Genomic DNA, 101,472 nt, shown 5'->3' with positions numbered 1-101,472 from the left:
GCGCGAGGCGAACAATTTCGATGAGCCTTGAGGCTCAAGCAGGAAAAAGCCCCTTATAGGGGCAGAGCAAACCACCGGCTAAGCCGGTGGTTATGATTGTTTTGTGCATGTCTTAAGACGAGAGAAAAAAATTAAAAAGTATACACCGATAAATCGGACAAATACTCCGAAATATATGTTCTATATCTTTTTCTTATGTCAAGTTATACTTGTCATAGAGGAAAAAGGGGGTGTCTGCCATTAGTAAGTCTGTTAGAAACCAGTATCTTGAATTTTTGGCTGAAACGGGTATGACACGCTATGAGTTTTCAAAAAGAAGTGGAATCCCAGAAAGCACATTATGGAGTTTGGCTCAAAAAGAAGATTATGATGTGAGGGAAAGCAATATTCGAAAAATTGCTCAGGGAATGGGAGTGCCAGTTTCAGATCTTTTTGATGACAACAGCAATACAGTATGTCTTGAGGAGAAGAGTGAAGTATGGATTATAAAGAATTATCGTAAATTATCAGATAGACGAAAAGGAAGTATAGAAGGTTACATAAAGGCATTACTAGAGGAAGATGGTAATGATAAATGTCAATCTAGTTAAAAGGTATTCTGAAAAAATCAGAGTACCTTTTTTTATCTATATACACCGATAAATCAGGAGTAATATCCGATATATGTGTTCTATGCAAGAGAAAAATACTCATTTATACTTTAGATGTGTCCACAGGAAATAATCCTATCAGACACAGACAACTGAATACGATGATTTCACTGGACGTAAGGAACAGTTACGCATTGCGCCGTGCCGCAGATGCGCCAGGATCGGTAAGACAGACACAAAGGAGATAGCTTATCAGGTATTTTTTTTGATTGATCTGTCTGATGTGAGATGCCGGGAGCGATAACATCCATGCAAAAGAGGAATTGTGGTGATTCCGTGGTTGCGACTGTTCTATGATAATGATACTCCCTTTATGGTCTATAAGAGATGGTGCGAGTCCAGAGTGTGCTGCTGACCACAGTGACCGGTGATTTCAACTGGAGAAATTGTTTCATATATCTTGACAATATACACAATGCGTGGTAGCATATAAACTATACAAATTAGTATGTTAGGAGACAGTATGGAACTAAAGGAATTATTAAAGGAAGCAAGAAAACAAACAGGCATGACACAGAAACAATTTGCTGAGTATTTTAGAATTCCTTACCGAACATTAGAAGATTGGGAACGGGGGGTTCGGCATATAGCAGAATATCTTCTTCGGCTAATGATCTATCGTTTGGAAATGGAAAAGCTAGCAGAAGGACTTTCTGAAAAATTGCCAGATTGATGACGGAGGTGAATGAGTGCTATGAAAGTAGACCGTTTGGAAATTCCTATTTGGCAAAAGTATACGATGACGATAGAGGAGGCTGCAGCATACTTTCATATAGGAAGAACGCGTATGAGAGCACTTGTAGCAGAAAATCCATATGCACCGTATGTACTAATGGTGGGGAATCGGGTTCAAATAAAAAGAAAATTATTTGAACAGTTTTTAGATGAGGCAAATGCACTTTAGGGTGTTTGTGCTGAATACACTATGTTTTTACATATAAAATATGGTATTATATTTAAGTCATACTAGTGCTTAGCTTTCTTTAATGGAAAGCGAGGAAGCACATTATGAATATAAGTCGTAGAGACAAAAGAAATCGAAAACTGCATAATGGAGAAATTCAGTTAGCGGATGGTAGGTATCGTTATAAGTATGTAGATGAATTGGGAAAATCCCGATATGTTTACTCGAAGCGGTTAGTGCCAAATGATCCTGCAGTACATGGAAAAAAAGAAGAATCACTGCGTGAGAAGATTGCAAAGATTCAAAAGGATAAGCAGGATAATTTAGCAATGAGCCGAGGCGACATGACGGTACTGGATTTAGTGGAACTATATATTTCTCAGAAAATAGGTGTTAAGCCTAGCACAAGACTTGGCTACAAAACGGTAGTGAATTTTCTGAAAAACGATCCCTTTGGAAAGAGGAAAATTTCATCTGTAAAGACTTCAGATGCCAGAGGGTGGTTGATAGAGCTGCAAAAAAATGGCAGAGGATATAGTTCGATTCATTCTATTCGAGGAGTGCTGCGACCTGCATTCCGGCTTGCGTATGAAGATGATTTTATTAGAAAAAATCCATTTGATTTTGAACTGGCAAGTGTGCTTGTGAATGATAGTGTGATAAGACAGGCACTTACAAGAAAGCAGGAGAGATTATTTCTCGAGTTTATCCGCAAAGATGCGCATTATCAAAGAGTGTATGAAGGTATTTATATTTTATTTAATACTGGACTTCGCATTTCTGAGTTTGTAGGATTGACGATTGATGATATTGATTTTGATAATATGGTTATCAATGTAGATCATCAATTGGTTAGAGTATACAATGAAAAAAAGTCATACATTATTCAGAAAACAAAAACAACGGCAGGGGTGCGTAAAGTGCCAATGACGCCAGAAGTCGCTGATTGCTTTCGGACGATTATAAAAAAGCGAAAGAAAGTAAAAAAAGAACCGGTAGTAGATGGGTACAGCAATTTTTTATATTTGGATCAGAATGGAATGCCAATGGTGGCACTGCATTGGGAAAAGTATTTTCAGTTCATTCGTGAAAAGTATAATAAATTGTATAAAGAGCCATTACCAACAATCACTCCGCATGTATGCAGACACACATTTTGTACCAAAATGGCAAAGGCTGGTATGAATCCGGCGAAACTGAAATACATTATGGGACATAGTTCTATGGATATTACATTTGATACATATACTCATTTACAGGTAGATGATGTAAGAGAGGAAATGTTGAAGATGGTAGAAGTGGAAAATGAAAAAGTTATGCAGGAAAAAGTCGTAGATATTTTGCAACTAGAAGAGGAAGATGAGAATCTTTTTAACTTCTAGCTCCAGAGTGTCGAGGTGTAAAAGTTGAAAAATTACACCTTTTTTTACACCTTTTGCGAGAAAAGAAATGGCAAAATATAAGGTGTAATGAGAAAAAATTAAAAACTATATATCGTTTCAATATTATTGATGTGTACAGAACTTTTGGGTATTGAAAGGTATTAAAAGGATATGAGAAATTATGATTAGAGTATGTTTCATCTGCCACGGCAACATCTGCCGCAGCACAATGGCACAATTCGTTTTTCAAGACATGGTAAACAAAGCCGGTTTTACCGATAAAATTTTTATTGATTCAAAAGCAACCAGCACGGAGGAGATAGGCAATCCGCCGCACAGAGGAACAGTTCAAAAAATGAACGAGCTGGGGATACCGATGCAACCGCACTTTGCGTCTCAGGTAAGAAAGAGTGACTATGATAAGTTTGATTATATAATTGGAATGGACAAGTGGAATTATAAAAATATGATGCGTATTTTTGGCGGAGATTCTGATGGGAAGGTGTCACTGTTGCTTGAATTTGCTGGAAGTGGAAGAGATATTGCCGACCCTTGGTATACAGGAAACTTTGATGAAACATACAGAGATGTTAAAGAGGGATGTGAAGCATTGCTTGATGTGTGCAGGAATATAGTGTGAAAAATAAGATTGAAAGTCATTGATACAGTACATTAAGTGAGTTCAAAATCATTCAGCTTTTGCCAAACAGCCAAAAAATTGTAATCTATGGGTGATACGAATTGTTGATGTAATATTACACATATGTTAAAATTATATTTGGTACGATGAATTTTGATAAAAGGGTTAAACTTTTTGGAGAGGTGAGGATCTGAATGAATTGGAATTATGATTTTTACATAGCATCGTCAGTTGTTTTGGTGGTGCTCATAATATATTACTATCGGGTTGCTGAGCTTGGCAAATTTTCGAGAAGAATATATGGATACTTTTTAATAATCTGTTTTGCCTGCTGCGTGACGGATATGTTTGCAAGCCTTGTGCTTATCAGGCATTTTCACGAGATGATAGTGCTTAATTATCTGGGACAGATGGTGGCATATTCATTTCAGCATTTAGTGCCATGCATGTACTTTTTGTATATAGTATCTTTGGCAAAAGAAAATGACCATTTTAGAGGAAGAAAGTTACTTTGGTTTATTCCGGCGGCTATTGAGCAATGTATGATATGGACAGATTACTTTACGAATGCTTTGTTTAAATATTCCGTAGAGGGAGGGTATCAGCGTGGACCGTTTATGCCTGTTTTGCTTGTGTGCACTATATATTATTTTGCAGCAGCTATGTTTCAGGCTTTTTCAAAAGACAGTGTTATGGAAATGCGTTACAAGCTCGTTACTGTCTGGTTTATGTTTTTGAGTTTGGTTGCTATGCTTGTACAGATGCTTAATCCGATGCTGATGGTCATAGGGGCAAGTAGTGCGCTCGGTTGCCTTATAATGCAGATGACTTTGCAAAATCCTATACTTATCATGCAGGCAAATCATAAGGAAATTGAAGCTCGTGAAGCTGCTGAGGAAGCCAATAAAGCTAAAAGTACATTCATTGCAAATATGTCACATGAAATAAGAACGCCTATGAATGCGATATGCGGAATGGCTGATATTTTAGGTAAATGCGAACTTACCGAACTTGAACACGAGTATGTTGATACAATACAGACGGCGGCAGATTCACTTTTGTCTATTATAAATGATGTTTTGGATTTTTCAAAAATAGATGCGGGAAAGATGGAACTTTGTCCCGTTGAATATCGGTTTGACACATTTATTGAGGGTATAGAAAATGTCATTGCGGCAAGAATTTTTGATAAAAAACTTGAGTTTGAAGTTTTGATGTCAAAAGATATTCCGGTTTGTCTTTATGGTGATTGTGCCAAGATAAATCAGGTACTTGTTAATATATTAAGCAATGCAGTTAAATTTACTGACAAGGGTAAAATTAAACTTGACATAGATTCAAGATATATAAATGACGATGTTGTGGAGCTTAGTTTTGCAATAAGTGACACGGGTATAGGCATTAGAGATGAGGATATGGACAAGCTGTTCAATCAGTTCAGTCAGGTTGATGCCATGCGTAACAGAAAAAGGGAGGGAACCGGGTTAGGTCTCGCTCTTGCAAAGAATATTGTACAGATGATGAACGGAAGTATAGAGGTTCAGAGTGAGTACAATGTGGGAAGTTGTTTTACTGCTAAGATAAGACAGAGGGTATGTGAAGAACAAAATACTGATATTAAAAAACATGCCCTTGAAAAATATAAGAATAAAGTTATATTTGTATATGAAAATGATTACAGTAGCAGAAAGCATCTGCTTGAAATTCTCAAACAGATTGGTCTGAATACAATTTGTGTCAATTCCATAGACGAGATTGGCAGGGAAGTGTATAATATATATTCGGATAGTGACAGAATTTTTATATATAATTATTTTGATTATCAAAGAGTTAAAAATATATTGGCTGATAAGGATATGTTTGGCAATATAGAAAAAATAGCATTGCTTGAATTTTATACTGTTTTTTCTGAAAATGATGTACCAGAATTGTACATAAGAAAGCCTTTTGACCTGTTTAAGGTTTACAGGGTTTTATTTGAAAAGAAATCTGATATGGCTAAGGAGGCTTATGTACCTCAAAAAGGCATAGTGAGAAAAAATCTAAGCAGTGAAGTTGAGACTGATATTGACAGCGTTCCTAAAAAAACACAGGAAGTTTCAAACGAGAAATTTAAAGACGCGAGGGTTGCTGTTGTCGATGATAATAAAGTTAATTTAAGGGTTGCTGTAACCCAATTGAGAGAGTTTGGGGTTATTCCGGAAGTATTTTCAAGTGGAGAGGCAATTTTAAAGGCACTTGGCAGAGGCAGACAGTATGATATGATTTTTATGGATCATATGATGCCTGAGATGGATGGGGTTGAAACTACAAAATATATCAGAGCCATGTCATCGGAGTATTGCAAAAATGTACCTGTTATTGCACTTACTGCAAATGCCATAACAGGTGTTGAAACAGAATATAAGGCAGCTGGAATGAATGACTGGCTGTTTAAGCCTGTTAAGCTTGATGATCTTAAATCCATGATAATTAAATACCTGCCGGATTAAGAAAAGGTGTTACCTCAGTACATCTGATGCATTACCGGGGGGATAAAAGTTATCCGGGATTTGGAAAAGGGGGATTAAGATGGATGGAAAAATTTTTGAAAAATTGATTGATGTATCGGAGTGTGCGTTTTTCATTTCAAAATCTGGCGGCGATATGGAAATTACATATGCCAGCAGGAAATTTTACTCAATGCTTCAATATTCAAAAGAAGAATTTGAGGAAAAATATAACAACAGTCTTATGGCGGTTATCCTGCCTGAAGAAAAGCAGAAGGTCAAAAACCTTATTGCAAGGCAGTTTGCAGCTGGTGGAATAGTAAAGGTTGAATGCAGGGTAAAGAGAAAAGACGGGACTATTGCGTGGCTGGCAATTTCAGCAAAAAGTATTTTACATATGATGGAAAATAAATTTTTCTGTTCTTGTCAGGATGTCACGAAGTCTAAAAATAATGTTGAGAGTGTGTTTAAAGCGAAACACGAGATTGATGTTATTGCAAACAGTATTCCGGGTGGAGTTATAAAGATACGAATGAAAGACATGAAAATTCTTTATGCAAATGACGGATATTTTATGCTTTCAGGTTATTCCAGAGCGGAATTTCACATAAATTTTGGAGATTATTGTGACCGCATAATACATCCTTCTGATATGAAAATGGTTATGAGCACATTTGGCACTACTGTTGAAAATCATGGACTTTTGGGCTTTGAACATAGATTGCTCGGAAAGATGGGGCATACCAAGTGGGTTTATGTAAATGGAAGAAAGATTGATGATGAGAGCGGAGATGACGTATACCTTTGCGTTCTTATGGACATTACATCAAGAAAAATTATGGAAGCAGAGTTTGAGGAAAATGCGAGACGTTTTAAATATGTTTCGGAGTACCTCAAGGAGGCTATGTGGACATATGATATAAACGAGAAAAAGTTTTCCATGAGCGGAAGTCTCGGTGAGGCTTTCTCAGAAGAAAAATTTTTAAATACATGGGATGATTTGCCGGATATTCTCGAACTTTTCCATCCTGATGACGTTGAGATATTTGAAAAAAGGATAAAGGAAAGAGTAGAGAAAGCAGGCAGCAGCCGTTACATTTACCGTATAAGGGACAATAGTGCACTGTTTAGAAATGTTGAGATATGTGCCGTATCTGTTTCGGATGATGGTGGGGAAAAGCCGGACAAGATTTATTCAGTAGCCAGAATAGTTGATATGGTTGACGGAATTTCAACGGTTCTTGACAAAGAGAGAGATGAAATATCAGGTCAGAATAAACTTGTAAATATGGCTAAGTCGGCACAGGCTAAAGCTGAGGATAACATTACATCGCTTATGCCGTATGCATCATTTATGAATGCAGCAGAAAAGATTTTGAGCGGCAGAAAGGACGATGAACACTATGCACTTGTATGTGCGGATATAAATGAATTTAGAAAATTCAGTCACAATTACGGATTTTCGATAAGTAACAGAATTTTGGAAGAGTTTTCAAAAACACTTCTTGCAAATCTTGCACAGGATGGTGTCTGCTCAAGAGTTGACGGAGATTATTTTGTTGTACTTTTGAAATATGAACATCATAAAGACCTTCTGAAGATGATGTCATCTATGGTTAAGTCTAGAAATGTTGCAAGTGAGGAGGACAAAGAAGTAAATATAGAATTTGGTACAACCACAGGAATTTATCTTGTACAGGAAACGGATTGTGAATTGCTTGAAATGCTTGAAAAAGCTGACATGGCGAGAAGAAGCATTAAAGGACTTCGTGGAAATCATTATGCTATTTATACTGAGGACCTTAAGAGTGAACAGTTTAAAGAGGAAGATGTTATCGAACAGATTCATGATGCGGTAAGAAATCATGACATAGAGATATGCTATATGCCTAGAATATGCGGTGATAAAGATAATATTGTAGGCTGCAAAGCAGTACCAAGGGTTCAGTTGAAGGATGGTCAGGTTCTTGAATCTGACGATTTGATGAGACTTATTGAGCGTGGCGGAAAGTTGAACAGCTTTGCACTTGCTACATTGTCTTTGGTATGCTGCAGTGTTGGTGCATGGAAAAAAATGGGCAATAAAATAGTTCCGTTTTCAATTGAGATGACTGCAAGTGAACTTTCAGATAAAAATATTGTTAAAAAGATAGATGATATTGTAGTGAAACAGAATGGCATTGAGCCTGAAAATGTTATTATAGAAATTCAGGAGAGGTATCTTGCCGATATGACTACAGTGCTTGAGATGGCTATAGAAGAATTGTGTGCAAGAGGATACAAAGTCATCATAAGCAGATTCGGAACTGACCATACGGCAGTACATTCCATTAGGAAACTGAGTGTGACAGGTATAAAGTTCCACGGTGAATATTTTAATAAATATATGACTTCAAAGAAAGAATGCATTATTCTGAGTAAAACCGTGGAGATGGCAAAAAGTTTAGGTCTTACAGTCACATGTGGAGGAATACATACGCCTATGCAGGAGGAATTTGCAAAGAAAATAGGCTGTGAGATGTTTGAGGGCGATATGTATTACGGTGCAGTTAGAAGCAATGTATTTGAAAAATGTTTCCTTGAGAGTAAGGCAAAGGAGACAAATTAGTACGATACTGTTACAGGTTGCATTATCGCATAAATGTGTGTAAAATAATATTTATGATTTAATATTGAAGAAAAGTTAAAGGAGATAAAAAATGATTGACATAAGATTTCTGAGAGAAAATCCGGATATTGTTAAACAGAACATTAAAAATAAGTTTCAGGATGACAAGCTTCCGTTAGTAGACGAGGTTATAGAGTTTGATGCTAAGTCAAGACAAGCAAAGCAGGATGCGGATGCACTTCGTGCTTCAAGAAAGTCAATCTCAAAAGAGATTGGCGCACTTATGGCACAGGGTAAGAAAGAAGAAGCAGAGGCAAAGAAAGCAGAAGTTTCAAAAAATGCTGAAAAGCTTGCAGAGTTAGAAGAGCTTGAAAAAGAATATCAGGAAAAAGTTAAAGAGAGAATGATGGTTATTCCAAACATCATTGACCCAAGTGTTCCTATCGGTAAGGATGACAGTGAAAATGTTGAGATTGAGAAGTTTGGTGAGCCTGTAGTTCCTGATTTTGAAGTACCTTATCATACAGAAATCATGGAAAAATTTGATGGTATTGACCTTGATGCAGCAGGAAAAGTTGCAGGAAACGGTTTCTATTATCTTATGGGAGATATTGCGAGACTTCATTCGGCAGTTATATCTTATGCAAGAGATTTTATGATTGACAGAGGATTCACATATTGTGTACCACCTTTTATGATTAGAAGCAATGTAGTTACTGGTGTTATGAGTTTCGCCGAGATGGATGCCATGATGTATAAGATAGAGGGTGAAGATTTATACCTTATCGGAACAAGTGAGCATTCAATGATTGGTAAATTTATAGATACAATTGTTGACGAGAAAGAACTTCCAAAAACTCTTACAAGTTATTCTCCTTGCTTTAGAAAAGAGAAAGGTGCTCATGGAATAGAAGAGCGTGGAGTTTATCGTATACATCAGTTTGAAAAGCAGGAAATGATAGTTGTATGTAAGCCGGAAGAAAGCAAAATGTGGTTTGACAAATTATGGCAGAATACAGTTGATTTGTTCAGGAGTCTTGATATACCTGTACGCACGCTTGAGTGCTGTTCAGGTGATTTAGCAGATCTTAAAGTTAAATCTATCGACGTTGAAGCATGGTCACCACGTCAGAAGAAATATTTTGAAGTGGGAAGCTGCTCAAATCTTGGAGATGCACAGGCACGTCGTCTTCAGATTCGTGTCCGTGGAGAGAATGGAGAAAAATATTTTGCACATACTCTCAACAATACAGTTGTTGCACCACCTAGAATGCTTATAGCTTTCCTTGAAAATAATCTTCAGGCAGATGGAAATGTTCGCATTCCTGAAGCACTCAGACCATACATGGGCGGCAAGGAATTTTTAGAAAAATAGATATAGGCATATCGATGAATTGGAGGGATTGCACATGAGGCTTGAGAGGAAAAACCTTGAAAGAAAGACAGATGAGAATGTACATGAGTGCAAGCAATGCGGACGCATACTTAACAAAATGTACAGAGACGAGATATGTCCCGAGTGCAAGGATTTAAACTTATTTGCAGAGGTTAAAGACTACATCAGAGAGAATGATGTAAAGGAAATAGATGTTGCAGATCATTTTGGAATACCGGTTGCAAAGGTTAGAAGATGGATAAGAGAAGGTCGTATCCAGTACAAAGAAGGTGAGCACATCACACCGATTCATTGTCAGATTTGTGGAAAAACGATAGATTTCGGAGCTGTATGTCCGGAATGCAGAAGAAAGAACGGACTTCACATATATGCTAAAAAGAGCTATAGTGATGATGACATTCACAATGCGATGAGATTCCTTGGAAAAGAGGAAGAAGGTAGAAGATATTAGTGTATTGTATCATTGATGTAATACACTGGATTAAAAACAGTACGGAGTTTATTCGTACTGTTTTTTTGGTCCGCCCTTCTTATAATGCTTGAAACGATAAATTCGGATATATTTATTTCGAAGAGTCATCACTTATATGCGGAAAAATGCCTGAAAATAAGGATGAAGAGGTGGTTGACAAGTGGGTGCTTGAAAATTTCATGAAATCAGACAGTTCAATAGTACGAATGTACAAAAAAGTTGATGATTTATTGCTTCTTATAGTTGTCATTTTTGTGGTAAATATAATACTCAGCATACTTCCGGTAAAAAATATAATATCAAGACCGCCGGCAGAACTTGAGGCAAAGGATTGATTTTCCACTGCTTTTTGTGTTGTATCAGTTATATCATTTATATTTATAAGTTTGATATATGCAAATAAAGATGATTACGTCAAAGAGGTTTTGTGATACAATATAAAAAGATATTGGGGCAAAAGGGACTTTGCTCCTTGTATGAAAAATAAAAATTAAAATAAAAGAAAGGAAAGCAAAAACATGGAAACAAGAGTAGAGAAAACAATAGAGAGACACAATAAAGGATATAATTGCGCACAGGCGGTTGCCTGTACATATTGTGATCTTGTCGGAATGGACGAGGAGAGCATGTTTAAAGCAACAGAAGCATTAGGACTTGGAATGGGCGGCATGGAAGGAACATGCGGTGCACTTACGGGTGCATGCGTTATAGCGGGAATGAAAAACAGCTGCGGAAACCTTGATAATCCGATAAGTAAAGGGGAAACATATCAGTATTCAAGACAAATATTAAAAAAATTTCTCGACCAGAACAAAGCAACACGCTGTAAAGACCTTAAAGGCGTGGAGACAGGAGTAGTTTTAAGAGGATGTCAGGACTGCATAAGAGATGCGGCAAAATTCTTGGAAGAGATAGTACTTGCTGAGTAAGAATAAATTTTTATCATCCCCTTTAAAAAAAAACAAAAATGTGATACGATTATAAGAGAATGCAATTTTTTACACTTAGGCATTCATTTATAATCGAAAAATGAAAAGAATGAATTTAATAAAAAGAAAGGGGATGTTCAAGATGGATACCGCTGTTTATAATCATCTGCTTACGCAGTACCGTCCGAAAGAGTTGACGAAATACGATACACATAAAGCATCAGAGCTGAGAAGCGTTATGAATCGGATTGCAAAAAAAACAAAGACATCTCCGATATATTTAGTAAAGCTTACTGATGCAAAACAGTCATTTGCACTTGGAATAAAAGAATCGTCAATGCTGCTTGGAACAGGGCTTAAGGAACTTGCAGATACATCGCCGGACGGTGTGTTTTCAAAGAAAAAAGCATATGCTTCAGATTCTGAAAAAGCAGGAGTTCAGATTGTTAATGATGACGAGGAAAAACTTCCTGATGAATTTTCGTTAAAAATTGAGCATCTTGCCACACCTCAATATAATCTTGGAAATCTGTTGTATCCGTCAAGCGGAAGTCTGCCTGGGGGAACATATAAATTCAGGATAAGTGTTTTGGATGATATGTATGATTTTCAGTACAATGTAGGAAAAGATGCTGACAATGCACAAGTTATGAATGGCGTAGCTTCATTTATAAATAAGGCAAATATAGGCTTGAATGTTGGAATTGTATCAAATATGTCTGATGACAAAGTGAGAATGAGCATTGTTTCTGATGCAACCGGAAAGAGCGGTGATGAAAGAATTTTTACACTGACAGACAGAAACAGTGACGGAAAGCTTGGAATAGTAGATTATTTCGGACTTAATGAACTCAATGAGGAGTCGACAAACTCTAAGTTTTATATGGATGGTGTACCTAAGAGTACACTGGCAAATGAATTTACAATAGGAAAAGCGTTGAAGGTATCGTTGAAAAATGTGACCGATGCCGATGAGAATGTCAGAATACAGTATAGACCGGACAGTGAAAAAATACTTACGAGCCTGAATAAAATCAAAGATGCTTACAATTATATGATAGAGGGCTCAAACGAATATGCAAAAGTGTCCGATAAAACATCAAAGCTTGCATCAGAACTTGGGTATCTTGTAGAGCCATTTAAATCAGAGATGGAGTCGTGTGGTCTTATGTTTGAAGAGGATGGCACGATAAGAATAGATGAATTACTTGCAACCCAGGCGATAAACGACGGAGAAATGCAGAAACTTTTTTCAAAGGATTCAGATTTGTCAAAGCGTCTGCTTGGTAAAAGTGAGAGTGTAAAACTTGACCCTATGGAATATGTAGATAAGCTTCTTGTTTCATATCCAAACTACACAAAGGAAGGCGTAGGTTATTCGTACATCACTTCGTTGTATAGTGGTATGTTGTTCAATTACTATTGCTGATACATGGTTTTAAAAGACTTTAATTTTTAAATTTGATTTAAATTTACGATTTTGAGTAAAATATTACAAAAATATAATAAAAAAGGCTCATAATTTTTTGAAATGCCATATAAGCTAAAATTGCTGTATGATTTTGAATTGTTGCACAATTTAAAATGGCTTTTCTTTTAAAGTGATTATGAGCCTTTTTAATTTAAATCTAAATATTTTATTGAATACTTATAGAGCCCTTTGGTTCTATAGTTCTTTAACTATTTAACTACCGCGTCAGGGGCATCCTCATCGGTATTTGCAGAATTATCTATTGAGATTACCACCTTATGCGGCAGGCAGACAATAGTTTCTCCTTCATATTTTATACTGTGTTTCTTGACACAAGTCTGGTCAGGACAATCTGCGTCAATCATATCGGCAGTACCTTCGCTGATTTTCAGAATGTTTTTTCCACCATTTATACCTTCAACAGTAACAGTTTTATCTGTGTCAATAGGATAGGATGCGGTGATTTTTCCGTTAACTTTGACTGTGACAAACTTACCTGATTTGTGAAAATATAGTTTGTAAGCGGCAAAACAAATGACAGCAGCAACGACAACGCAGATGATAAGGATAATGTCATTGCGTTTCTTTGTATCTTGTAAATTCATGATTAAAGTCCTTTCATTATAAATAATGGAATTGCGAAACTACTTATATATTGTGTTAATTGCACAAAGATAACAAATACTATTTTAATATTAAGCGTATAACAAAAAGCAAGTATTATTATATACAAAAAAATATCTATATAAAAGAGTGAAAGAAAAGATTTGTACTAAAAAGAGAAAAATAATCGTTACAGTTTAAATTTAAATGTGTTATGGTCAGTTTAGAATAGAATTCCATTCTAAGCGTCAGTTAATTGTACAATCAAAATACTAAAAAACTCTTGACGGGGGATGCATTTTTGTGATATATTTGATAGGCGATGTAACAGGTCTTTTTTTTATGCCTAAAATTCTTTAGCGATATTAAGAAATAGGTCATGACTTAAAAGTCATGGAAACAGAACTAATCGTAACACAAAATATTATATGGAGGTGAAACCTGTGAGAGTAAAAATTACATTAGCATGTACAGAATGCAAGCAGCGTAACTATGATACTACAAAGGAAAAGAGAAATCATCCTGACAGAATGGAAACAAAGAAGTATTGCAGATTCTGTAGAAAGCACACAATGCACAAAGAGACAAAATAAGTCTTATTAAATATGCAAGCTATGCTTGTTACAGTAGGAGGCATGTTATGGGAGATTCCGAAAACAAAGAAGTAGTATTGAACGAAGTTAAGGCAGATAAACCGGAAGCTGAAAAGGAAGCATCTGTTAAGAAAGCTGACAAATCGGCAAAAGATAAATCTGCTAAGAAAAAAAGTGGTTTTTTCCGTTCATTGAAGGCTGAATTTAAGAAAATTGTATGGCCTGATAAGGAGACAACCGTGAAAGAAACTACTGCGGTAGTTGTTGTAACAGTTATTTTAGGCGCAATCATTGCTCTGCTTGATTTTGTTATCAAGACAGGCCTTGATAAGTTGATTCAGATTGGTTAAGGTGATAGATTATGGCAGATACAGAAGCGCGTTGGTATGTGGCTCATACTTATTCAGGGTATGAGAATAAGGTGAAAGCAGACATAGAGAATACTATCGTAAATCGCAATCTTCAAGATCAGATTTTAGAGGTATATGTACCTATGCAAGAGGTTGAAAGGGAAGGCAAGGACAAGAAGAAACTTGTTCAGCAGAAAATGTTTCCTGCATATGTTTTGATAAAGATGTTTATGAATGATGATACATGGTATGTTGTCAGAAATACTCGTGGTGTTACAGGATTCGTAGGACCGGGATCAAAGCCTGTTCCACTTACTGATGAAGAAGTGGCAAGCATGGGACTTATGAGCTCAGTAGCTGAAGCTCCATTTAGCATAGGCGATTCTGTAATCGTTACATCAGGTGTCTGGGAAGATACAGTAGGTATTGTTCGCCAGATAGATCTCAAGAACAAAACAGTTACAATAAATATTGATATGTTTGGTCGTGAGACACCAACTGAATTAAGCTTTAATGATGTAGAAGTATGCGGCTAATCAATCGCAGCAGTTTATAGATTATTACCAGGTATTTATTATTTAGGAGGTAAATTAAAAATGGCTAAGAAAGTCGAAGGATATATAAAATTACAGATTCCTGCAGCAAAGGCAACACCAGCACCACCTGTTGGTCCTGCTCTTGGTCAGCACGGAGTTAATATCGTACAGTTCACAAAGGAGTTCAACGCTAAGACAGCTGGACAGGAAGGTATGATTATTCCTGTTGTTATCACTGTATATCAGGATAAGAGCTTCAGCTTTATCACAAAGACTCCACCGGCAGCAGTTCTTATTAAGAAAGCATGCAATATTCAGTCAGGTTCAGGTGTTCCTAACAAGACTAAAGTTGCAACAATCACAAAGGCTCAGGTTCAGGAAATTGCTGAAACAAAAATGCCTGACTTAAATGCAGCAAATCTTGAAGCTGCTATGAGCATGATCGCCGGTACAGCACGCAGCATGGGTGTTACTGTAGAAGAGTAAAAAGTGAAGAGTGAAATTTTCACTGTATTATGTACACGAAATTGTACAGAAGTATAATATTAAAAAAGAATATCGCATAGAAAGATTTGTTATAGATTGAACGTTGTGGGAGGCGACATACATAAATTCCGGTATGTCTTAGAACCCGCCGTTACTACCACCAGGAGGTTTTATTATTATGAAAAGAGGAAAGAAATATGTAGAGGCTGCTAAGTTGTACGATAAGACTCAGCAGTATGATGTTGCAGAAGCAGTAGGTATTGTAAAGAAAACTTCTACAGCAAAGTTTGATGAGACAGTTGAAGCTCATATCAGACTTGGTGTAGACGGACGTCATGCAGATCAGCAGATTCGTGGTGCCGTTGTATTACCACACGGAACAGGAAAGAAAGTAAGAGTTCTTGTATTCGCTAAAGGTGATAAGGTTGACGAAGCATTAGCAGCAGGTGCTGATTATGCAGGTGGCGAGGAACTTATACCAAAGATTCAGAACGATGGATGGTTTGAGTTCGACGTAGTTGTAGCTACTCCTGACATGATGGGTGTTGTTGGACGTCTTGGTCGTGTACTTGGACCAAAGGGCTTAATGCCAAACCCAAAAGCCGGAACAGTTACAATGGACGTAACAAAAGCTGTAAACGATATCAAAGCAGGTAAGATTGAGTACAGACTTGACAAGGCTAATATCGTTCACGTTCCTGTAGGAAAAGTATCTTTCACAGAAGAGCAGTTAACTGACAATGTAAACACATTGATTGCAGCTATCACAAAGGCTAAGCCATCTTCAGCAAAGGGACAGTACTACAGAAGCTTTACACTTGCTTCTACAATGGGACCTGGAGTTAAACTTAATGTAGCTAAGCTTGTTTAATTATAAATTATAATTTTCGTGCATAGATTTCTACATTGGTTTAGATGACAGAAAAGCATATTTAATATAAAAAAGTACCATCGGAACAGACGGGTAAGTGGTCGTTCTGATGGTACTTTTTTGTATTATTGATTAAATATCAGGATATGATACAACGGATTACAGTGTTATATCAACATGGCTTGCTGCACGATATATTTTGTTAGCGTAAAAGTTAATTTTGTTTGTGAAATCACTGTCTTCTGAGAAAAGCTTGCCTATTTTTGAAGGTTTTGAACCAATTAAAGTATCTTCATCAAGTTTAAGCTTGCCGGATGCAGATATGGTGATACCCAAATCCTTAAGAGCGTCTTCCTGGTCTTTGGTAAGGTTTTTAACAAACTTTTCAGGATGATAAATACCGTATTCGTTGGATGAACCGGCACTCTCTAAAAGATTATTGTAGGTATTGACAAATGACTTTACGGTATTGAAAATATCAGTGCCGTTTTCCTGAGAAAACTCCATTTTGCGCAAAGCCTTTGAGATTTTAGTCATAGCACTTGAATCTGCCTTTGCAAGTTTATCTGTTTTATATGAAGCTCTCTGTTCGCTTTTAGAAGCATTTCTGTCAATTGAATAAAAGTCACGAAAATACATATCATATGATTTTGTGATGGAATAATCTATAGCCATGTAAAAGTCCTCCTTATATATGCATAATTAAATGTAAATCGTTGCTGTTCACAAATGTGGTGTCCCGGCAACTATAAATCTATTTATTATATCGGATAAATTGTAATCTATATTTAATATAGCACATAATGATATATTTTGTCGAAAAATCAAATAACTTGTCTAAATCTTATTAAAGTGGTATGTTTATATAATGGCGTTAAATGAAATTGTTTAAATGACAGTGGGAGTTTATAATATAATGGAAAAGCGGGAACACTCATTTTAAGGAGTTAATCCTGAAAAAGAACGGAGATATTGAAATGATATTCAGAGATATTGAACTTGGTGACAGAGAATGGCTTGATAAGAAGTTTAAGGAAGACAATAAAAAAGCATGTGAATTTTGTTTTGCCAACAATTATTTGTGGAGAAAATATTTTCCAACTCAGATAGCGCAGGAGGGCGATTGCGTTCTTCTGAGATATTATTCAGAAAATGATACGATGTATGTTTTTCCAATTGGCGCAGGAGATAAGAAAAAAGCATTAGAGCAGTTGTTTTTATATGGTCAGGCTATGGGAGAGCAGATACACCTTTATGGCTTGCTCGATTATGAGGTAGAACAGTTAAAAGAATGGTTCCCTAAGCACTTTCGATATGAAGCTGACAGAGATATGTTTGATTATATATATGAAACGGAGCATTTGACAAATCTTTCAGGAAAAAAGTTTCATGGAAAAAGAAATCATATTGCAAGATTTATGGATGATGATGACTGGGAATACGAGACACTTAGTAGTGAAAACGTGCAGGAATGCATTGACATGAACAATAATTGGATACAAAAAAAGTATGATGAGGATGCATGGAGTCAGGAAGTTCAGGATGAATACGACGTTGTAAAAAGTGCATTGATTGATTATAAAAGACTTGGACTTGTAGGCGGAGTTTTAAGAAAATACGGAGATGTAGTTGCGTTTGAACTCGGAGAACCGCTTTGCGATGATACATTTGTTGTACATTTTGAAAAAGCGTATGCAGATGTACAGGGAGCATATCCTATGATAAACAAACAGTTTGTTCAGCACGAATGTCAGGATTATAAATATGTCAACCGTGAGGAGGATGACGGAGAAGAGGGACTTAGAAAAGCAAAACTTTCCTATCACCCGGACATATTACTGGAAAAATACAATGCATATAAAATCGGGTGATAGTATCACTTTATAAGTCGTGACCTGATAAAACGTATATTTAAGATAATGTAATGTACTTCTTAAATGGCAATAAAATGTAAAATTTTACAAAAACTTGTCTTATTTTACAAAGGGGGTGCAATTTTATAAAAAGTATGTATAATAGTAAATGTCAGACAGGGAATATGTCTGATACTAATAAAAGTCAATCACATAGTTGCAACAGAGCAACGAAGAGATATACCCCTCAACCCCACCCCATTGGAACGACCAATGGGGACTCTTTTTTTCTGATGAAATAAATATCAAATAAAATGAGCCCCCATCTAGTATGTGTTGTAATAGAATTTTAAAATTTTCTTTTTTATCGTAATTTATAATGATTTTTTTATTTAAGTCGTTTCAAAACTTCAAGTGTAAACTTCCAAGTTCTTTGTACACTTTCTATGGAAAGTCTTTCTTTTGCAGTATGAATATCGTATATTGCAGGTCCAAAAGATACACAATCAAGTCCCGGAAGCTTCTCAGAGAAAAGACCACATTCAACTCCGGCGTGAAGTGCATTGACTACAGGTTTGTAGCCGTACTGTTCTTCAAATACTTCTGACATTAAATCTCTAAGATGAGATTCTTTTTTGAATTCCCATGCGGGATATTCGCCGACATTAGTAATATAGCCGCCAAGATTATCCATAAGGCATGAAATCATATCCATAAGCATAAACTTTTCGCTGCTTACGCTGCTTCGTATTGAAAAGCTTGCCTGCATCTCATTTTCAGTTGTTTTCAATATTCCCATATTAAGTGAAGTCTGTACAAGTCCATCTATGTCATGGCTCATACGATGTACACCACCCGGAAGATTGACAAGGGCAGTAATAAATCCATTAGTAGATGATTTTGTCATTGCATTAGCAGAAGTTTCACCACTAAATGACACGGCAGTTGAAATTGAAGGGTCTGTTATTGCATATTCATTTTTGTACATATCATTTAATTCTGATATTTCAGAAGCAAATGCATCTTTATTGTTAGCATCATTTAAAATAAGAACAGCAGTTGTCTTGTTTGGAATTGCATTATCTTTGAGACCACCGTTGACACTTACGAGTTTGAAATCATATTTTTTAGAGAGAGAATATAAAATTCTTCCCATAAGTCTGTTTGAATTTGCTCTGTCCTTGTTTATCTCTGTACCTGAGTGACCGCCTAAAAGTCCGGAAATTGTTATTTCTGCCATAAGTCCGTCAGTTTTTTCAAATGTAAGAGGAAGATGTGCCGTTGTAGAAACACCGCCTGCGCAGCTTACAAGGAGATAACCCTCGTCCTCAGAGTCAAGGTTCAGCATTATTCTTGATTTTAATGGTGAATAATCAAGGCTTGCAGCACCAAGCATTCCTATCTCTTCGTCTACCGTAAATACAGCCTCGATTGGCGGATGTGGAATGTCTGCAGAGTCAAGGATTGCAAGTGCGAATGCAATGGCAATTCCGTCATCTCCACCGAGAGTAGTGCGGTCTGCGTGGATGTTATCGCCGTCAACTATAAGTGAAAGTCCATCTTTTTCAAAGTCAATGTCACAATCATGTTCCTTTTCACAAACCATATCAAGATGTCCCTGAATTATAACGGAAGGAGAGTTTTCATAACCCTTTGTGCCGTCTTTCCAGATAATGATGTTGTTAGACTCGTCCTGTACATATTTTAAATTGTGCTCTTTTGCGAAAGAAACGCAGAAATCACTTATTTGTTTTGTGTTTCTTGAACCATGTGGTATAGAGCAGATTTGTTCAAAATAATTAAATACTGATTTTGGTTCTAAATCAGATAAAATGTTGTTACTCAAAATATTACCTCCAATAAATAAAAGTTGTGCCTTATTTATAAATAATTCCATAATATTGTTATCATTATGCAAAGGTCAAAATACCATTTGTTCCCAATATCATAACGTTATGCAAGGGTCAAAATATCTTTTAAACTCTTAAATATGGAAATTTTAAAATATGGCATTATATAAACAAATATACCACAAAAAAATTGTAAAACAAGTAGATTTTATATAATATGATGCAAGGGTCAAAATACCTTTTGAGCACAACATCGTAAAATGTATTACCTACATTAGTGTAATGTATCATTGACAGCACACTTAGATGTATGTTCGACATTATTTGATAGACCTTTTTGAGAAAATAGGTTACAATAACGACAAAAGTAAAAACGGAGGTTATGATTTGAAGATATTAGTTGTTTTTACAGGAGGAACGATTGGAAGCAGTATTTCCGATGGATATGCTGTTCCTGACAGTGATAAAAAATATAAACTTATAGATATGTATGAAAAAAGCGCGAAGGAAAATAGAACATATCAGACTAAAGAAAAAATAGAGTTTGACATGGAGTCACCTTATCAGGAATTGAGTGAAAACAATACAGGAAAGCAGATATTTACACTTGCATCTTATTTAAATGAGAAAACAGGTAAGGATTGTGGGTATGATGGAATTATAATTACGCATGGAACGGATACACTTCAATATACGGCAGCGGCACTTGGCTACATGTTTGGGGATGTGGATATACCTATTGTGATTGTGTCATCAAATTATGTTCTTGATGACAAGAGAGCAAACGGTCTTACGAATTTTGCGTATGCGGTCAAATTTATAGAAGGAAAGTATGGAACGGGGATCTATGTTTCATATTGTAATACAGGCGGAGAACCGGTTATTCACAGAGGAACAAGACTTATGGAACATGCTACATATTTTGATGATGTGTACAGCATAAAAAAATCGGAGTACGGTTTCTTTGATGATGGAATATTTATAAAAAAATTAAAGAAAACAGCTAAACATGATTTCTTTGAAAGTACAAAGATGTGTTCTGAGATAAGAGAACGATTTTTGAAAAAGGAGAAAGAGGAAAATACATTTTCAGACATTATTCTTGTAAAGCCGTTTCCGGGGATGAGATACAATGTATTGCCAGACGGAACAAAAGCGGTAATTCACACGACCTACCATTCTGGTACTATGTGCAGTAAAAGTCCTGATTTAAAATCATTTGCTGATGATGCAAAAAAAAGGAATATACCGATATATATTTATGGTGCGGGTGAAAGTGTAGATTATGACAGTGTGAAAGTATTTGAAAAATTTGGATTTGAGGTATTGCAGGTTGCGGCATTACCTGCTATGCTGATGAAACTGTGGATTGCAAGTGTAGTATTTGACAGCAGAAATGAGATTTCGGAATTTATGATGAGAGATGTGTCTGGAGACATAAATTTAAATGTATAAAAGAGAGGTAGAAATGTGAGAAATAAAAGAAATATTGCAATTTTAAGTATATGTTTGATAATTGCAGGTTTATATGTTATAAGCGGTAAAAATACGGGAGAGCCAAAGAAAGTTACGGCATATTATGAAAGGCTTAAATCTGAGCCGGCAGTAAATGCGACGGGAAGTGTTATAGATGCAACGGCGAACCCTGCGACAGGGGGTGTTATCATTGTACCTACAATAAAACCTGACGATGACGTTGTGCCTACGGCAAAGCCTTCACAGACACCCGGCGTCAAGAAAAATGGATTTGTGACAACAGCAAAGGGAAAATATTATTATAAAAACGGAGTTGCACTGAAAGAAAAATGGCTTACGGTAAATCAAAAGACATATTATTTCAGAAAAAACGGTACGGCGGCAACAGGTATATATAAGATAAACGGTGTAATATATCTCTTCAATAAAAATGCTGCACTTGCCAAAAACAGATGGATTGTGGTTGATGGTAAGAAATATTATGCAAAAGAAAACGGACAGGCTGCCATAGGATATAAAAATATAAACAACAAGGGATATTATTTTGAAAGCAATGGTGCAATGCATGCCGGTTTTATCAATATAAACGGAAAGAAATATTATTTTGGCAAAAACGGTGTAAAAGTAAGCGGTAAAAAGAAAATAGGAAAATATATGTGCTATTTCAAGAAAACAGGAGCACTGTATAGAAAAATTGATACCGGAAAGAAGCTGGTTGCACTTACATATGATGATGGGCCGTCAAAGAATACAAATACGATTTTGAAAGTGTTAAAAAAATATGATTCGGCAGCTACATTTTTTGAGGTGGGAAACAGAATTGCTTCTTACAAATCAATTGTAAAAAAGATTGATAAAATGGGTTGTGAAATCGGAAATCATACATATGAGCATAAAATTCTTTCAGGCTGCAGCAAAGCAGAGATAAGAAAACAGATTGACCAGACAAATTCTGAGTTAAAGAAAGTTATCGGAAAGAAAACCATAATTACAAGACCACCCGGAGGAAATCACAATAAAACAATTGACGGCATAATAAAAACACCGATTGTATTGTGGTCTGTAGATACATTGGATTGGAAAAACAGAAATTCTGCATACGTCACAAATGCTGTCTTGAAAAATGTTAAAGATGGTGATATTGTTCTTATGCATGATTTATATGAAAGTACGGCTGACGCTTCTAAAAAGATTATTCCTGCTCTTGTAAAGAGAGGATATCAGCTTGTTACGGTAAGTGAACTTTCTGATTGCAGAAAGGCTATGAAGAATGGGGAAACCTATAGTTCGTTTCCGTTAAAATAATAATGAAAGGCGTGGTATACAATGGGTAAAGAAGTCAAGACTAATGCAGTTCGTATACTTGACAGAAATAAGGTAGATTATGAATTAAAAAAATATGAGTGTGATGACTTTAAAGACGGGGTATCAATAGCAGATATGCTTGGACAGAGCTATGATATGAGTTTTAAGACACTTGTGACGGTTGGCAAAAGCGGAAAATATTATGTATTTGCCATTCCGGTTGACAAAGAGATGGATATGAAAAAGGCTGCAAAGGAAGTCGGGGAGAAAAACATTGAAATGCTTCATGTGAAAGACATAAATGCAGTTACAGGTTATATAAGGGGAGGATGTACTCCAATCGGTATGAAAAAGAGTTATCCTACAGTGATAAATGAAAGTGCAAAAGAGCATGACAAAATAATTGTCAGCGGAGGAAGGCTTGGACTCCAGATAATACTTAAACCTGATGACCTTATTAAGGTCACAAACGGAAAATATGCGGATATTATAATGCATTAAAATTAAATAAATAGGGCTGTTTGTTATTGAGCAAAAGCAGATAGCTTTTGTTGCATTATTTTGGGAGGATTTGCTCAGAAATGAGGATTAATATGAGTGAGAGAGAACATGTAAGGGGAATGAAGAAGCAGACGGATAACAAGTATTTAAATATGTATGAATTAAATGCCGTTGACAAAAACGGAAGGGAGCATCCATACTATTTTGCGACAAGAAGAAAAGACGGAGACCTTATGTGCCAGACAGGAGAACTGAAAGCAGACGGAACGGTTATGTATGCGGTTCTTAAAGATGACCCTGAAAAAATAGTTATGGTAAGACAGTACCGTTATCCTATAAATAAATATATTTACGAACTTCCCGCAGGTCTTATTGACGAGGGGGAGACTTCAGAACAGGCTGCTGTCAGGGAAATGAAAGAGGAAACAGGACTTACATTTGAGCCGTTCACGGACTATGATGACTGTCTTAAAAGACCGTTTACACAAAATCAGGGAATGTCAGACGAATGTGATACAGCTGTTTTCGGATATGCAGTGGGAACACCTTCTAATGCCGGAAATGAGGCATCGGAGGATATTGAAGTAGTAATTGCGGACAAAGCAATGGTAAAGAAAATTCTCAAAGAAGAGATAGTTACAATAAGAGGTGCGTATCTTCTTATAAACTTTTTACACAGTGATAAAAATGATCCGTTTGCATTTTTGAGAATTTAGGTATATTTTGCGGAGGTAGAAAATGAGAAACAAAACAAGAAAATTCCTAAGTATATTACTTTGCTTTTCGATGGCTATCGGTATGACAGGGTGTACAAAGAAAATAAAAAAAGAACCAAAGCCAAAGCCGAAGGTAACTGTTGCGGTTGAGAAAGGAAATTCCAAAGCGACAGGAAAAGGTGACGGACAGGCAGACTCGCCGATTATTATAGGATGCGACAGATTGAATAAAAACTTTAATCCTTTTACAGCAAAAAGTAATGGGGATAAAGAAGTTGTCAGACTTACTCAGGCATATCTTGTGACAAGTGACAGAAAAGGAAAAACTGTTTATAAAGGAATTGATGGTGAAGTAAGAAAATATAAAGATAACGGTTACACTTATTACGGACCGGCAGATATATCGGTACAATATAACAAAAAGAAAAATAAAACATTCTACAAGATAAATTTAGATAAAGGAATGTTTTTTAGTGATGGGGAGAAAGTGACTGTTGATGATGTTATTTTTTCGATGTATGTATTTTGTGACAGTTCGTATAAAGGTGACGAACAACTTGGCAGACAAAATATTCTGGGTCTGAAAAAATACAGAAAGAAAAAGAAAGTGAAGAAAATAGCCGGTATCAGAAAGACAGGAAAGTATAGTCTTACTCTTATAACATCCGGTTACAGCGATGATACAATTAAGTCACTGTATATTCCTATATGTCCATTGCATTATTATGGAAATGAACAAAGATATAATTACAAAAAAGGTAATTTTGGATTTAAAAAAGGAGATATATCGTCAGTTTGTGCCAACAAAAAATCTCCTATGGGTGCAGGACCATACAGATATGTAAAGTATGAAAAGAAAATTGTATATTACACATATAATGAACTTTATTTTAACGGCTGCCCTAAAACTGCTTTTGTCCAGATAAAAGAAATGCACAGCATTTTAAAAAAGGCTGAAAAACATATTGCTCAGGCGGTAAAACAGGAAAATGTGGCAGCACAGCAGGATACCGCGGGTGAACAGAATGGCGGTGAAAAGAGTGATGACACTGGAAAAAATAATGATGATGCTCTAAATCATGTTGCTGAAGTGACAGAGATTACCCATGGTGTAGTTGATGTAATGTCAAAGGACATAACAGGTGATAATCTGGAATGGATAGCTAAGGCAAATTCAAACGAAGAATTGTCGGGAAATCAGATAAATACACGCTTTGTTGCCGAAAATAAGTTTAGTTATATAGGAATAAATGCAAAAAATGTGAGCGTCGGAGGCGACGGAGGTTCTAATGAGTCAATAGCATTGAGAAAAGCGATAGCATCGGTTATCAGTGCCCAAAGGATAAACATGAAAGAAGAACTTTCAGACAAAGTAAAAATAATAAATTATCCGTTTACATCAGATTCGTGGCTTTCGCCGGCAGTTGAAGATAAGAATTATAACAGAGCTTACAGTGACTCGGCAGATGGTGGCGAGATATACAATGATGATATGAGTGATGAAGAGAGAAATATGGCAACTGTAGAAGCTGCACAAAAGTATCTCGAGAAAGCAGGATATAAGTTTGATGAAAACGGAGTTATCGAGAGCGTACCTGAAAAAGCATCAAAAACATATCGCATAATGATAGAAAACGGCAGAAAAAATATGCTTTATCCAATGGTAAAAAAGTCTTCTGAGCTGTTGGAAAAATTAGGAATTGAACTTAAAATTGTTTCAGTGTCTAAAAAGCAGATGATGTGTAAAAAAACTATCAAAAATGCACAATTATGGTGTGCAAAAACAGATACATCATATGGCTTCAGATTAAGCAGAAAATATACATCACAAAAAAGTATGTTTGGCATGAAAATGCCAATGTTTTCCTCTTATTTGAAAAAGACTGATGAGACAGTGCGTGCGGAAAGAAAGAAAAAAACATATAGAAAAGCATTTAACACGATATTAGAACAGGCGGTTGAAGTGCCAATCTGTCAAAAGCAGAGAATTATAATGTTTAGTGCCTCAAGGATAAAGATGGACACAATGACAAAAGATACGACAACATACTATGACTGGATAAACGAAATTCAGAATGTAGAGATGAAGGAGTAGAGATGACAGATAAAATTGATTTTAAAATAGGTGACATAATAAAAATGAAAAAAACGCATCCATGCGGGACTAATGCATGGGAGATAAAGAGAGTAGGAATGGATATTAGGCTTCGCTGTACGGGGTGTGACCATCAGGTTATGCTGCCAAGAAAACAGGTGGAGAAAGGCTTTAGGGGGTTTTTGTGATTTTTCATTTTTTGAAAAAAGTGCTTGCATGGGACAAAATTATGTGATATGATAAGAAACTGTGATACATTAATTTTTCCTTGCTCTTTTCTGTTAGGACAAAGTGTGTTGAAACACATCGATTTTGAGATTATCACGCAAAGTCGGAGTCATGAAGAGAGCCAGAGACCAAAAGGAGGTACAGACAGCTATGAACAAATATGAATTAGCATTAGTTGTCAATGCAAAGATCGAGGACGATGCAAGAGTAGCTACTGTCGAGAAGGCAAAAGAGTATGTCACAAAATTCGGCGGTAACATTACAAATGTTGAGGAATGGGGCAAGAAGAAGCTTGCTTACGAAATTCAGCATATGAAAGAGGGATTCTACTACTTCATCCAGTTTGATGCAGAAGCAGGTGTTCCGGCACAGCTTGAGCAGGCAGTTCGCATCATGGACAATGTTCTTAGATACTTATGCGTTAGACAGGAAGCATAAGAAAGGAAGGTGTTTCCTTCATGAATAAGGTTATTTTAATGGGACGTCTGACAAGAGACCCTGAGATTAGATATTCAGCAGGAGAAAATCAGACAGCCGTTGCAAGATATACACTTGCAGTAGATCGTAGATTTAGACGCCAGGGTGAAGAGCAGACAGCAGATTTTATCAACTGCGTAGTATTTGGCAGAGGAGCAGAATTTGCTGAAAGATACCTTCATCAGGGCACCAAAATTGTGGCGACAGGTCGTATTCAGACAGGCAGCTACACAAACAAAGATGGTAATCGTGTTTATACAACAGATGTTGTTGTGGAAGAACAGGAATTTGCTGAGAGTAAGGCGGCAGCATCAGAGAATGCAGGCGGCGGCTACCAGCAGGCAGGTGCAGCAGCACCGACAAGACCGGAACCTACTCAGGCAGCAGGTGATGGCTTTATGAATATTCCGGATGCCATCGAAGAGGAATTACCATTTAAGTGTTAATGTTTGTAAAAACATTACTGAAAAATTAAGGAGGATTTCGACATGGCTTACAATAAGAGCGATAGAGAAGGCGCAAGAAGAAGACCTATGCGTAGAAGAAAAAAGGTTTGTGCTTTCTGTGCAGACAAAGAGCATGATGTAATTGATTATAAAGATGTAAACAAGTTAAAGAGATATGTCTCTGAAAGAGGAAAAATTCTTCCTAGAAGAATTACAGGAAACTGTGCTAAGCATCAGAGAGCTTTAACAGTTGCAATCAAGCGTGCAAGACACGTTGCAATTATGCCATATACAACAGACTAATTAAAAACTGTTTTATAAATAAAACCCATTTTGACAGATTTATCTGTCAGAGTGGGTTTTTGTTTTGCTTTATATTTGATTTTTAAAACATATTAAAATGAAAAAATACACAAAATCAATTATCAAATATACGGAAAATTTAATCTGTAATAAAATGTTATGTTACCGTTCACAAACTATTAACAAAATAAACATTGCACATTCATAATAGTTAGGTAATATATAACCATCAAATGAAACGAAATCATTTGATAAGTGCTTAAATTTTTTTCATACCTTCTCCTTTAAGAATCGCTTCTCCAGGCGGTTCTTTTTTTGACTACAGATTTAAATTTCTGTTATACTTAAGAGAAGAGGATTTTAATTTTAAACATTAGGATTTGTGGTTCAAAAGGTATTTTGATGGGGTTAAAAGGTATTTTGAACTTTGCATCATATAAAAAGTTATATAGAGAGTGGAAAGGTGTAATATGGGAACTACTGTGAGTAAAGAAGAAAAATTAGAAAATTTAAAAAACTATCTTAAAGAATTGGGAAGTGTTGCGATTGCTTTTTCAAGCGGGGTGGACTCTACATTTCTCATGAAAGTAGCGCATGATGTTCTTGGAGAAAAAGCAGTTGCTGTTACGGCAGTGTCATGTTCGTTTCCTGTCAGGGAACTTAATGAGGCGAAAGCATTTTGTGAACGTGAAAATATCCGTCAGTTTATATGTGAATCTGAGGAACTGGATATAGACGGATTTTCAAAAAATCCAAAGAACCGCTGTTATCTGTGTAAAAAGGAACTGTTTAGCAAAATCCTTGATATAATTCATAAAAACGGAATAGAATATGTGGCAGAAGGTTCAAATATGGATGATAATGGAGATTACAGGCCGGGACTTCAGGCGGTTGCAGAACTTGGAATAAAGAGCCCGCTTCGACACGTCGGTCTTTATAAATCTGAGATTCGTGAACTTTCAAAAAACATGGGACTTTCAACCTGGTCAAAACCTTCATTCGCATGTCTTTCATCCAGATTTGTCTACGGTGAAACGATAAATCGTGAAAAATTAAAAATGGTTGAACTGGCTGAGGAATATCTGATGCAATTTAATCTTTCTCAGGTGAGAGTGAGAATTCATGGAGAAAAAGAAAGCGGGATAATTGCAAGAATAGAACTTTCTCCTGATGAGATTGAAAAAATGATGAAAAATGAAGTAAGAAATAAGATATATGATAAATTCAAAGAAATTGGTTTTGATTATGTTTCAATGGACATGTTTGGATATAGAATGGGAAGTATGAATGAAACTTTGTGAGGTGAAATTTTGTGATAGAGAGTGAAGTTAAAAATTTGTTGAAACAGTTGGCGGCAGGAGAAAAAAATGTTGATGAAGTTATGCTCAAGTTAAAAATGGAACCGTTTGAAAATCTTGGATTTGCAAAGCCGGATTTTCATAGAGGCATAAGGCAGGGAACTCCTGAAGTAATATACGGTGCCGGAAAGACAAAGGAACAGATAGCAGCGATTACAAAAGCATTGCTTGACAAGGGACAGGAAAGGGTACTCATTACAAGAATGGCTGCTGATGCAGCAAAATTTCTGAGTGAACACGACAAATTCAGAATGACAGAAAATGCTGAATTTGCTTTTTTTTATGATGAATTAAGCGGGATAGGAATGGTTGGAGAGTTTCCAAAACCTGATGCTGACGGAAGAATTGTAGTTGTGACGGCCGGTACAAGTGATCTTCCGGTTGCAAAAGAAGCTGTCTATACGGCAAAGTACCTTGGCAATGAAGTGACAGAACTCCTTGACGTCGGGGTGGCAGGACTTCACAGACTTCTTGGAAATTTGGAAACAATATTTGATGCAAAGGTGATTATTGCAATAGCCGGCATGGAAGGTGCTATTGCAAGTGTTGTCGGCGGTCTTGCGGATTGTCCGGTTATAGCGGTGCCGACAAGTGTCGGTTATGGCGCATCTTTTGGCGGTTTATCAGCACTGCTTTCTATGCTGAATTCATGTGCGAGTGGTGTAAGTGTTGTAAATATAGACAATGGTTTTGGTGCGGCTTATCAGGCAAGTATGATAAATCATTTGTAGGAACAAAATTATAAAAGAGTTTTTCATAGATATTTTATAGCAGGAGTGAGGATTATTATGAAACAATTATATCTGGATTTAGGAATGGGAGCGGCGGGAGATATGCTTACCGCCGCATTACTGGAACTATGTCCCCACAAGGACGGGATTATCAAAAAGCTTAATTCGCTGAATATACCTGGCGTACATTATGAACGTGAGATTATGAAAAAATCCGCTATATGCGGAACTCATATGCATGTGATTGTCAATGGAAGTGAGGAAGAATGTGGACATGAGCATGAAGAAGGTCATCATGAACACAGCCACCACCATCATATTTCTATGTCGGACATTGGAGAAATAGTTTCAAAACTTAATACATCTGAAAAGATAAAAAAACAGATTTTGGATGTTTACAATATAATAGCTGATGCCGAGAGCAGGGTGCATGGAGAGCCGGTCAGTCAAATTCATTTTCATGAGGTTGGAAACATGGATGCAATTGCTGATGTTGCAGCTGTCTGTATTTTGATAAATGAACTTAATATCGGGAAGATTGTGGTATCTCCTGTTCATACGGGAAGTGGTTTTGTAATGTGTGCTCACGGAAAACTTCCGGTCCCTGCTCCGGCAACTGCTCTTATTCTTGAAGGCGTCCCTTATTACAGTGATGGTTTAAAAGGAGAACTTTGTACTCCGACGGGTGCGGCACTCATAAAATATTTCGCAGATGATTTTTCAGATATGCCTGCAATGGTTGTAGAAAAGACTGGATATGGTTTCGGAAAGAAAGAATTTGAGAGACTTAATTGTGTAAGGGCACTTTTGGGAACTGCTTTTCAATGTTCAGAGGTTACTTCTGAATGTGACAATTCCTGCGAAAAGACTGACAAAGTAGTTGAACTTGCATGCAATATAGACGATATGACAGCGGAAGAGATAGGATTTGCCACAGAGAAAATTCTGGAGGCAGGTGCACTTGATGTATATACGATTTCAGCTTATATGAAAAAGAACAGACCGGGTACGGTAATCTGTTGTCTTTGTCATGAAGATGAGAGAGAAAAATTTGCAAAAATTATGTTTAAATACACTACGACAATAGGTGTGAGACAGTATAATTGTGACAGATACATTTTATCAAGAAAAACAGAAAATATAGAGACAGATTACGGAAATGTAAGAGTAAAGAAAACATCAGGTTACGGTGTTGAGAGAGAAAAAATGGAGTATGATGACTTATCGAATATTGCAAATAAGCGGCAAAAATCGGTGTTTGAGGTAAAACATGACATAAAACATTGACAAATATTATCGCTTGTTTAAAATTAGAATGAGGGGGGGAATTTACAAAAAGAGAGGATATTAAATATGGGAAAAAAATTAGGCGAGATGGCAAGTGGTTTGAAAGTTCATCTGACAGCTACTGCCGGTTTGGAACAGCTTGAATTTGAAACCAGTGTGGTTCAGGCGGGTGAAGGACATATAATTGTCGAACCTGTCAAACATAATGGCAAAATTTTGAATTTTTCCAATAGCTCAATTATTAAAAATGTTGTTGTTGATGCCCAGCCTTTACCTGAGAAATATATAAATGTAGATGTAGAGATTACAATGCTTGAAAACAAGAAGTACCATATAATACTCAGTGATAAGGAAGGAATACCTATCAATAGAAGAAATGAATTCAGAGTCTATGTTGGAAGTTATGTCACGGCACAGCTTGCAAATATAAATCAATCTATTGAGGCTATATTAAAGGATGTCAGTGTAGGTGGGTTTTCTTTGGTTATACGAAAAGAAGGCATAGACGGCATTGTAGGCTGGGTGGGCCAGGCGATAAAAGTGGTTTATTATCACGGCGGCAGCAAAAACAGAATACCGATGGTATTTATTGGTCAGGCAGTAAGAGAAGAAGATATAGATGAAGAACGTGTTTTGGTTGGCTGCAAAAGTTTGAGGCAGCCGTTTGGAATAGAAAAATTTATTGCTGACAGGCAGAGAGAAGAATTGCATAGAAAAAATAATGGCGAATAAACAATAATGAAATTTTTCTTAATTCATTGTAATTAGTTATACATATATGATATAATTTTAAAAAGAATTAACTTTTAAAACAGGAAAAGCGAGGATTATTATGAACGATAGAAACACAGATTTATTTTTTAATGAGGACAACGAAGAAGTAGCATTGATTACGCTCAACGATGAGGAAGGCAATGAAGTTGACGCTGCACTTATGGCTGTATTTCAGATTGAAGAAGTATACAGCGACGAAGAATTTGCTGTACTTATGCCGTTAGAGCAGGATGAAGAAGCTCTTATGAACGGACAGGGAGAGGTACTAATTTTCAGATATTTTGAGGATGAAGCCGGTGACCCGAATTTTGAGCCTATTGAAGATGATGAGATGGCTCAGACAGCCGTTGACGTTTTCCAGGCGATGGTAGAAAACGGAGATATAAACATCCAGTTTAATGCAGAAGAAGAGGACGAGGAAGATACAGAGGAAGCTTCAGGCATTGCCGGAAATAATTCTATTGACTTAGGAGATGTAGTTGTTCATCTTGATGATTACGATAAATAATCGATACTGATTTCAGAAAACTTTTATTAAAAGGGGCATCGTTTAAGGTGCCCTTTTTAAATTAAAAGCTTGCAAATATTATGAAAGGACATGGTGATTTAAATGAACTTTAGAACAGTTGATGAATTTGAAAATTTTGATTTTAATGAGGCACATATCGGTGGCATAGAAGTGAAAAGCGGTCATGTTTTTTTGTATCTTGACAATGTCATGATTTCAGCTAAAAATTCATGCAACAGAGATATACGGGAAATGCGTACAAATGAGCTTGTATTGAAATTACAGGATGGTCAGATTACTTCATTTGTAAAAGAAGGAGTAAAAGTTTACAATGCCGACGGTGTATTCCAGAGAGAAATACCGGACGAGATAATACCGGCAGAAAAATATGAGGAAACATTTGAAATGCTGTTTGATAAATACATGCTTGAGGCAGGCATAAAGAAAAATGATGAAACAGCAGAAAATATTTATGAATTTGAGATTGAATATGAGGAATTTTCATATCTGCTTGTAGTGAAAGCGGCTCATGATGTAGAAGAGTGGGATAAGTTTATGAATAAGTAGAGTTGAGATTTTCTGCTTGACATATGTACACTCAATTTAGTATCATGTTGAGAGGTAAAGACTTAGAAAAAGAGGAGTACACATTGTAGTCCGCCAGAGAAAATGGTTCGCAGGCTGAAAGACCGTTTAGGTACGAAAATGTGGAAGGTAGCTTTGGAGTTGTGGATATGAAAGCCTGTTTTTTGACAAAGTGTTGAAACAGTCGTAAAAGATTGCGGTTTATTACGTTGTCAGAAACGGTTATTAGTTTTCAACGGGTCATTCCGTTAAAGATGTTGAGATGATGTTTAAATTTTTAAATAAGACAGAGTGTATTTATTCTGTACCAGGCAGTAGTGAAGGTTTAAACATAAAAAAAGGTGGTACCGCGTATATAGTTTATTCGCCCTTTATCCGTGATTATACGGATAGGGGCTTTTTTATGTTCAGAAAGGAAAAGTTTATCATGGCAAAAGAATTAGAGAAAAATTACAACCCTGCCGACATTGAGAAAAGAACTTATGATAAGTGGCTCGAGAAAAAATATTTTCATGCAGAAGTAGACAGAGATAAGAAACCGTTTACTATTGTTATGCCACCTCCAAATATTACAGGACAGCTTCATATGGGACATGCCCTTGACAATACTTTGCAGGACATCCTCATTCGTTTTAAACGTATGCAGGGATATGAAGCACTCTGGGTTCCTGGAACTGACCATGCATCTATCGCAACAGAGGCAAAAGTGGTAGAGAAACTTGCAAAAGATGGAATCAAGAAAGAAGATATTGGACGAGAAAAATTTCTTGAGCATGTATGGGACTGGAAAAAGCAGTACGGCGGCCGTATTGTCGAGCAGCTTAAAAAAATTGGTTCTTCATGTGACTGGGACAGAGAGCGTTTTACAATGGACGAGGGATGTTCAAAGGCAGTAAAGGAAGTTTTCATAAAGCTTTACAACAAAGGACTTATCTATCGTGGTGAGAGAATAATCAACTGGTGTCCGCATTGTCTTACATCTATTTCAGATGCAGAGGTTGAATATGAGGATCAGGCAGGTCACTTCTGGCATCTCCGTTATAAGACAACAGACGGAACAGGTTATATTGACCTTGCGACAACAAGACCTGAGACACTTCTCGGTGATACTGCAGTAGCTGTAAACCCAAAAGATGACAGATACAAAGATATGGTTGGAAAAATGCTTGACCTTCCTATAGTACACCGTCAGATACCTATTATTGCAGACGAATATGTAGATATGGAATTTGGTACAGGTGTTGTTAAGATTACACCGGCGCATGACCCTAACGATTTTGAAGTTGGACTTCGCCACAATCTTGAAGTTATAAATGTACTCACTGATGATGCAAAGATAGTTGCAGATTATCCTAAATATGCAGGAATGGACAGATATGAAGCGAGAAAAGCAATCGTAGCAGACCTTGAAGCAGAGGGAGCACTTCTTAAAGTAGAAGACCATGAGCATAATGTAGGAACCTGCTACCGCTGTCATACAACAGTAGAGCCAAGAGTCTCAAAACAGTGGTTCGTTGCAATGGAAAAACTTGCAAAGCCTGCTATTGAGGCAGTTAAAAAAGGTGACACAAAGTTTGTACCACCTCATTTTGAAAAGACATATTTCCACTGGTTAGAGAATATCCGTGACTGGTGTATTTCACGTCAGCTCTGGTGGGGACATCAGATTCCAGCATTTTACTGTGATGACTGTGGAGAACTTGTAGTTACTAAGGAAGATAAATGCACATGTCCAAAATGCGGAAAGCCTATGCGTCAGGATCCTGATACACTTGACACATGGTTCTCATCAGCACTCTGGCCTTTCAGTACACTCGGATGGCCTGACAAGACAGAGGAGATGGATTATTTCTATCCTACAAGCACTCTTGTAACAGGTTATGATATTATTCCATTCTGGGTTATGCGTATGATGTTCTCAGGACTTGAGCATACAGGAAAAGTACCATTTGATACAGTTCTTATCCATGGACTTGTAAGAGACAGTCAGGGAAGAAAGATGAGTAAATCACTCGGAAATGGAATTGACCCGCTTGAAGTTATAGATAAATACGGTGCGGACGCACTTCGTTTTACACTTGTTACAAACAACGCTCCGGGAAATGATATGCGTTTTTATTGGGAGAGAGTTGAGGCAAGCCGTAACTTTGCAAATAAGGTATGGAACGCTTCAAGATTTATCATGATGCATCTCGGTGACAACGAGATTACAACACCTGAGTATGACAATCTCAAAGTTGAGGACAAATGGATATTGTCAGCGGTAAACACACTTGCAAAAGAAGTTACTGAGAATATGGAAAAATATGAACTTGGTGTAGCTGTTCAGAAGATAAATGACTTTGTATGGACAGAGTTCTGTGACTGGTATATCGAGTTTGTTAAGCCTAGACTTTTTGCAAAGGATGAGGATAAAGAGTCAGCAAATGCTGCATTCTGGACTCTTAAGACTGTACTTATCAACTCACTTAAATTACTTCATCCGTATATGCCGTTTATCACGGAAGAAATCTTCTGCACACTCCAGTCAGAGGAAGAATCAATCATGATTTCAAATTGGCCTGAGTTTAAGGATGAGTGGGATAATAAAGATGCTGAAGATAAAGCAGAGCTTATGAAAGCACTCACAAAAGGAATAAGAAACAGAAGAAGTGAAATGAATGTAGCACCATCAAGAAAAGCTAAGGTATATATCGTAGCAGATGATGATGAGACAAAAGAGACACTCACATCACTTGTGCCTTCATATCAGCACCTTATCTCTGCATCAGAAGTACAGGTACAGAGTGACAAGACAGGTATTGAGGACAATGCAGTATCAGTAGTTATAGATAAAGCAACAATTTATATGCCGCTTGCAGACCTTGTAGACCTCGCAAAAGAAAAAGAGCGTCTCGAGAAAGAGAAGAAACGTCTTGAGGGAGAGCTTAAGAGAGTAAACGGAATGCTTAACAATGAGAAATTCATGAGCAAAGCACCGGAAGCAAAAATAAATGAAGAAAAAGCAAAACTCGAAAAATATCAGGCAATGATGAGTAAAGTAGAGGAAGAACTTGCTGCTTTATAAAATAATCAATTTTGTTTAAATATAAAGCTGTGGAGCAATTATTTGGCTTCACAGCTTTGATTTTTTATTCCACTTGCATTTAGATGTCATCTAATATATAATTTTCTTATAGTAGCGGTATTATACACTTTATCGTTATTAACAAGGAAGGGAGGAGGGTATAATGGAAGATAAAGCAAATGCAGAGGTTCTGGGTGGAGGAGAGATTACATTTTCAAATGATGGTTCAGAGGCGTATCTTTGCCTGATTACAACAGACAATACAAAATCTGATTATACGGTTGATGATTTGAAAAAAAGACTGCAGCAGGCCGGTGTTGTAAATGGAATTGATGAAGCTGAATTACAAAAAGTTATAGATGACAGAATGTACAACATGCCTGTTAAAGTAGCCGAAGGCAAAAAGGCAGTTGACGGAGTTGACGGATGGTATGAGTTTTTGTTTCAGACAGAGATTGATACAAAGCCAAAGATATTGGAAGACGGTTCTGTAGATTATTCCGAGTATGGAGATGTTCCTACCGTTGAAGAGGGGCAGACGGTTGTTATATATCATCCTGCTATTCCATCGGAGGATGGTGTTTCCGTAAAAGGTGAAACCATTATTGCAAAAAAAGGAAAGGAACTTGCCAGGCTTAGCGGCAGGGGCTTTATATATGATACGGAGAAAAAAGAGTATCGTGCAAAATATGATGGAAAGATAACATATCGTGATGATAAACTTCAGATAGAGCCGGAGCTTCTTATAGAAGGTGATGTATCATTTACAACAGGTGATGTTACATTCCAAAATGATATTCATATCCGTGGAAATGTGCTGACCGGAGTGAAGGTTATATCTGAGAGAGGAAACATTATCGTAGACGGATATGTTGAGTCGGCGACAATTAAAGCTAAAAAAGATATAGTCCTTAAAAACGGAATGCAGGGAAATGGAAAAGGGTATCTTGAAGCAGGCGGAGATGTGACTGGCAAATTTTTTGAGCAGGTTCAGATAAAGTGCAAAAAAGATATAAACGCTAATGCTATCATGAATTCGGATATTGAGTGTGGTCAGGATGTAATTGTATCAGGAAAGTATGGAATTATTATCGGCGGAAAAGTTTCAGCGACCAGATATATTCATGCGACAATTATTGGAAATATGTCTGAAGTAAAGACAACATTGTGTGCAGGTGTGGACGGTGACCTATTTGCGTTGCTTAACAAATGCGAACAGGATATTTCTGAGATAGGGAGAGAACTTGCAAAGATTACCAATGTACTCGGTCAGGTTCAGATACTTATTGAAAAGACAGGACGTTCCGATTTGATTGAGAAGAAGATGGCTCTTATGCGGACAAAAATTGAAAAAGATACAAAGCTTAGTGAGCTTACCAAAAAGAAACAGAGTATTGTTGAGAAGATGGGGAAAGCCAATCTTGCTAAAGTTACTATTGAAAAGATTATATATCCGGGAAATGTAATCACAATAAATGGTGTGAAAGCAGTTGTAACCGAAGAAGAGAAACATGTAGAGTATGCAAGAAGAGGTGCAGGAATTATAGTGTATAAGATTGGGGAATAAAATATTGTTAAATAATTTGTCGCAAGTTGCGGTGAATAAAAGTTGATAAATATCGGGAGGTAGTGTAGTATGGATTTTGAAGCTGAGTTGGCAAAATTTCAGCCAAGTTTGGAGATTGACCAGGCAGAGGATGCCATTTATGGAAATAATACAACTGACGTAACGGATTTACTTCATAGTATTTTAAAGGACAATGTGAATGGTAAAAATACTAAAAAAAATAAATCAGCAGGATGGGTGGAAGAGTAATGAATTGTCCAAGATGTAATGCCAATGTAGCTTTTAGTAAAAAAAGATGTGACAATTGCGGTCAGGATTTAAAAAATTACCGCAGGGTTGTCGGTCTTTCAAATATTTATTATAACAAGGGATTATCTCAGGCAAAAGTAAGAGATTTATCCGGTGCCATTTCGTCGCTTAAACTTAGTTTACAATTCAACAAATTGAATACTAATGCAAGAAATCTTTTAGGTCTTGTCTATTTGGAAGAAGGAGAAATTGTATCAGCATTAAGTGAGTGGGTTATAAGCAAACATTATCAGTCAGAAAATAATGATGCGGAAGACTATATCAAAATGATACAGTCAAATCCTAATAAACTTGAAACATATAATCAGACAATCCGAAAATATAATTCGGCACTTAATTCGGCAAAACATGGCGATGAAGATATGGCTATCATACAGCTTAAAAAAGTTGTAAATCTAAATCCTAAGTTTATCAGGGCACATCAGCTTTTAGCATTGCTGTACATGATGACAGGTAAAAAAGATAACAGGGTTAAAGCATTAAAACTTCTCAGAAACATCAGTCAAATAGATGTTACCAATACGACAACTCTGCGTTATATGAAAGAGTTGTCAGATGTCCACATCAGAGGAGAAAGTCCTAAAGTGCAGCCGAAGGTGGTCAAAAAAGAACCTGAGAGAAGAACTTTGCCACAGGTTGACCCTGATGCGTACAAGACGATTACTCCGTATAAAGAAGAAAGACCGTCCATTATGCCATTTATAAATATTGTTGTTGGTATAGTGATAGGACTTGCGCTTATGTATTTTTTGATAATACCTCATATGAAGTCGAATGAGGCTCAAAATGCAAATGACAGTTTTAAACAGTATAGTGAACAGCAGGCAGCAGATGCAAGCGATTCATCTTCACTGAAAAGCAAAAATGAATCATTGCAGAAAGAAATAGATGGATTAAAGAATGAGCTTAAACAGCTTCAGGGTGATATAAACACTGAAGATGGAAAGACAATACTTGATATTTATGATGCACTTTTCAGTTCAGCAAGTTCATATCTTGCAGATGATACTGAAAATGCTGCGAAAAAGCTGTTGGATATTGATGAAAGTACGCTTAAAAATGATTATGCAAAGAAAGTATATAACAGAATAAAAGACAATACTTTCGCAGCTATGTCGGAAAAATTGTATCAGCAGGGATATTCTTATTACAGCAGTGGTGATTATGGAAATGCTATTAAAACTTTGAAAGAGGCTGTTAAATATGATGAGACAAATGTCAAGGCAATTTATTTCCTTGGCAGAGGCTATCAGAAACAACAGAAATATGACAAAGCAAAGGAATATTTCGATACTATTGTAAATGATTACCCTGACTCAGACAGAGTGGCACTTGCAAAATCAAAATTAGCAGAGATGGGATATTAGTATGAAAGTTAAAATTTTCGTGCTGTGATAAAGGCAGAAGTCTGTCGCTTATGTAATCTAATATGATTACAGGCGGCAGATTTTTTATGTTATTAGGAAAAAGAAAATTTAAAATCATTGATTTAAAGTTTGAAATTAAAGAAAGGAAAAAGAGATTATGGACATGATGCATTATGAAATCAAAGGTGATTGTCTGGTGGTTTATATCAGGGATGATTTGGACCATCATGCCGTTACTTATCTGCGTGAAACATCTGACAGACTTATAGAAGCAGGAAATGTGAAAAATATTATTTTTGATTTTAAAGATGTAAGTTTTATGGATAGTTCGGGGATAGGACTTATTATGGGGCGTTACAAAAAAGTTATGTTTATAGGCGGGAAGGCAGCAGTAACAAATGTCGGAAAGACCGTTGACAGAATATTTAAGGTGTCAGGGTTATATAAGATTATAGAAAAATATGATACAATTCAGGAGGCATTTTATGAGAATAGAATTTGAGAGCTGTTCGCAGAATGAGGCATTTGCAAGGACTGTTGTTGCAGCATATATTACGAGACTTAATCCAACACTTGAGGAACTTTCTGATGTAAAAACGGCTGTATCAGAGGCTGTTACAAATGCAGTTATACACGGTTATGAGTCAGGGCCGGGAAGAATATTTATGACATGCAATATACATAATAATGAAGTGGAAATAGAGATAGAGGATTTCGGCGTAGGAATTGCCGACATAAACAAAGCTATGGAACCACTTTACACAACAAGACCTGAATGGGAACGCTCAGGAATGGGATTTGCATTTATGGAAGCATTTATGGATGAGATGAAAGTGGAATCTGAGGTTTCAAAGGGAACTAAAATTTATATGAAAAAGAAAGTCGGGGCAAAATAGCATGCATGATGAAATAAAGTGTTTGCTAAAGAAAGCCAGAGCCGGTGACAGAGAAGCAAGAAGCGAGATAGTTCAAAAGAATTTGGGACTTGTCTGGAATGTTGTCAGGCGATTTAATGGCAGAGGATACGAAGCAGATGATATATTTCAGATTGGATGTATAGGACTGATAAAAGCGATTGATAATTTTGACATGAGTTTTAATGTCTGTTTTTCTACATATGCAGTGCCCATGATTATGGGAGAAATCAAAAGATTTATGCGTGATGACGGTATGATAAAAGTGAGCAGGACATTAAAAGAAAACGGCTGGAAGATAAAACAGGCATCTGAAAAGCTGAGTCATGAATATGGCAGGAATGCAACTATAAGTGAAATTGCACAGGTTACGGAATTATCAGAGGAAGATATAGTACTTGCACTTGATGCAAATGTAGAAGTGGATTCCCTGTACAAAAATGTGTATAGGGATGATGGAAGAGAGGTTATGCTTGTCGATCAGCTTGTGGCGAAAGAAACGGCGTGCGATTTAGAAAAAGAAAAAGTGATAAATCACATTCTTATCGACAACCTTATAAAAAAATTAAAGGGGAGAGAAAAAAAACTGATAGAATACAGATATTTTAAGGAGATGACACAGACACAGATTGCGGACAAGCTTGGAATAAGCCAGGTTCAGGTAAGCAGGCTTGAAAAAAAGATTCTGAAAAAAATGTATATGGAATTAAATTCGTAAGACGAACTTCAGTTGTCTTGGAAATAACAACTTATAAAATATCTTTTGACCAAAACATCATATTATTGTGAATAAACAAAAAATAATAAGCCATACTACTGTTATCAAATGGTTGATGTTCATATGTAGGTGTGAACGTTATACTAGCAACATCAAATCAAAATCGAATGGAGGTTTGTGGAGATGATGAGAAACAGGGGATGGCTTATTGCCGTTATTATAGGAATTGCACTTATGACAACCGTGTGTTACTGCACTATACAGAGAAATACACGCACAGAATATACAAACGGAAGAATAATTTAGATAAGTGGGGGGATAAAATGAGTCAGGTTGAAAATAAAACGATTTATATAAAAGCTTCACAGAGTAAAAAAGTTACAAATAAAAGAATAGTTCTCTCGGAGGTACTTGATATTTTATCACTGGACAACAATGCAATGAAACGTGCAGGAGACATAGTTCTCCATACGGTAAAAGGTGATAAAAACGAAAAAGTTATTTTTTCTATTACAAAGGTAATAAATCTGATACAAAAAGAGTGTCCTGCATTTGACATTGTAAATATAGGTGAACCGGATTTTGTTGTGGAATATAAAATGCCCGTAAAACCAAATACGGCGTGGGAGTATACCAAACTTGCAATAACATGTATAATCGTATTTTTCGGTGCTGCATTTACAATTATGACATTTAATACGGATGTAAGTGTAGGTGATGTATTTGACGATTTTTATAAAATAGTTAAAGGTGTAGATAAAAGTTCGGGAAGTATTCTTGAAATTTCATACAGTATAGGTATACCGATAGGAATTCTTTGTTTCTACAATCATTTTAAGAGTGACAAAGTACATGATGATCCGACACCTGTTCATATCGAAATGCGAAAATATGAGGAAGACATGAATAAGGCGATTATAAAAGATGCGGATAGAGAGGAAACGATAAGAAAGTGATGCAAGGGTCAAAAACAGTTAGCAATCTGTGGCATCAGCTGTGGTAAAAATACCTTATGACCACAACATCAGAAAATAAGAATATAGGATTAAAGAATGGAGAATAAACATGGATATTTTGCAGGAGACAGCACTTGCAATCATTGGTTTTGCGGGAGGAGTATCTGTTGCAGCGGGAACATTTGCACTTATTACGGCACTTGGAATAATTCCGAGACTTGCCTCAAGAATGGGAGTTGCAGAACATGTATATAAACTTGAAAGTGCCATCGTTCTTGGTGGAACAATAGGCAGCCTTTTATCTGTATATCATTTTCCGATGAGAATAGGCGATGTAGGTATTATTATATTTGGATTATTTGCGGGAATATTTGTGGGCTGTCTTTCTATGGCACTTGCAGAAGCAATCAGAGTGTTTCCGATATTGTGTCAGAGAATAAACTTAAATTATGGAATTTATCTGTTGATATTTATGATGGCAGCGGGCAAGGCATTAGGTACGCTGTATCAGATGTATTTTGAATGGAACGGCAAGTAATGAATTGGCGTTTGGGTGATTAGGTGACACTTTAGTGGAATTTGCGTAGGCGTTGTGGAGTTGTTCGTCATTAAAAAATAAGAGTCAAACATATAAAAATAGAAAGTGTGAGGTTTAAAATGAATGAAAAAAACAGTAACGAGCCGAATATAGGAGCAGTATTAAATGAAAAAGACAAAAATAAGCAGAAGGAAATGTACAACAAGTATGTTGATAATATGACGCCAAAATCAAACGGATTTATGAATTGTCTTAAAGCATTCATTGTAGGAGGTGCTATATGCCTGCTTGGAGAAATATTAAACAATGTCTATGCTTCGTTTGGAAATGATAAAGAAATTTCGGCATTATATACAACGATAACACTTGTCGGAATAAGCGTAATACTTACCGGATTTAACATTTATCAGAAACTCGGACAGTTTGCGGGAGCAGGAAGCGTTGTACCGATAACAGGATTTGCAAACTCCGTTGTATCACCGGCAATAGAATATCAGGCGGAAGGTGATGTATTCGGAGTAGGATGCAAGATATTTACGATATCCGGACCGGTTATACTTTACGGTATATTCAGCAGTTTTTTGCTTGGGGTCATATATTGGATAATGAATATGTAGGGGCGGTTTTTGTTTGACGGACGTCATGGAAGTGGATATTATACGACAAATGGACGGCTCTCAGCCGTCCTTGAGTCTGAAAGTTTATATCAATCTATGCGTCAGAGCCAGAACATCCATAGAAAAATTTATTCCTAATTTTTTATAGTCAACATAGTAAAATAATGGTAATATAATACTTGGTAACATATTATACTATACAAAAGGGGGAATTTTTTATGTGGTCCAGGGTTGAATTGAAAACGCAGGCGAAAAATCTTTTAAAGCTTAATTATTGGATGTTTGTGCTGGGAGGTATTATACTTTCCATTGTTACAGCTGGTAATGTAAGCGGAGTTGGAAGAACAAATTTTAATTTTGGAAAGAAAGATGTTGATTACAATAGTGTCAGCAAAGGATTTGGTGAGGTATTTTCAAATGGAGATGCCACATCGGGAGGTTTGAATGATTCCATAAACAGTATTGCTAAAAATATTACACCATCAGTTGCGAGAGCTATTTCTGCTGTTATAATAGGTGGAATTATCATTGCATTAGTTGTTGTGATTGTCAGCATAGCAGTATCTGTATTTGTTTTTAATCCTATTGAGGTTGGAGCGAAGAGATTTTTTAGCAGAAGTTATGAAGCAAAATGCGATATGAGAGAAATTACATATGCATTTAAGAGCAATTATTTAAATGTTATAAAAATAATGTTCTTCAAGAATTTATTTACATTTTTATGGACATTGCTTTTTATTGTTCCGGGAATTATAAAGAGATATGAGTATTCAATGATACCGTATATATTAAGTGAAAATCCGGACATTGACATGCAGAAAGCATTTGAGGAGAGTAAAAGACTTACAGACGGTCAGAAATGGCAGATGTTTGTACTTGACCTTTCTTTTATAGGATGGGGAATTTTAGGGACACTTACATTTGGATTACTTGGTATATTTTTTGTATCACCATACAGCTATCTTACTAAGGCAGGTTTGTACAGACGTCTCAGAGGATATAATGATTATAAGTATTAATGCATTGGAGGTTGTGTGGCAGTATAGCTGCCACACTGTAAAAAAGTGCCGTAACAAAAATCAAAAAAATGTTGACAAAACAAATTTCGTATGATATTATCTAATAGTCGCGTGTGAGCGAGCATCTATATAGGGGTGTAGTTCATCGGTAGAATAAGAGTCTCCAAAACTCCAGAGGAGGGTTCGATTCCTTCCACCCCTGTTATTAAAAAGTCTATCCAGTGTGGGATAGACTTTTTTCGTATATGCTTTTTTAGAAAGTGAGGCAGAGACAATGAACAAAAGGCAGTCGTTTTATGATGTAAGTTCTTTTTACAACAAAAAGGCAGTATTAAAATGCAGCTTTAAAGGAATGAGATATCAGGTTGCGGGTATTTCAAAGGATGATGATGTAAAAGTTTTACAGGCGGATGTGTGGCCGGAGCCTTTCTGTTATGAAAAGACACCGCTTGAATTTCATACGACAAAAGAATTTGAGTATAGCGAAAACGGACTTGATGAAGTTTACGAATGGATATGCAGCCAGTATGAGTCAAGAAAGGAAGAATGGGATTTTGCACTTAAAAATCCTCTTGATAAGGCTAGACAGATGGGACTTATTGGATGACAGGCGGTTAGGAAAGTGCAGGAAAGAGGACATTTATGGATTATAAAAAATATCTTATAGAAGGTTTTTGCCCGGTTGATAAATATCACTGTCTTATGCCGGTAGAGTATGAGAGCGAGGAAAGTGATGGAATTGTTGTCGGGTATCATAAAAAAAGAATGGTATGCAGACATGCATTGGCAGGCAGTTGTGAAAATGCGGATAAATGTAAGTTTTTTGAGGATGCACCGGAAAAACTTGATAAAGATGAGAAGTGGTATGAGCAGTAGTGTATGATAAGAGAATAAGAGATAAGAGGTTGTTAACATGATTTTACTTGTTGGAATAAATGCGAAATATATACATTCAAATCTCGGCGTGTATTGTATTCAGGCGTATGCAAGGAAACGAGGCATAACGGATAAGGATTTACAGATAAAAGAATACACAATAAATCAGGAGGTTGATTTTATTCTTGGGGATATATATCTTCAGAATCCTGAGATGATTGGTTTTTCGTGCTATATATGGAATATTGATTTTGTGACTGAGATAACAAAAGAGCTTAAAAAAATCATGCCTGATGTGCCGATATGGCTTGGCGGGCCTGAGGTTTCTTATGACAGTGACAGACAGCTTGAAAAGTATCCTTGGATTGACGGTATTATGTCCGGTGAAGGTGAGGTTACATTTTATGAGATGTTACAATATTATCTTTCAGATGGCGGCAGAAAAAAATTTGGTGATAATATAATGTCGTTGTCGGATATAAAAGGAATTGTCTATAGAGACGGTGATAAGACAGTCATAAACGAGACAAGACCGAGAATGTGTATGGATGAGATTCCGTTTCCTTATACTGAGGATGTCGGATTTGATATAGAGTCGCTTAAGAACAGAATAATATACTATGAGACAAGCAGGGGTTGTCCTTATGGCTGCAGTTATTGTCTGTCATCGGTTGACAAAAAGGTGAGATTTAGGAAATGGGAACTCGTTGAAAAGGAACTTAAATTTTTTATTGATATGAAAGTACCGCAGGTCAAGTTTGTTGACAGGACATTCAATTGTGACCATGAACATACAATGAAAATATGGAAATATATAAATGAGCATGATAATGGCATAACAAATTTTCATTTTGAGCTTTCTGCCGAACTTTTGACAGACGAAGAAATAGATTATGTAAGCGGGTTAAGACCGGGACTTGTGCAGTTTGAAATCGGAGTTCAGACAGCAAATAAGGAGACTTTAAAGGCAATTCACAGAAATCCTGACCTCACAGTACTAAAACAGAAAGTTGCCAAGATAAGGGAAAAGAGAAATATTCACCAGCATCTTGACCTTATAGTGGGGCTGCCATATGAAGATTATGCGTCTTTTAGAGAGTCATATAATACTGTTTATTCAATGAAACCGGATCAGCTTCAGCTTGGATTTTTGAAAGTGCTGAAAGGTTCACCTATATATTATGACAGGGAAGAATTTGGCATAGTATATCAGGACAGAGCACCTTACGAAGTATTGTTTACAAAATGGATTTCTTATGATGATGTTCTTAGATTAAAGCGTGTTGAAGATATGACGGAGCGTTATTATAACAGCCTGCAATTTGAAGCGTCACTTCCGTTTATGGTTTCACTTTTTGAAACACCGTTTGACTTTTTTATGAACCTCGGCAATTATTATCATGAGATGGGATACGAGGGAATACACCAGTCAAGGCTTCAGAATTATGAGATACTTTTGGAGTTTGCCGTTAAGGGATATGGCATTGGCGGAGAGGACAGGAATATTCTTGAACAGCTTATCATTTATGATATTTATGCAAGGGAAAATCTTAAAAACAGACCAAAGTTCATAAACTGGCAGTGTGAGATACCAAAGGACGAGATAAGAGAGTTTTATCAAAATGAGGAAAAGTGTCATAAATATCTTTCGGGATATGAAGGAAATGACTGGAAACAGCTTCACAGGATGACGCATCTGCAGCAGTTTGATATAGATGTATTAAAATATATTGAAGAGGGAATTATTGAAAATAAAGAGAGCAGACTTCTGTTTGATTACAAAAACAGAAATCCGCTTGACTATCAGGCAGGAATATATGTTGTTTAGTAGTTTTGAAGCATGACTGTAAGCTTTTGTGCTATGGAGTCTTTTAAATATGCATCGGATGACTGGATTTTGTCGATTAGCTGCTGTACTTTGTCAATATCATTATTTTTTAGATAAATTTTGGCAAGTCCCGTATAGCAGCCTGATATGTCGCAGTTAAGTGTGTTTACGGCATATTCAAATATCTGCTTTGCTTCATTTATAAAACCTCGTTCAAGAAGATACGTACCCCATTTGTTTAAAAGACTTAAAAATTTGAGATAATTTTGGTCATAAACAGCGAGAACTTCAAAATTACCGCGACCATATGTCTCTTTGATGTCAGTATTTGTCATTCCGGAAAGATTTATCATTTTTTTGGAAAGAGTTTTATTTACATCCTGTTGTATCTGTAACAGTTCAGCATCGTTTGTGTGTTCGCTAAAAGGCAGTAATTCTCGGTCTATGCTGATATAGTCAAGTTCAGAAATATCCTTGTTTCTGGAAAAGTCGGCTTCATGTTCACGCCGCCAGAAATCCTTGTTTTGTGTTTTTAAACTATCCTGTTGTTTTAACTTGACGCGAAGCCACAATAAGAATACAATAAAGCATATAAAAAATACAGGCATTGTTTTTTCCTTTCGTTTTAAGTAAGTATAGCAATAGTGCAGTATGCAATGTCTGGTCAGGATTGGAGGTTGTCATAAAGTGAACTTTTTTAACAGAAAAAATCAACAGAAGATTGCGGCAGTTATTTGTATTATTTTAGTTGTAGCAATGGTTCTGCCAATTGTACTCCAATATTTACAGTAATTGCAAAATACGATATTTTATAGGTATGCAAAAGAGCCAAAGAGTCAAAAATGCTAAAGAGGATATATGTATTTCTTTAAGCTGATACTTTGACTCTTTAATCTTATATAAATATGTATTTAGAATACTCAATAAGGAAATAAATGTCAAATAAATAGTATAAGCAAAAATTAAAGGTAAGTGGGAATTTATGAAGAAGAATAAAAAAACAGGAATTATTATTTTGAGTGCGTGTCTTTTAGTGTTGATTGCGGGTATTGCTGCTGTGGCAATTGCAAAAGCCAGACTGATTGATGACAAACATATAGTGAGTGGAGCAAGTATAAACGGTGTGGACATAGGTGGTCTTACGAAAGAACAGGCATCAAAAAAGGTTGAAGAATACAAGTCGTATTTGAAAAACAGAAAAGTTACCATAAAGTATGGCGATGATAAAAAAGAAACTGATACAACTTTTGAAAGACTTGGGTTTTATATAGAAGATGATGATTATGTTGAAGATGCCTATAATATAGGAAAGAAAGGGAACATATTTAAAAGATTTAAGGAAATTATTTCTGTCAATAAAAAGGATGTAACATACAATTTAAAAACGGGAGTTGACAGGGATTCTCTTGAAAAATATGTAATATTAAAGAGCAGGCTTCACAATAAAAAAGTTATAAATTCAAAGTTCAAGATGACGTCTAAGGGATTGAAAGCGACTAAGTCACAATCTGGTCTTAAAGTAAAAATAGACGATACGGTAGCTCTTTTTGAAGAAAAAATTTCAAACAATCTAAAAGATAAGAGCATGACTTTGAACGCTGTTGTTCAGACGAAAAAACCAAAGTATACAAAGAAAATGAATGAAAAGTGTACAGACCTGCTTGGCGAGTATTCCACTGACTACAGTTCTTCTACAACAGACAGATGTAACAATGTCCAGACCGCAGCAGGGCGCATAAACGGAACTATTCTAAATCCGGGGCAGACATTTTCGACAGTTAAAGTCATAAAAGACAGAACTGAGGAAAACGGATATAAGGCGGCACCCGAGTATTCGGGAGGAAAGGTTGTCTCAGGTGTCGGAGGCGGAGTATGTCAGGTGTCAACGACTTTATACAATGCTGTTATAAATGCTGAGTTACAGGTTGTTGAGCGTTCACCTCATTCAATGGTGGTTCATTATGTAAGTGTTTCAAGAGATGCCGCAATATCAGGCAATTACAAAGACTTGAAATTTAAAAACAATACAAAATCCCCAATATATATATACGCATCGGCGAGCGGAGGAATTCTTTCGTTTAAAATTTATGGAGAAGATACCAGAAGCAAAAACAGAAGGATAGAATTTGAATCTGAGATAGTTGAAGAAAAACAGCCGGAGGGAGAAGTTGTCACAGTTGATGCGACGAAGCCGTCAGGTTATAGGGAGATAACGCAGTCTGCACATACAGGTTATAATGCAAGACTTTGGAAAGTTATTTATATAAATGATGTCAAGAAGAAGAGAGTTCTTGTAAATACAAGTTCATACAATGCTGAGCCACAGCATGTTACTGTTGGAAAACAGGAAGTTGAGAAACAGGATAACAAAGATGTGGATAAAAACCAAAAAGAAGAAAAAGAACAAAAGCAGAATGACAAAAAGTCAAAGGATAATCAATGAGAATAGAAAGGAATAGACAGACAGATGGAAATAGGAAAAGTACCTGAAAATGTTTTAAAGAGAGCAGTTTTTAAGCAGATAAAACATAGAAGAGAAGAAGTGATTTTGCATCCGGGAGTCGGAGAAGATTGTTCAGCGGTTGTTGTGAATGAGGATGAGGCACTTGTGTTTTCGACAGATCCGATAACAGGTACCGACAAGGGAATAGGCAATCTGGCGGTTCATATTACTGCAAATGACCTGGCATCAAGCGGAGCAGAGCCTATAGGCATTATGACTACAATAATTCTTCCTGATGGTACGAGAGAGATAAAATTGAGAAGAATAATGGAAGAAATAGAGAATGCCTGTCTGTCATTGGGAATAGAGATTATGGGAGGTCATACGGAAATTTCCGATGCGGTCAACAGACCTATAATAAATGTAACAGGCGTGGGCAAAGTAAAAAAAGGCGAGATAGTTTCTACAGGAGGACTAAAACCCGGTGATGAGATTGTCATGACAAAATGGGCAGGTCTTGAGGGAACTTCAATAATTGCCGCCGAAAAAGAGGAAAAGCTTCGTGAGACATTGCCACAGGAACTAATTGACGTGGCAAAAGGATTTAAAGAGTATCTTTCTGTTATTCCTGAATCAAAAATAGCAATGGAAGTTGGCGTAAGTGCCATGCATGATGTTACAGAGGGCGGAGTTTTTGGTGCACTTTGGGAACTTGGTGAAGCATCAGGTGTCGGAATTACCGCACATCTTGATAAAATTCCGATAAAACAGGAAACTATAGAGGTTTGCGAAGTATTTCACCTTAATCCGTATATGCTCATATCGAGCGGAAGTATGATGATAGGCTGTGAGAAAGGAAATCTTTTAGTTGAAAAATTAAATGAAGCCGGAATAAATGCAGCAGTTATAGGAAGAGCTACCGAGGGAAATGACAGAATTATTGTCAGCAAAGATGAGACAAGATATATAGGACCAGCGGGAAGTGACGAACTTTATAAGATATAAAGGGACAAATAATGCCACGGATTGCTTCATTGCTACGCAATTTTCGCAATCCTGCAAACACCTCCAATCCCGCATATTTGCAAGCAAATCTGCTACTTGTCGGTGTTTGGCGGGTCAAGCCCACCAGATAGCAATTTGTATGTAAACATACATTGCTATCTGCTTTTGACCCTTGCATCAGATAATAAAATTTTATGTCTGTAAATCAAAACCTGTGGGTGAACAGAAATATATATGAAAGGTATGGTGATTTTTATGAACAGTGAATTGCGAAATAAAATTCTTAATGCAATCAGCCAGAACAGCCGTTATTCAACTAAAGAGCTGGCGGCGATGCTTGGCAGTGATGAGAAGGCAGTTGAAGAAGAAATCAGCCGTATGGAGGAGGAAAACGTGATATGCGGATATCCTACTCTTATAAACTGGGACAGGACTGATTGTGAAAAGGTAACGGCACTTATAGAGGTGAAAGTTACACCTCAGCGTGACATGGGATTTAATAAGGTTGCAGAAAGAATATATAAATTTGATGAAGTTGAGAGTGTATATCTTATGTCAGGAGGATTTGACCTGACAGTTACAATATCGGGAAAGAGTATGAAAGAAGTTGCGAGATTTGTTTCGGAGAAACTTTCAACATTAGAATACGTAAACAGTACAGCGACATATTTTGTACTGAAAAAATATAAAGAACATGGTCTTGAAATGACAGGTGAGCACCATGAACCGGAAAGGATGTTAATTACACCATGAGAGATGCATTATCAGGTAAAGTTAAGCAGATAAAGCCATCGGGCATAAGGAAATTTTTTGATATAGTGAGCGAGATGGACGATGCCATTTCATTAGGAGTAGGTGAACCGGATTTTGATACTCCGTGGCATATAAGAGAGGAAGGAATATATTCTCTTGAAAAGGGAAGAACATTTTATACATCAAATTCCGGTCTCAAAGAGTTGAAAGAGGAAGTTTCAAAATATCTTGACAGACGTTTTGGTTTAAAATACGAGCCTTCAGGTGAGATTATGATAACAGTTGGCGGAAGTGAAGCCATTGACGGGGCACTTAGGGCAATGCTTGACGAGGGGGATGAGGTTATCCTGCCGCAGCCAAGCTATGTTTCGTATGAGCCTTGTATAGTGCTTGCAGACGGTGTTCCTGTTATTGTTGAATTAAAGGAAGAAAATGGTTTTAAGCTGACAAGACAGCAGCTTGAGGAAGTGGTTACTGAGAAAACAAAAATACTTATTATGCCGTTTCCAAATAATCCTACCGGGGCAATAATGACGGAGGAAGAGCTTAAACCTATAGTTGATTTTGTTATCGAACATGATTTGTTTGTTATATCTGACGAGATATATTCAGAACTTACATATAGCGGAACGCATGCTTCGATAGGGGCATTTCCGGGAATGAAAGAGAGAACGATTGTTATAAACGGTTTCTCAAAATCTTATGCGATGACAGGGTGGAGACTCGGATACGCCTGTGGGCCTAAAGTCATACTTGACCAGATACTTAAAATTCACCAGTTTGCAATTATGTGTGCGCCGACTACAAGCCAGTATGCGGCTATAGAAGCGCTGCGGCACGGTGACGCAGATGTAGAGAAAATGAGAAATGAGTACGACAGACGGCGTAGATTTTTGCTGAATGCGTTTCAGGAGATGGGAATAGAATGTTTCGAGCCGTTCGGTGCTTTCTATATGTTCCCGAGTATAAAAAAATTCGGAATGAGTTCAGACGAATTTGCGACAAGACTTCTTAAAGAAGAAAAGATAGCAGTTGTTCCGGGAACGGCGTTCGGAGACTGCGGTGAGGGATTTTTGAGAATATCATATGCGTATTCGATAGAGGATTTAAAAGCCGCTCTTGAGAGAATAGAAAGTTTCATAAAGAAACTTTAGATTTGAATTTGGGGGATTAATACAAATGTTAAATATAGTTTTATTGGAGCCGGAAATGCCGGCAAATACAGGAAATATAGGAAGAACCTGCTGTGCAACAGGGACAAGGCTTCATCTTATTGAGCCGATGGGATTTAAGATAAACGATAAAATGCTTAAAAGAGCAGGGCTTGATTACTGGGACAAGCTTGATGTAACGGTATATGACTGTTATGAGGATTTTCTTGAACAAAATCCGGATGCCGCTAAAAAAATGTATATGGCAACGACAAAATCCAAGCAGGATTATACGGACGTACATTACGAGCCGGATGCGTACATAATGTTTGGAAAAGAAAGTGCCGGTATTCCGGAAGAAATTCTTGTAGACTCACAGGAGACAGCTATAAGAATACCAATGAATAAAAATATCAGGTCATTAAATTTGTCAAATTCTGTTGCAATAGTATTATATGAAGCATTGAGACAGAATAATTTTTTTGATATGCAGCTTGAGGGCAATCTTCACAGGCTTCATTGGAAAGAATAACATCAGAAATAGTATTAATTTTTTGTCATAAAATGAAGAATTGTGGTCAAAATAGTAAAATAATGTCAAAAATTATGGTTATTTTTGACAGAACTTTTCTTGAAAATTTGTGAATAACGGAGAAAAACATAAAAACACAAAAAAGCTATTGAAAAATATGTCAAATCATACTAGAATGGTTAACGATATTGATTAAAAGAGAGTTATGAGAAAAAAGTGCGTATTTCCTTAGTCTGTGAGGACTTTATCTGCGAAATATATTATTTATTCAGATTATGTGAGGGGTTGCGCATAATAAGCGTTCCGAATTAATGATTCGAATGGAATGGAGGATAATAAAATGAGTGAAACAAAGGGAAAGATTGCAGTATTAACAAGCGGAGGAGATGCACCTGGAATGAACGCCGCTATTCGTGCAGTAGTGCGTACAGGTATTTCTAAAGGATATGAGGTATATGGAGTAAGAAGAGGATACAACGGTATTCTTAACAGAGAGATGGATTTGCTTACATTCCATGATGTGTCAGAGAAACTTCAGCATGGTGGTACATTCCTTTTTACAGCAAGAAGTGCTGAATTCAGAGAGGAAGAGGGAAAGAAGAAAGCAGCAGCAATCTGTAAGGAACTTGGCATAGAGACACTTATAGTAATCGGTGGTGACGGTTCATTTACAGGAGCTAAGAACCTTTCAAAATATGGTGTAAATGTTATTGGTCTTCCAGGAACTATTGACCTTGACATAGCATATACAGAGTACACTATCGGATTTGATACAGCAGTAAATACTGCTATGGAGGCTATTGACCGTCTCCGTGAGACATCAAATTCACATGAGCGTTGCAGCGTAGTAGAGGTTATGGGACGTTCGGCAGGATATATCGCATTGTGGTGTGGTATTGCAAACGGTGCCGAGGAAATTCTTTTACCTGAGAAATTCGATAACAACTACGACAAACTTATCGAAGAGATAAAGAACAACAGAGCAAGCGGTATGACACATCAGATTATTGTTAATGCTGAGGGAATCGGTCATTCTTATGGTCTTGCAAAGAAGATTGAAGAAGCTACAGGAATTGAGACAAGAGCAACTATTCTTGGTCATTTACAGCGTGGTGGAAGTCCTACAGCAAGAGACAGAGTTTATGCTTCAGTTATGGGAGCATATGCAGTTGACTGTATTGAAAAAGGCAAGAAAAACAGACTTATCGGTTACAAGAACGGTCATGTTTATGATGTTGATATTGATGAAGCATTCCAGATGGAGAAGAGTATCGACGATTATGAGTATGAAGTAGCAGGCGTTCTTGGAACAAGATGTGAATACAAATAGTGAATCGCAAATCTGATATTATATAAAATTATCAGTAAAAATAAAAACTAAATATTTAAATATGAACAGAGTAGGAAGTCATGCGTTAAGTACCAAAGGATGGGAAGTTGTCTTTGGGCGAAAAGAATATAGTTCTTGCGGTATGGCTTTCGCATCCACTGTCAGAGATGAATGAAAAACACTCATTACCTGAATAATGGTTTACTTTGAGTGTTTTTCTTTTTTTCGGCTCCGTTCATTAGAAAGGGTACAAAATGAAGGAAAAGAAAACTAAGATTTCAGTAAGAAACATTACACTTATGGCGATGCTTATAGCTATCGAAATTGTATTATCAAGATTTTGTTCAATACAGGCATGGAATGTAAAAATTGGATTTGCATTTATTGCTCCGGTAACGGCAGCGATACTCATGGGACCTGCACAGGCAGCAGTTGTTGCGGGAGTTGCAGATGTACTTGGAACACTTATGTTCCCGATAGGACCATATTTTCCGGGCTTTACACTTAACTCATGTTTAAACGGTCTTGTGTGGGGATTATTTTTGCATAAGAAACCGTCTATACCAAAAGCAGCGATGGCAGCAGGTATAAATCAGTTTGTAATAGGCTTATTTATAACAACATTCTGGATTTCAATGCTGTATGGTTCGCCGTATGTTTCATTGTTACCTGTAAGACTTACACAGGCTTGCATTCTCTTTATTGCGCAGTTTATAACAATATCTGTATTGCAGGAAGTATTATTTAAGAGATTGAAGGGTGTATTTCAGACAAGCGCAGTAAATACTCAGTAACATTGACATACACAGATTTGCGATTAAAAAATAAAAGCAGGCATACTCAGATATGTCTGCTTTTGTCAGTATATTAGCATTTTATTCGTGTTTTGGAAGTGAGAATATGAATTCTGTTCCTACACCTTCAGTGCTTATTACATTTATGTTTTCACCGTGGTTTTCAATTATTTCTTTTGTGATTGAAAGTCCGAGTCCGGTTCCTTTTTTGTCTTTTCCGCGTGAGAGGTCGGTTTTATAAAAGCGTTTCCAAACTTTTCCGAGACTATCCTTTGGAATGCCGATACCGTGGTCTTTTATTGATATAAATACTTTCTGATTTTTTTCTCTTGTATGTATTTCTATAGTTGAATTATCATGGCTGAATTTAATTGCATTGTCTACAAGGTTTTGAATAACCTGTTCTATTTTGCTTTGGTCAGCGTCAACAAGCGAAACCTCAGCATCAAAAGTTATGTCAAGCGAGATATGTTTTTGAACACATCTCTGCTCAAAAGTTGCAAGACAGCGCTTTAATTCATTGTTTATATCAAATGTTGAAATTTCAAGGGGAATACCTTTATTTTCAAATTCACTAAGTGAGAGAAGATTATTAGTAAGTTTAGTAAGTCTCTCTACTTCAAAAAGAATAATATCAAGGTATTTTCCCTGCATTTCAGGTGGAATGGTACCGTCTGCCATTGCCTGAGTGTAACCTTTTATTGAGGTTAAAGGTGACCTGAAATCATGTGATACGTTGGCGATGAAATTCTTCTGGTAGTCGTTTGTATCTTTCATTTTATCGGCAAGATATTTTATTGCACCTGCAAGGTCAGCCTGATCATGCCCAGTATATGTCGGCATAGGATAATCATAATGCCCTGCTGCATACTCTTTGGCTGCATTCTGCATGCTTTTAAGCGGAATTATGGTCTGTAAATATAAATATAACAGCACTATAAAAAAAAGTATTGCAACTATAATATAGCATGTAAGAATTGCATCAACATATTGTACGGCTTTGTGATGAAGAGGAGCCGTTGGTGTGGATAAAATTATATAAAAACTTATATCAAGACCTGACGATACAGGGTATATAATGCAAAGTGATTTATCTGATAAGAGATTGCTTATATTTGTGTTTTCAACTGACTGTTTTGATAAAATCAGCGAGTCAAAATCATTTATAATGCAGTCCTCTTTGTTTTTTTCGACATCGGAGTCAACAATTATGCGGCTGTCGGCATTGCTTATCCATATGCGTACTTCCGTTATATTCTGAATGGAACTGAATTGCTTGCGCATTGAAGGGATAGAACTGTTTACGAGATAAGCATTGGTAAGATACTGCGTTTTTATATTATCCGCTTCTGCGTACATATTTGTTTCAATATCGGAAACCAGTTTATTATACATAAGTTTGTGACCGTATGTGTTTAAGAGTGCTATGGTAAGTATAACTAATATAAGATAGCTTATTATAAATTTAAAACGGAGTGAACGTTTGAGTTTAAAATGCATATAAACCTCCTTTCACAGGTGCTAAATAAATCATAAATGCATGAAACACACCCCCTGCTATAGCAGAGAGTGTGTAAATGTAAAAAATTATTCTCTGTATTCAAATTTGTAACCGATACCCCATACTGTTTTAAGTTCCCACTGAGGATGTTCCTCGAATTTTTCACGAAGACGTTTGATGTGAACATCGACAGTTCGTGTATCGCCAATATAGTCATAACTCCAGATGTGGTCGAGAAGCTGTTCTCTTGTGAAAACCTGATTTGGATGAGATGCAAGGAAATATAATAATTCAAGTTCTTTTGGAGGCATCTCAACACGTTTGTTTTTGTAAGTAACCGAGTAGTCGGTCTGGTTGATAATAAGGTCAGGATATGTTACACATTCCTTTGGAAGTGAATCGGCAGCAGGCTCAGCTGCGGCAGGAGCATTGGTGCGTCTTAAAACTGCCTTTACTCTTGCAACCATTTCTTTTGAATCGAAAGGTTTCATAATGTAGTCATCGGCTCCAAGTTCCAGACCGAGTACCTTGTCAAAGGTTTCTCCTTTTGCTGAGAGCATAATTACAGGAAGCTTGGAGTCTTTTCTTATCTCTCTTAAAACTTCATATCCGTCTATGCCAGGAAGCATTATATCGAGAAGTACAAGGTTTGGAGCGTACTCTGTAACAGCTTTTATCGCTGATTCACCGTCATTTACAATGTGCGTATCAAAACATTCTTTTGTGAGATAAAGTCCTATAAGTTCTGCGATGTTTTCATCATCATCGACAATAAGTATTTTCTGTTTTTGTGCCATTTTATTCATATACTCCTTTTTATTTGAAATTTACGATTGTAACACCCATGTCTCCCTCACCAAATTCACCGAGACGGAATGACTTGACATATTTGGTGCGTTTAAGGTGGTTGTGTGTTGCTGTCCTGAGTGCACCTGTGCCACGGCCGTGTATTACGGTTACCTGTGTCATATGCGCAAGATAGGCATCGTCAAGATATTTTTCAAGAACAGGCATAGCCTGGTCAACAGTCATGCCTATAAGGTTTATTTCTCCTTTTATTCCGGCTGCCTTATTCATTCGTATTTTTCCGCTTCCACTGTGATTGTTTGGTGTGGACAAAGTTTTTGGTTTTGGCAGAAGTTCGATATCTTTTATATTTACTTTTGTTCTTAAAAGCCCTGCCTGAACAAATAAGTCTCCCTTTTCGTTAGGAAGTGTGCTTACAGTGCCGGTTGCACCCAGGGAAAGCACTTTTATGTCAGCACCTATATAAAGGTCAGAAGCTTTGACCTGTTTTGATTTTGGCTTCTCTTTTTTGACTTTGATTTTAGACTGCTTTGAATCCATTTTTTCACGGAGAGCAGCACGCTCGGCTTCCATTTCTTTGATATGCTTGTCGCTTGAAGCCCATTTTGTATATTTGCGGATGGTTTCGTCGGCATAATCTTTTGCTTCGGAAAGTATGCGGCTGGCTTCTTCGTTGGCATGCTGCAATATCCTGTCTTTGGAATTGTCTATTTTTTCATTCTTTTCCCTGAGGGATTTCTTTAAGTCAGAAATTTCCTTGCGGCTCTTTGATACTGCCAGATGTTCTTTCTCAAGCTGGACTCTTGTCTTTTCGAGTTCTGCAAGAACATCTTCAAAATGTTTTGCATCAGAAGCAACATGTCCTTTGGCATCCTCGATAATTCTGTCAGGTAGACCGAGTTTGCTTGAAATAGCAAAGGCATTACTCTTTCCTGGAACGCCGATAAGAAGTTTGTAGGTCGGTCTGAGTGTCGTAACATCAAATTCACAGCAGGCATTTTCAACGTCGGGTGTCTGCAATGCATATAATTTAAGCTCACTGTAATGGGTCGTAGCCATAACTGTCGAGTGTCTCTGGTGTAAATCCGACAAGATGGCAGTGGCAAGTGCAGCACCTTCAACAGGGTCCGTACCGGCACCGAGTTCGTCGAAGAGAACAAGACTGTTTTCATCGGCTTTCTCAAGTATGGATACAGTATTTACCATGTGTGATGAGAATGTACTGAGACTTTGCTCGATACTTTGTTCATCGCCTATATCGGCGTACACTTCATGGAAGATGCGGAGTGAAGAACCCTCAAATGCAGGGATGTGAAGCCCGGCCTGTCCCATAAGTGTAAAAAGACCGATGGTTTTAAGTGATACGGTTTTACCACCTGTATTTGGTCCCGTTACGACAAGGAGTGAGAAATCACGTCCGAGATGCAGATTGATAGGAACTACCTTTTTTGCATCTATAAGAGGATGTCTGCCCTCTTTTATCTCTATATAGTTTTCCTTAGGAAAATTAGGGCGTGTGCCTTTCATTTTCTTTGAAAGCATAGCCTTTGCAAAAATAAAATCAAGTTCAGATAAAATTCTGAAATCCTGTTCAATAAAGAAACTCTGCTCGGCAGTCTGGTTGCTTAAATTTGCAAGAATTTTTTCGATTTCTTCCTGCTCGTCAAGTTCAAGCTGTCTTATCTCATTGTTTAATTTTACGACTGAAGCGGGCTCAATAAAAAGAGTGGAACCTGTAGCCGACTGGTCATGAAGCATACCGTTGAAAGATGAGCGGTACTCTGCTTTGACCGGGAGACAATATCTGCCGTTCCGCATTGTGATGATTGCATCCTGAAGCATGCTTCTGCTGCTGCCGTTCACAATGGAATTGAGCTGGTCATGTATCTTACCGCCGGCAATTTTCATGCTTCTGCGCACATGGCTGAGACCGACACTTGCATCATCGGCAATAGTGTTTTCATCGATAATACAACGACGTATCTCCTTCATAAGGGGTGAGAGAGGTTCAATAAGCTGATAACGCTCATTCAGGGAATCACCCGTCTCATCGTTTTCGTTTAAATTCTTTCTGAAAAAGTTTTTGACACTGCCGGCAGTCGAGAGAAGACTTGATATATTTAATAACTCTCCAATACCGAGAATTGAACCTATTTCAAGTCTTTTTAAACTTGCTCTGATGTCTTTGATACCGCCAAATGATATTTCACCCTGTGTAAGAATATGGGTGAGAGCATCGCTTGTCTCATGCTGAGCTTTGAAAATATATTCTTCATCATCTGATGGAAGGAGATTTTTACAATATTCCTTACCGAGAGGTGACGCTGCATAAGATTCAAGCATAGCAATTATTTTATCATACTCAAGAGTATGTAATGCTTTAACATTCATTGATTATTCTCCGTTCATTTAAATCTTATTACGGACAAAAATATCCAATATTATTTTACAACATTATATAGGAAGTAATCAAGTATACAGTATTTTTTTACGATTTGTTAATATTGTATTCATAAATGTATGGTAGATTTATACATAATGATGAAGAAAATTTATGTATTTTTAGTTAAAGTGCAATATATTTAATATGGGAACAGAGGTACATATATGACAATTCACAAAAAAACTGTTGAGGAGAGGGAGCATGAGGTAGAAAAGTATCAGTTTATTAAAGAACAGGTACGTCCTCAGCAGAAAAAAAAGATAGCAAAATTTGCAGCAAAAATATTCTCGGCATTTTTTCTCGCTGTTGTTTTTGGTTCAGTTGCGGGAGTAGTATTTCACCTTATAAACAAAGCAAATGATGATAAAGACATATCAGATTATATTGTGGAAACACTTAGTCCGCAGGAAACAAAATCCGCAGGAAACAATGCAGAAAATAATGTCGTAAAACATAGTGTAAGTCCGTCAGACTTAGAGTCGATTGATAATTATGACCATGTATCAAAAGAAATTGCAGCAATTGGAAACAGTTACAAATATGCACTTGTAAAAGTTCGCGGAGTTATGGGTGACACAACATGGTATGATGTAAATGATTTAAACAGCGGCATAACTTACGGAGCAATATTTAATATTACAAGAAATGAATGTTTTGTAGTTACTGACTCTAGTGCGGTAAACGGCACGGATGAGGTTACGGTAGAGTTTTACAATGGGGACGAGGCAAAAGCAAGCGTTCTTGGAGTTGATAGTAATGTAAACCTTGCAGTTCTGCGTGTGACACGTTCAACCGTACCGAAAGATGCAAGAAAAAAGATTATGTCAATTGATATGGGAAGTATATCAGGAACTTCAAACGGTTCAAATGTTATTGCCATAGGAGCGCCAAACGGAATAATGTATTCTGTAATGCTTGGAAAAGTGATAAAATCGGATATAGAAGCATCAATTGCAGATAATCAAATCTCGTTGTATTCCACTGATATGGCATGTGTATCGACAAGCAACGGCATTGTTTTAAACACTGATGGTCAGATGATAGGATTTATAAACAACAAATTCCAAAATCTTACCGGCGAAAAAAATATGGCATTCGTTTCCGTAAACAGTGTACACGATATTTTGGAACTGCTCATGCGCGGAAAAAATACGTCATATCTCGGAATTGAAGGAGTAGACGTTGACTCCGCAACAGCAGAACAGCACAACCTTGTAAGAGGTATATATGTAACATCCGTATATCTTGGTTCACCTGCATATATGGGAGGAATGAGAGTAGCAGATGTTATTGTGAAAGTTGATGGACAGAGCGTAAAAAATATTTATGCATTACATAATACGCTCATAAAAAATAAGAGCGGCAAAGAGATAAAAGTTGAAGTATCAAGAAAAATTAAGAATATCAGAAAAGATATTACTTTGAGTATAACGTTGAGTTAGAAAAAGAGCTGCACGCACCAACTGGCATGCAGCTCTTTTTTTATCGGCTGATATTATCCTCCTTAATTATCTGAACAAGTTTATGTCTGAAAGCCTTTTCATAAACATCATCATCATGGAAAGCAAAACGGTTAAAATCAAATTGTGTTTCAAGTACCATGCGCCTTGTAAACAGCGTAAAATTTTTGTTGGTGTGTGGCGGCCAGAAAATACATATGCATCCGTCGGCATTCATTTCGGGAATGCTGAAACTTTCGGCAAATTTTCCAACGAAATCATTATCTATCATAAACACATGAGAATAATGGCCTATAACCTTTGCAAGCCTTGTACCGTTTATCGTAAAGGTGTTCATATCATAGCCGTCTTTATATTCCTGAACAGCCTGACTGCCGGGTTTTGCGGCTGGCGTTTCGCATGAACTTCTCTGGGCAATTGCCACTATTGGAAGTTTGCGGTTGTCATTGCAGATAAGAGAATGAAAATCATTATAATCATTATCATCCGTTACAAAGACAGCTTTATTTCCGAGACGAATAATATCGATAATTCCTATTTTGTTAGAAATATCAGACAAAAATGAAGGCTTTAAAAATGTGTCTTTCTGACTGATACCACGCGGCAGGTCTTTTGAAGTCATATGGTAAAAATGAAGTCTGCCGTCATCAAGTTTTGCAATTGATGTATGAATATGCCAAAGTGTACCTACATGTTTGCTGTCAATATAACTTATTTTTACATGGAAAACCATATTCTTAGCATCATAATTTATTTTAAGCTGGTATCCCGGAAGTTTGTTTTTATAAGATGTTGTCTCATCAGGCATATCTTCAAAAACAGGATTCATTTTAAAACGTACCCATTTATAAATTATTGCTGATGCATTTATAAATTCGGTATCTAAAGTTCGTGAATCTTTGTGCAAAAGAGGAAGTTCAAGATTGAATAATATATTTGATTCCAATCTTGCAAGTGTTTCCTTTTTGTAAGTACGGCTGTCGTGCGGCTCGTCAATTTTGTCGCAGACAAGTCTTATAAGCTGGTTTTTTACTAATTTGTTGTTTATAAGTTTTATAATAAGATTGTAATTTATTTCAGGGTTGTCAAGTTTTAACAGTTCACGGATAAGAATAATTCGCGGGCATTTGTAAAACTGTTTTGCTATTTCCTTATCCTGATTAAAAATTGCGATTATGTCAGGATGCAGATGACTTGAATCTTCAATTTTGATGCGGAAGTGGCTTTTAAGCATAAGTTCCCAATTCATATTTTTATAATGGTTATATGAGAGTTCTTCAAAGAGTTTTACCAATGACCAATCGCTTAACTCAAGGTTTGCGAGTATGCAGTTTAACATTCGTGAAAGTTCTTCACTGCCTTTCCAAAACTGGTCATCGCTTATGCGGCTTTTGTATCGCATATCATGTTCAATTTCATGCCAGCCCTCAAAAAATACAGTGCGAAACTGCATCTCAAAAGTTGTATCTATAGGAAGAGTCCAAAGTTCCTTTTTGTATAAATTAAAATATTCTTCAGGATACTTAAATACGCCGTTTATTTTTGTTGCACGGAATTCGTCGGACTCGAAGAAATTTCGTGACCATTCATCAATCATCTGGAAGGTTCTTTCCATGATGTCACGGCATATGCTGAGGTCATCGTAATAATAAAGTATAACGCGCAGGCCGATAAGGTCCTGAATTTTTTTGGGGTTGTTCAGTGTTCCGTATTTGCCGCGGAAGAGCTTTGCGGCTATTGACTCAACTGACTTGACTCTTGAAAAAATACGAAAATACAAACCACAGGATGTAAGTATCTCAGTTATGGCATTTGTAATGTGCTCACAAAGCTCATTTAACTTTTCAAAATCAATTTCCTGTTTTATAGTTGTTTCGAGTTCTTCTTTACTGTTATAATTTTGCATAATTACAGACAATAGTCCGGTACCCCCCTTTTATATCTTTTTATGCAGATTAAATATATTGATTTACCTGCATTCTTATAAGTATAACATAAAAAGTGCTGTTGTGTATTGTTTTTTTATCTAAAAAAACTTATAATCATTATTAAAACTAGAAACGGAGGAATTTGATGACTGAATTAAATTTTGATGCAAAGCTTAGTGCAGGAGAATTATATGCATTTTCTATGAGACATACTTACAGGAGCATGTCGGGAATTTTTGGACTTATTATAAGTTTTGCCAGTCTTATAATATGTGTTGTCAGATTTAAGCATCTTGACAAAACTGCTGTTATGGCACTTATAATAATAGGTCTTATTTTTACTGTTATACAGCCGATTATGCTTTGGAGCAAGGCAAAAGCACAGGTCAGAAAAAATAAAAGCATAAATGCAACACTTCATTATAACATAAATGATGATGGAATAACTGTTTCACAGGGTGAACAGGAGGCAAAGGTAAAATGGTATCAGATACGAAAAACAGTAGTTGTAAAAAATGCTATTTATATATACATGTCACCGGTGAGAGCTTTTATTTTTACTAAAAATCAATGTGGTGAGGATTTCTCTGACCTTGTAAATAATATACAGAAAAAAGTAGAACAGTATAAAGATTATGAGCCTGAAGAGGACGAGACAGATGTGGAAAGCGGAGGAACCGATGAGTAAAAAAATAGTTGAGAGTATGTGTGAGGATGACACATTTGCACTTGGTAAGAAACTTGGGGAAAAATGCAGGGCAGGAGACATTATTCTTTTGAATGGTGACCTTGGAGTCGGAAAGACTGTTTTCACAAAAGGATTCGGCAAGGGGCTTGGCATTGATGAGCCTATATGCAGTCCGACATTTACAATAATGCAGATATATGAGCAGGGCAGACTGCCTCTGTATCATTTTGATGTATACCGTATTGCAGATGTCTATGAAATGGATGAAATCGGATATGAGGATTATTTTTTCGGAAAGGGTGTATGCCTTATAGAATGGGCAGAACTTATAAGTGAGATAATTCCGAAAGAGCATATGAGCGTAACGATAGAGAAAAATCTTGAAAAAGGTTTTGACTACAGAAAAATTACGATAGAGCAGTTTTAAAACAGAAAAAATATAATTGGAGATAAATGCGGATTATGAAGATATTAGGAATAGACAGCTCGGGGCTTGTTGCATCGGCCGCGATAGCCGACGAGAAAAATATTATTGCTGAATTTACAGTAAACAATAAACAGACGCATTCCCAGACACTTCTTCCGATGATAGAAAAAGTTGTGGATATGTCGGGAATTGAGCTTGAACAGATAGATGCCATAGCTATAGCAGCAGGTCCCGGTTCATTTACGGGACTTCGTATCGGTTCGGCGACAGCAAAAGGGATTGGTCTTGCTTTAAAGAAGCCTGTTGTATCGGTTCCGACACTTGAGGGACTTGCTTACAGGGTAAGTGTGTTTGACGGCATAATCTGCCCTATAATGGACGCAAGACGCAACCAGGTCTACACAGGCATTTATAAAATGGATAAAGGAAATCTTGTATGTCTGTCTGAGCAAAAGGCTGTTGATATACATGAGATTATGGAAGAACTGGAAAAATATGATGAGAAAGTGATTTTTCTTGGTGACGGTGTCGAGGTTCAGCGTGAGACAATCGAAAAAGAATTCAAAAAAGAATATTGTTTTGCACCGATTCATCTTTCAAAGCAGAGTGCGGCGGCAGTTGCAGTTTTGGGATATATATATTTTAATCAGGGAAAGGCTGAAGATGCGGCAGAGCACAAGCCTATATATCTGAGAAAATCCCAGGCAGAGAGAGAAAGAGAAGAAAGGTTAAAGAAACAGGACTAAAAAGTGGAAACATTTTTTAAAATAAATGATATGACTTTAGCGGATGTCGATAATTGTGCGGTTTTAGAAGAAAAAATATTCGCTCATGCGTGGAGCAAAAAAAGCATTGAAGACACATTGGCAGCTAAAGAAAATATATGCATGACGGTTACTGACAGCGATGGCAGTTTTGTGGGATACTGCATATTTATGACTTCGTTTGATGACGCCGACCTTTGTCGGATTGCAATATCTGAGAAATACAGACGAAATCATATAGCAGATAATCTGCTTGAAAATGCGTTAAACAAGTTGAAGGAAAAGGGCATAAAAAGAGTTCTTCTTGAAGTAAGGGAAAGTAATGAGCCTGCAATTTCACTATATAAAAAATATGGATTTGAACAAATTGGTATAAGAAAAAATTATTACAGTGAACCGGTAGAAAATGGTTTAGTATTTTTACTTGAAATTATACCATCTATTACCACTGTACATTAAATTTTTTCGGTATTATTATATATGCATGTTATGATGCAAAGGAGCAATCCGTGGCATCAGTTGGGGTCAAAGACAGACAAAGTCCGTGACATCAGTTTTGTTTACAGCATCAGAAAAATACCGGGAGGAAACATGAGAGATATATATTGTAATGTATGTGGAAAAAAATTATTTATAGAAAACGGAATATTAAAAGAAGATGCATTTGAGGCAAAAAAACAGTGGGGATATTTTTCAAATAAGGATGGAATACTGCATTCATTTGTTATTTGTGAAAAGTGTTATGATAAGATGATTGACAGCTTTGTAATACCTCCTGAGATTACGGAGGTTCATGAACTGTAGTTTTGCACTCATATGTCTATCTGGATTGTGAGGAAAAATGTTAGATTTATGTTTACTTGGAACAAGCGGTATGATGCCGCTGCCGGGCAGATGGCTTACGGCACTTATGGTCAGGTTCTCGGGAAGCAGTCTTTTGATAGACTGCGGTGAGGGAACCCAGATTGCGATGAGACAGAGAGGGTGGAGCGCAAATCCTATAGACACAATATGTTTCACGCATTATCACGGTGACCATATAAGCGGTCTGCCGGGACTTTTACTTTCTATGGGAAATTCTGACCGCACGAAACCTGTTACACTTATAGGACCAAAAGGGCTTGAAAAGGTTGTAAATTCCCTGCGAATAATAGCACCGGGACTTCCGTTTAAACTTGAATTTATAGAATTGACCGAAAACTGTAAGGAGATAGACATAAACGGATACCATCTCACTGCATTTAAGGTAAATCACAATGTCACATGTTACGGATATACGATAGATATAAAAAGGGGAGGACGATTTTTCCCTGAACTTGCAAAAAAGAACGATGTACCTATGAAGCTGTGGAGTAGACTTCAAAAAGGGGAACATATAGAATTTGAGGGCAGGATGTACACTCCTGATATGGTTATCGGAGCTGAAAGAAAAGGAATAAAAGTTACATATTGTACGGATACAAGGCCTGCTAAAAGTCTTATTGACAATGCAAAGGGTGCAGACCTTCTGATTTGTGAAGGAATGTATGGAGAAAATGACAAGAAAGCAAAAGCCGTAGAAAAAAAACATATGACATTTTATGAAGCGGCAAAAGTTGCAAAAGAAGCAGACGTAAAAGAAATGTGGCTCACACATTACAGTCCTTCACTTATTCATCCGGAAGAGTATATGGGGGCTGTCAGAAAGATTTTCAAAAATGCTTATCCGGGAAAAGACGGAAAAAGTGTTACTCTTACATATCCTGAGGACGATTGACTGTATATCATATAAGAAAGTGATTATAATAATGAAATTATTTAAATAATCCGAATATATATATAGAAGATTTGGAAAATAGTTACTGTTTGCATTTACGGTGTGGCAGTGACGACAAATAAGCATTTATAGGAGCACCGATATGATGTGCGGAAAAGAGGTTTACTATGGATAAAAACAGAAAAAAATTGATGAGTGCATTTATGATTATGCTTGTAATAGCAGCATTGGCAGTTGCGGGATATTATATTATCAACAAACAGATAACACAGAAAGCACAGGATGAAGTTAATTTACCTGATACAGAGGTTGGAAAGCTTCTTGCAAAAGACCTTGATGTTGCCTATCCTGAAACACCGACAGAAGTTGTAAAACTTTATTGGAGATTAAATCAGTGTATGTACAACGGAAGCATGGATGACAAGGAATTTGAGGGACTTCTTAAACAGCTTAGGAAGCTTTATGACCAGGAACTTCTTGACAAAAAGGAAAATTCATGGGATGGAATGCTTTCAAATTTTAAAGATGACAAGAAAAAATATTCTAAAAACAAACAAAAAATTTCCTCATATATAGTTCAGGAAAACAGTGCAGTTGAATTTGGAAAAAAAGATGGTAAAGAATGTGCAGCACTTCTTACAAATACATTGATGAAAAAAGGAACAGACAGAGTGAAACTGTACGAGAAATTTATGTGCCGCAAGGACTCTTCCGGAAAGTGGAAGATATTGGGATGGAGCAGTGCGGCAAAAGAAGGAAAAAAATATTTTGAAAATTAATTCGGAGGCATAAATGAAAGAAGATGTTTTGATACTCGGCATAGAAAGTTCGTGTGATGAGACGGCAGCAGCGGTAGTAAAAAACGGCAGGGAGGTTCTCTCAAATGTTATATCTTCGCAGATAGCCATACATACATTATATGGAGGTGTTGTGCCGGAGATTGCGTCAAGAAAACATATTGAAAAGATAAATCAGGTGATAGAGCAGGCACTTGCAGATGCAGATGTCACACTTGAAGATATAGATGCCATAAGCGTAACTTACGGACCGGGACTTGTCGGTGCACTGCTTGTCGGAGTGGGAGCAGCAAAAGCGATTGCGTATGCCGCTAAGAAACCACTTGTAGGTGTGCATCATATAGAAGGACATATCGCAGCAAATTATATAGAACACAAAGATTTGGAGCCGCCATTTTTATGTCTGGTAGTATCGGGGGGTCACACGCATCTGGTGCGTGTACTGGAGTATGGCAAATTTGAAATAATAGGCTGTACACATGATGATGCGGCAGGAGAAGCATTCGATAAAGTGGCGAGAGCCATAGGACTTGGGTATCCGGGAGGACCTAAGATAGACAAACTTGCAAAAGAGGGTAATCCACACGCCATAGAATTTCCGAGAGCAAAAATTGACGGAAGTAAATATGACTTTAGCTTTTCAGGTGTCAAATCAGCGGTATTAAATTATCTTAACGGATGTGAGATGAAAAATATTGAGGTGAACAGAGCAGATGTTGCCGCTTCATTTCAACAGGCGGTTGTCGATGTGTTAGTCGAAAGAGCCATAGATGCCGCAAAACGTCTGGGAGAAGACAAGATAGCTGTAGCGGGTGGTGTAGCATCAAATTCCGCACTTAGGGAAGCAATGAAAAAAGGGTGTGAAGAGAGTGGAATTACTCTGTATTATCCATCACCTATATTCTGTACGGACAACGCAGCAATGATAGCTGTGCAGGGGTATTATGAATACATATCGGGAACAAGAAGCGGTTTAGACCTCAATGCTGTTCCAAATTTAAAAATAGGTGAGAGATAGGCAGTTCATTCTTGACATGTTCATAGAAAAAGTATAAAATTGATGTGTTGTAGTATGTAATAAATATAGATGGTTTTCTTAAATTTGCTATATAGCTGTTTATATTGTATGATGCCGTGGCATTAGTTGATTATATACATTACAATGAATATTTATAAGGAGGTGCTCCTGTTCGATGGTAGCAGTGGTTATAATAGCCATTGTGATTCTATTGGTTGGGATTATCGCCACAGCGCTTATTACTAAAAATGTCGCTATTACAAATTATAAAAAGAGCGAGGAAGTAAAAGTTGGAAATGCAGAGGAAAAAGCTAGAGGAATTATAGATGATGCTTTGAAAACTGCCGAGACTAAGAAGCGTGAAGCACTTCTTGAAGCAAAGGAAGAAGCGATCAAAACTAAAAATGAAATTGAGCGTGAATCCAAAGAGAGAAGAGCTGAATTGCAGCGATATGAAAAACGTGTATTGTCGAAGGAGGAAACTCTGGATAAAAAGTCAGATGCACTTGAAAAGAAGGAAGTTAAGCTGAATGCAAAAAATGCTGAACTTGATAAGCAGAAAAAAGAACTTGACGAACTTAAAGAAAGTCATTTGCATGAACTTGAGAAAATATCAGGTTTGACTACTGAACAAGCGAAGGAATATCTGTTAAAATCTGTTGAAGAAGACGTAAAGCATGAAACAGCTGTTCTTGTTAAGGAGCTTAACAAGAAAGCTAAAGAGGAAGCAGACAAAAAAGCAAGAGATTATGTTGTCACAGCTATACAGAGATGTGCGGCAGATCATGTTGCAGAGACAACTATATCAGTTGTGCAGCTTCCAAATGATGAAATGAAAGGTAGAATCATTGGACGAGAGGGCAGAAATATTCGTACTCTTGAGACTCTTACAGGTGTGAATCTTATTATTGATGATACACCGGAAGCAGTTGTTTTATCTGGATTTGACGGTGCGAGAAGAGAGGTAGCAAGAATCGCACTTGAAAAACTTATTGTTGATGGAAGAATACATCCGGCGCGTATTGAGGAAATGGTCGAAAAGGCTCAGAAAGAAGTTGAATCAATGATGCGTGAGGAAGGTGAAGCTGCTACATTGGAAGTAGGAGTGCATGGTATTCATCCTGAACTTATCCGCCTTTTAGGAAAGATGAAATTCAGGACAAGTTATGGACAGAATGCACTTAATCATTCGATAGAGGTTGCACACCTTGCAGGTCTTCTTGCAGGAGAGATAGGTGTAGATGTTCGTACAGCAAAGAGAGCAGGTTTATTGCACGATATAGGAAAGAGTGTTGACCAGGAGATGGAAGGTACTCATGTGCAGATAGGTGCAGACCTTTGCCGTAAGTACAAAGAGTCGCAGATAGTTATAAATGCAGTAGAGGCACATCACGGGGATGTTGAACCGGAATCTCTTATTGCCTGTATAGTTCAGGCTGCCGATACAATTTCAGCAGCAAGACCAGGTGCAAGAAGAGAAACTTTAGAAACATATACAAACAGATTGAAACAATTAGAAGATATTTCAAATGGCTTTAAGGGTGTTGAAAAATCATTTGCAATACAGGCGGGCAGAGAAGTGCGCGTTATGGTTGTTCCTGACAAGATAAGCGATGACGATATGGTATTGCTTGCAAGGGATATTTCAAAGCAGATTGAAGAAGAATTAAAATACCCGGGTCAAATTAAAGTTAATGTAATCAGGGAATCCAGAGTTACAGATTATGCTAAATAGACACAGTGGACTGTAAAAGTAAGGAATCGCCTTATGGCGATTCCTTTTTCTTGATTTATAAGGTGATGAGGTATTTATGGTAATCGTCAGGAAAGAAAAATTTAATTCAGAAAAATCAATACAATACATTTCTGATAAAGCAGAAAAAACAGAAAATAAAAGTGGCATGGAAGATTTAAAGCTTGGGGCGGCAATAGACATAGGAACAACAAGTATTGCTGTTGGGCTGTTTGATATGGAAAATGAGGTTCTGCTTGGAAATTTGACGCAGACAAACTGTCAGACTAAGTTTGGAAGTGATGTAATGATGAGAATAATGCATTGCACAAACGGGAAAGAACAGCTTTTACATGATATGCTGATAGAACAGATAGAAAATATAATAACTGTTATAATAGAGCAGAACATATCGGAAAAATATAAATCATATGTTGTGGAAAGGATGACTGTTGTCGGAAATACAACCATGTGTCATATATTTTTAAACAGAGATGTCACGGGACTTAGCGGTGCACCTTTTAGCATGGCATACAAGGGTATTGCAAATGTAAATTCACAGGAAGCGGGGTTTAAAATTTACAATATATCTGAGATAATCGTACTTCCGAATATCCATTCACATGTCGGTGCGGATGCAATGTCGGTTCTCTGTAATGAGAAGCTCTACAAAAAAGATTTAAATGAGATAGCAATAGATATAGGAACAAATGCTGAAATTATATTGAACAGACATGGTGATGTGTATGTTACATCAACTGCGGCAGGACCGGCATTTGAGGGAAAGGGAATATATTCCGGAATTCGTGCGGGAGCGGGAGCAATAAATTCTGTAAAAATAAGCAGGGTAAACGGAAATATTATACTTGGTATGCTCGATGACGGTACAAAACAATCTCCGAAAGGAATATGCGGTTCAGGACTTATAGACGCTATTTCCGAACTTTTAAAAGCGGGCGTGTTGACAAAGGACGGGTATTTGTTGACAAAGCAAGAAGCTGTGGCGGCAAATGTTAATATAAATCTGTGTAATTGTCTTGACAACAGTGATGAAAGGATTGGAAATTATTTTGTTTTATCAGAAAAAAATAAGATAATTGTCACTCAGAGAGATATAAGAAATGTTCAGCTCGCAAAGGGTGCAATACAGGCAGGTGTCGAAGTTTTGCTTGAAAAAGCCGGAATTACAATGAATGATATTGAGAAAATAAAAATTGCAGGAGTGTTTGGAAAATTTATACATGCTTCATCTGCTATGTCATTCGGTTTACTGCCATCCTATCCGGACAAAATAGAATTTATAGGTAATGCCGCCGGAAATGGTGCTGCTAGGGCATTATTCGATGCAGATTTTGTGAAGAATACGGAAAAATTAACAGAAGAGATAAGACATATAGAACTTGCAGACGAAAATGATTTCCAAAATAAATTTTTGAATGCAATGGAGCTAAAAGAGTGGTATTATAGATAGTGTTGACTTATATAGTGTGATACTGTCTGTTCAGGGCGAAAACAGATGGTATTTTAGAATAATGGCATAGAAGATATGCAATGTCTTAAAAAATTGAACGCTCAGAAAAGAGGAAGAATATGAAATTAGGTTTTATAGGTGCCGGAAATATGGCACAGGCAATGATAGGCGGAATATTGGCAAAGGGTATAGTGAAAAAAGATGAGATTATTGCATCAGCGGCAACTCAGAAAACAATAGATAAGGTTTCCGAAGAATTTGGTGTTAATGTTACACTTGATAATACTGAAGTTGCAAAGGCTGATATAGTATTTCTTGCCGTTAAACCTGTTTACTATCAGGAAGTTATAGATGAAATTAAATCTGTTGTAAATGAAAATCAGATAATTATAAGTGTAGCAGCAGGCAAGAGTGTAGAATGGGTTGAAAACGCTTTCGGCGGAGAGAAAAAGATTGTAAGAATTATGCCAAATACACCTGCTTTGGTAGGAGAAGCGGTTACTGCGATATGCCCTAACAAAAATGTAAGTGATGAAGAAAAAAAAGTGGTATCTGAACTTTTATCATCATTTGGTATTGCACAGTTTATAAATGAGAATATAATGGACGCAGTTATAGCTGTCAGCGGAAGTTCGCCTGCATATGTATTTATGTTTATTGAGGCGATGGCTGATGCGGCAGTAGCTGAGGGAATGCCAAGAGCACAGGCGTATCAGTTCGCGGCACAGTCTGTTCTTGGAAGTGCTAAGATGGTTCTCGAGACTGGAAAGCATCCGGGAGAGCTTAAAGATATGGTTTGCTCACCTGCCGGAACAACAATTGAGGCTGTAAAAGTTCTTGAAGAGAAAGGGTTCAGAAGCAGTGTGATTGAAGCAATGAGTGCATGCGCTGACAAATCAAGAAATATGTAATTTTATGTTTTATACGGCTGTTTACATAAAAAAATAAAATAAAGCATATTATTAAAAAAATATATTTGCAATTAAGAGTTGCCTGGGAGTAGTTTTGTCAGATATATTAAAAAAGTTTCTCAAATATAAAGGATTTATAATTTTTGCAGCAGTAACGGTTGCTTTATGTATGTGTATAAATTATATTTGTACATGGGAAAGACAAACTAAATTCGAGTACGGATTTATATCGGGAATAAACAAAAATATTTCAAAGGGAAACGGTGCGGAAATTTTACGGGAATGTAAATGTTTTCCTGTTTTAAGACAGGGAGGAAGCACTTGCTTTTTTGATGACGGGTATGGAGAGGGAAGAAGTTTCGGAGGAAACAGACATCATGAAGGGATAGACATTATGCCATCGGAAGATAAGGCAGGAAAATTTAAGGTGCGCTCTGTATGTGATGGTGTAGTTGAAAAAAAGGGATGGCTGAGACTCGGAGGGTACAGGGTCGGAATAAGAAGCAGACATGGGAATTACTATTATTATGCGCATTTAGACTCCTATAGAAAAGGTCTGAAATGCAATGATACGGTAAAGGCAGGAGAAATTATAGGATATATGGGGAATACGGGTTATGGTGACGAGGGAACAAGGGGTAAGTTTCAGGTACATCTTCATTTCGGGGTATATGTGAGAGATAAGGCAGGGGAGAAAAGTATCAATCCCTATTATTTATTAAAAAAACTGGAAAGCAGATAGCTTTGGAAAGGAAAACAGATATGGAAATACAGCTTTGGAGAGAAATATTGGAGCCTTATGGTCAGGCAGTAGACGAACTTGTCGTAAAATTCAATCATATTAAGCAGGAATATCAGAATGCAAGAATGTATTCACCAATAGAGTCGGTTTCGGGAAGAGTAAAGAGTATATCAAGTATTATGGAAAAAACTCAGAGAAAAAATGTCAGGATAGAAGAACTGGAAGATAAGATAGAGGACATTGCGGGAATAAGAATAATATGTCAGTTTGTCGAGGATATAAATACCGTTGTAAAAATTATAAGAAAACGTGGGGATTTGGAAGTAAAGCAGGAGAAAGATTATATAACAAACAGCAAGCCGAGCGGTTACAGAAGTTATCATATAATAGCTTATTACACAGTGCAGACTATATATGGTCCCAAAAAACTTGAAGTTGAGATACAGATAAGAACGCTTGCTATGAATTTCTGGTCTACGATTGAACATTCGCTTCAATATAAGTATAAAGAACATATGCCGGAAGAACTCAGAAAGAGACTGCTTAGTGCGGCAGATGCGGTAGGAGTTCTTGATAATGAGATGGCTTCGGTCAGAGATGAGATTATGGATGCACAAAATCACAACAGACAGAAAGCTAATATTATTGCAGACATAGTAAGAAGTATAGAAGAACTGTATTATGTGGCAAATAAAAGAGAAGTCGAGAAAATACAGGATGAATTTTATAAGATATACAAACAAAATGATATGACTATGCTAAAACGTTTTAACAAACAGCTTGATATAATAGCAGAGACATATAGGGCACAGAGTCTTAATGCACGCAGTTATAGTGTGATACAAAATCATTGATATTGAACTATGAAAGGGATTTTAAGAGATGAAGATTTCAAGAGGTCAGCTTGGGTATTTGGAGTACAAAAAGAAAAGGGCAATTGCAGGAACAATAGCAATGGCAGTGCTTGGTATTATTGTATTTCTTGTCGGATTTTTTTTAAATGATATGTCGAACAGAAACATATTTACGGTTGTTGCGGTACTGTTTGCACTTCCGGGCGCGAAGTTTCTCGTTGCGTTTATTGTAGCATTTCCATATCATACTGTTGGAAAAGAACAGTATGACAAAGTCAAAAAGCACCTTGGTGAGGGCATGGAATTGTATACCGATCTTGTCATTACATCATCAGAGAAAGTAATGAGCCTTGACTTTGTCGCTGTAGGAAACAATCAGGTTATAGGACTTACAAGTGACAAAAAGGTTGAGATTTCATACATAAGAAAGTATCTGACAGACGGCGTGGCAAATTGGGGAGATAACTATAAAGTTAAAATTGTGGAAAGTGAAAAACTGTTTTTAAATGAACTTGATAATGTAAAAGTTGTTGAAGCGGACGAAGAACAGGAAGAAAATGTGAAATCTTATATTGTCTCGCTTATTGTATAATTTGTTTTGGGTGCCTGTGAACATTTAAGCAGGAACCGGAGGACTAATTTGACGGAAAGGAAATACAAATGAGAGAGATAAGTGTGAGTGCGGTTGATGAGGGGCAAAGGCTTGATAAATATCTTACAAAATATATGCCTGAAGCACCTAAAAGCTTTTTCTATAAAATGATGCGGAAGAAAAACATTGTTCTAAATGGAAAAAAGGCTGCCGGTATGGAAAAATTGTGTGACGGAGATAAGATAAAATTATTTCTTGCGGATGAAACCATAGATAAATTCAGAAATGCGGATAAATATGGGAAAAATGCAGATGGCAGTACAGCAAAGCCAAAGTTTAAGCTTAACGTTATATTTGAGGATGATGACATACTTGTAATAAATAAACCGGTTGATATGCTCTCGCAGAAAGCCGATAAAAACGATGTTTCGCTTGTAGAATATATATCGTGGTATCTCGATGAAAATAAGCATGAAGAGGACAGAGAATTTAAAGGTTTTAAAGCAGGAATATGCAACAGACTCGACAGAAATACGAGTGGTCTTATAGTTGCAGGTAAATCAATAAAAGGTCTGCAGTGCATGAATGAAATTTTTAGAGAGAGAAAGCTAAAGAAATTTTATTTGTGTATTGTCAAAGGACGGTTAGACGGTTTTAAGCGTATAGACGGGTATCTTACAAAAAATGAAAACCATAATACTGTAAGCATTTCAAGAGAAATGACTGAGGGTGCATTTAAGATAGTGACGGAATATGAACCGTTAGGCTATGGAAAGTTGCAGGGGGAGACATACACCTTGCTTAAGGTGCACCTTGTAACGGGAAAGTCACATCAGATAAGAGCGCATTTAAAGAGCATAGGACATCCTATAGTAGGTGATTCAAAATATGGCTACAAAGATGTATATAAAATATTCAGAAAAGAATTTAACTTGAGACATCAGCTTTTGCATGCATGGAGACTTGAAATGTCGGATGATGAGATAGTCCCTGAAAAATATAAAAACAAAGTATTTCAAGCGGAATTGCCAAAAGAATTTCTAAAGATACTGGGCGGACTGGGTATTGATAAAAATTTTTTAGAATAAAAGATTTTTTAATCGGATATTGATAAAGAGAGGAGGATGTTATGGGAGCATGGAATTCGAGAGGGCTCAGAGGTTCAATGCTTGAGGAGGCTGTAAATTTTACAAATCAGAAATACAGTCAGGAAAATCTGGCACTTGTGCAGAAAATACCGACACCCATAACGCCGATAGAAATTGATAAGCAGACAAGACATATAACACTTGCCTATTTTGAACAGAAAAGTACGGTTGATTATATAGGTGCGGTGCAGGGAATACCTGTCTGTTTTGACGCAAAAGAGTGCAGAACACGGACATTCCCGCTTCAAAATATACATGAGCATCAGATGAGCTTTATGGAAAATTTTGAAAGGCAGCAGGGGGTGGCTTTCTTTATCATTATGTTTACGGGGGCGGGAAGATGTTTTTATGTTCCGTATCGTGATGTGAAAGTATTTTGGGACAGGGCAGCAAATGGAGGAAGAAAGAGCTTTAAGCTTGAGGAATTAAGAAGCGAATATGAAATAGAAATAACAAATCAGATATTTATACACTATCTTTCTCAGATAAACAGGGATTTGAGTGAGAGGGATGAGTAAAAAAAATTTACTAGACAAAAAATATACTTTATAATAGGAGTATACTAATGACTAAGATTGAAGGGGGTTAGAGTACTATGAGTGAAAATTTAAAAACAGAATTACTGAGTCAGGGTGTTGATTATGCGACAACTCTTGAAAGATTTATGGGTAAAGAGGAGTTATATAAGAGATTTCTTATAAAGTTTCTTGCTGATGACAATTTCAATCAGCTTGAGGCAAACATTGGATGTGGAAATATAGAGGAAGCATTTAAATGCGCACATACAATTAAAGGCTTATGCGGAAATCTTGGATTTGATAATTTGCTTGAAGAGGATGCTCAGATTGTAGAAATTCTCAGAAGTGGCTCGATGGACGGTGTCGAGGAATTATTTGAGACATTGAGCACAAAGTATCATAAACTTTGTGAGACAATAAAAAAATATGAATAGTATAATAAACAGTGTCTTTTCTTTTATAATGACCGAAAATCAATATAAGATTTTTAGAAGTTATGTCACATAAAAAGCTGTATATAGTATTGATGTACTGTATACAGCTTTTTAAATTACAAATTTTTTGATTGTATATTATTTCTTATATAATTATAAGTGAAGTACACGTTCCTTTATTTCCTGTGTTCTTCCCTGATTCCAAAATTGTGTTCCGATGTACCCGCAGGTTCTTCTTGCGACATTCATTTTATTTTGGTCTGTATTGCCACAGTTAGGACATTGCCATATTAGTTTGCCGCTTTCATCCTCAACTATCTGGATTTGACCGTTGTATCCGCAGCATTGGCAGTAATCACTTTTTGTATTGAGTTCTGCGTACATTATGTTGTCGTAAATGTATTTTATGACTTCAAGTACAGCGTCTATGTTATTTTCAAGATTTGGAACTTCAACATAGCTTACGGCACCACCCGGCGAGAGCTTTTGGAATTGTGCCTCGAATTTTAGTTTGTCAAATGCATTTATCGGTTCAGTTACATGTACATGGTAGCTGTTTGTGATGTAATTCTTATCGGTAACACCCTCAATTATGCCAAATCTTTTTTGGAGACATTTAGCAAATTTGTATGTTGTAGACTCAAGAGGTGTTCCGTAAAGGCTGAAATCTATATTTTCCTCTCTCTTCCATTGGCTGCAATAATCGTTAAGTTTTTCCATTATCTCCAGTGCAAAAGGTGTTGCGTCAGGCGAGGTGTGGGATTTTCCGGTCATATATCGTACACATTCACACAATCCGGCATATCCGAGGGAAATAGTTGAATATCCGTTGTAAAGAAGCTTGTCTATTTTCTCTCCTTTTTTTAGACGTGCGAGAGCTCCGTATTGCCAGAGAATAGGTGCAACATCTGATAATGTGCCTTTCAATCGGTTATGACGGTACATAAGAGCTTTTTTGCAAAGCTTCATGCGCTCATCAAATATTTTCCAGAATTTGTCTAAATCTTTTTCGGAAGAGCATGCAATATCGACAAGATTGACGGTTACAACACCCTGATTAAATCTGCCGTAAAATTTAGGTTTACCGTTTTCATCATGATATACTGTGAGGAAAGAACGGCATCCCATGCATGGATAGCAGTTTCCATCTTTCAAATTAAGCATGACTTTTTCGGAAATATAATCAGGAACCATTCGTTTGGCTGTGCATTTTGCAGCAAGTTCTGTGAGATACCAATATTTTGAGTTCTCTGATATATTATCTTCTTCAAGTACATAGAGAAGTTTCGGAAAAGCAGGCGTGATGTAAATGCCCTTTTCATTTTTTACACCCAGTATGCGTTGATTAAGAATTTCTTCTATTATCATGGCAAGATCTTTTTTGGTGCGTTCATCTTTTGCTTCATTAAGATACATAAATATTGTAACAAATGGAGCCTGTCCGTTAGTTGTCATAAGTGTTATGACCTGATACTGAATCATCTGGACACCTCGTTTTATTTCGTCTTTAACACGAATTTCAACGACTTTTTCAATCTGTTTCTCAGTGTAATTAAGACCGGCCGCTTCAAATTCAGATGTTACCTGTTTGAAATATTTTTTACGGCTTACATCTACAAAAGGTGCAAGGTGTGCCAGCGAGAAACTTTGTCCTCCATACTGTGAGCTTGCAATCTGCGCAATACTCTGTGTTGCAATATTGCAGGCGGTCGCAAAGCTTTTAGGAGTGTCAATCATAGTCTCGCTTATCACGGTACCGTTTTGAAGCATGTCTTCAAGATTTACAAGACAGCAGTTATGCATGTGCTGGGCAAAGTAGTCCGAATCGTGGAAATGGATGATTCCCTGCTCGTGTGCCCTTACAATATCTTCCGGCAGCAGAAAGCGTTTTGTAATATCTTTGCTTACCTCACCTGCCATATAATCACGCTGAACACTGTTTACAGTAGGATTTTTGTTGGAATTTTCCTGCATAACTTCTTCATTGTCACATTCGATAAGACTCAAAATCTGTTTGTCGGTCGAGTTGGATTTTCTGACAAGTGCCCTGTTATAGCGGTAGGTAATATATTTTCTTGCGAGTGCAAAGGCACGCTTGTTCATAATCTGGTCTTCAACTAAATCCTGGATTTCTTCAACATTCAGAGCTCTGTGCATATCCTCACAGATTTTTTCGACATTTGATGCTATTTCACATATCTGTTCTTCTGAAAGTCTCTCAATAGTAGGAACTTCGGTGTTTGCTTTATTGATAGCGGCAACAATTTTATCAGCATCAAATTCGTTTTCAGAGCCGCTTCTTTTAATGATTTTCATATAACTCCTGCTTTCTTCAATGGATTTTACATTATGATAATGCCACGGATTGCTTCATTGCTGTGCAATTTTTCAATCCTGCATCATCTTATTTATTTTTCTTAACTTTTGTATTTATATATCCAATCATCTCCTTTACAGATATTGAAGATTTATTTTTAGGGATGAAACGCATTGTCGGAAACGCATCGACTATACGTCTGCTTCCAAAGAATAAATGTTTTGTTTTAAGGATAGAATGACTTTTTTCGCGATATTGATTTAATATGTCCTCTATAAGTCGGATTTTAGGTTCTTCAGTCACAGTTTCTCTAATAGAAGCAAGTTTTTCTCTGAGAGTATCTATTTTCTCACTCAGACCGATTTTAGCAAGAAAATCGTCTTTTAATGAACTAAGCTGCATTTCCTGAAGCTGTTGTTCAAGTTCCTGACGGAAAGAGTAGAGAGTTTCGAGTTGTTTCTTGAAATTTATTGTCTCGATAACCGTATATGTCAAATCAATTGCAGATATAACGATGAGAACAGCAAGTATTTTCTGACCTGTACTCTCGGGGATAAGACCAATCAGCCATTTGGCAAAAGGCTCAAGCACATCAAATAAAAACAGTGTTAAGAAACCCCAGAACATTGAAGGGATAATGGCAATCCTGCCGTTTATGTTATATGGTGCGGTTGAATAATCCCACCATTTTGCATGAAATAATTTTTCAAGTACATATGAGGTGATATATTCGATTACGGTTGCAATAAGCATTCCTGCCACATACAGTAAAGATGGATACAGCGAGACAGGTCGTAAAAGTACATATACAAGAGTTGCACCTGTTCCGTAAAGAGGAAGCATCGGACCTACAAGAAAACCTCTGTTGACGGGCTTTTTTGTTCTGACGGAAACAAAAATACTTTCGTAAACCCAGCCTAAAATGCTGAAAACATAAAAATTCATCAGAATAAAATAAATAGAAAGACCCAATACCATATAAACCTCCAAAAAGTGATTTAGTAAACAATCGTATAATTGTTCTAAAGCGTTTTGATATAATGGTATCTTTTTTAGGGCAGTTAGTCAATAGGGACAAAACGGAACTAAAAATATAAAAAATTAAAAAAAGTGCAATGAAAACAACTTGACAGCGGCTTTAAAAGTAAATATAATCAAATACATCTGGTGAGCTTAATGCTGAGAGGGATTTTATCCGACCCATATGACCTGATACAGTTAGTACTGTCGTAGGCAGATATTATTTATGTTGATTACGGTTTTTGTGTGATATACCGTTTGATATATATTTTTATAATTATGCATGGTCACTCCAGATGACGATTTTTATATCGGTTGTCCGGAGTTTTTATTTGGAAAAAATCTTCCCCTATACAACATATTTAAATGATGTTGGGGTCAAAAGGTATTTTGAACTTTACATCATAGTAAATCACTACATAATTTAAGACAAATTGCTTGACGGAGGTAAAAAATGGAATACGCTACACAGATGGATGCCGCAAGAAAAGGCATTTATACAAAAGAACTTCTTGCAGTTGCGGAAGATGAAAAATTTGATAAGGATGAGCTTATAAAACTTGTTGCAGAAGGAAAAGTAATAATTCCGGCAAACAAAAATCATAAATGTTTAAAGCCTAGCGGAATCGGAACAAAACTCAGAACAAAGATAAATGTCAATCTTGGAACATCAAGAGACTGGACTGATCTTGACATGGAGATGGAAAAAGTAAAAAGTGCAGTAGACATGGGTGCAGAAGCTATCATGGACTTGAGTTCATGCGGTGACACACAGGTGTTTAGACGCAAACTTACAAGTGAATGTCCTGCTGTTATCGGAACTGTTCCTATTTATGATGCAGTTGTATATTATAAAAAAGCACTTAAGGATATTACTGCAAAAGAATGGATTGATGTCGTGAGAATGCACGCTGAGGATGGTGTTGACTTTATGACTATTCATTGTGGAATAAACAAAGAGACTGCAAGAAAATTTAAGAGAAATAAAAGACTTATGAATATTGTTTCAAGAGGTGGTTCAATAATCTATGCATGGATGGAGATGACAGGAAATGAAAATCCATTCTATGAGTATTATGACGAAGTGCTTGACATATGCAGGCAGTATGATGTGACAATGAGCCTCGGTGACGCATGTCGTCCGGGATGTCTCAAAGATGCTACAGATGCAGCTCAGATTGAAGAACTTATTGCTCTTTCAGAACTTACAAACAGAGCATGGGAAAAGGACGTTCAGGTGATGATAGAAGGACCGGGACATATGCCGCTTAACCAGATAAAAGCAAATATGGAAGTACAGCAGGCAATGTGCAAGGGAGCACCGTTCTATGTACTTGGACCACTCGTAACGGATATTGCACCCGGATATGACCATATTACAGCAGCGATAGGCGGAGCGATAGCTGCAACATATGGAGCGTCTTTCCTCTGCTATGTAACACCTGCCGAGCATCTTAGACTTCCGGATGTAAATGACGTAAAAGAGGGAATAATTGCATCAAAGATAGCCGCACATGCAGCAGATATAGCTAAAGGTGTTCCGGGAGCAAGAGACTGGGATGACAACATGGGACAGGCGAGAAAGAATCTTGATTGGGAGAAGACGTTTGAGTATTCAATCGACCCTGAAAAGGCTAGAGCATATCGAGCATCAGCAAAACCGGAGAAAGAGGACACATGTTCAATGTGTGGAAACTTCTGTGCAGTAAAGAATATGAATAAGATACTTGACGGAGAAATAGTATCTATATTTGATGAATAATTTAATCTGATTTTTGTAAAATATTAATGTAACGCAGGCTGAGTTTTTGTTTTCAGTCTGCGTTTATTTGTATAAAACTAAGAAGGTTTTATCAGTATTTCGTCGGTATTTTTTAAAATTTCATCCCATTCATTTTTAGCAAAATCATCATATATTGCTACTGTTTTACAGCCTGCCTTTTTTGCGGAAAGAATAGAATATAGTGCATCTTCATATACGATTGTATTTTCGGGTTTAAATCCGAGAGAAGAGGCTACATTTACAAAAGTTTCAGGCACGGTTTTATCTGTCTCAAAATCCTGACATGAAAAAAGTTTGTCGAAATATTCTAGGATGTTAAGACGCTTAAAAGCTGCCTCGGCACATTGTACAGGTGATGCCGATAAAAGGATAATTGTCTCACCGTTTTCATGAAGCTTCTTCAACAATTCTGTCATTCCTGGTTTTGCCGGTATTTCATTTTTATATTTATTAAAAGAAAAATCATAAATCTCTTTGATTATCTCGTCTACTGTTTTATCAAGTCCAAGTTCTATAAAATATTTTGCGGCATTTTCAAGTGTGTATGCCTCTATAAGTTTATTTACATCATCGTCATGTGGTATATCATATGACTCAAGATAATCTGATGCTATGGTTGCCCACATAGGCATCGAATCAAGAATGGTTCCGTCCATATCGAAAATATGTAGCTTGTTATCCATAGTTACCTCCTTGCAAAGTGTTCCTAATTGCTTAAAATCAAGTTATAAAAGATTGATTTTAAGCATTTTTGTTTTGTACAATGTATTGCGATAAGTATTATTTATATTTATTTGATTATTTAATAACATCTTTCATAATTGAAACAAGTTCTCTTGTGGCTTCGCCGGGGTCACTTGCTCCAAAAAGTGCGGAGATTACGGCAACTCCGTCTATATCGGTTCCCTTAAGTTCTCTGACATTAGAGTGGTCGATACCTCCGATCGCAACAACAGGAATGGAAACGCTGTTGCATATTTCTTTAAGTGTGCTAAGTTCGAGTGGTTTAGTATCTTTTTTTGTACTTGTATTAAAAACAGCACCGGCACCGATATAGTCAGCACCGAGTTCTTCTGCTTTTTTTGCAAGTGTAACGCTTGGAGCTGTCATTCCGATAATTTTGTCATCACCGAGAAGCTTTCTTGCTTCAACATAATCCATATCATTCTGACCGATATGAACACCGTCAACACCAGCTTCCATAACAGCATAAATATCGTCATCAATAACAACAGGAACATTATATTTTGCGGCAATCTCTTTGATGTGTACCGCTTCTTTTACAAGTTCGTCATGTGGCATGTTTTTTTCGCGGATTTGCAAAAAAGTGGCACCATTTTTAAGAACGTCATCTACCTGCTGTTCAAGGGTTTGCATGCCAGTCCAATGTCTGTCTGTTATAGCATATACAAGCATGCTTTCTTTATTTAATTTCATTTATATATCCTCATTTCTTATTTTTAATGTAATTCTGATATTCTCTTAAAACGAATCCTTTCGGCTGGATTTCCGATATACGGCTTCCTTTTTAGCATTTTTAACGAAGTCTGTTACATTCATAATGCTCATGTGTTTCAAGACAATTCAAAATTGTTTCGAAATGCTGTTCCTTGCTGCCTTCATCGAGAACAAGGTCAAGAGTAACGGCAATGTTGTTAAGCATTGTATCATTAAGATATGGTTCAAGACTTGAAAAAATATGGCGTTTATCATGATAATTTTCAGCGTCAAGGAAAATCATAAGACCTTTTGCAGCCAATTGATTGTCTGAAATCTTTCCGGAAAGTTTTCTTTCGACCTGACCCGATAAAAGTGCATCAGTGATTTCTTCGTCAGATACTGTTATGGCTTCTTCTGGATGTATGGTGTTTGTAACGGCAGCTGATTTTTCAGATTGTACGATGTCCGGTTCTGCAGCTGTGCCTGCTTGATGAATTGATTTTTGTTCAATATTTGATTTTGCAAGTGGTTCGGTAGATTGCATAGAATTTGACATACAGTTTGCAGCCTCTGTATTTTGGCGGTCATCTAATATAATTCTTTCAAACCTATATTCCTGCGCTGCGTCGGGATATTTTTCTTTATCAAGCTTTTCGAGAAACGTTGAAAGTGGTCTTACCCAGATTTTAAAAGGGGCGTACATTGCCTGATATACAACCATTGGCGTATTGTCCTCACTGTTTTCAGCCAATGCTCTTACCTGATATAGCTGTCCTTTAAAATGTTTGTAAAATTCTCCGGCATTTACGGTTTTCTGCGTCATAAAAACACGACCTTTCAAAATAATAGTATGATATATGTATCAGAAATTGTGTTAGATTTAGTTTCATATATCATAAAGTACAGATGTTTGAAACAAAAGGTATTTTGTCTCTTACATCATGCATATAGTCTAACACAAAATCATATATGTTGCTAAAAAAATCTCGTTTAAAAAAATAAAGTTTTTGTCTACTTTTTATAAAAATGACAAAAAATGACGAAAATTTAATTTCTATTATAAAGAATATACAGAAAATGAAATACATTTTTGTAAAAAAAACATATAGAAACAGATAGTACAAAAAAATATAATTTATCTGTGTAAAAAAATGATTGACAATTTTATATAAAGAATATAATATAGATGTCAGGAACATCTGTTCGTAAAAGGAGGATTTAAAAATGGCAAAACCAAATATTGATGAGAACAAGTTAAAAGCATTAGAATCTGCTATGGCACAGATAGAGAGAAATTATGGAAAAGGCGCAGTTATGAAGCTTGGAGATAATACACATCTCAATGTGGAAACAGTGCCATCAGGTTCACTTTCTCTTGACATTGCTCTTGGAGTCGGAGGTGTTCCAAAGGGAAGAGTTGTTGAAGTATATGGACCGGAGTCAGGAGGAAAGACTACAGTAGCACTTCATATGGTGGCAGAGGTACAAAAAAGAGGAGGCATTGCAGGATTTATAGATGCAGAGCATGCCCTTGATCCGGTATATGCAAAAAAGATTGGTGTAGATATTGACAATTTATATATATCACAGCCTGACACAGGTGAGCAGGCACTTGAGATTACAGAGACTATGGTTCGTTCAGGAGCCATAGATATAGTTATCGTGGATTCGGTTGCAGCTCTTGTTCCAAAGGCTGAGATTGAAGGTGATATGGGTGACAGTCATGTGGGACTTCAGGCGAGACTTATGTCTCAGGCACTTAGAAAACTTACAGCGATTATAGGAAAGACAAGCTGTACGGTTATCTTTATCAACCAGCTTCGTGAAAAAGTAGGTGTTATGTTTGGAAATCCTGAGACTACTACAGGTGGCCGTGCACTTAAATATTATTCATCTATCAGACTTGAGGTAAGACGTGGTGAGCAGATAAAGAAAGATGGCGAAGCTATCGGAAACCGTACACGCATAAAAGTTGTGAAAAATAAGGTTGCACCACCATTCCGTGAAGCGGAAGTTGATATTATATACGGAGAGGGTATATCAAGAGAGGGAGATATTCTTGACCTTGCCGCCAAAGAAGATATAGTAAACAAGAGTGGTGCGTGGTATGCATACGACGGAAACAAGATTGGTCAGGGAAGAGAAAATGCAAAGACATATCTAAAAGAACATCCTGATATTATGGCGGAGATTGAGCAGAAAGTAAGGGAAAAGTTTTCAAAAGAAATCAAATCGGATGAAGAAGAAAGTGTATTTGCTGATGAGACAGAAAGTACAGAAACACCGACAGACAGTATTATTGAAGAGAAAGAAAATTAAAATTTATCATGGCAGCAAGTGAAGAGAAAAATGATGAGTTATTAAAAGCAAAAAAGAGAGCCATGCTTATATTACAGCATAATGACAGGACGGAGTGGGAACTTACAGATAAACTGTCAAAAGCGGGTTTTAGTGATGAGGCTGTAAACGAAGCTGTAGAGTATGTCAGAAGTTTTCATTATATTGATGACGAGAGATATGCAAAAAGGTTTGTTGAAATATATCATGAAAGCAGGAGTATAAAGAGACTGAGACAGGATCTTTATAAGAGGCATGTTTCAGAACAATATATAGAGCTGGCACTTGAAAATATAGATTATGATGACAGTGCGGCACTCAAAAGACAATTTGAAAAGCTAGGGCTTGACGCAGAAAAAGCTTCAGAACTTTCATATGAAGAAAGCCGGAAGCTTGTAGCAAAACTTTATAGAAAAGGCTTCTCAGTGGGAAGTATTAAAGATATGCTGTCCGATTTGAAATCCAAATAAAATTGCCAAATAAATTTAGAAAAAAAGTCTTGACAAGCGCATACTTACTTATTATACTGAGTGAGTGTGCGTTTTTGCATACATTAACTTTTTGACTATAAACATAGGAGGTGAAATTAATGCCAACATTTAACCAGTTAGTAAGAAAGGGAAGAAAGGCCTCAACAAAGAAGTCTAATTCTCCTGCACTTCAGTACACTTACAATTCTTTGAATAAGAAAACAGTAGCACAGAGCTCTCCACAGAAGAGAGGTGTTTGTACTGCAGTTCGTACTGCTACACCTAAGAAACCTAACTCAGCTCTTAGAAAAACAGCCAGAGTTCGTCTCTCAAACGGTATCGAAGTAACTAGCTATATCCCAGGTGAAGGACACAACCTTCAGGAGCATAGTGTAGTTCTTATCCGTGGTGGTAGAGTAAAGGATTTACCTGGTACAAGATACCATATCGTTCGTGGTACACTTGATACAGCAGGTGTTGCAAACAGAAAGCAGGGTCGTTCTAAGTATGGAGCAAAGAGACCTAAGAAGTAAGATTCACTAATTTGGAGAAGTGCCGGATTAATTTCACATAATTAACCTGGTGCGGACACTTAGAAATTGTGAGTACCGATGAATTAATGATAGTGATACGAAAATGCAGTGTCGGCTGTTAGTATTACTAAATAATGTTAAGGAGGGAAGTAACGTGCCACGTAAAGGACATATACAGAAAAGAGACGTGTTAGCAGATCCAGTTTACAAGAACAAAGTTGTTACTAAGCTTGTAAACAACATCATGTTAGATGGTAAAAAGGGTGTTGCTCAGAAAATCGTTTATGGTGCATTTGATGAAGTTGCAGAGAAGTCTGGTAAGGACGCTATTGAAGTATTCGAGGAGGCTATGAACAATATTATGCCACAGCTCGAGGTTAAGGCTAGACGTATCGGTGGTGCAACATATCAGGTACCTATTGAAGTTAGACCTGACAGAAGACAGGCTTTAGCTCTTCGTTGGCTTACACTCTACTCTCGTAAGAGAAGTGAGAAAACAATGAAAGAAAGACTTGCTAACGAGATTTTAGATGCTTCTAACAATACAGGCGCATCTGTAAAGAAGAAAGAAGACATGCATAAGATGGCTGAAGCTAATAAGGCTTTTGCACATTATCGTTGGTAAGGAGGTAAAGAGTCTTGGCTGGAAGAGAATATCCACTTGATAGAACTAGAAATATCGGTATCATGGCTCATATCGATGCCGGTAAGACTACATTAACAGAGCGTATCTTATATTACACAGGTGTAAATTATAAGATCGGTGAGACACATGATGGTGCCTCAACAATGGACTGGATGGAGCAGGAAAAAGAAAGAGGTATCACAATTACTTCAGCTGCTACAACATGTCATTGGACACTTGAAGATCATCATAAGAAGAAACCGGGTGCTTTAGAGCATCGTATCAACATCATTGATACACCGGGTCACGTAGACTTCACAGTTGAGGTTGAGCGTTCACTCCGTGTACTTGATGGTGCTGTAGGTGTATTTGATGCTAAGGCCGGTGTTGAGCCTCAGTCAGAAAATGTATGGCGTCAGGCTGACACATACAATGTACCTCGTATGGCATTCATCAACAAGATGGATAAAATGGGTGCAGATTTCTTCATGTCTGTACAGACAATTATTGATCGTCTTGGAAAAAATGCTATCCCTGTTCAGATTCCAATCGGTAAGGAAGACAGCTTTATCGGACTTATCGACCTTTTTGAAATGGATGCATATTACTATAAAAATGATGAGGGAACAGATATTGAGATTACTACAATACCTGATGATCTCAAAGATCTCGCTGATGAATGGCACAACAACCTTATCGAGAAAGTCTGCGAGTTAGATGATGACTTGTTAGAGAAATATCTTGAAGGTGAAGAGCCAACAATCGACGAGTTAAAGAAAGCACTTCGTAAAGGAACAATCGCTTGTGAAGCAGTACCTGTATATTGTGGTTCTGCATATAAGAACAAGGGTGTTCAGAAGTTACTTGATGGCGTAGTTGAATTCATGCCTGCACCAACAGATATTCCTGATATTACAGGTACAGACGAAGAAGGTAACGAAGTTGTTCGTAAATCTTCTGATGACGAGCCATTTGCAGCACTTGCATTCAAGATTATGACTGACCCATTCGTTGGAAAGCTTGCATTCTTCCGTGTTTATTCAGGAACATTAAACTCAGGTTCATATGTTCTTAATGCAACAAAGCAGAAGAAAGAGCGTGTAGGTCGTATCGTGCAGATGCATGCTAACAGCCGTAGCGAAATCGACAAAGTTTACTCTGGTGATATCGCAGCAGCAGTAGGATTTAAGATTACAACAACAGGTGATACAATCTGTGATGAGCAGCATCCTGTTATTCTTGAATCTATGGAATTCCCTGAGCCTGTTATCGAGCTCGCTATTGAGCCTAAGACAAAGAATGATCAGGGTAAGATGGGTGAAGCTTTAGCAAAACTTGCTGAAGAAGATCCAACATTTAAAGCTCATACAGATCAGGAGACTGGTCAGACAATTATCGCAGGTATGGGTGAGCTTCATCTTGAAGTTATCGTAGACAGACTTCTTCGTGAGTTCAATGTAGAAGCTAATGTAGGTGCTCCACAGGTTGCATACAAAGAGACATTTACAACTGCTGTTGATATTGACAGTAAATATGCTAAACAGTCAGGTGGACGTGGTCAGTACGGACATTGTAAAGTTAAGTTTGAGCCTATGGATCCTAACGGTGAGGAACCATTCAAGTTTGAGTCAACAGTAGTCGGTGGTGCTATTCCTAAGGAATACATTCCAGCTGTTGGTGAAGGTATCGAGGAAGCAGCTCAGGCTGGTATCCTTGGTGGATTCCCTGTACTTGGTGTACATGCTACTGTATGGGATGGTTCATACCATGAAGTCGATTCATCAGAAATGGCATTCCATATTGCCGGTTCTATGGCATTCAAAGATGCTATGAAGAAAGGTAATGCAGTATTACTTGAGCCTATCATGAAGGTTGAAGTTACAATGCCTGAGGAATACATGGGTGATGTTATCGGAAGTCTTAACGCTAAGCGTGGACAGATTGAAGGAATGGATGACATCGGAGGTGGAAAGATTGTTAGAGCTTTCGTTCCACTTGCTGAGATGTTCGGATATTCTACAGAACTTCGTTCTACAACACAGGGACGTGGTAACTACTCAATGTTCTTTGAGAAGTATCAGCAGTGTCCAAAGAATGTTCAGGACAAAGTTCTTGCAGGTAAGAATGCAGAGTAATTCTTAAAAATATAAAATTTATCATGGAAAAGATTTTTGGAATAATGAATTTTAAGGGTCTTTTCCATGTAAAAGTCTTTAAAAAGACTTGAAAAATAGATGTATTTGCAATATAATACTTTTCATAGTGTTATAAAAACGCGAAAATCGAAAAATGAAAATTAGTTAGGCAAAGCCTATGAATTTAAGGAGGATAATTAAAAATGGCTAAAGAAAAGTTTGAAAGAACTAAACCTCATTGCAACATTGGTACTATCGGTCACGTAGATCATGGTAAAACAACACTTACAGCTGCTATCACAAAGACACTTGCAGCTAGAGTTGCTGGTAACGCAGCAGTAGATTTCGAGAACATTGATAAGGCTCCAGAAGAGAGAGAAAGAGGTATCACAATCTCTACAGCTCACGTTGAGTATGAGACAGAGAAGAGACATTACGCTCACGTTGACTGCCCAGGCCATGCTGATTATGTAAAGAACATGATTACAGGTGCTGCTCAGATGGACGGTGCTATCCTTGTAGTTGCTGCTACTGACGGTGTTATGGCTCAGACAAAAGAGCATATCTTACTTTCTCGTCAGGTTAACGTTCCTTATATCGTAGTATTCCTTAACAAGTGCGATATGGTTGACGATCCTGAGCTTATCGAATTAGTAGAGATGGAAGTTACAGAAGCTCTTGAAGAGTACGGTTTTGAAGATTGTCCAATCATCAAAGGTTCAGCTCTTAAAGCTCTTGAAGATCCTAACAGCGAGTGGGGAGACAAGATTATGGAACTCATGGACACAGTTGATGAGTACATTCCAAACCCAGAGCGTGATACAGATAAGCCATTCCTTATGCCAGTAGAGGATGTATTCACAATCACAGGTCGTGGTACAGTTGCTACAGGTAGAGTAGAGCGTGGTACACTTCACCTCAATGACGAACTTGAAATCCTTGGTGTTAAGGAAGAAGTTGGTAAGACAGTTGTAACTGGTATCGAAATGTTCCGTAAGATGCTTGACGAGGCACAGGCTGGTGATAACATCGGTGCTCTTCTTCGTGGTATCAACAGAGACCAGATCGTTCGTGGACAGGTTCTTGCTAAGCCAGGTACAGTAACATGCCATAAGAAATTTACAGCTCAGGTTTACGTTCTTACAAAGGACGAAGGTGGACGTCATACTCCATTCTTCAACAACTATCGTCCACAGTTCTACTTCAGAACAACAGACGTAACAGGTGTTTGTGAGTTACCTGCAGGTACAGAAATGTGCATGCCTGGTGATAACGTAGAAATGACAATCGAGCTTATCCATCCAGTAGCTATGGAGCAGGGTCTTAATTTCGCTATCCGTGAAGGTGGACGTACAGTAGGTTCTGGTAAGGTTGCTACAATCATTGAGTAATTTATAGTGATTTGATTGTATCTTAAAATAAATAGTAATTTATTCCGCAATCCTTGAAAAATCGGGGGTTGCGGTTTCTTTTTGTATGAAAAGAAAGTTCGAACAAAAGATAAAGCCACTTACCCTTTGTGCTATGGTAAATGACTTGCATTTCTAGAAAAAATTAGCAAAATAATAGGGAGTCCGCTCGTGACTCCCTTTACTTAATTACAATAAGTTTCTCGGCACTCGTCCGAAGAAAAATTGTAATAATATTTTATGTGAAAAAAGAAAAAATATGTATTAGCAAAATAAAAGGGAACTCACTCGTAGCTCCCTCATTGAAATACTATATTAGTGTCCCACTCGTGAATACCTCTCTTGTACTTTTATATTAGCACGAAAATACTAACTTGTCTACTTATCTTTTGAAGATTTGTCTAAAAAATCTGTTAACTCCTGTATATTTGCAAAATGGTAGGTTTCAAGTAATTTTTTAAAATCATCTATTTGTTGCTGTTTGGATGCTAAAGTAGTTTGGAGGTTAGAACGATTTTCCTTTAATTTTGTGATGTATTGTAATTTGTCATTATACATATTTTGTAAAGTTTGATAATAATGGTTTACATCAAGTGAAAGAGAGAGGGATTTGTCCACCAAACGCATTTCATCAGAGGTTAGGTCTGTAATGTAATCACCAAGTCTGGCTTTACTTACACAAGTAATGTTTCCTAGCAGAACATTTCCATCAAGTATCAATTTGCCAGAAGTATCTGTTTGTGCTGTAATAGGTACAACAATAGGGAGAGTTGAAGATGTGTGTGTAATAGGAGCAACTAATGTATTGGGAGAAGTCTTATTAGCAGAATTATATTGTAGAATTACACAAGGACGTTCTTTACATTCTTCACTTCCGACACCAATACCTAAATTGCAACGGTATACTTGCCCTCGATATATAATGCGATTTTTGGCAGAGGGTGCGATAGCATTTAGATATAATTTATTCTTGAGCCATTCAAGGTATTGTTGTGTTTTTGTAAGGTCAATATTCATACTAATCTCCTTCGTATTGTTTTAAACAAATTTTTAAGTAAAGTCTATGCTAATCAGATATATTTGTCAATCGGAACATTAAATAATGAACACAGATGGTTTAATGCTAAGGACAGCAGACTTTTAACAGGTTTGCTGTCCTTTTTTGGGGGGGTAAGAAAAAAATTATTTATAATAATTTGAAAAAAGTGAGGGATTTTTACCATAATATGCCAATAGTAATATGAAGGCCTTAAAAAATACAATAAAGGAGTGGTCAGAGTGGAAGTAGAAAGAAGGGAAGAAAAAGAAATGCTTCGTTTGCTTGACAATGATGCTTCAAAAGCAATGGAAAAGATTATCAACAGATATGGAAGTGCGGTCAAAACCATATGCCGTTCAATACTTCTTGAATATTCAAATGAGGATATAGAAGAGACAGTTTCTGATGCTTTTGTGGCACTGTGGATGGCAAGGCATAAGATTGAGGTAACAAATGAATGTGGCATTAAAGAGTATCTGTATGGAATAACGAGAAGAACAGCGTTAAACCGGCGCAGAAAGCTTACAAAAACCAGATTAGGTTTAACAAATGAAGAAATAAGTGATATTGATGCATCAGGAAGACTTGTTGCCGGCAATGATGTAGAAAAAGAAGTAATAAGTAAAAGTGAGTATATATTACTGCATCAACTTATAGAAGAAATGAAAAGTCCGGACAATGAAATATTTTCATTCAGATATTTTGAGGGATACAGTATAAAGGAAATTGCTGAGAGGATGGGACTTAAAGCAAAAACAGTTGAGAACAGACTATGCAGAGGACGGGTGAGATTAAGAAATCAGTTGAGAACAGACTATGCAGAGGACGGGTGAGATTAAGAAATCAGTTGATACATTGTGGCGTAGAGATGGGAGGCTGAAAGTTATGAAAAATATAGACGAAATGTTGAACGAAATAGGGGAAAATAAGGAAATAAAAGAAGGTGGGAATATGATGACAAGTGAAGAAAAACAGCGTATATTAACAAGGACAATGGAAAAAATAGGAAGAATAGAAGCAGAAAGTAATATAGCTGCTGCAGATGGTAACATAAAGGTAAAATTTATGTCACGAAGATTTACAAGGGCTGCTGCGGCGGCTTTAGGAGTGACTCTGCTCGTGGGCGGAACGGCAGCAGCTACATTAAAACTTAATCCTGCGATAAGCAGTTATTTTGGAATAAATGGCGGTACACAGGAAAAGCAGGCGGCTGAAATGGTTTCAGATGCACAGGTAACAGCAAAGAGCGGCGATGTAGAGGTTTCTATGGGACAGGTCATGGCTGATGAATCAGGATTTTATGCGGTAATTGATGTGAAAGGACTTAAAAAGAGTAGCGAAAAACTCTTTTTCAATAATTATGATTTTTCAGTCAAAAATCATAAGATAGACGAAGGAGGCATCAATTTAGGGGTGTGTAAAAACTGGTTTGAGGGAGATACTGCAAAATTTTTAATATCAGTATCATATGATGATGATTGGAAAAAAGGAGAAAGCCTGTCAGGAAAAGAGGTGACATTCACATTGAAAGATATAGGATATTATGACAATGACTGTGAATTTATAACAATATGTAAAGGTGAGTGGAAATTAAAGTGGAAACTTGAGGTCAATAGTAAATCCATTGTAAAAAATATAAATGTTCCTATGAACTTAAACTGTTCTGATGTTGTATGGAATAAGTTTGAACTCACACCGTTATCTTTAACAACTTATTTTAAAATAGAAAAATACAGGGAATTTGAGGGAACTAAAGAGGAGTACGAAAGACAGGTGGAAGGAAAAGACAGACTTGTTGTAAAATATCTTGACGGAAGAAAAATAGACAGCAGATTTGTAGGGGATGGTGCTGAACAGGATTATCATGTTTTAGAGTCAAATGGTTATTATAAGATTGATTTCAAAGAGATCGTTGATCTTGACAAGGTTGAGAGTGTTTCGTTTAATGGACATGAGTTCATACTTAAAGAAAACAAAAATGAGCCGTCTTACAAGAGATTTACAACTAATGCGAACTTTACATTGGATGTGCTTTCTGACACAGCAAAGTATCTTAAAACTGAGGAAAAAGATGGAGCATACAATAAAGATATAGGCTGTAGACAGGATATGGTTACATTCTATGGCGAAAAAGACGGCATTAAGCAGGAACTGTTTACTATCTACAGATTACATACAACTGATCTGACGCAGATAGAGGACAATATGGCTGGCATGGAGCGTGTTGGATTCAGTGATTGTAAGAGAGGTGGATGTACTTATATGATAAAGTATAATGAAGTTAAAGATAAGAAAGCTATTGAGACATTTTCTGATATTATCAATAATCAGCTTCCATATATTCTTGCAGGATTTGAGTATATTGATTAGAGTATCATTGATAACTTCAAAATCTTAAACAAATCTTAAAGATTTAACTGCTTTTATCTTAATATTTTTTTTGAGATAATATGAGCTGTACCGGGGAGATGGAAGTTGTAGTAAGCTGCGGTACGGCTCACAAATATGTATGCCAAAAATTTAAAATTATTTTGCAAAATAAAAATTCAGACAAAATTTCATACATAAGGATGGAGAGAGAGATGTACAATATAGTAATTTGTGATGATGAGAAAGACATAGTAGAAGCCATAGCGATATATTTAAACAGCCAGGGATATAATGTTTTAAAAGCGTATAATGGTAAAGAGGCAGTGGAGATTGTCGGGAGTGAGAAAGTTCATCTCGTGGTTATGGACATTATGATGCCTGTTATGGATGGAATATCTGCAATGAGCAAGATAAGGGAAAATTCAAATGTTCCGGTTATTCTTCTTACAGCAAAAAGTGAAGATACAGACAAGATACTGGGTCTTAATGTCGGAGCGGATGATTATATTACAAAACCATTTAATCCGGTAGAGCTTATTGCAAGGGTTAAGGCTCAGCTCAGAAGATATATGACATTGGGGGGTGGACAGAAAACAGACGAAAATGCGAAATATATTCTTAGAGGGCTTGAACTTGACGATGTTGCAAAGCAGGTGTTTGTGGACGGAGAGGAAAAAGACCTTACACCTACGGAATTTGAGATATTGAAATTATTCCTGAAACAACCCGGAAAAGTAATTTCACCGAAGGAAATATACAGGCAGGTGTGGAAAGACACTCCTATGGGAAGTGAGGGAACGGTCGCGGTACATATCAGACATTTGAGGGAAAAAATAGAGATAAATCCTTCAGAGCCGAGATATTTAAAAGTAGTTTGGGGACAAGGTTATAAGTGTGAAAAATAAATAACCGGGCGATTTGATTTTAATGAAAGGTGGGAGTAAATTATGAAAGGTATTGAAAGAAGAAAAGAAAGCAGCAGTAAAAGAAAGCTGACAGTTGTTTTTAACATAATTCAGGCTGTATCATTATCAGTGTTTTTAGTAATGGGTATGATTCTTACTGTAGCCGCCGGAAAATATGGTGCAGGGAAAAGTGGTGTGCAGTCTGAAATAAAAAGCAGAATACGTTCAATGAATAAAGGGGCAGCAATCTACGCAAAACTTGCATTAAATGAGAACGCATATAAAGATGTAGTATTTGAAAGTCGTTTAGGAGCAATATCAAAGCTTAAAAAAGAATATGTTAATAATAGTAACTCAAACTATATGTTTATATTTGAACCGGATTGTGTAGATCGAGATATAAAAAGTGGTGACAATGGTTCGGAAATGATAGGAAACGGCAATTATAAAGTGTCTACAGAGGGGAAAGGTTGTTATTTTGATAACGTTAATAATACGAGTTTTAGATTTAATAAGAAAAAATTATATAATGATGCTGTCAAACAATATTTGTCGGGTACCGGATATATCGGAAACAAAGAGAAAACTGCGTTTTCTATTTTAAAGAAGATTTATCCGTATCAGAGAATGAATTTGGATTTTTATTCTACTGAGGGAGAAATGGTTTGTTCTGTTACATTTGATGAAACTTATGCGGAAAGAAAAATAAAAGAATTATCATCAAAAAAGATAGACGGCATAAAGGTTGACAGACAAAGATTTTTGTGGGAAGAAGCAACTTTTAGTTTTGACGTGGATTCCAGCAGGGTAAGTCCGTTTACAGGAGAATTTAGAAAAGGGGTATTAGAGACTTGCGATGGAGCTGAATTGTTAAAAGGTAACGTAATGATTGCCGTACATAGTTTTGAGGAGCAGGGTGACAACTGTTATGTAAATACAACACAGTATTTAAAAAGGGAATATAACTATACAATTACCGGAATGTTAAGCAATAAGTTAAGTTCAAATGATGATTTCTATTATTTGTGCTGGTATGAAAGCCATGAAAAAAGTTTAACAATTATGACTTACATATCAGGAATACTGCTTATTATTTCCACAATTGCAATTGCTGTGATGGCAAAGTCATCAAGAAATGAAAGTGGAAAGGTTAAACGAATTTACAGGATACCGACTGATATTGTAATTGTGCTTATTGGAATAGTAATGAGTATGATGCTTTTTGTATTAACCAATATATGCAAGAGAGATATAAAACAATTGATACGGTATGGATTTACAAATCTTATAACAGCAGGAATTTTAACGGGAGTTGTTGCAGGGATTTTTATTACAATATTCTATACAAGTTTTTGTGCACAGATAAAAGACAGAGCTGTTATAAATAATATGTTTATAAAAAAATTGTTTACGCGTGTGGCAAAGAACATAAAATCACTTTTGACAATGGTAAAGACAAGTATACTGGTATTCACGGTATATTGGGCAGCCGGTGTTATTGAATGTATTCTGGCAGTTTTTGGTGGTTCAGAAGCAGCGTTTTTCACTGTGATTATTGCTAAAATTCTTGGAACAGTCATAATTGCAAGGGTATTAAGAGATGTATCAAAACTTCATGCGGGCATAAAACAAATGGCAGAAGGTGATGTTAAAGGAAAAATAAAAACAGAAAATATGCTTGCACCAATAAGAAAAGAAGCTGAGAATCTTAATAATATAGGTGAGGGTATGAAGAAAGCAGTAGATGCCCGTATTAAGAGTGAGCGAATGAGAACAGAGCTTATAACAAATGTATCGCATGATATTAAAACACCTGTTACGGCAATTATAAGTTATGTAGACCTTTTAAAGAAAGAGGATTTGAAAAATCAAAATGCGGCAGGTTATGTAGAGGTACTTGACAGGCAGTCACAGCGTTTAAAGAGCCTTATATATGATTTGCTTGATTTGTCGAAAGCTTCAACGGGAAATGTGGAAGTGAATATGTCAGAACTTGATTTGCCGGTTTTTATTGAGCAGAGTCTCGGTGAGTATATACCGAAGATGGAAAAAAGAAATCTCAAACCGGTTGTCAATTTTAAAATTGATGACAGGGATAAAAATGAACTTAAAGTTATGGCAGACGGCAGACACCTGTCAAGAGTTTTTGACAACATATTCCAGAATATATGCAAATATGCCATGGAAAATACAAGGGTTTATATAGATGTGGAGCTTATTTTAGGAAAGGCTGAAGATAGCAGCACATACGAAGCAAAAAATAGAGTATGCATATCAGTGAAAAATATGTCAGAACAGTCATTAAATATCTCAGGTGAGGAATTGACAGAAAGGTTTGTAAGAGGTGATGTATCAAGAAATACAGAGGGAAGCGGACTGGGTCTTTCAATAGCACAGAGCCTTATGAAACTTCAAAACGGAAATCTCGATGTAATTATAGATGGTGATTTGTTTAAGATTATACTGACATTAGATGAAGCAGTCAGTGATTTATAATAAGTAATTAAGAGATATAATGATGTCGGCATCAAAAAGTATATTGATCATTGTATTATACATTTAAAATAAAAAAATGCGGCAATTATCCGTAATGTCATATGACATGAAAAAGGATAAGGTCGCATTTTTATTTAAATTTAGACTTAAAGATAAGGGGACTTGCTATTTATGGGAGTATATTAAACATTTGGACATTTTTAGGCGTGTAAGTTTCCTGTAAGATTTATGATTTATACTGATATATAAATAAGTGATGAGTAATGAGATAACAAAAGATTATTTTATTGTTTGTTACTGGAAAGGAGTAGGAAAGATATAAATAATTAAAAATTTAAAATAACGAGGAGGATAAAAGAGTGAAAGTTTTAAACAAAATTAAACAAAAAGTATTAATAGCAGTTCTTTTAATGGCAATAGTATTAGTAGGTGGAATATCAGCAACTAAAGCATTCGCGAATGAGCAGGATGTAGCTCAGTATGGTATAAGTTACTTTTAAAGCAGCAAAGTCAAAGTCAGAGGCAATGACAATTAAAAATAATTATTTTGGAAGAGCGGGTGCACAAATTAGTTCTAAAGAAGCAAGTGCATTTACATCATTTGGGTCAAATGTTGTATCGGCATATGTATCGGCAACATATAGATATAAAAAGGCAACGGGTGGCTATGGGGTTATTAAGAAAGATAATAATGCTAAAATGTCGGTAAGTATTTCATTTTCACATAAAGATGCATATTCAATAATAAGCGAACATATAGCATCTGCTGACAATAATCAGTCATCAAAGAAAAGTATTGAAATACTTTGGTAAAAATATAATTTGTCTAGGACTACTATAATATAATAGTTCTAGACTGTAGACAAGGACTGCTATATTATAGTAGTCCTTGTATGAAAGGAAAGATGATTATGAAAAAAATAATGTGTATTTGTTTTTTGGTGATAATAATATTTACAGGTTGCAAAAAAAATAATGGTTTTACGAGTTCGGAAAAAAGTATGAAAATGACAGAAGAAAATTTAGACAATAATATAGAAACTGCATTGCAATTATACAATGGAGAAAAATATATAGCTGATTATGAGATTGAAAATAAGTTGAAAGAAGAAAAAAAACAAAAGAATCATATTGTATGGTGTGTGCCAACACTAAGTGCAGATACAGATGTTATAAGCAGTGAAAATATAAAGAAAATAAATGATTATCTTTCACATAAATATAAATGTTATATAGATATTTTATATGTAACTGATGATGCAGAGGGAAGTTATAATAAGGGCATTTTGAGCTATCTGGATAAACAATATGTGGACGTATTTTTTAGTGGTTTTACATATGATGAGAATGATTACAATGCATATGAAAACTTAATTAAAAATAATTATGCATATGATATGTCAGATGACTTAAAACAACAGAAAAATGCATCATTATATAGTGCGTTTAATGAAAATGAATGGGTAGGAATGGAAAAAGAAGGACATGTTTTTGCAATTCCAAACCAGAACTTTTTACCTCACAGATGTTATGCTGCATTTAAAAAAGATAAATTTACAAAATCAGAAATCAAAAATTTACCTGATAATATTGAAGATACATTAAGCTGTATAGAAACAAAAAATATAGGAAAAAAACAGCTGCTATGGGATATTTCTTATTATGATATATTAAATTCTGTTGGCTTATGTGAAATGGGAGGATTATTATACAGCCATACGGATGGAAATGTAAAAACGTCATTTGATGATGAAAGGTTAAAAAGTATTATAAAGTCATTGAACAATTTATATAACAAAAACGTAATAAGCGGAAATATTTCACTGGATGATGATGAGGTGGAAATACTCACCGGTATAAATCAAAAAAGTACAAATATTGCTTTTTTTGTTGACGATGCTACAGCAGAAAACTTAAAAAATGATTATTATGTTAAATCATTCAAATATTATTATAAAACGTATGATTATTCAAATACAATGATAAATGCAAAATCAGATAAACATAGTGAAAGTATGTTTGTTATAGATAAGGTTTTAAATGACAAAAATGTAGCAGTTTTGTTGGTAAACGGAGTGAAAAATAAAGATTTTAAACTAATTGACGGATATGCATATGATACTGATGGAAATGAAATGCCGTCAAACTATATAAGAACGGTTTTTGGTGTATCAGATAATGCATATAATGCAAAGTCATCTGATTTTGGAAAAAATGTTTGTCAGAGCAAAAAAGATTATTTTAATTCAGATGAATGTAATATTTCGATTATTAATGGTTACAAATATAATTATAAAAAAAATTCAAATTTTGAAGAGGCATATCTTAATATAGATAAGTTATGTAAAAGTAATAATTTCGAAGAAGATTATAAAAAATTAACTACTCAAAGTAGAAAAAAAGAAAAGAAAGAACAGAAAGTTGAAATTAAAAATGTTAAAAAATTTTTATCTTTTAAAGGAATATAGATGAAAAACTTAGATTAAAATAAAAAATATAGGAGTTAGTGAAAATGAGCACAAAGAAATATATAAAATTTAATAAAAAATATATTTTTTCATTGCTTACAATAATTGTTTGTATATTTGTATTATTTGCAATGTATAAAAAATATTATAAAGCTGGTAATAGAATATTGCCGGTACAGTATTCTCAGAATATAGGATATTGGTTTAATGAAAAGGGTGCTTTTAAATCAGAAGGAATATTAACATATTTCTATTCGGCGGAAGATGGAAAAAGATATATAGCCTGTAATAGAAATGGTTGTAACCATGATACAAAAGAATGTCCTGCATATGGTAGCAATACAGCGATAACATATGATAACACAGGTATATATTATGTGAGCATAGGAGAAGGGGAGGGACCATTTCAGGCAACATTGTATCATGTAGATATTGATGGAGACAATAAAGAAAAAATACATGATTTTAAAAGCATGGAAATAATTACGGATGCAGTGTATATAGACAATAAATTATACATAGCGTATCAAAATACTCTTGATAAAAATGGTAACACAATGGATGAAAATGAAGTGGGGATTTTGGAATATGATATAAGAACCAAAAGAGAAAGGCATATATTTAATATTAAAAAAAATAATGCATATATATCATCAATTAATGTAAATAAAGGAAAGTTGTTTATATTATGTGCTTATTCAGATATGACGTATGATGAAGCTGTAAAATATAAAAATAATAAGAAGTTTATTGATAGTAAAAGTAAATATTTATTACTGAGAGTTGATTTACAAAACTTGAGAGAAAAAGTGATAGCAAAAAAGATATTTTATTTAACTAATATTCCAATTGTAGGAAATTATATTATTTATGCAAAAGACAATGGAACATATGCGTATAACATGGATAAAGAAAATAGTAAAATGATTTCGCATAAAATATGTGAAGTTTTAGAGAACATTAGCACAAACAACGAAGTTATTATTTTTAATACTAATGAATCAGGGAAAAGGGAATATGTGTGTTATAATAAATATTTAAAGAAAAAAAGAAAAGTTGAAAGTGAAAAATATTGTGTAGGATTTTCAGAAAAATATGTTTATTTGTATGATAAAAATGCAAATCTTTTATATGAAAAAACTAATGACTTTTTAGCAGGGAAGAATGAGGTAAGAAAATTTAAATGATAAAAAAAGGTTTTTTGGGGGCTGAAATTAAAAAGTTAATTATTGAAATTAAAAAAGTGTCTATAGTTATAGCTATGATAGTATTATATGTTATTATTTTTATTGGAAAATTTTATATAGGTGATTCTGAAAATTATAGCATGAAAGAATATAATAATGCCGTGCAAGATTATGAATCAGGTAAATTAAAAGAAATTGAGATGGAACATATAAGTGCAAATCCTGTTGAAAGTAAACTTAAATATACAAAAGATATAAATAGGGAAAATAAACTTTTTAAAGATTTGTTA

Annotated in this window: 103 protein-coding genes, 1 tRNA gene and 2 riboswitches; of the genes, 90 read left to right on the top strand and 14 right to left on the bottom strand. The window is 36.4% G+C overall.

The genetic code is table 11. From position 1 onward, the window contains the following. The first annotated feature begins 230 nt into the window (after window positions 1-230). The 12 genes from ACZLXV_RS06905 to ACZLXV_RS06850 all read left to right on the top strand — a co-directional run bounded on the left by ACZLXV_RS06905 (window position 231) and on the right by ACZLXV_RS06850 (window position 12,899). Window positions 231-590 (top strand): helix-turn-helix domain-containing protein, encoded by a 360-nt coding sequence (locus tag ACZLXV_RS06905; RefSeq protein WP_482382903.1) that lies wholly within the window; start codon window positions 231-233, stop codon window positions 588-590. 523 nt (window positions 591-1,113) lie between these two features. Beyond that, window positions 1,114-1,323, top strand: coding sequence for a helix-turn-helix domain-containing protein (locus tag ACZLXV_RS06900; protein WP_444156157.1), 210 nt, complete (start codon window positions 1,114-1,116; stop codon window positions 1,321-1,323). A gap of 12 nt (window positions 1,324-1,335) precedes the next feature. Continuing rightward, window positions 1,336-1,554 carry an excisionase gene (locus ACZLXV_RS06895; RefSeq protein WP_482382902.1) on the top strand — a complete coding sequence of 73 codons (219 nt, stop codon included), beginning with the start codon at window positions 1,336-1,338 and terminating at the stop codon, window positions 1,552-1,554. Between the two features lie 104 nt (window positions 1,555-1,658). Then, window positions 1,659-2,936: a site-specific integrase gene (locus ACZLXV_RS06890; protein WP_482382901.1), complete on the top strand. Its 1,278-nt coding sequence runs from the start codon at window positions 1,659-1,661 to the stop codon at window positions 2,934-2,936. Between the two features lie 181 nt (window positions 2,937-3,117). Next, window positions 3,118-3,576 carry a low molecular weight protein-tyrosine-phosphatase gene (locus ACZLXV_RS06885; RefSeq protein ID WP_482382900.1) on the top strand — a complete coding sequence of 153 codons (459 nt, stop codon included), beginning with the start codon at window positions 3,118-3,120 and terminating at the stop codon, window positions 3,574-3,576. Window positions 3,577-3,770: 194 nt separating this feature from the next. Then, window positions 3,771-6,068, top strand: coding sequence for an ATP-binding protein (locus ACZLXV_RS06880; RefSeq protein WP_482382899.1), 2,298 nt, complete (start codon window positions 3,771-3,773; stop codon window positions 6,066-6,068). A gap of 79 nt (window positions 6,069-6,147) precedes the next feature. After that, window positions 6,148-8,673 (top strand): EAL domain-containing protein, encoded by a 2,526-nt coding sequence (locus tag ACZLXV_RS06875; protein ID WP_022224887.1) that lies wholly within the window; start codon window positions 6,148-6,150, stop codon window positions 8,671-8,673. Between the two features lie 91 nt (window positions 8,674-8,764). Further along, window positions 8,765-10,048, top strand: a complete 1,284-nt coding sequence (gene serS, locus ACZLXV_RS06870; protein ID WP_482382898.1) for a serine--tRNA ligase — start codon at window positions 8,765-8,767, stop codon at window positions 10,046-10,048. 34 nt (window positions 10,049-10,082) lie between these two features. Continuing rightward, window positions 10,083-10,520, top strand: a complete 438-nt coding sequence (locus tag ACZLXV_RS06865; protein ID WP_482382897.1) for a hypothetical protein — start codon at window positions 10,083-10,085, stop codon at window positions 10,518-10,520. Window positions 10,521-10,666: 146 nt separating this feature from the next. Next, window positions 10,667-10,876, top strand: coding sequence for a hypothetical protein (locus tag ACZLXV_RS06860; protein ID WP_482382896.1), 210 nt, complete (start codon window positions 10,667-10,669; stop codon window positions 10,874-10,876). Window positions 10,877-11,059: 183 nt separating this feature from the next. Further along, window positions 11,060-11,470 (top strand): C-GCAxxG-C-C family protein, encoded by a 411-nt coding sequence (locus ACZLXV_RS06855; protein ID WP_367335254.1) that lies wholly within the window; start codon window positions 11,060-11,062, stop codon window positions 11,468-11,470. A 142-nt stretch (window positions 11,471-11,612) separates the two neighbouring features. Continuing rightward, window positions 11,613-12,899: a hypothetical protein gene (locus tag ACZLXV_RS06850; RefSeq protein WP_482382895.1), complete on the top strand. Its 1,287-nt coding sequence runs from the start codon at window positions 11,613-11,615 to the stop codon at window positions 12,897-12,899. A gap of 251 nt (window positions 12,900-13,150) precedes the next feature. On the opposite strand, the gene ACZLXV_RS06845 is transcribed toward ACZLXV_RS06850, so the two are convergent. Beyond that, window positions 13,151-13,546 (bottom strand): NusG domain II-containing protein, encoded by a 396-nt coding sequence (locus ACZLXV_RS06845; protein WP_482382894.1) that lies wholly within the window; start codon window positions 13,544-13,546, stop codon window positions 13,151-13,153. A gap of 426 nt (window positions 13,547-13,972) precedes the next feature. Here ACZLXV_RS06845 and rpmG point away from each other — a divergent pair, with 426 nt between their 5' ends. The 5 genes from rpmG (at window position 13,973) to rplA (ending at window position 16,380) form a co-directional block, all read left to right on the top strand. Then, the gene (gene rpmG / locus ACZLXV_RS06840) at window positions 13,973-14,137 is read left to right on the top strand and encodes a 50S ribosomal protein L33 (protein ID WP_270393414.1); all 165 of its coding nucleotides are present in this window, start codon (window positions 13,973-13,975) and stop codon (window positions 14,135-14,137) included. 47 nt (window positions 14,138-14,184) lie between these two features. After that, the gene (gene secE / locus ACZLXV_RS06835) at window positions 14,185-14,487 is read left to right on the top strand and encodes a preprotein translocase subunit SecE (protein WP_482382893.1); all 303 of its coding nucleotides are present in this window, start codon (window positions 14,185-14,187) and stop codon (window positions 14,485-14,487) included. Window positions 14,488-14,498: 11 nt separating this feature from the next. Then, window positions 14,499-15,023 carry a transcription termination/antitermination protein NusG gene (nusG, locus tag ACZLXV_RS06830; protein WP_022225056.1) on the top strand — a complete coding sequence of 175 codons (525 nt, stop codon included), beginning with the start codon at window positions 14,499-14,501 and terminating at the stop codon, window positions 15,021-15,023. A gap of 60 nt (window positions 15,024-15,083) precedes the next feature. Further along, window positions 15,084-15,509 carry a 50S ribosomal protein L11 gene (rplK, locus tag ACZLXV_RS06825; protein ID WP_022013753.1) on the top strand — a complete coding sequence of 142 codons (426 nt, stop codon included), beginning with the start codon at window positions 15,084-15,086 and terminating at the stop codon, window positions 15,507-15,509. 178 nt (window positions 15,510-15,687) lie between these two features. Then, window positions 15,688-16,380 carry a 50S ribosomal protein L1 gene (gene rplA / locus ACZLXV_RS06820; protein ID WP_482382892.1) on the top strand — a complete coding sequence of 231 codons (693 nt, stop codon included), beginning with the start codon at window positions 15,688-15,690 and terminating at the stop codon, window positions 16,378-16,380. 159 nt (window positions 16,381-16,539) lie between these two features. Here rplA and ACZLXV_RS06815 read toward each other — a convergent pair whose 3' ends face one another. Further along, a complete protein-coding gene (locus ACZLXV_RS06815; protein ID WP_482382891.1) occupies window positions 16,540-17,055 on the bottom strand; it encodes a hypothetical protein in 516 nt (171 codons plus the stop codon). Window positions 17,056-17,357: 302 nt separating this feature from the next. Between ACZLXV_RS06815 and ACZLXV_RS06810 the strand changes: the two genes are divergently transcribed. Further along, window positions 17,358-18,251, top strand: coding sequence for a DUF2156 domain-containing protein (locus ACZLXV_RS06810; protein ID WP_482382890.1), 894 nt, complete (start codon window positions 17,358-17,360; stop codon window positions 18,249-18,251). Between the two features lie 370 nt (window positions 18,252-18,621). On the opposite strand, the gene ACZLXV_RS06805 is transcribed toward ACZLXV_RS06810, so the two are convergent. Further along, on the bottom strand, window positions 18,622-20,079 hold the full coding sequence (locus ACZLXV_RS06805) for an aminoacyl-histidine dipeptidase (protein ID WP_482382889.1): 1,458 nt from the start codon (window positions 20,077-20,079) through the stop codon (window positions 18,622-18,624). A 391-nt stretch (window positions 20,080-20,470) separates the two neighbouring features. Between ACZLXV_RS06805 and ACZLXV_RS06800 the strand changes: the two genes are divergently transcribed. The 31 genes from ACZLXV_RS06800 (at window position 20,471) to ACZLXV_RS06650 (ending at window position 46,649) form a co-directional block, all read left to right on the top strand. Further along, window positions 20,471-21,538 carry an asparaginase domain-containing protein gene (locus tag ACZLXV_RS06800; RefSeq protein WP_022225051.1) on the top strand — a complete coding sequence of 356 codons (1,068 nt, stop codon included), beginning with the start codon at window positions 20,471-20,473 and terminating at the stop codon, window positions 21,536-21,538. 15 nt (window positions 21,539-21,553) lie between these two features. Beyond that, window positions 21,554-22,864 carry a polysaccharide deacetylase family protein gene (locus ACZLXV_RS06795; protein ID WP_367335248.1) on the top strand — a complete coding sequence of 437 codons (1,311 nt, stop codon included), beginning with the start codon at window positions 21,554-21,556 and terminating at the stop codon, window positions 22,862-22,864. A 21-nt stretch (window positions 22,865-22,885) separates the two neighbouring features. Beyond that, window positions 22,886-23,365, top strand: a complete 480-nt coding sequence (ybaK, locus tag ACZLXV_RS06790) for a Cys-tRNA(Pro) deacylase (RefSeq protein WP_022225049.1) — start codon at window positions 22,886-22,888, stop codon at window positions 23,363-23,365. Between the two features lie 80 nt (window positions 23,366-23,445). Next, entirely contained in the window at window positions 23,446-24,081 is a 636-nt protein-coding gene (locus tag ACZLXV_RS06785; RefSeq protein ID WP_022225048.1) for an NUDIX hydrolase, read from the top strand. Window positions 24,082-24,103: 22 nt separating this feature from the next. After that, the gene (locus tag ACZLXV_RS06780; RefSeq protein ID WP_482382888.1) at window positions 24,104-26,176 is read left to right on the top strand and encodes an ABC transporter substrate-binding protein; all 2,073 of its coding nucleotides are present in this window, start codon (window positions 24,104-24,106) and stop codon (window positions 26,174-26,176) included. Window positions 26,177-26,178: 2 nt separating this feature from the next. Continuing rightward, window positions 26,179-26,364: a DUF951 domain-containing protein gene (locus tag ACZLXV_RS06775; RefSeq protein WP_022225046.1), complete on the top strand. Its 186-nt coding sequence runs from the start codon at window positions 26,179-26,181 to the stop codon at window positions 26,362-26,364. A gap of 190 nt (window positions 26,365-26,554) precedes the next feature. Further along, window positions 26,555-26,842 (top strand): 30S ribosomal protein S6, encoded by a 288-nt coding sequence (gene rpsF / locus ACZLXV_RS06770; RefSeq protein ID WP_022225045.1) that lies wholly within the window; start codon window positions 26,555-26,557, stop codon window positions 26,840-26,842. 20 nt (window positions 26,843-26,862) lie between these two features. Further along, window positions 26,863-27,327, top strand: coding sequence for a single-stranded DNA-binding protein (locus tag ACZLXV_RS06765; RefSeq protein ID WP_482382887.1), 465 nt, complete (start codon window positions 26,863-26,865; stop codon window positions 27,325-27,327). A 42-nt stretch (window positions 27,328-27,369) separates the two neighbouring features. After that, a complete protein-coding gene (gene rpsR, locus ACZLXV_RS06760) occupies window positions 27,370-27,630 on the top strand; it encodes a 30S ribosomal protein S18 (RefSeq protein WP_022225044.1) in 261 nt (86 codons plus the stop codon). Between the two features lie 470 nt (window positions 27,631-28,100). Then, window positions 28,101-28,931: an ATP-dependent sacrificial sulfur transferase LarE gene (gene larE, locus ACZLXV_RS06755; protein ID WP_482382886.1), complete on the top strand. Its 831-nt coding sequence runs from the start codon at window positions 28,101-28,103 to the stop codon at window positions 28,929-28,931. Window positions 28,932-28,942: 11 nt separating this feature from the next. Then, window positions 28,943-29,719 carry a nickel pincer cofactor biosynthesis protein LarB gene (gene larB / locus ACZLXV_RS06750; protein WP_022225042.1) on the top strand — a complete coding sequence of 259 codons (777 nt, stop codon included), beginning with the start codon at window positions 28,943-28,945 and terminating at the stop codon, window positions 29,717-29,719. A 57-nt stretch (window positions 29,720-29,776) separates the two neighbouring features. Further along, entirely contained in the window at window positions 29,777-31,006 is a 1,230-nt protein-coding gene (gene larC, locus ACZLXV_RS06745) for a nickel pincer cofactor biosynthesis protein LarC (protein ID WP_482382885.1), read from the top strand. Window positions 31,007-31,072: 66 nt separating this feature from the next. Then, window positions 31,073-31,738 (top strand): PilZ domain-containing protein, encoded by a 666-nt coding sequence (locus tag ACZLXV_RS06740; RefSeq protein WP_022225040.1) that lies wholly within the window; start codon window positions 31,073-31,075, stop codon window positions 31,736-31,738. A 100-nt stretch (window positions 31,739-31,838) separates the two neighbouring features. Then, the gene (locus ACZLXV_RS06735; protein WP_022225039.1) at window positions 31,839-32,288 is read left to right on the top strand and encodes a DUF1292 domain-containing protein; all 450 of its coding nucleotides are present in this window, start codon (window positions 31,839-31,841) and stop codon (window positions 32,286-32,288) included. Between the two features lie 102 nt (window positions 32,289-32,390). Next, window positions 32,391-32,855, top strand: coding sequence for a subtilin biosynthesis sensor protein SpaK (locus ACZLXV_RS06730; protein WP_482382884.1), 465 nt, complete (start codon window positions 32,391-32,393; stop codon window positions 32,853-32,855). A gap of 445 nt (window positions 32,856-33,300) precedes the next feature. Beyond that, complete coding sequence (locus ACZLXV_RS06725) at window positions 33,301-35,940, top strand: valine--tRNA ligase (protein WP_482382883.1); 2,640 nt, start codon at window positions 33,301-33,303, stop codon at window positions 35,938-35,940. A gap of 163 nt (window positions 35,941-36,103) precedes the next feature. Next, window positions 36,104-37,507 (top strand): flagellar assembly protein A, encoded by a 1,404-nt coding sequence (locus ACZLXV_RS06720; protein ID WP_482382882.1) that lies wholly within the window; start codon window positions 36,104-36,106, stop codon window positions 37,505-37,507. A 69-nt stretch (window positions 37,508-37,576) separates the two neighbouring features. Then, the gene (locus tag ACZLXV_RS06715; protein ID WP_022225035.1) at window positions 37,577-37,756 is read left to right on the top strand and encodes a hypothetical protein; all 180 of its coding nucleotides are present in this window, start codon (window positions 37,577-37,579) and stop codon (window positions 37,754-37,756) included. Next, a complete protein-coding gene (locus tag ACZLXV_RS06710) occupies window positions 37,756-39,183 on the top strand; it encodes a tetratricopeptide repeat protein (protein ID WP_022225034.1) in 1,428 nt (475 codons plus the stop codon). Before ACZLXV_RS06715 ends, ACZLXV_RS06710 begins: the two co-directional genes overlap by 1 nt. Window positions 39,184-39,346: 163 nt before the next feature. Then, entirely contained in the window at window positions 39,347-39,685 is a 339-nt protein-coding gene (locus ACZLXV_RS06705) for an STAS domain-containing protein (protein ID WP_367335237.1), read from the top strand. After that, complete coding sequence (gene spoIIAB, locus ACZLXV_RS06700) at window positions 39,669-40,079, top strand: anti-sigma F factor (protein ID WP_022225032.1); 411 nt, start codon at window positions 39,669-39,671, stop codon at window positions 40,077-40,079. The genes ACZLXV_RS06705 and spoIIAB overlap by 17 nt, the downstream gene beginning before the upstream one ends. Window position 40,080: 1 nt before the next feature. After that, window positions 40,081-40,815: a SigF/SigG family RNA polymerase sporulation sigma factor gene (locus tag ACZLXV_RS06695; RefSeq protein WP_022225031.1), complete on the top strand. Its 735-nt coding sequence runs from the start codon at window positions 40,081-40,083 to the stop codon at window positions 40,813-40,815. Window positions 40,816-40,998: 183 nt separating this feature from the next. Further along, complete coding sequence (locus ACZLXV_RS06690; RefSeq protein WP_022225030.1) at window positions 40,999-41,121, top strand: hypothetical protein; 123 nt, start codon at window positions 40,999-41,001, stop codon at window positions 41,119-41,121. A gap of 17 nt (window positions 41,122-41,138) precedes the next feature. Continuing rightward, entirely contained in the window at window positions 41,139-41,771 is a 633-nt protein-coding gene (locus ACZLXV_RS06685; protein WP_022225029.1) for a stage V sporulation protein AA, read from the top strand. A 109-nt stretch (window positions 41,772-41,880) separates the two neighbouring features. Beyond that, window positions 41,881-42,309, top strand: a complete 429-nt coding sequence (locus ACZLXV_RS06680) for a stage V sporulation protein AB (protein ID WP_022225028.1) — start codon at window positions 41,881-41,883, stop codon at window positions 42,307-42,309. A 119-nt stretch (window positions 42,310-42,428) separates the two neighbouring features. Beyond that, entirely contained in the window at window positions 42,429-42,926 is a 498-nt protein-coding gene (locus ACZLXV_RS06675; protein ID WP_022225027.1) for a SpoVA/SpoVAEb family sporulation membrane protein, read from the top strand. 218 nt (window positions 42,927-43,144) lie between these two features. Further along, window positions 43,145-43,945: a DUF975 family protein gene (locus tag ACZLXV_RS06670; protein ID WP_022225026.1), complete on the top strand. Its 801-nt coding sequence runs from the start codon at window positions 43,145-43,147 to the stop codon at window positions 43,943-43,945. Window positions 43,946-44,076: 131 nt separating this feature from the next. Further along, window positions 44,077-44,147: transfer RNA gene (locus tag ACZLXV_RS06665), tRNA-Trp, on the top strand. Between the two features lie 72 nt (window positions 44,148-44,219). Continuing rightward, complete coding sequence (locus ACZLXV_RS06660) at window positions 44,220-44,552, top strand: hypothetical protein (protein ID WP_022225025.1); 333 nt, start codon at window positions 44,220-44,222, stop codon at window positions 44,550-44,552. Window positions 44,553-44,587: 35 nt separating this feature from the next. Then, complete coding sequence (locus ACZLXV_RS06655; protein ID WP_482382881.1) at window positions 44,588-44,821, top strand: hypothetical protein; 234 nt, start codon at window positions 44,588-44,590, stop codon at window positions 44,819-44,821. Window positions 44,822-44,858: 37 nt separating this feature from the next. Further along, window positions 44,859-46,649, top strand: a complete 1,791-nt coding sequence (locus ACZLXV_RS06650; protein WP_482382880.1) for a B12-binding domain-containing radical SAM protein — start codon at window positions 44,859-44,861, stop codon at window positions 46,647-46,649. On the opposite strand, the gene ACZLXV_RS06645 is transcribed toward ACZLXV_RS06650, so the two are convergent. Beyond that, the gene (locus tag ACZLXV_RS06645) at window positions 46,646-47,257 is read right to left on the bottom strand and encodes a hypothetical protein (RefSeq protein WP_482382879.1); all 612 of its coding nucleotides are present in this window, start codon (window positions 47,255-47,257) and stop codon (window positions 46,646-46,648) included. The genes ACZLXV_RS06650 and ACZLXV_RS06645 overlap by 4 nt on opposite strands. A 374-nt stretch (window positions 47,258-47,631) precedes the next feature. Here ACZLXV_RS06645 and ACZLXV_RS06640 point away from each other — a divergent pair, with 374 nt between their 5' ends. The 7 genes from ACZLXV_RS06640 to ACZLXV_RS06610 all read left to right on the top strand — a co-directional run bounded on the left by ACZLXV_RS06640 (window position 47,632) and on the right by ACZLXV_RS06610 (window position 54,657). Beyond that, window positions 47,632-49,092, top strand: coding sequence for a VanW family protein (locus ACZLXV_RS06640; protein WP_482382878.1), 1,461 nt, complete (start codon window positions 47,632-47,634; stop codon window positions 49,090-49,092). 24 nt (window positions 49,093-49,116) lie between these two features. After that, entirely contained in the window at window positions 49,117-50,097 is a 981-nt protein-coding gene (locus tag ACZLXV_RS06635; RefSeq protein ID WP_482382877.1) for an AIR synthase family protein, read from the top strand. A gap of 267 nt (window positions 50,098-50,364) precedes the next feature. Then, window positions 50,365-50,850: an Lrp/AsnC family transcriptional regulator gene (locus ACZLXV_RS06630; RefSeq protein WP_367335262.1), complete on the top strand. Its 486-nt coding sequence runs from the start codon at window positions 50,365-50,367 to the stop codon at window positions 50,848-50,850. Continuing rightward, window positions 50,847-52,004 carry an aminotransferase class I/II-fold pyridoxal phosphate-dependent enzyme gene (locus ACZLXV_RS06625; RefSeq protein WP_022225019.1) on the top strand — a complete coding sequence of 386 codons (1,158 nt, stop codon included), beginning with the start codon at window positions 50,847-50,849 and terminating at the stop codon, window positions 52,002-52,004. Before ACZLXV_RS06630 ends, ACZLXV_RS06625 begins: the two co-directional genes overlap by 4 nt. A 25-nt stretch (window positions 52,005-52,029) precedes the next feature. Further along, entirely contained in the window at window positions 52,030-52,533 is a 504-nt protein-coding gene (trmL, locus tag ACZLXV_RS06620; protein ID WP_367335225.1) for a tRNA (uridine(34)/cytosine(34)/5-carboxymethylaminomethyluridine(34)-2'-O)-methyltransferase TrmL, read from the top strand. Between the two features lie 340 nt (window positions 52,534-52,873). Then, the gene (gene pfkA, locus ACZLXV_RS06615) at window positions 52,874-53,863 is read left to right on the top strand and encodes a 6-phosphofructokinase (RefSeq protein WP_022225017.1); all 990 of its coding nucleotides are present in this window, start codon (window positions 52,874-52,876) and stop codon (window positions 53,861-53,863) included. A 64-nt stretch (window positions 53,864-53,927) separates the two neighbouring features. Continuing rightward, a riboswitch (THF riboswitch) is annotated at window positions 53,928-54,026 on the top strand. Window positions 54,027-54,117: 91 nt separating this feature from the next. Further along, a complete protein-coding gene (locus ACZLXV_RS06610; protein WP_022225016.1) occupies window positions 54,118-54,657 on the top strand; it encodes a folate family ECF transporter S component in 540 nt (179 codons plus the stop codon). Window positions 54,658-54,738: 81 nt separating this feature from the next. On the opposite strand, the gene ACZLXV_RS06605 is transcribed toward ACZLXV_RS06610, so the two are convergent. The 3 genes from ACZLXV_RS06605 to ACZLXV_RS06595 all read right to left on the bottom strand — a co-directional run bounded on the left by ACZLXV_RS06605 (window position 54,739) and on the right by ACZLXV_RS06595 (window position 59,356). Then, on the bottom strand, window positions 54,739-56,157 hold the full coding sequence (locus ACZLXV_RS06605) for a sensor histidine kinase (protein ID WP_482382876.1): 1,419 nt from the start codon (window positions 56,155-56,157) through the stop codon (window positions 54,739-54,741). A gap of 87 nt (window positions 56,158-56,244) precedes the next feature. Next, on the bottom strand, window positions 56,245-56,955 hold the full coding sequence (locus ACZLXV_RS06600) for a response regulator (RefSeq protein ID WP_367335223.1): 711 nt from the start codon (window positions 56,953-56,955) through the stop codon (window positions 56,245-56,247). Between the two features lie 19 nt (window positions 56,956-56,974). Beyond that, window positions 56,975-59,356: an endonuclease MutS2 gene (locus tag ACZLXV_RS06595; RefSeq protein ID WP_022225013.1), complete on the bottom strand. Its 2,382-nt coding sequence runs from the start codon at window positions 59,354-59,356 to the stop codon at window positions 56,975-56,977. A 216-nt stretch (window positions 59,357-59,572) separates the two neighbouring features. Here ACZLXV_RS06595 and ACZLXV_RS06590 point away from each other — a divergent pair, with 216 nt between their 5' ends. Further along, entirely contained in the window at window positions 59,573-60,850 is a 1,278-nt protein-coding gene (locus tag ACZLXV_RS06590) for a S1C family serine protease (protein ID WP_482382875.1), read from the top strand. Window positions 60,851-60,890: 40 nt separating this feature from the next. Here the strand turns inward: ACZLXV_RS06590 and ACZLXV_RS06585 are convergent, their stop codons facing one another. Continuing rightward, window positions 60,891-62,786 (bottom strand): hypothetical protein, encoded by a 1,896-nt coding sequence (locus ACZLXV_RS06585; RefSeq protein WP_482382874.1) that lies wholly within the window; start codon window positions 62,784-62,786, stop codon window positions 60,891-60,893. A gap of 155 nt (window positions 62,787-62,941) precedes the next feature. On the opposite strand from ACZLXV_RS06585, the gene ACZLXV_RS06580 reads away from it, so the two are divergent. The 17 genes from ACZLXV_RS06580 to ACZLXV_RS06500 all read left to right on the top strand — a co-directional run bounded on the left by ACZLXV_RS06580 (window position 62,942) and on the right by ACZLXV_RS06500 (window position 76,648). Next, a complete protein-coding gene (locus ACZLXV_RS06580; protein ID WP_367335219.1) occupies window positions 62,942-63,484 on the top strand; it encodes a YcxB family protein in 543 nt (180 codons plus the stop codon). Continuing rightward, window positions 63,477-63,911 carry a tRNA (adenosine(37)-N6)-threonylcarbamoyltransferase complex ATPase subunit type 1 TsaE gene (gene tsaE, locus ACZLXV_RS06575; protein WP_482382873.1) on the top strand — a complete coding sequence of 145 codons (435 nt, stop codon included), beginning with the start codon at window positions 63,477-63,479 and terminating at the stop codon, window positions 63,909-63,911. Before ACZLXV_RS06580 ends, tsaE begins: the two co-directional genes overlap by 8 nt. Window positions 63,912-63,946: 35 nt before the next feature. Then, window positions 63,947-64,657 (top strand): tRNA (adenosine(37)-N6)-threonylcarbamoyltransferase complex dimerization subunit type 1 TsaB, encoded by a 711-nt coding sequence (gene tsaB, locus ACZLXV_RS06570; protein ID WP_482382872.1) that lies wholly within the window; start codon window positions 63,947-63,949, stop codon window positions 64,655-64,657. A gap of 3 nt (window positions 64,658-64,660) precedes the next feature. Continuing rightward, window positions 64,661-65,134, top strand: a complete 474-nt coding sequence (rimI, locus tag ACZLXV_RS06565) for a ribosomal protein S18-alanine N-acetyltransferase (protein WP_482382871.1) — start codon at window positions 64,661-64,663, stop codon at window positions 65,132-65,134. Between the two features lie 132 nt (window positions 65,135-65,266). Further along, window positions 65,267-65,479, top strand: coding sequence for a hypothetical protein (locus ACZLXV_RS06560; RefSeq protein WP_022225006.1), 213 nt, complete (start codon window positions 65,267-65,269; stop codon window positions 65,477-65,479). 37 nt (window positions 65,480-65,516) lie between these two features. Further along, complete coding sequence (locus ACZLXV_RS06555; RefSeq protein ID WP_482382870.1) at window positions 65,517-66,431, top strand: ribonuclease Z; 915 nt, start codon at window positions 65,517-65,519, stop codon at window positions 66,429-66,431. A gap of 167 nt (window positions 66,432-66,598) precedes the next feature. After that, window positions 66,599-67,210, top strand: a complete 612-nt coding sequence (locus tag ACZLXV_RS06550) for a DUF6715 family protein (RefSeq protein WP_022225004.1) — start codon at window positions 66,599-66,601, stop codon at window positions 67,208-67,210. A gap of 13 nt (window positions 67,211-67,223) precedes the next feature. Beyond that, a complete protein-coding gene (gene tsaD, locus ACZLXV_RS06545; protein WP_022225003.1) occupies window positions 67,224-68,246 on the top strand; it encodes a tRNA (adenosine(37)-N6)-threonylcarbamoyltransferase complex transferase subunit TsaD in 1,023 nt (340 codons plus the stop codon). Between the two features lie 175 nt (window positions 68,247-68,421). After that, window positions 68,422-69,981 carry a ribonuclease Y gene (rny, locus tag ACZLXV_RS06540; RefSeq protein WP_022225002.1) on the top strand — a complete coding sequence of 520 codons (1,560 nt, stop codon included), beginning with the start codon at window positions 68,422-68,424 and terminating at the stop codon, window positions 69,979-69,981. Between the two features lie 76 nt (window positions 69,982-70,057). Next, on the top strand, window positions 70,058-71,449 hold the full coding sequence (locus tag ACZLXV_RS06535) for an ASKHA domain-containing protein (RefSeq protein ID WP_482382869.1): 1,392 nt from the start codon (window positions 70,058-70,060) through the stop codon (window positions 71,447-71,449). Window positions 71,450-71,568: 119 nt separating this feature from the next. Beyond that, a complete protein-coding gene (gene proC / locus ACZLXV_RS06530) occupies window positions 71,569-72,360 on the top strand; it encodes a pyrroline-5-carboxylate reductase (protein WP_022225000.1) in 792 nt (263 codons plus the stop codon). Between the two features lie 94 nt (window positions 72,361-72,454). Beyond that, window positions 72,455-73,102, top strand: a complete 648-nt coding sequence (locus ACZLXV_RS06525) for a M23 family metallopeptidase (RefSeq protein ID WP_482382868.1) — start codon at window positions 72,455-72,457, stop codon at window positions 73,100-73,102. Window positions 73,103-73,122: 20 nt separating this feature from the next. After that, window positions 73,123-73,956: a GTP pyrophosphokinase gene (locus ACZLXV_RS06520; RefSeq protein WP_022224998.1), complete on the top strand. Its 834-nt coding sequence runs from the start codon at window positions 73,123-73,125 to the stop codon at window positions 73,954-73,956. A 28-nt stretch (window positions 73,957-73,984) separates the two neighbouring features. Beyond that, a complete protein-coding gene (locus ACZLXV_RS06515) occupies window positions 73,985-74,548 on the top strand; it encodes a hypothetical protein (protein ID WP_022224997.1) in 564 nt (187 codons plus the stop codon). Between the two features lie 68 nt (window positions 74,549-74,616). Beyond that, complete coding sequence (locus tag ACZLXV_RS06510) at window positions 74,617-75,636, top strand: RluA family pseudouridine synthase (RefSeq protein WP_482382867.1); 1,020 nt, start codon at window positions 74,617-74,619, stop codon at window positions 75,634-75,636. A gap of 41 nt (window positions 75,637-75,677) precedes the next feature. Then, complete coding sequence (locus ACZLXV_RS06505; protein WP_482382866.1) at window positions 75,678-76,214, top strand: Holliday junction resolvase RecU; 537 nt, start codon at window positions 75,678-75,680, stop codon at window positions 76,212-76,214. Between the two features lie 77 nt (window positions 76,215-76,291). Continuing rightward, window positions 76,292-76,648, top strand: coding sequence for an Hpt domain-containing protein (locus ACZLXV_RS06500; protein WP_482382865.1), 357 nt, complete (start codon window positions 76,292-76,294; stop codon window positions 76,646-76,648). Between the two features lie 153 nt (window positions 76,649-76,801). On the opposite strand, the gene nrdD is transcribed toward ACZLXV_RS06500, so the two are convergent. Then, the gene (gene nrdD / locus ACZLXV_RS06495; RefSeq protein WP_482382864.1) at window positions 76,802-78,964 is read right to left on the bottom strand and encodes an anaerobic ribonucleoside-triphosphate reductase; all 2,163 of its coding nucleotides are present in this window, start codon (window positions 78,962-78,964) and stop codon (window positions 76,802-76,804) included. Window positions 78,965-79,052: 88 nt separating this feature from the next. Next, the gene (locus ACZLXV_RS06490; RefSeq protein WP_482382863.1) at window positions 79,053-79,943 is read right to left on the bottom strand and encodes a putative ABC transporter permease; all 891 of its coding nucleotides are present in this window, start codon (window positions 79,941-79,943) and stop codon (window positions 79,053-79,055) included. A gap of 177 nt (window positions 79,944-80,120) precedes the next feature. Further along, window positions 80,121-80,218: riboswitch (TPP riboswitch) on the top strand. 221 nt (window positions 80,219-80,439) lie between these two features. On the opposite strand from ACZLXV_RS06490, the gene thiC reads away from it, so the two are divergent. Further along, window positions 80,440-81,747: a phosphomethylpyrimidine synthase ThiC gene (gene thiC, locus ACZLXV_RS06485; protein ID WP_022224991.1), complete on the top strand. Its 1,308-nt coding sequence runs from the start codon at window positions 80,440-80,442 to the stop codon at window positions 81,745-81,747. Window positions 81,748-81,824: 77 nt separating this feature from the next. Here the strand turns inward: thiC and ACZLXV_RS06480 are convergent, their stop codons facing one another. The 3 genes from ACZLXV_RS06480 to ACZLXV_RS06470 form a co-directional block, all read right to left on the bottom strand. Then, a complete protein-coding gene (locus ACZLXV_RS06480; protein ID WP_482382862.1) occupies window positions 81,825-82,451 on the bottom strand; it encodes an HAD family hydrolase in 627 nt (208 codons plus the stop codon). A gap of 115 nt (window positions 82,452-82,566) precedes the next feature. Continuing rightward, a complete protein-coding gene (thiE, locus tag ACZLXV_RS06475; RefSeq protein WP_482382861.1) occupies window positions 82,567-83,205 on the bottom strand; it encodes a thiamine phosphate synthase in 639 nt (212 codons plus the stop codon). Between the two features lie 100 nt (window positions 83,206-83,305). Next, window positions 83,306-84,031: a DUF1653 domain-containing protein gene (locus tag ACZLXV_RS06470; protein WP_482382860.1), complete on the bottom strand. Its 726-nt coding sequence runs from the start codon at window positions 84,029-84,031 to the stop codon at window positions 83,306-83,308. Window positions 84,032-84,432: 401 nt separating this feature from the next. Between ACZLXV_RS06470 and recA the strand changes: the two genes are divergently transcribed. The 6 genes from recA to tuf all read left to right on the top strand — a co-directional run bounded on the left by recA (window position 84,433) and on the right by tuf (window position 90,699). Beyond that, complete coding sequence (gene recA / locus ACZLXV_RS06465; RefSeq protein WP_022224985.1) at window positions 84,433-85,527, top strand: recombinase RecA; 1,095 nt, start codon at window positions 84,433-84,435, stop codon at window positions 85,525-85,527. Between the two features lie 8 nt (window positions 85,528-85,535). Further along, entirely contained in the window at window positions 85,536-86,015 is a 480-nt protein-coding gene (locus tag ACZLXV_RS06460; RefSeq protein ID WP_022224984.1) for a regulatory protein RecX, read from the top strand. 119 nt (window positions 86,016-86,134) lie between these two features. Continuing rightward, window positions 86,135-86,548 carry a 30S ribosomal protein S12 gene (gene rpsL, locus ACZLXV_RS06455; protein ID WP_022015427.1) on the top strand — a complete coding sequence of 138 codons (414 nt, stop codon included), beginning with the start codon at window positions 86,135-86,137 and terminating at the stop codon, window positions 86,546-86,548. 154 nt (window positions 86,549-86,702) lie between these two features. After that, window positions 86,703-87,173: a 30S ribosomal protein S7 gene (gene rpsG / locus ACZLXV_RS06450; RefSeq protein ID WP_022015426.1), complete on the top strand. Its 471-nt coding sequence runs from the start codon at window positions 86,703-86,705 to the stop codon at window positions 87,171-87,173. A gap of 14 nt (window positions 87,174-87,187) precedes the next feature. Beyond that, entirely contained in the window at window positions 87,188-89,308 is a 2,121-nt protein-coding gene (gene fusA / locus ACZLXV_RS06445; protein WP_022224983.1) for an elongation factor G, read from the top strand. Between the two features lie 203 nt (window positions 89,309-89,511). Next, window positions 89,512-90,699: an elongation factor Tu gene (gene tuf, locus ACZLXV_RS06440; RefSeq protein ID WP_482382859.1), complete on the top strand. Its 1,188-nt coding sequence runs from the start codon at window positions 89,512-89,514 to the stop codon at window positions 90,697-90,699. Window positions 90,700-91,095: 396 nt separating this feature from the next. Here tuf and ACZLXV_RS06435 read toward each other — a convergent pair whose 3' ends face one another. Further along, the gene (locus tag ACZLXV_RS06435; protein ID WP_022224980.1) at window positions 91,096-91,734 is read right to left on the bottom strand and encodes a type II toxin-antitoxin system PemK/MazF family toxin; all 639 of its coding nucleotides are present in this window, start codon (window positions 91,732-91,734) and stop codon (window positions 91,096-91,098) included. A 261-nt stretch (window positions 91,735-91,995) separates the two neighbouring features. On the opposite strand from ACZLXV_RS06435, the gene ACZLXV_RS06430 reads away from it, so the two are divergent. The 9 genes from ACZLXV_RS06430 to ACZLXV_RS06390 form a co-directional block, all read left to right on the top strand. Continuing rightward, complete coding sequence (locus ACZLXV_RS06430; RefSeq protein ID WP_482382858.1) at window positions 91,996-92,589, top strand: RNA polymerase sigma factor; 594 nt, start codon at window positions 91,996-91,998, stop codon at window positions 92,587-92,589. Then, complete coding sequence (locus ACZLXV_RS06425) at window positions 92,573-94,126, top strand: hypothetical protein (RefSeq protein ID WP_482382857.1); 1,554 nt, start codon at window positions 92,573-92,575, stop codon at window positions 94,124-94,126. Before ACZLXV_RS06430 ends, ACZLXV_RS06425 begins: the two co-directional genes overlap by 17 nt. Before the next feature lie 212 nt (window positions 94,127-94,338). Beyond that, window positions 94,339-95,031, top strand: a complete 693-nt coding sequence (locus tag ACZLXV_RS06420; RefSeq protein ID WP_482382904.1) for a response regulator transcription factor — start codon at window positions 94,339-94,341, stop codon at window positions 95,029-95,031. Window positions 95,032-95,073: 42 nt separating this feature from the next. Next, window positions 95,074-97,527 (top strand): sensor histidine kinase, encoded by a 2,454-nt coding sequence (locus ACZLXV_RS06415; protein WP_482382856.1) that lies wholly within the window; start codon window positions 95,074-95,076, stop codon window positions 97,525-97,527. 359 nt (window positions 97,528-97,886) lie between these two features. Continuing rightward, entirely contained in the window at window positions 97,887-98,027 is a 141-nt protein-coding gene (locus ACZLXV_RS06410) for a hypothetical protein (protein WP_482382855.1), read from the top strand. 25 nt (window positions 98,028-98,052) lie between these two features. Continuing rightward, on the top strand, window positions 98,053-98,340 hold the full coding sequence (locus ACZLXV_RS06405; RefSeq protein WP_482382854.1) for a hypothetical protein: 288 nt from the start codon (window positions 98,053-98,055) through the stop codon (window positions 98,338-98,340). 188 nt (window positions 98,341-98,528) lie between these two features. Beyond that, on the top strand, window positions 98,529-99,995 hold the full coding sequence (locus tag ACZLXV_RS06400) for a hypothetical protein (protein ID WP_482382853.1): 1,467 nt from the start codon (window positions 98,529-98,531) through the stop codon (window positions 99,993-99,995). 44 nt (window positions 99,996-100,039) lie between these two features. Next, on the top strand, window positions 100,040-101,182 hold the full coding sequence (locus ACZLXV_RS06395) for a hypothetical protein (RefSeq protein WP_022224972.1): 1,143 nt from the start codon (window positions 100,040-100,042) through the stop codon (window positions 101,180-101,182). Further along, on the top strand, window positions 101,179-101,472 hold a 294-nt coding region (locus ACZLXV_RS06390), incomplete at its 3' end, for a hypothetical protein (protein ID WP_482382852.1). The genes ACZLXV_RS06395 and ACZLXV_RS06390, both read left to right, overlap by 4 nt.

It is taken from the genome of Butyribacter sp. (assembly GCF_056818865.1).
Note: the sequence above shows the minus strand (reverse complement) of the source record. Positions and strands in the feature narration are given on the sequence as shown.

Bases quoted from the DNA above. Each gene is read 5' to 3' on its own strand.
- ACZLXV_RS06900 (WP_444156157.1), top strand. From the start codon at position 1,114: ATGGAACTAAAGGAATTATTAAAGGAAGCAAGAAAACAAACAGGCATG.
- ACZLXV_RS06895 (WP_482382902.1), top strand. From the start codon at position 1,336: ATGAGTGCTATGAAAGTAGACCGTTTGGAAATTCCTATTTGGCAAAAG.
- ACZLXV_RS06890 (WP_482382901.1), top strand. From the start codon at position 1,659: ATGAATATAAGTCGTAGAGACAAAAGAAATCGAAAACTGCATAATGGA.
- ACZLXV_RS06885 (WP_482382900.1), top strand. From the start codon at position 3,118: ATGATTAGAGTATGTTTCATCTGCCACGGCAACATCTGCCGCAGCACA.
- ACZLXV_RS06880 (WP_482382899.1), top strand. From the start codon at position 3,771: ATGAATTGGAATTATGATTTTTACATAGCATCGTCAGTTGTTTTGGTG.
- ACZLXV_RS06875 (WP_022224887.1), top strand. From the start codon at position 6,148: ATGGATGGAAAAATTTTTGAAAAATTGATTGATGTATCGGAGTGTGCG.
- serS (WP_482382898.1), top strand. From the start codon at position 8,765: ATGATTGACATAAGATTTCTGAGAGAAAATCCGGATATTGTTAAACAG.
- ACZLXV_RS06865 (WP_482382897.1), top strand. From the start codon at position 10,083: ATGAGGCTTGAGAGGAAAAACCTTGAAAGAAAGACAGATGAGAATGTA.
- ACZLXV_RS06860 (WP_482382896.1), top strand. From the start codon at position 10,667: ATGCCTGAAAATAAGGATGAAGAGGTGGTTGACAAGTGGGTGCTTGAA.
- ACZLXV_RS06855 (WP_367335254.1), top strand. From the start codon at position 11,060: ATGGAAACAAGAGTAGAGAAAACAATAGAGAGACACAATAAAGGATAT.
- ACZLXV_RS06850 (WP_482382895.1), top strand. From the start codon at position 11,613: ATGGATACCGCTGTTTATAATCATCTGCTTACGCAGTACCGTCCGAAA.
- ACZLXV_RS06845 (WP_482382894.1), bottom strand. From the start codon at position 13,546: ATGAATTTACAAGATACAAAGAAACGCAATGACATTATCCTTATCATC.
- rpmG (WP_270393414.1), top strand. From the start codon at position 13,973: ATGGAGGTGAAACCTGTGAGAGTAAAAATTACATTAGCATGTACAGAA.
- secE (WP_482382893.1), top strand. From the start codon at position 14,185: ATGGGAGATTCCGAAAACAAAGAAGTAGTATTGAACGAAGTTAAGGCA.
- nusG (WP_022225056.1), top strand. From the start codon at position 14,499: ATGGCAGATACAGAAGCGCGTTGGTATGTGGCTCATACTTATTCAGGG.
- rplK (WP_022013753.1), top strand. From the start codon at position 15,084: ATGGCTAAGAAAGTCGAAGGATATATAAAATTACAGATTCCTGCAGCA.
- rplA (WP_482382892.1), top strand. From the start codon at position 15,688: ATGAAAAGAGGAAAGAAATATGTAGAGGCTGCTAAGTTGTACGATAAG.
- ACZLXV_RS06815 (WP_482382891.1), bottom strand. From the start codon at position 17,055: ATGGCTATAGATTATTCCATCACAAAATCATATGATATGTATTTTCGT.
- ACZLXV_RS06810 (WP_482382890.1), top strand. From the start codon at position 17,358: ATGATATTCAGAGATATTGAACTTGGTGACAGAGAATGGCTTGATAAG.
- ybaK (WP_022225049.1), top strand. From the start codon at position 22,886: ATGGGTAAAGAAGTCAAGACTAATGCAGTTCGTATACTTGACAGAAAT.
- ACZLXV_RS06785 (WP_022225048.1), top strand. From the start codon at position 23,446: ATGAGGATTAATATGAGTGAGAGAGAACATGTAAGGGGAATGAAGAAG.
- ACZLXV_RS06780 (WP_482382888.1), top strand. From the start codon at position 24,104: ATGAGAAACAAAACAAGAAAATTCCTAAGTATATTACTTTGCTTTTCG.
- ACZLXV_RS06775 (WP_022225046.1), top strand. From the start codon at position 26,179: ATGACAGATAAAATTGATTTTAAAATAGGTGACATAATAAAAATGAAA.
- rpsF (WP_022225045.1), top strand. From the start codon at position 26,555: ATGAACAAATATGAATTAGCATTAGTTGTCAATGCAAAGATCGAGGAC.
- ACZLXV_RS06765 (WP_482382887.1), top strand. From the start codon at position 26,863: ATGAATAAGGTTATTTTAATGGGACGTCTGACAAGAGACCCTGAGATT.
- rpsR (WP_022225044.1), top strand. From the start codon at position 27,370: ATGGCTTACAATAAGAGCGATAGAGAAGGCGCAAGAAGAAGACCTATG.
- larE (WP_482382886.1), top strand. From the start codon at position 28,101: ATGGGAACTACTGTGAGTAAAGAAGAAAAATTAGAAAATTTAAAAAAC.
- larC (WP_482382885.1), top strand. From the start codon at position 29,777: ATGAAACAATTATATCTGGATTTAGGAATGGGAGCGGCGGGAGATATG.
- ACZLXV_RS06740 (WP_022225040.1), top strand. From the start codon at position 31,073: ATGGGAAAAAAATTAGGCGAGATGGCAAGTGGTTTGAAAGTTCATCTG.
- ACZLXV_RS06735 (WP_022225039.1), top strand. From the start codon at position 31,839: ATGAACGATAGAAACACAGATTTATTTTTTAATGAGGACAACGAAGAA.
- ACZLXV_RS06730 (WP_482382884.1), top strand. From the start codon at position 32,391: ATGAACTTTAGAACAGTTGATGAATTTGAAAATTTTGATTTTAATGAG.
- ACZLXV_RS06725 (WP_482382883.1), top strand. From the start codon at position 33,301: ATGGCAAAAGAATTAGAGAAAAATTACAACCCTGCCGACATTGAGAAA.
- ACZLXV_RS06720 (WP_482382882.1), top strand. From the start codon at position 36,104: ATGGAAGATAAAGCAAATGCAGAGGTTCTGGGTGGAGGAGAGATTACA.
- ACZLXV_RS06715 (WP_022225035.1), top strand. From the start codon at position 37,577: ATGGATTTTGAAGCTGAGTTGGCAAAATTTCAGCCAAGTTTGGAGATT.
- ACZLXV_RS06710 (WP_022225034.1), top strand. From the start codon at position 37,756: ATGAATTGTCCAAGATGTAATGCCAATGTAGCTTTTAGTAAAAAAAGA.
- ACZLXV_RS06705 (WP_367335237.1), top strand. From the start codon at position 39,347: ATGATGCATTATGAAATCAAAGGTGATTGTCTGGTGGTTTATATCAGG.
- spoIIAB (WP_022225032.1), top strand. From the start codon at position 39,669: ATGAGAATAGAATTTGAGAGCTGTTCGCAGAATGAGGCATTTGCAAGG.
- ACZLXV_RS06695 (WP_022225031.1), top strand. From the start codon at position 40,081: ATGCATGATGAAATAAAGTGTTTGCTAAAGAAAGCCAGAGCCGGTGAC.
- ACZLXV_RS06690 (WP_022225030.1), top strand. From the start codon at position 40,999: ATGATGAGAAACAGGGGATGGCTTATTGCCGTTATTATAGGAATTGCA.
- ACZLXV_RS06685 (WP_022225029.1), top strand. From the start codon at position 41,139: ATGAGTCAGGTTGAAAATAAAACGATTTATATAAAAGCTTCACAGAGT.
- ACZLXV_RS06680 (WP_022225028.1), top strand. From the start codon at position 41,881: ATGGATATTTTGCAGGAGACAGCACTTGCAATCATTGGTTTTGCGGGA.
- ACZLXV_RS06675 (WP_022225027.1), top strand. From the start codon at position 42,429: ATGAATGAAAAAAACAGTAACGAGCCGAATATAGGAGCAGTATTAAAT.
- ACZLXV_RS06670 (WP_022225026.1), top strand. From the start codon at position 43,145: ATGTGGTCCAGGGTTGAATTGAAAACGCAGGCGAAAAATCTTTTAAAG.
- ACZLXV_RS06660 (WP_022225025.1), top strand. From the start codon at position 44,220: ATGAACAAAAGGCAGTCGTTTTATGATGTAAGTTCTTTTTACAACAAA.
- ACZLXV_RS06655 (WP_482382881.1), top strand. From the start codon at position 44,588: ATGGATTATAAAAAATATCTTATAGAAGGTTTTTGCCCGGTTGATAAA.
- ACZLXV_RS06650 (WP_482382880.1), top strand. From the start codon at position 44,859: ATGATTTTACTTGTTGGAATAAATGCGAAATATATACATTCAAATCTC.
- ACZLXV_RS06645 (WP_482382879.1), bottom strand. From the start codon at position 47,257: ATGCCTGTATTTTTTATATGCTTTATTGTATTCTTATTGTGGCTTCGC.
- ACZLXV_RS06640 (WP_482382878.1), top strand. From the start codon at position 47,632: ATGAAGAAGAATAAAAAAACAGGAATTATTATTTTGAGTGCGTGTCTT.
- ACZLXV_RS06635 (WP_482382877.1), top strand. From the start codon at position 49,117: ATGGAAATAGGAAAAGTACCTGAAAATGTTTTAAAGAGAGCAGTTTTT.
- ACZLXV_RS06625 (WP_022225019.1), top strand. From the start codon at position 50,847: ATGAGAGATGCATTATCAGGTAAAGTTAAGCAGATAAAGCCATCGGGC.
- trmL (WP_367335225.1), top strand. From the start codon at position 52,030: ATGTTAAATATAGTTTTATTGGAGCCGGAAATGCCGGCAAATACAGGA.
- pfkA (WP_022225017.1), top strand. From the start codon at position 52,874: ATGAGTGAAACAAAGGGAAAGATTGCAGTATTAACAAGCGGAGGAGAT.
- ACZLXV_RS06610 (WP_022225016.1), top strand. From the start codon at position 54,118: ATGAAGGAAAAGAAAACTAAGATTTCAGTAAGAAACATTACACTTATG.
- ACZLXV_RS06605 (WP_482382876.1), bottom strand. From the start codon at position 56,157: ATGCATTTTAAACTCAAACGTTCACTCCGTTTTAAATTTATAATAAGC.
- ACZLXV_RS06600 (WP_367335223.1), bottom strand. From the start codon at position 56,955: ATGGCACAAAAACAGAAAATACTTATTGTCGATGATGATGAAAACATC.
- ACZLXV_RS06595 (WP_022225013.1), bottom strand. From the start codon at position 59,356: ATGAATGTTAAAGCATTACATACTCTTGAGTATGATAAAATAATTGCT.
- ACZLXV_RS06590 (WP_482382875.1), top strand. From the start codon at position 59,573: ATGACAATTCACAAAAAAACTGTTGAGGAGAGGGAGCATGAGGTAGAA.
- ACZLXV_RS06580 (WP_367335219.1), top strand. From the start codon at position 62,942: ATGACTGAATTAAATTTTGATGCAAAGCTTAGTGCAGGAGAATTATAT.
- tsaE (WP_482382873.1), top strand. From the start codon at position 63,477: ATGAGTAAAAAAATAGTTGAGAGTATGTGTGAGGATGACACATTTGCA.
- tsaB (WP_482382872.1), top strand. From the start codon at position 63,947: ATGAAGATATTAGGAATAGACAGCTCGGGGCTTGTTGCATCGGCCGCG.
- ACZLXV_RS06560 (WP_022225006.1), top strand. From the start codon at position 65,267: ATGAGAGATATATATTGTAATGTATGTGGAAAAAAATTATTTATAGAA.
- ACZLXV_RS06555 (WP_482382870.1), top strand. From the start codon at position 65,517: ATGTTAGATTTATGTTTACTTGGAACAAGCGGTATGATGCCGCTGCCG.
- ACZLXV_RS06550 (WP_022225004.1), top strand. From the start codon at position 66,599: ATGGATAAAAACAGAAAAAAATTGATGAGTGCATTTATGATTATGCTT.
- tsaD (WP_022225003.1), top strand. From the start codon at position 67,224: ATGAAAGAAGATGTTTTGATACTCGGCATAGAAAGTTCGTGTGATGAG.
- rny (WP_022225002.1), top strand. From the start codon at position 68,422: ATGGTAGCAGTGGTTATAATAGCCATTGTGATTCTATTGGTTGGGATT.
- ACZLXV_RS06535 (WP_482382869.1), top strand. From the start codon at position 70,058: ATGGTAATCGTCAGGAAAGAAAAATTTAATTCAGAAAAATCAATACAA.
- proC (WP_022225000.1), top strand. From the start codon at position 71,569: ATGAAATTAGGTTTTATAGGTGCCGGAAATATGGCACAGGCAATGATA.
- ACZLXV_RS06520 (WP_022224998.1), top strand. From the start codon at position 73,123: ATGGAAATACAGCTTTGGAGAGAAATATTGGAGCCTTATGGTCAGGCA.
- ACZLXV_RS06515 (WP_022224997.1), top strand. From the start codon at position 73,985: ATGAAGATTTCAAGAGGTCAGCTTGGGTATTTGGAGTACAAAAAGAAA.
- ACZLXV_RS06510 (WP_482382867.1), top strand. From the start codon at position 74,617: ATGAGAGAGATAAGTGTGAGTGCGGTTGATGAGGGGCAAAGGCTTGAT.
- ACZLXV_RS06505 (WP_482382866.1), top strand. From the start codon at position 75,678: ATGGGAGCATGGAATTCGAGAGGGCTCAGAGGTTCAATGCTTGAGGAG.
- ACZLXV_RS06500 (WP_482382865.1), top strand. From the start codon at position 76,292: ATGAGTGAAAATTTAAAAACAGAATTACTGAGTCAGGGTGTTGATTAT.
- nrdD (WP_482382864.1), bottom strand. From the start codon at position 78,964: ATGAAAATCATTAAAAGAAGCGGCTCTGAAAACGAATTTGATGCTGAT.
- ACZLXV_RS06490 (WP_482382863.1), bottom strand. From the start codon at position 79,943: ATGGTATTGGGTCTTTCTATTTATTTTATTCTGATGAATTTTTATGTT.
- thiC (WP_022224991.1), top strand. From the start codon at position 80,440: ATGGAATACGCTACACAGATGGATGCCGCAAGAAAAGGCATTTATACA.
- ACZLXV_RS06480 (WP_482382862.1), bottom strand. From the start codon at position 82,451: ATGGATAACAAGCTACATATTTTCGATATGGACGGAACCATTCTTGAT.
- thiE (WP_482382861.1), bottom strand. From the start codon at position 83,205: ATGAAATTAAATAAAGAAAGCATGCTTGTATATGCTATAACAGACAGA.
- ACZLXV_RS06470 (WP_482382860.1), bottom strand. From the start codon at position 84,031: ATGACGCAGAAAACCGTAAATGCCGGAGAATTTTACAAACATTTTAAA.
- recA (WP_022224985.1), top strand. From the start codon at position 84,433: ATGGCAAAACCAAATATTGATGAGAACAAGTTAAAAGCATTAGAATCT.
- ACZLXV_RS06460 (WP_022224984.1), top strand. From the start codon at position 85,536: ATGGCAGCAAGTGAAGAGAAAAATGATGAGTTATTAAAAGCAAAAAAG.
- rpsL (WP_022015427.1), top strand. From the start codon at position 86,135: ATGCCAACATTTAACCAGTTAGTAAGAAAGGGAAGAAAGGCCTCAACA.
- tuf (WP_482382859.1), top strand. From the start codon at position 89,512: ATGGCTAAAGAAAAGTTTGAAAGAACTAAACCTCATTGCAACATTGGT.
- ACZLXV_RS06435 (WP_022224980.1), bottom strand. From the start codon at position 91,734: ATGAATATTGACCTTACAAAAACACAACAATACCTTGAATGGCTCAAG.
- ACZLXV_RS06425 (WP_482382857.1), top strand. From the start codon at position 92,573: ATGCAGAGGACGGGTGAGATTAAGAAATCAGTTGATACATTGTGGCGT.
- ACZLXV_RS06420 (WP_482382904.1), top strand. From the start codon at position 94,339: ATGTACAATATAGTAATTTGTGATGATGAGAAAGACATAGTAGAAGCC.
- ACZLXV_RS06415 (WP_482382856.1), top strand. From the start codon at position 95,074: ATGAAAGGTATTGAAAGAAGAAAAGAAAGCAGCAGTAAAAGAAAGCTG.
- ACZLXV_RS06405 (WP_482382854.1), top strand. From the start codon at position 98,053: ATGACAATTAAAAATAATTATTTTGGAAGAGCGGGTGCACAAATTAGT.
- ACZLXV_RS06400 (WP_482382853.1), top strand. From the start codon at position 98,529: ATGAAAATGACAGAAGAAAATTTAGACAATAATATAGAAACTGCATTG.
- ACZLXV_RS06395 (WP_022224972.1), top strand. From the start codon at position 100,040: ATGAGCACAAAGAAATATATAAAATTTAATAAAAAATATATTTTTTCA.